Origin of the sequence: Saccharopolyspora soli (genome assembly GCF_022678645.1) — a bacterium.
Classification (GTDB): Bacteria; Actinomycetota; Actinomycetes; order Mycobacteriales; family Pseudonocardiaceae; genus Saccharopolyspora; species Saccharopolyspora soli.
In genome coordinates, this window is record NZ_JALBWV010000011.1 from 1 (window position 1) to 114,634 (window position 114,634).

Annotated in this window: 107 protein-coding genes and 2 pseudogenes (1 of these 109 cut by a window edge); 67 read left to right on the forward strand and 42 right to left on the reverse strand. The window is 68.2% G+C overall.

Annotation, left to right across the window (positions count from 1 at the left end; all coding sequences use genetic code 11):
• Positions 1–223: 223 nt before the first annotated feature.
• On the forward strand, positions 224–1,960 hold the full coding sequence (locus tag MOQ72_RS10365; protein ID WP_242182431.1) for a hypothetical protein: 1,737 nt from the start codon (positions 224–226) through the stop codon (positions 1,958–1,960).
• Between the two features lie 44 nt (positions 1,961–2,004).
• On the opposite strand, the gene MOQ72_RS10370 is transcribed toward MOQ72_RS10365, so the two are convergent.
• The 3 genes from MOQ72_RS10370 to MOQ72_RS10380 form a co-directional block, all read right to left on the reverse strand.
• A complete protein-coding gene (locus MOQ72_RS10370) occupies positions 2,005–2,907 on the reverse strand; it encodes a MarR family winged helix-turn-helix transcriptional regulator (protein ID WP_242182434.1) in 903 nt (300 codons plus the stop codon).
• Positions 2,908–3,126: 219 nt separating this feature from the next.
• On the reverse strand, positions 3,127–4,149 hold the full coding sequence (locus tag MOQ72_RS10375) for a LacI family DNA-binding transcriptional regulator (protein WP_242182436.1): 1,023 nt from the start codon (positions 4,147–4,149) through the stop codon (positions 3,127–3,129).
• Between the two features lie 167 nt (positions 4,150–4,316).
• Entirely contained in the window at positions 4,317–6,638 is a 2,322-nt protein-coding gene (locus MOQ72_RS10380) for a beta-xylosidase/alpha-l-arabinosidase (protein WP_242182437.1), read from the reverse strand.
• Positions 6,639–6,949: 311 nt separating this feature from the next.
• Here MOQ72_RS10380 and MOQ72_RS10385 point away from each other — a divergent pair, with 311 nt between their 5' ends.
• The 11 genes and pseudogenes from MOQ72_RS10385 (at position 6,950) to MOQ72_RS10435 (ending at position 20,142) form a co-directional block, all read left to right on the forward strand.
• Entirely contained in the window at positions 6,950–8,251 is a 1,302-nt protein-coding gene (locus MOQ72_RS10385; RefSeq protein WP_242182439.1) for an ABC transporter substrate-binding protein, read from the forward strand.
• Positions 8,248–9,180, forward strand: coding sequence for a carbohydrate ABC transporter permease (locus MOQ72_RS10390; RefSeq protein WP_242182442.1), 933 nt, complete (start codon positions 8,248–8,250; stop codon positions 9,178–9,180). The genes MOQ72_RS10385 and MOQ72_RS10390 overlap by 4 nt, the downstream gene beginning before the upstream one ends.
• Complete coding sequence (locus MOQ72_RS10395; RefSeq protein WP_242182444.1) at positions 9,180–10,001, forward strand: carbohydrate ABC transporter permease; 822 nt, start codon at positions 9,180–9,182, stop codon at positions 9,999–10,001. The genes MOQ72_RS10390 and MOQ72_RS10395 overlap by 1 nt, the downstream gene beginning before the upstream one ends.
• Positions 10,002–10,401: 400 nt before the next feature.
• Positions 10,402–11,862, forward strand: coding sequence for a glycoside hydrolase family 30 protein (locus MOQ72_RS10400; protein ID WP_242182446.1), 1,461 nt, complete (start codon positions 10,402–10,404; stop codon positions 11,860–11,862).
• Positions 11,863–11,942: 80 nt separating this feature from the next.
• A complete protein-coding gene (locus MOQ72_RS10405; RefSeq protein WP_242182448.1) occupies positions 11,943–13,157 on the forward strand; it encodes an extracellular solute-binding protein in 1,215 nt (404 codons plus the stop codon).
• Positions 13,154–14,293: an ABC transporter ATP-binding protein gene (locus MOQ72_RS10410; protein ID WP_242182450.1), complete on the forward strand. Its 1,140-nt coding sequence runs from the start codon at positions 13,154–13,156 to the stop codon at positions 14,291–14,293. The genes MOQ72_RS10405 and MOQ72_RS10410 overlap by 4 nt, the downstream gene beginning before the upstream one ends.
• A gap of 136 nt (positions 14,294–14,429) precedes the next feature.
• A complete protein-coding gene (locus MOQ72_RS10415) occupies positions 14,430–15,356 on the forward strand; it encodes an ABC transporter permease (protein WP_242182452.1) in 927 nt (308 codons plus the stop codon).
• A 5-nt stretch (positions 15,357–15,361) separates the two neighbouring features.
• Positions 15,362–16,198: an ABC transporter permease gene (locus MOQ72_RS10420; RefSeq protein WP_242182454.1), complete on the forward strand. Its 837-nt coding sequence runs from the start codon at positions 15,362–15,364 to the stop codon at positions 16,196–16,198.
• A gap of 74 nt (positions 16,199–16,272) precedes the next feature.
• Positions 16,273–17,400 (forward strand): Gfo/Idh/MocA family protein, encoded by a 1,128-nt coding sequence (locus MOQ72_RS10425; RefSeq protein WP_242182456.1) that lies wholly within the window; start codon positions 16,273–16,275, stop codon positions 17,398–17,400.
• 71 nt (positions 17,401–17,471) lie between these two features.
• Positions 17,472–18,356 (forward strand): annotated as a pseudogene (locus MOQ72_RS10430) (DUF6807 domain-containing protein).
• 403 nt (positions 18,357–18,759) lie between these two features.
• A complete protein-coding gene (locus tag MOQ72_RS10435) occupies positions 18,760–20,142 on the forward strand; it encodes an alkaline phosphatase PhoX (protein ID WP_242182458.1) in 1,383 nt (460 codons plus the stop codon).
• 56 nt (positions 20,143–20,198) lie between these two features.
• Here MOQ72_RS10435 and MOQ72_RS10440 read toward each other — a convergent pair whose 3' ends face one another.
• The 8 genes from MOQ72_RS10440 to MOQ72_RS10475 form a co-directional block, all read right to left on the reverse strand.
• Positions 20,199–22,145, reverse strand: a complete 1,947-nt coding sequence (locus MOQ72_RS10440) for a cellulase family glycosylhydrolase (RefSeq protein ID WP_242182460.1) — start codon at positions 22,143–22,145, stop codon at positions 20,199–20,201.
• 40 nt (positions 22,146–22,185) lie between these two features.
• On the reverse strand, positions 22,186–23,025 hold the full coding sequence (locus MOQ72_RS10445) for a carbohydrate ABC transporter permease (RefSeq protein ID WP_242182462.1): 840 nt from the start codon (positions 23,023–23,025) through the stop codon (positions 22,186–22,188).
• Positions 23,018–23,983 carry a carbohydrate ABC transporter permease gene (locus MOQ72_RS10450; protein WP_242182465.1) on the reverse strand — a complete coding sequence of 322 codons (966 nt, stop codon included), beginning with the start codon at positions 23,981–23,983 and terminating at the stop codon, positions 23,018–23,020. The genes MOQ72_RS10445 and MOQ72_RS10450 overlap by 8 nt, the downstream gene beginning before the upstream one ends.
• Positions 23,980–25,290, reverse strand: coding sequence for an ABC transporter substrate-binding protein (locus tag MOQ72_RS10455; protein ID WP_242182467.1), 1,311 nt, complete (start codon positions 25,288–25,290; stop codon positions 23,980–23,982). The genes MOQ72_RS10450 and MOQ72_RS10455 overlap by 4 nt, the downstream gene beginning before the upstream one ends.
• Before the next feature lie 126 nt (positions 25,291–25,416).
• Positions 25,417–26,436: a LacI family DNA-binding transcriptional regulator gene (locus MOQ72_RS10460; RefSeq protein WP_242182468.1), complete on the reverse strand. Its 1,020-nt coding sequence runs from the start codon at positions 26,434–26,436 to the stop codon at positions 25,417–25,419.
• Positions 26,437–26,515: 79 nt separating this feature from the next.
• The gene (gene xylB, locus MOQ72_RS10465; protein WP_242182471.1) at positions 26,516–27,925 is read right to left on the reverse strand and encodes a xylulokinase; all 1,410 of its coding nucleotides are present in this window, start codon (positions 27,923–27,925) and stop codon (positions 26,516–26,518) included.
• Between the two features lie 132 nt (positions 27,926–28,057).
• Positions 28,058–29,224, reverse strand: coding sequence for a xylose isomerase (xylA, locus tag MOQ72_RS10470; RefSeq protein ID WP_242182473.1), 1,167 nt, complete (start codon positions 29,222–29,224; stop codon positions 28,058–28,060).
• A gap of 70 nt (positions 29,225–29,294) precedes the next feature.
• Entirely contained in the window at positions 29,295–30,578 is a 1,284-nt protein-coding gene (locus MOQ72_RS10475; protein ID WP_242182475.1) for an ROK family transcriptional regulator, read from the reverse strand.
• A gap of 303 nt (positions 30,579–30,881) precedes the next feature.
• On the opposite strand from MOQ72_RS10475, the gene MOQ72_RS10480 reads away from it, so the two are divergent.
• The 8 genes from MOQ72_RS10480 (at position 30,882) to MOQ72_RS10515 (ending at position 39,679) form a co-directional block, all read left to right on the forward strand.
• Positions 30,882–31,889 carry a LysR family transcriptional regulator gene (locus tag MOQ72_RS10480; protein WP_242182477.1) on the forward strand — a complete coding sequence of 336 codons (1,008 nt, stop codon included), beginning with the start codon at positions 30,882–30,884 and terminating at the stop codon, positions 31,887–31,889.
• Between the two features lie 191 nt (positions 31,890–32,080).
• Positions 32,081–33,421 carry an ABC transporter substrate-binding protein gene (locus MOQ72_RS10485; protein ID WP_242182479.1) on the forward strand — a complete coding sequence of 447 codons (1,341 nt, stop codon included), beginning with the start codon at positions 32,081–32,083 and terminating at the stop codon, positions 33,419–33,421.
• Positions 33,422–33,451: 30 nt separating this feature from the next.
• Positions 33,452–34,375, forward strand: coding sequence for a carbohydrate ABC transporter permease (locus tag MOQ72_RS10490; RefSeq protein ID WP_242182480.1), 924 nt, complete (start codon positions 33,452–33,454; stop codon positions 34,373–34,375).
• Positions 34,365–35,213: a carbohydrate ABC transporter permease gene (locus MOQ72_RS10495; protein ID WP_242182482.1), complete on the forward strand. Its 849-nt coding sequence runs from the start codon at positions 34,365–34,367 to the stop codon at positions 35,211–35,213. The genes MOQ72_RS10490 and MOQ72_RS10495 overlap by 11 nt, the downstream gene beginning before the upstream one ends.
• Before the next feature lie 39 nt (positions 35,214–35,252).
• A complete protein-coding gene (locus MOQ72_RS10500; RefSeq protein WP_242182484.1) occupies positions 35,253–36,101 on the forward strand; it encodes a VOC family protein in 849 nt (282 codons plus the stop codon).
• Complete coding sequence (locus tag MOQ72_RS10505) at positions 36,098–37,054, forward strand: aldo/keto reductase (protein WP_242182486.1); 957 nt, start codon at positions 36,098–36,100, stop codon at positions 37,052–37,054. The genes MOQ72_RS10500 and MOQ72_RS10505 overlap by 4 nt, the downstream gene beginning before the upstream one ends.
• A 20-nt stretch (positions 37,055–37,074) precedes the next feature.
• A complete protein-coding gene (locus MOQ72_RS10510) occupies positions 37,075–38,499 on the forward strand; it encodes a GH1 family beta-glucosidase (RefSeq protein WP_242182487.1) in 1,425 nt (474 codons plus the stop codon).
• Positions 38,486–39,679, forward strand: coding sequence for a mandelate racemase/muconate lactonizing enzyme family protein (locus tag MOQ72_RS10515; RefSeq protein ID WP_242182489.1), 1,194 nt, complete (start codon positions 38,486–38,488; stop codon positions 39,677–39,679). The genes MOQ72_RS10510 and MOQ72_RS10515 overlap by 14 nt, the downstream gene beginning before the upstream one ends.
• A 521-nt stretch (positions 39,680–40,200) precedes the next feature.
• Here MOQ72_RS10515 and MOQ72_RS10520 read toward each other — a convergent pair.
• From MOQ72_RS10520 to MOQ72_RS45135, 3 genes are read right to left on the reverse strand one after another with little or no spacing between them, the layout of a single operon-like run.
• The gene (locus tag MOQ72_RS10520) at positions 40,201–40,626 is read right to left on the reverse strand and encodes an SHOCT-like domain-containing protein (protein WP_242182491.1); all 426 of its coding nucleotides are present in this window, start codon (positions 40,624–40,626) and stop codon (positions 40,201–40,203) included.
• Between the two features lie 11 nt (positions 40,627–40,637).
• Complete coding sequence (locus MOQ72_RS10525) at positions 40,638–40,895, reverse strand: hypothetical protein (protein ID WP_242182493.1); 258 nt, start codon at positions 40,893–40,895, stop codon at positions 40,638–40,640.
• The gene (locus MOQ72_RS45135; RefSeq protein WP_242182495.1) at positions 40,895–41,584 is read right to left on the reverse strand and encodes a DUF2089 domain-containing protein; all 690 of its coding nucleotides are present in this window, start codon (positions 41,582–41,584) and stop codon (positions 40,895–40,897) included. The genes MOQ72_RS10525 and MOQ72_RS45135 overlap by 1 nt, the downstream gene beginning before the upstream one ends.
• A 67-nt stretch (positions 41,585–41,651) precedes the next feature.
• Between MOQ72_RS45135 and MOQ72_RS10535 the strand changes: the two genes are divergently transcribed.
• A complete protein-coding gene (locus MOQ72_RS10535; protein WP_242182497.1) occupies positions 41,652–42,146 on the forward strand; it encodes an MmyB family transcriptional regulator in 495 nt (164 codons plus the stop codon).
• On the opposite strand, the gene MOQ72_RS10540 is transcribed toward MOQ72_RS10535, so the two are convergent.
• Together MOQ72_RS10540 and MOQ72_RS10545 are read right to left on the reverse strand one after the other, a co-directional pair.
• Complete coding sequence (locus MOQ72_RS10540; RefSeq protein ID WP_242182499.1) at positions 42,123–42,425, reverse strand: hypothetical protein; 303 nt, start codon at positions 42,423–42,425, stop codon at positions 42,123–42,125. The two genes, MOQ72_RS10535 and MOQ72_RS10540, sit on opposite strands and share 24 nt — an antisense overlap.
• A gap of 35 nt (positions 42,426–42,460) precedes the next feature.
• The gene (locus MOQ72_RS10545; protein ID WP_242182501.1) at positions 42,461–42,607 is read right to left on the reverse strand and encodes a hypothetical protein; all 147 of its coding nucleotides are present in this window, start codon (positions 42,605–42,607) and stop codon (positions 42,461–42,463) included.
• Positions 42,608–42,744: 137 nt separating this feature from the next.
• Between MOQ72_RS10545 and MOQ72_RS10550 the strand changes: the two genes are divergently transcribed.
• Both MOQ72_RS10550 and MOQ72_RS10555 read left to right on the forward strand, forming a co-directional pair.
• Positions 42,745–43,452, forward strand: a complete 708-nt coding sequence (locus MOQ72_RS10550; RefSeq protein WP_242182503.1) for an alpha/beta fold hydrolase — start codon at positions 42,745–42,747, stop codon at positions 43,450–43,452.
• 302 nt (positions 43,453–43,754) lie between these two features.
• Complete coding sequence (locus MOQ72_RS10555; RefSeq protein ID WP_242182505.1) at positions 43,755–44,237, forward strand: CHRD domain-containing protein; 483 nt, start codon at positions 43,755–43,757, stop codon at positions 44,235–44,237.
• A gap of 84 nt (positions 44,238–44,321) precedes the next feature.
• Here the strand turns inward: MOQ72_RS10555 and MOQ72_RS10560 are convergent, their stop codons facing one another.
• Entirely contained in the window at positions 44,322–45,041 is a 720-nt protein-coding gene (locus MOQ72_RS10560; RefSeq protein WP_242182507.1) for a GntR family transcriptional regulator, read from the reverse strand.
• A 173-nt stretch (positions 45,042–45,214) separates the two neighbouring features.
• Here MOQ72_RS10560 and MOQ72_RS10565 point away from each other — a divergent pair, with 173 nt between their 5' ends.
• The 6 genes from MOQ72_RS10565 to MOQ72_RS10590 are packed head-to-tail and all read left to right on the forward strand — an operon-like array spanning position 45,215 to position 50,867.
• Entirely contained in the window at positions 45,215–45,907 is a 693-nt protein-coding gene (locus tag MOQ72_RS10565) for an RraA family protein (RefSeq protein ID WP_242182509.1), read from the forward strand.
• Between the two features lie 14 nt (positions 45,908–45,921).
• Positions 45,922–46,761: an NAD(P)-dependent oxidoreductase gene (locus MOQ72_RS10570; protein ID WP_242182511.1), complete on the forward strand. Its 840-nt coding sequence runs from the start codon at positions 45,922–45,924 to the stop codon at positions 46,759–46,761.
• A 41-nt stretch (positions 46,762–46,802) separates the two neighbouring features.
• Entirely contained in the window at positions 46,803–47,765 is a 963-nt protein-coding gene (locus tag MOQ72_RS10575; protein WP_242182512.1) for a carbohydrate ABC transporter permease, read from the forward strand.
• Positions 47,762–48,652, forward strand: a complete 891-nt coding sequence (locus MOQ72_RS10580; RefSeq protein ID WP_242182514.1) for a carbohydrate ABC transporter permease — start codon at positions 47,762–47,764, stop codon at positions 48,650–48,652. Before MOQ72_RS10575 ends, MOQ72_RS10580 begins: the two co-directional genes overlap by 4 nt.
• Before the next feature lie 19 nt (positions 48,653–48,671).
• Positions 48,672–49,994, forward strand: coding sequence for an ABC transporter substrate-binding protein (locus MOQ72_RS10585; RefSeq protein ID WP_242182516.1), 1,323 nt, complete (start codon positions 48,672–48,674; stop codon positions 49,992–49,994).
• A 9-nt stretch (positions 49,995–50,003) separates the two neighbouring features.
• Positions 50,004–50,867 (forward strand): amidohydrolase family protein, encoded by an 864-nt coding sequence (locus tag MOQ72_RS10590; protein ID WP_242182518.1) that lies wholly within the window; start codon positions 50,004–50,006, stop codon positions 50,865–50,867.
• Between the two features lie 209 nt (positions 50,868–51,076).
• Here the strand turns inward: MOQ72_RS10590 and MOQ72_RS10595 are convergent, their stop codons facing one another.
• Positions 51,077–51,901, reverse strand: a complete 825-nt coding sequence (locus MOQ72_RS10595; protein WP_242182520.1) for an IclR family transcriptional regulator — start codon at positions 51,899–51,901, stop codon at positions 51,077–51,079.
• Positions 51,902–51,982: 81 nt separating this feature from the next.
• On the opposite strand from MOQ72_RS10595, the gene MOQ72_RS10600 reads away from it, so the two are divergent.
• The 9 genes from MOQ72_RS10600 (at position 51,983) to MOQ72_RS10640 (ending at position 61,830) form a co-directional block, all read left to right on the forward strand.
• Positions 51,983–52,750 (forward strand): IclR family transcriptional regulator, encoded by a 768-nt coding sequence (locus MOQ72_RS10600; RefSeq protein WP_242182522.1) that lies wholly within the window; start codon positions 51,983–51,985, stop codon positions 52,748–52,750.
• 106 nt (positions 52,751–52,856) lie between these two features.
• On the forward strand, positions 52,857–54,017 hold the full coding sequence (locus MOQ72_RS10605) for an acyl-CoA dehydrogenase family protein (RefSeq protein WP_242182524.1): 1,161 nt from the start codon (positions 52,857–52,859) through the stop codon (positions 54,015–54,017).
• A gap of 26 nt (positions 54,018–54,043) precedes the next feature.
• Positions 54,044–54,853, forward strand: a complete 810-nt coding sequence (locus MOQ72_RS10610; protein WP_242182526.1) for an SDR family NAD(P)-dependent oxidoreductase — start codon at positions 54,044–54,046, stop codon at positions 54,851–54,853.
• Between the two features lie 11 nt (positions 54,854–54,864).
• Positions 54,865–56,082 (forward strand): CaiB/BaiF CoA transferase family protein, encoded by a 1,218-nt coding sequence (locus MOQ72_RS10615; RefSeq protein ID WP_242182528.1) that lies wholly within the window; start codon positions 54,865–54,867, stop codon positions 56,080–56,082.
• The gene (locus MOQ72_RS10620) at positions 56,079–56,867 is read left to right on the forward strand and encodes an enoyl-CoA hydratase/isomerase family protein (RefSeq protein ID WP_242182530.1); all 789 of its coding nucleotides are present in this window, start codon (positions 56,079–56,081) and stop codon (positions 56,865–56,867) included. Before MOQ72_RS10615 ends, MOQ72_RS10620 begins: the two co-directional genes overlap by 4 nt.
• Before the next feature lie 66 nt (positions 56,868–56,933).
• Complete coding sequence (locus MOQ72_RS10625; protein WP_242182532.1) at positions 56,934–58,286, forward strand: MFS transporter; 1,353 nt, start codon at positions 56,934–56,936, stop codon at positions 58,284–58,286.
• Positions 58,287–58,317: 31 nt separating this feature from the next.
• Positions 58,318–59,076: an N-acyl homoserine lactonase family protein gene (locus MOQ72_RS10630; protein ID WP_242182534.1), complete on the forward strand. Its 759-nt coding sequence runs from the start codon at positions 58,318–58,320 to the stop codon at positions 59,074–59,076.
• 229 nt (positions 59,077–59,305) lie between these two features.
• A complete protein-coding gene (locus tag MOQ72_RS10635; RefSeq protein ID WP_242182536.1) occupies positions 59,306–60,460 on the forward strand; it encodes a hydroxymethylglutaryl-CoA lyase-like TIM-barrel protein in 1,155 nt (384 codons plus the stop codon).
• A complete protein-coding gene (locus tag MOQ72_RS10640; RefSeq protein ID WP_242182538.1) occupies positions 60,457–61,830 on the forward strand; it encodes an MmgE/PrpD family protein in 1,374 nt (457 codons plus the stop codon). The genes MOQ72_RS10635 and MOQ72_RS10640 overlap by 4 nt, the downstream gene beginning before the upstream one ends.
• Before the next feature lie 69 nt (positions 61,831–61,899).
• On the opposite strand, the gene MOQ72_RS10645 is transcribed toward MOQ72_RS10640, so the two are convergent.
• Positions 61,900–62,904, reverse strand: a complete 1,005-nt coding sequence (locus MOQ72_RS10645; protein ID WP_242182540.1) for a LacI family DNA-binding transcriptional regulator — start codon at positions 62,902–62,904, stop codon at positions 61,900–61,902.
• A gap of 218 nt (positions 62,905–63,122) precedes the next feature.
• Here MOQ72_RS10645 and MOQ72_RS10650 point away from each other — a divergent pair, with 218 nt between their 5' ends.
• Genes MOQ72_RS10650 through MOQ72_RS10660 form a run of 3 tightly spaced genes read left to right on the forward strand, consistent with a single transcriptional unit; the run spans position 63,123 to position 66,132 of the window.
• The gene (locus tag MOQ72_RS10650; protein ID WP_242182762.1) at positions 63,123–64,016 is read left to right on the forward strand and encodes an amidohydrolase family protein; all 894 of its coding nucleotides are present in this window, start codon (positions 63,123–63,125) and stop codon (positions 64,014–64,016) included.
• Entirely contained in the window at positions 64,013–64,606 is a 594-nt protein-coding gene (locus MOQ72_RS10655) for a cysteine dioxygenase (RefSeq protein WP_242182542.1), read from the forward strand. The genes MOQ72_RS10650 and MOQ72_RS10655 overlap by 4 nt, the downstream gene beginning before the upstream one ends.
• Positions 64,607–64,647: 41 nt before the next feature.
• A complete protein-coding gene (locus MOQ72_RS10660; protein WP_242182544.1) occupies positions 64,648–66,132 on the forward strand; it encodes an aromatic amino acid ammonia-lyase in 1,485 nt (494 codons plus the stop codon).
• Between the two features lie 217 nt (positions 66,133–66,349).
• Here MOQ72_RS10660 and MOQ72_RS10665 read toward each other — a convergent pair whose 3' ends face one another.
• The gene (locus MOQ72_RS10665; RefSeq protein WP_242182546.1) at positions 66,350–67,222 is read right to left on the reverse strand and encodes an NmrA/HSCARG family protein; all 873 of its coding nucleotides are present in this window, start codon (positions 67,220–67,222) and stop codon (positions 66,350–66,352) included.
• Positions 67,223–67,334: 112 nt separating this feature from the next.
• Here MOQ72_RS10665 and MOQ72_RS10670 point away from each other — a divergent pair, with 112 nt between their 5' ends.
• Positions 67,335–67,880 carry a TetR/AcrR family transcriptional regulator gene (locus MOQ72_RS10670; protein WP_242182548.1) on the forward strand — a complete coding sequence of 182 codons (546 nt, stop codon included), beginning with the start codon at positions 67,335–67,337 and terminating at the stop codon, positions 67,878–67,880.
• A gap of 42 nt (positions 67,881–67,922) precedes the next feature.
• Here the strand turns inward: MOQ72_RS10670 and MOQ72_RS10675 are convergent, their stop codons facing one another.
• Together MOQ72_RS10675 and MOQ72_RS10680 are read right to left on the reverse strand one after the other, a co-directional pair.
• Positions 67,923–68,450: a DinB family protein gene (locus MOQ72_RS10675; protein ID WP_242182550.1), complete on the reverse strand. Its 528-nt coding sequence runs from the start codon at positions 68,448–68,450 to the stop codon at positions 67,923–67,925.
• A gap of 84 nt (positions 68,451–68,534) precedes the next feature.
• Entirely contained in the window at positions 68,535–69,125 is a 591-nt protein-coding gene (locus MOQ72_RS10680) for a TetR/AcrR family transcriptional regulator (RefSeq protein ID WP_242182552.1), read from the reverse strand.
• 170 nt (positions 69,126–69,295) lie between these two features.
• On the opposite strand from MOQ72_RS10680, the gene MOQ72_RS10685 reads away from it, so the two are divergent.
• The 3 genes from MOQ72_RS10685 to MOQ72_RS10695 all read left to right on the forward strand — a co-directional run bounded on the left by MOQ72_RS10685 (position 69,296) and on the right by MOQ72_RS10695 (position 72,813).
• Positions 69,296–70,243, forward strand: coding sequence for an SDR family NAD(P)-dependent oxidoreductase (locus tag MOQ72_RS10685; RefSeq protein WP_242182554.1), 948 nt, complete (start codon positions 69,296–69,298; stop codon positions 70,241–70,243).
• Positions 70,244–70,450: 207 nt separating this feature from the next.
• On the forward strand, positions 70,451–72,166 hold the full coding sequence (locus MOQ72_RS10690) for an NB-ARC domain-containing protein (protein ID WP_242182555.1): 1,716 nt from the start codon (positions 70,451–70,453) through the stop codon (positions 72,164–72,166).
• Between the two features lie 452 nt (positions 72,167–72,618).
• Positions 72,619–72,813 (forward strand): hypothetical protein, encoded by a 195-nt coding sequence (locus MOQ72_RS10695; protein WP_242182557.1) that lies wholly within the window; start codon positions 72,619–72,621, stop codon positions 72,811–72,813.
• A gap of 189 nt (positions 72,814–73,002) precedes the next feature.
• Here MOQ72_RS10695 and MOQ72_RS10700 read toward each other — a convergent pair whose 3' ends face one another.
• On the reverse strand, positions 73,003–73,647 hold the full coding sequence (locus MOQ72_RS10700) for a nitroreductase family protein (protein WP_242182559.1): 645 nt from the start codon (positions 73,645–73,647) through the stop codon (positions 73,003–73,005).
• 18 nt (positions 73,648–73,665) lie between these two features.
• Entirely contained in the window at positions 73,666–75,024 is a 1,359-nt protein-coding gene (locus tag MOQ72_RS10705; RefSeq protein WP_242182561.1) for an MFS transporter, read from the reverse strand.
• A gap of 115 nt (positions 75,025–75,139) precedes the next feature.
• Here MOQ72_RS10705 and MOQ72_RS10710 point away from each other — a divergent pair, with 115 nt between their 5' ends.
• From MOQ72_RS10710 to MOQ72_RS10745, 8 genes are all read left to right on the forward strand, one after another.
• Complete coding sequence (locus MOQ72_RS10710; protein ID WP_242182563.1) at positions 75,140–75,601, forward strand: MarR family winged helix-turn-helix transcriptional regulator; 462 nt, start codon at positions 75,140–75,142, stop codon at positions 75,599–75,601.
• Between the two features lie 482 nt (positions 75,602–76,083).
• Positions 76,084–76,302, forward strand: a complete 219-nt coding sequence (locus tag MOQ72_RS10715; RefSeq protein WP_242182565.1) for a recombinase — start codon at positions 76,084–76,086, stop codon at positions 76,300–76,302.
• 386 nt (positions 76,303–76,688) lie between these two features.
• The gene (locus tag MOQ72_RS10720; protein WP_242182567.1) at positions 76,689–78,140 is read left to right on the forward strand and encodes an amidase; all 1,452 of its coding nucleotides are present in this window, start codon (positions 76,689–76,691) and stop codon (positions 78,138–78,140) included.
• Between the two features lie 324 nt (positions 78,141–78,464).
• On the forward strand, positions 78,465–78,719 hold the full coding sequence (locus MOQ72_RS10725) for a hypothetical protein (RefSeq protein ID WP_242182569.1): 255 nt from the start codon (positions 78,465–78,467) through the stop codon (positions 78,717–78,719).
• 34 nt (positions 78,720–78,753) lie between these two features.
• Positions 78,754–79,671, forward strand: coding sequence for a coenzyme F420-0:L-glutamate ligase (gene cofE, locus MOQ72_RS10730; RefSeq protein ID WP_242182571.1), 918 nt, complete (start codon positions 78,754–78,756; stop codon positions 79,669–79,671).
• Between the two features lie 35 nt (positions 79,672–79,706).
• Positions 79,707–79,946: a hypothetical protein gene (locus MOQ72_RS10735; protein ID WP_242182574.1), complete on the forward strand. Its 240-nt coding sequence runs from the start codon at positions 79,707–79,709 to the stop codon at positions 79,944–79,946.
• Between the two features lie 75 nt (positions 79,947–80,021).
• Positions 80,022–80,765, forward strand: coding sequence for a DUF418 domain-containing protein (locus MOQ72_RS10740; protein WP_242182576.1), 744 nt, complete (start codon positions 80,022–80,024; stop codon positions 80,763–80,765).
• 488 nt (positions 80,766–81,253) lie between these two features.
• Positions 81,254–82,051: an SAM-dependent methyltransferase gene (locus MOQ72_RS10745; RefSeq protein WP_242182578.1), complete on the forward strand. Its 798-nt coding sequence runs from the start codon at positions 81,254–81,256 to the stop codon at positions 82,049–82,051.
• Between the two features lie 108 nt (positions 82,052–82,159).
• Here the strand turns inward: MOQ72_RS10745 and MOQ72_RS10750 are convergent, their stop codons facing one another.
• The 3 genes from MOQ72_RS10750 to MOQ72_RS10760 form a co-directional block, all read right to left on the reverse strand.
• A complete protein-coding gene (locus MOQ72_RS10750; protein ID WP_242182580.1) occupies positions 82,160–82,582 on the reverse strand; it encodes a hypothetical protein in 423 nt (140 codons plus the stop codon).
• A 411-nt stretch (positions 82,583–82,993) separates the two neighbouring features.
• Positions 82,994–83,794 (reverse strand): FHA domain-containing protein, encoded by an 801-nt coding sequence (locus MOQ72_RS10755; protein ID WP_242182583.1) that lies wholly within the window; start codon positions 83,792–83,794, stop codon positions 82,994–82,996.
• 90 nt (positions 83,795–83,884) lie between these two features.
• Entirely contained in the window at positions 83,885–85,672 is a 1,788-nt protein-coding gene (locus MOQ72_RS10760; RefSeq protein ID WP_242182585.1) for a serine/threonine-protein kinase, read from the reverse strand.
• 280 nt (positions 85,673–85,952) lie between these two features.
• On the opposite strand from MOQ72_RS10760, the gene MOQ72_RS10765 reads away from it, so the two are divergent.
• Entirely contained in the window at positions 85,953–86,825 is an 873-nt protein-coding gene (locus MOQ72_RS10765) for an alpha/beta fold hydrolase (RefSeq protein WP_242182586.1), read from the forward strand.
• 12 nt (positions 86,826–86,837) lie between these two features.
• Here the strand turns inward: MOQ72_RS10765 and MOQ72_RS10770 are convergent, their stop codons facing one another.
• Both MOQ72_RS10770 and MOQ72_RS10775 read right to left on the reverse strand, forming a co-directional pair.
• On the reverse strand, positions 86,838–87,755 hold the full coding sequence (locus tag MOQ72_RS10770) for an LLM class flavin-dependent oxidoreductase (RefSeq protein WP_242182588.1): 918 nt from the start codon (positions 87,753–87,755) through the stop codon (positions 86,838–86,840).
• Positions 87,756–87,851: 96 nt separating this feature from the next.
• Positions 87,852–88,217, reverse strand: coding sequence for a hypothetical protein (locus MOQ72_RS10775; RefSeq protein WP_242182591.1), 366 nt, complete (start codon positions 88,215–88,217; stop codon positions 87,852–87,854).
• A 208-nt stretch (positions 88,218–88,425) separates the two neighbouring features.
• Here MOQ72_RS10775 and hrpB point away from each other — a divergent pair, with 208 nt between their 5' ends.
• Positions 88,426–90,852 carry an ATP-dependent helicase HrpB gene (gene hrpB / locus MOQ72_RS10780; RefSeq protein WP_242182593.1) on the forward strand — a complete coding sequence of 809 codons (2,427 nt, stop codon included), beginning with the start codon at positions 88,426–88,428 and terminating at the stop codon, positions 90,850–90,852.
• Positions 90,853–90,869: 17 nt separating this feature from the next.
• On the opposite strand, the gene MOQ72_RS10785 is transcribed toward hrpB, so the two are convergent.
• The gene (locus MOQ72_RS10785) at positions 90,870–92,054 is read right to left on the reverse strand and encodes a hypothetical protein (protein WP_242182595.1); all 1,185 of its coding nucleotides are present in this window, start codon (positions 92,052–92,054) and stop codon (positions 90,870–90,872) included.
• A 116-nt stretch (positions 92,055–92,170) separates the two neighbouring features.
• Between MOQ72_RS10785 and MOQ72_RS10790 the strand changes: the two genes are divergently transcribed.
• From MOQ72_RS10790 to MOQ72_RS10805, 4 genes are read left to right on the forward strand one after another with little or no spacing between them, the layout of a single operon-like run.
• Positions 92,171–92,905 (forward strand): MBL fold metallo-hydrolase, encoded by a 735-nt coding sequence (locus tag MOQ72_RS10790; protein WP_242182597.1) that lies wholly within the window; start codon positions 92,171–92,173, stop codon positions 92,903–92,905.
• Between the two features lie 36 nt (positions 92,906–92,941).
• On the forward strand, positions 92,942–93,520 hold the full coding sequence (locus MOQ72_RS10795; protein ID WP_242182599.1) for a helix-turn-helix domain-containing protein: 579 nt from the start codon (positions 92,942–92,944) through the stop codon (positions 93,518–93,520).
• The gene (locus tag MOQ72_RS10800; protein ID WP_242182601.1) at positions 93,517–94,089 is read left to right on the forward strand and encodes a GNAT family N-acetyltransferase; all 573 of its coding nucleotides are present in this window, start codon (positions 93,517–93,519) and stop codon (positions 94,087–94,089) included. The genes MOQ72_RS10795 and MOQ72_RS10800 overlap by 4 nt, the downstream gene beginning before the upstream one ends.
• 47 nt (positions 94,090–94,136) lie before the next feature.
• The gene (locus MOQ72_RS10805; protein WP_242182603.1) at positions 94,137–94,583 is read left to right on the forward strand and encodes a GNAT family N-acetyltransferase; all 447 of its coding nucleotides are present in this window, start codon (positions 94,137–94,139) and stop codon (positions 94,581–94,583) included.
• 24 nt (positions 94,584–94,607) lie between these two features.
• Here the strand turns inward: MOQ72_RS10805 and MOQ72_RS45140 are convergent, their stop codons facing one another.
• The gene (locus MOQ72_RS45140; protein ID WP_242182605.1) at positions 94,608–95,210 is read right to left on the reverse strand and encodes a TetR/AcrR family transcriptional regulator; all 603 of its coding nucleotides are present in this window, start codon (positions 95,208–95,210) and stop codon (positions 94,608–94,610) included.
• 579 nt (positions 95,211–95,789) lie between these two features.
• Between MOQ72_RS45140 and MOQ72_RS10815 the strand changes: the two genes are divergently transcribed.
• The 6 genes from MOQ72_RS10815 to MOQ72_RS10840 all read left to right on the forward strand — a co-directional run bounded on the left by MOQ72_RS10815 (position 95,790) and on the right by MOQ72_RS10840 (position 100,584).
• Entirely contained in the window at positions 95,790–96,512 is a 723-nt protein-coding gene (locus tag MOQ72_RS10815) for a flavodoxin family protein (RefSeq protein ID WP_242182607.1), read from the forward strand.
• A 24-nt stretch (positions 96,513–96,536) separates the two neighbouring features.
• The gene (locus MOQ72_RS10820; protein WP_242182609.1) at positions 96,537–97,217 is read left to right on the forward strand and encodes an RraA family protein; all 681 of its coding nucleotides are present in this window, start codon (positions 96,537–96,539) and stop codon (positions 97,215–97,217) included.
• A gap of 108 nt (positions 97,218–97,325) precedes the next feature.
• On the forward strand, positions 97,326–97,973 hold the full coding sequence (locus MOQ72_RS10825; protein ID WP_242182611.1) for an HD domain-containing protein: 648 nt from the start codon (positions 97,326–97,328) through the stop codon (positions 97,971–97,973).
• Positions 97,961–98,968: a GlxA family transcriptional regulator gene (locus MOQ72_RS10830; RefSeq protein ID WP_242182613.1), complete on the forward strand. Its 1,008-nt coding sequence runs from the start codon at positions 97,961–97,963 to the stop codon at positions 98,966–98,968. Before MOQ72_RS10825 ends, MOQ72_RS10830 begins: the two co-directional genes overlap by 13 nt.
• A gap of 377 nt (positions 98,969–99,345) precedes the next feature.
• On the forward strand, positions 99,346–99,744 hold the full coding sequence (locus MOQ72_RS10835) for an FHA domain-containing protein (RefSeq protein WP_242182615.1): 399 nt from the start codon (positions 99,346–99,348) through the stop codon (positions 99,742–99,744).
• Between the two features lie 273 nt (positions 99,745–100,017).
• Positions 100,018–100,584, forward strand: coding sequence for a ClpP family protease (locus MOQ72_RS10840; RefSeq protein WP_242182763.1), 567 nt, complete (start codon positions 100,018–100,020; stop codon positions 100,582–100,584).
• Positions 100,585–100,833: 249 nt separating this feature from the next.
• Here MOQ72_RS10840 and MOQ72_RS10845 read toward each other — a convergent pair.
• A pseudogene (locus MOQ72_RS10845) lies at positions 100,834–101,649 on the reverse strand (oxidoreductase); the annotation flags it as partial.
• An 81-nt stretch (positions 101,650–101,730) separates the two neighbouring features.
• On the opposite strand from MOQ72_RS10845, the gene MOQ72_RS10850 reads away from it, so the two are divergent.
• The gene (locus MOQ72_RS10850) at positions 101,731–102,324 is read left to right on the forward strand and encodes a TetR/AcrR family transcriptional regulator (RefSeq protein WP_242182617.1); all 594 of its coding nucleotides are present in this window, start codon (positions 101,731–101,733) and stop codon (positions 102,322–102,324) included.
• A gap of 97 nt (positions 102,325–102,421) precedes the next feature.
• On the opposite strand, the gene MOQ72_RS10855 is transcribed toward MOQ72_RS10850, so the two are convergent.
• The 10 genes from MOQ72_RS10855 to MOQ72_RS10900 all read right to left on the reverse strand — a co-directional run bounded on the left by MOQ72_RS10855 (position 102,422) and on the right by MOQ72_RS10900 (position 113,799).
• Entirely contained in the window at positions 102,422–104,716 is a 2,295-nt protein-coding gene (locus MOQ72_RS10855; RefSeq protein WP_242182619.1) for a PQQ-dependent sugar dehydrogenase, read from the reverse strand.
• Positions 104,717–104,892: 176 nt separating this feature from the next.
• The gene (locus MOQ72_RS10860) at positions 104,893–105,612 is read right to left on the reverse strand and encodes a hypothetical protein (protein ID WP_242182621.1); all 720 of its coding nucleotides are present in this window, start codon (positions 105,610–105,612) and stop codon (positions 104,893–104,895) included.
• Complete coding sequence (locus MOQ72_RS10865; RefSeq protein WP_242182623.1) at positions 105,579–106,556, reverse strand: sugar phosphate isomerase/epimerase family protein; 978 nt, start codon at positions 106,554–106,556, stop codon at positions 105,579–105,581. Before MOQ72_RS10865 ends, MOQ72_RS10860 begins: the two co-directional genes overlap by 34 nt.
• Complete coding sequence (locus MOQ72_RS10870) at positions 106,553–107,713, reverse strand: dihydrodipicolinate synthase family protein (protein WP_242182625.1); 1,161 nt, start codon at positions 107,711–107,713, stop codon at positions 106,553–106,555. Before MOQ72_RS10870 ends, MOQ72_RS10865 begins: the two co-directional genes overlap by 4 nt.
• Positions 107,714–107,861: 148 nt before the next feature.
• Positions 107,862–109,016, reverse strand: a complete 1,155-nt coding sequence (locus MOQ72_RS10875; RefSeq protein WP_242182627.1) for a Gfo/Idh/MocA family protein — start codon at positions 109,014–109,016, stop codon at positions 107,862–107,864.
• 170 nt (positions 109,017–109,186) lie between these two features.
• On the reverse strand, positions 109,187–109,948 hold the full coding sequence (locus tag MOQ72_RS10880; protein WP_242182629.1) for an ABC transporter ATP-binding protein: 762 nt from the start codon (positions 109,946–109,948) through the stop codon (positions 109,187–109,189).
• The gene (locus MOQ72_RS10885; RefSeq protein ID WP_242182631.1) at positions 109,938–110,678 is read right to left on the reverse strand and encodes an ABC transporter ATP-binding protein; all 741 of its coding nucleotides are present in this window, start codon (positions 110,676–110,678) and stop codon (positions 109,938–109,940) included. The genes MOQ72_RS10880 and MOQ72_RS10885 overlap by 11 nt, the downstream gene beginning before the upstream one ends.
• The gene (locus MOQ72_RS10890) at positions 110,675–111,742 is read right to left on the reverse strand and encodes a branched-chain amino acid ABC transporter permease (RefSeq protein WP_242182633.1); all 1,068 of its coding nucleotides are present in this window, start codon (positions 111,740–111,742) and stop codon (positions 110,675–110,677) included. Before MOQ72_RS10890 ends, MOQ72_RS10885 begins: the two co-directional genes overlap by 4 nt.
• A complete protein-coding gene (locus MOQ72_RS10895; RefSeq protein ID WP_242182635.1) occupies positions 111,726–112,610 on the reverse strand; it encodes a branched-chain amino acid ABC transporter permease in 885 nt (294 codons plus the stop codon). Before MOQ72_RS10895 ends, MOQ72_RS10890 begins: the two co-directional genes overlap by 17 nt.
• A 7-nt stretch (positions 112,611–112,617) precedes the next feature.
• Positions 112,618–113,799 carry an amino acid ABC transporter substrate-binding protein gene (locus tag MOQ72_RS10900; protein WP_242182636.1) on the reverse strand — a complete coding sequence of 394 codons (1,182 nt, stop codon included), beginning with the start codon at positions 113,797–113,799 and terminating at the stop codon, positions 112,618–112,620.
• Between the two features lie 181 nt (positions 113,800–113,980).
• On the opposite strand from MOQ72_RS10900, the gene MOQ72_RS10905 reads away from it, so the two are divergent.
• Positions 113,981–114,634, forward strand: partial view of a LacI family DNA-binding transcriptional regulator gene (locus MOQ72_RS10905; RefSeq protein WP_242182638.1) — the 5' portion only. 381 nt of this gene lie beyond the right edge of the window; only the first 654 of its 1,035 coding nucleotides appear in the window; it begins with the start codon at positions 113,981–113,983; its stop codon lies beyond the right edge, outside the window.

Below are 114,634 nucleotides of genomic sequence, written 5' to 3' on the forward strand. Positions count from 1 at the left end.
CCCCCCCCCCCGCCCCCCCCCCCCCCCCCCCCCCCCCCCCCCCCCCCCGCCCCCCCCCCCCCCCCCCCCCCCCCGCCCCCCGCGGGGGGGGGGCCCCCCCCCACCCCCCCCCCCACCCCCCCCCCCACCGCCGGGTCGGGGGATCGGTGGCCGGATCTTGTGCTGCTATCTACTTGTGAGTAGGTTGTGGGCGACCAGGTCGGGCCGCGGCACGGGAGAGTGCATGGGCGACGGTGGCAGACTCCGGATCGGTTTGGTGGCATGCCTGCTCGCCGCTGGGGCGGTCTTTCCGCCAGCGGCACAAGCGAATTCGGATCGGACCGAAGAACCCGTCCGATCGAGTTCGCCGATCAGCCAGGTGCGGGAGTCGGTGGTGCGTGTGAAAGTGCCGCTGCCAGCCTCGGTGGGTGCGCATCCCGAAGCCTGCGACTGGTTGTCGTACCTGCGTTTCCGGCACGCCGACGGACCGGCGGAATCGGCCCGCGCCGACCGGATCCTGATCGCGCAGCCCGGAATCCTGGAAGGTGCCGCGGCATTCGACAGCGTCGCCCGCAACACCATCAGCGAGGCGGCCAAGCGAGGTGAGCACATCGAACTGTGGGCCCTGGACCGGCGGGCCAACTGCTTGGAGGACCACACCGGTCGGCTGGCCGGGCTCGCCGCTGGCGACGTCCGCCTGGCCGTCGACTACTACTACCGGCAAAAACCGCTCAACGGCCGGACATTCGACGGTTATCTGCGCAACGAACAACTCGGCTGGCTGCAACACGTCGGCCTTGAGCAGACCGTGCGCGACCAGTACGACCTGATGGTCCGCGAACTTCCCGACCAGCGGCTGCGCCAGCAGAAAGTGCTCTGCGGCGGGCATTCGCTGGGTGGCGTGCTCGCCGGGTTCTTTGCCGTGTGGGACTTCGACGGTGACCACGCGACCTCCGACGACGCCGGTTTCAACCAGTGCGCGGGCTATTTCGCCCTGGACACCAGCATTTCCACCTCGTTGAGCGACCTGAACGGCCAGGCCGAGAGCGTGATCCCCGATCCGGGGATCGGCTACGCCGCGACCCAGCAGGCGCTGGCCACCGGGGTCATGCCCCGGACGATCTCGCTGCCTGCGCTGATCAACGCCGAAACGATGAACGTGCTCGGTCTGGCCGGGCTGGCCGCCGAGGTCGCCCCGGATGCGCAGTCGGACCTCGCCAGCTACTTGGAGCCGAACTTCAACCTGGAAACGACGTTGCGGCTGTTGTTCTCGAAGGATCTGCTGACGTTCGCCGCCGGGTCGCCGCGGGTGCAGGACTTCCGGCTCACCAACGAGACCGCGCTCGGTGCGCTGCTCGACGACCACTCCCAGCCGCTGGCGTTCTTGCAGGCCAGCGTCGGGTTCTTCGACGGCGGTCGGATCGCGGACAAGGACTTCCCGATGCCGCACGACTTCAAGCGGGTTCCGGGACTGGACCCGCTGACCGGCCAGTTCGGCACCGCGCCCACGGCCATCCCGGACGAACCGCGGGGACCGCTCTACACCTGGCGCAACTACGACCGCGTCGGCGCGCCAGATGACCCGAACTACCTGCGCCGCAACGGAGAACCGTTCACCAGCGCGGACAAGGAGGTCACCGACATCCGGGAACTGGCGCGCAGCCTGGCCGAGCACCCGCTGGACTTCACCGAGCACTACTTCCCGACGAAGCTGATCACCGACATCTACCAGAAGGACTCGGCAGCGGTGAGCCGCGACGCGGTGCACACTGCGGGACTGACCGCCCACCCGACCATCCAACTGCTCGGCGGCGACAGCTTCGTCGGAGGCGATGCCTCGGCCGACGGCACCGAGACCGTGGTCTGCCCCGGATACCAACACCTCGACGTGCTGACGGCAGCGCCAACGCAGAACAACGGCCTGCACGAGCCGGTGTCGAGCAATCTCGCCCGCTTCGCCACGAGCGATCTGGGCACCTAGCCGACTCCTCGAAACCCGGCAGTTCCGTCGCGGTGCTCGGCCGATCAGGCAGGATCGGCGCGGTCGGTGAGGTGCTTCTCGAACCAGTGGTCGGCATAGGCTTCTTCGTTGAACGAGGCGACTTCGCGGTAGCCTGCCGACCGGTACAGGCCGATCGCTTCGTCCAGGGCGCGGTTGGTTTCCAGCCGGAGGGTTCGGACCCGGTTGGCCGCGGCGTGCGCCTCGAGTTCGGCGAGCAGCCGACGCCCGAGCCCGAGTCCCCGGACCGCGGGGGCGATCCACATCCGTTTGATCTCGGCTGGCGCATCGCCGTGGAACTTGAGCGCACCGCATCCGACGGGCTCGGAGTGCAGGGTGGCGACCAGGAGCACGCCTGCGGGCAGTGTCAGCTCGTCGTCGTCGGCGGAGATGCTTTGTGCGGGATCGAAGCCGCTGTGGAAGCGGCGGGACAGTTCGTTGAAGTACGCCCGCAGGCAGGAGCGGGCATTCGGGTGTCGGGGATCGCATGCCGCGATCTGGACCGTCGAAGCCACCAGGAGCCGTTCGACTTCGGCCATCGCCGTGGTGAGCCGGGTGCGCTGCCGCTCGCTGAGGGGTTCGAGGATCGACTCGGCAACTTCGTCGGAGCGCAGGTCGAGCACTTCCCGCTCCACCAGTCCGCGATCGGTTAGGCGCGCCGTGCGCACCCGCCCATCGGTCCCGCTGCGTTCGACGACTGCGAGACCGTCGTTCTCCAGTGCTCGCAGCAGCCGACTCAGGTGGCCGGAATCCAGGTCGAGCCGGGATCGCAGCAATCGGACGTCGCAGCCATCCGGGCCGATCTCCCACAGCAGTCGCGCCTGCCCGAGGGGACGGTCGCGGGACAGGAACGCGTCGTTGAGCGCCCCGACCCGCTGTGTGACAGTCCGGTTGAACCGCCGAACCGCGTCCACCAGCTCCGCATCCATCCTCTGATTTTAGTCAGAGAAATACGTCGGGTCTACCGGGTGGCGGACCGCGCACTAGCGCTGCGCAGGTGCCGAGCGATCACGGCGGGCGTTGACTTTCCTGCGGCGCGGCGCCGACATCCCGACGGCCGCTGGGCAGCGCCGGACCCTTCGCTGGGACTGTGGTGTCGGTGGGTGATGTCCGCACCGGCGGCGAGGCCGGTTTCGCAGAGGTGGCGCTCAGGCCCTCGGGCCTGGGCCGGTGCTGGCTCGGACGACGAGTTCGGTGGCCAGCTCGACCCGGTTGGTCTCGAAGCTGCCGGTTTCCGCGTGGCGCAGGAGCATGCGGGCCGCTTGGGCGGCCATCGTCGCCACCGGTTGGTGCACAGTGGTCAGCGCGGGCGAGATCCACTGGGCCATCGGCAGGTCGTCGAAGCCCACGACGCTGACGTCGCCGGGGATGGTCAGGCCGCGTTGCTCGACGGCCCGGTAGGTGCCCAGGGCCTGCTGGTCGTTCGCGGCGAAGATAGCCGTCGGCGGATCCGCCAGGTCCAGCAGCTCGTGGGTCGCGCATTCCCCGCGCTCGTAGGTGAAGTCGCCGTCGACGATCAGTTCCTCGTCGACCGCGATCTCCGCGGACAGCAGCGCGGAGCGGTAGCCGTCGAGGCGCGCGCTGCTGCACTGCAGTTGCGGGGGACCACCGATGAAGCCGATCCGGTGGTGGCCAGCCGAGACCAGGTGCTCGACCGCGGCGCGCGCCCCGCTCCAGTTGGTGGCGCCCACGGACGCGACGCTCGGATCGGGCTGGCCGAGCGAGTCGATGATGATCACCGGCACGCCGAGGCCGCGCAGCAGCTCAGCGTGCCGCGGGCCGAGCTCGGTGACGGCCAGGATGATCCCGTCCGAGCGCCGTGAGCTGAGGTTGTCCAGCCACGCGCGGTCGGTCCGGCGGCCGTCGTGCACTGAGGACACCACGGTGCCCACCCCTGCGTCGTGCGTGACGCTTTCCACCCCTCGCACGATTTCCAGCACCCACTGGTTGTCGAGGGTGTGGAACACCAGGTCGATCAGCCCGGCTCGACCGGTGCCGTGGCTGGCGCGGCGCGAGTAGTTGTAATGCGTGATCAACTTCTCGACTCGTTCGCGGGTGTGCGCGGCGACCTCGGGCCGACCGTTGAGGACTTTCGAAACGGTCGGGACCGAGACGCCAGCCTCCCGGGCGATGTCGCTGATCGTCACCCGGTTCTTCCTGACTGTTGACACCCTGCCTCCTCGCTCGGCCCACGTCACGGTACCTGAAACTTTCGGAGTGCCGGTCGGCCGCCTGCGTCGGCCGCACGCACAGGGCTCGCCTCTCTGATCCGTTGATGGGTGAGGGGCACCTGTGACCAAGTAACTGGGTCACGGGTGCCCCTCACCTCGTCCTGGTTTCAGCAGTCCGCGCGGGCCGGGGTGTCCAGCACCCGGTCGTGGCCCACCTCGCGGATTTCCCCGACGAGCTCGAACGAACCGGTCAGCGGGGTGTCGCCGCTGGAACCACCTAGGTGCACCTCGATCCGGCCGGGATCGACGATGCGGCGGCCGTGCACGCCGGTGAACGAAGTCCGGTCCGCGTGCAGGCGGAACGACACCTGCCGGGCCCCGTTGGCAGGCACCTCCACCCGCAGGAAACCAGCGAGCTGGCGCACCGGCCGGGTCACCTGGGCGACCGGGTCGCGCAGGTACAGCTGCACCACCTCGACACCGTCGCGATCGCCGATGTTGGCCACCGTGCAGGAGATCTCCACCTCGCCGTCGGTCGGCACGCGATCGGTGCTGATGCGCAGGTCCCGGTAGGCGAATCCGGTGTAGGACAGGCCGTGTCCGAACGGGAACAGGGCGGTCGGGTCGAGCGAACTGACGTCGCTGCGCGTCCCCAACCGCGCGGTCAGGTAGGTGCTGGGGTTGGCGCCGGGCTCGACCGGGATCGACACGGGCAGCTTGCCGGAGGGGTTCACCTCGCCGGTCAGGACATCGACCAGCGCGGTGCCACCGGCTTCGCCGGGGAAGAAGACCTGCACGGCGGCCGCGAGCCGATCCGCCACATTTCCGAGCGCGTAAGGGCGACCGCTGCACACCACGAGCACGACCGGAACCCCGGTTCCCAGCAGCGCCTCCACCAGTTCTTCCTGCTTGCCCGGCAACCGCAGGTCCGGCGCGTCGCAGCCCTCGCCCGACGTGCCCCGCCCGAACAGTCCAGCGTGGTCGCCGACCACCGCGATGCACACATCGGCGGACGCGGCGGCGCGGACTGCGTCGTCCAACTCGGTTGGGCCGTCCGGCAGTTCGCAACCCTTGGCGTAGACGACGTTCTCGGCGCCGAACCGCCGGGCCAGCTCGGCGCGGAAGGTCGGCAGCTCGATGCCGATCGGCCAGTCCGGATAGGACACCCCGATGTGCGCGGGGAACGAGTAGCACCCCAGCATCGCCATCGGGTCGTCGGCCAGCGGCCCGACCACGGCCACCCGGTGCAGCGGCTGGTCCAGCGGGAGGGTTCCGGTGTTGCTCAGCAACACGACCGACTCCGCGGCCAGGCGCCGGGCCAGTTCCCGGTTCTCCGGCGGGTCCAGGTCCTCGGGCGCGGAAACCCGCGGCGACCAGTCGGGATCGAGCAGGCCGAGTTCGCACTTCTGCCGCAGCACCCGGCGCACCGCTCGATCGACGACCTGCTCGTCGAGCGCACCGGAACGCACCCGCTCGGCGAGTGGTTCGACGTAGCACCGCGCGTTCGGGAGTTCCACGTCCACCCCCGCGCGCAGGGCCAGCTCACCGGCGTGGCCGAGGTCCTCGGCGACGCCGTGCAGCATGTGCAGGAACGCGATGCCGAAGTAGTCGGCCACCACCACGCCGTCGAATCCCCATTCGTCGCGCAGCAATGTCGTGAGCAGCGACTCGTCCGAGGCAGCTGGCATCCCGTCGGTGTCGGTGTAGGCGTGCATCACCGAGCGGGCGCCGCCGTGCCGCAACGCCATCTCGAAGGGTGGCAGGAGCACGTCCGCGAACTCGCGCGGGCCCATGCTCACCGGTGCCAGGTTGCGTCCCGCGCGGGATGCCGAGTACCCGGCGAAGTGCTTCAGGGTCGCGACGATGCCCGTCGATTCCAGCCCCGCCACGTAGGCAGCACCGACCGTGCCGGTCAGGTACGGATCCTCGCCGATGGTCTCCTCGACCCGGCCCCAGCGCGCGTCGCGGACGACGTCGAGGACCGGCGCGAGACCCTGGTGCACGCCGACCGACCGCATGTCGTACCCGATCTTCGTGGCGATCTCGCGCACCAGGTCCGGGTCGAACGACGCGCCCCACGCCAGCGGGACCGGGTAGGCGGTCGCGTTCCAGGCGGTGAACCCGGCCAGGCATTCCTCGTGCGCCATCGCCGGGATGCCGAAGCGACCAGCCGAGGTGATCTCGTCCTGCAACCTCGCCAGCGCCGCCGCACCCGTGCCGGGCTCGATCGGCGCGCTGCCGAACACGCGGGTGAGCTGCCCCAGGCCATTCTTGATCATCTCCTGCCACGGCGGGGCGTCGTCGGCGAACGAGTCCTGGTAGGGCGCGACGCGCTCGTCGGCCCCGGAGACGTAGAGCCAAGCGCTGACGAGCTGGTTCAGCTTCTCATCGAGCGTCATCCGGGATAGGAGGTCGGCGACCCGTTCGTCGACCGGCCGGGCTGGGTCGCGGTACGGCGGATGGTCCTCGGGCGGGCTCGACTGCTGCATGTGCTGGGACTCCTGTCGTGCTGGCCGCCGGATTGCTGGTTGCAACGATGATAATTTCAGAAATTTTCGATCTCAACTGACCTCAGATCGACATCTTCTCGCAGCTACGTTGCCACAACCGCCGGTGGAAAGGCTTGGTAGAACCGTGTGACGCCGCTGAGCTGGCCGGACGAAACTTTTGGAAACTCTTCTTGTTGACCGTCCGATAACTGCGCTAGAGTCTCGCCGATCCACCGCCCGGTGACGATTCGGACCGTCCCGGCGGTTTCGACCGAAGTGTCCGCAACGGTGCGACTACGGCGGGAGCGGCGATGCGTGGAAAGGTGCGACGCCTGTGCGCGGTCGGGACGGCCATCGTGGTCGCGTTGGTCTCGACCGGCTGCACCGCGTTGCTGCCACCCGCTGACGGCAGCAACGCGGTGCTCACCGCCTGGGCGATCAGCGCTGGTGGGGAAGAGGAATTGATGCCCCGCGCCGCGGAGTCCTACGAACGCCGCACCGGTCAGCCCATCCAGCTCCAGTTCTTCCAGAACGACCCCTACAAGAACAAGCTGTGGGTGTCGATGGGCTCGGGCAACCCGCCGGACGCCATCTTCGGCTGGGGCGGCGGCCCGCTGAAGACCTTCGTCGACGCGGGCAAGATCGTGGACCTCGCACCGCGGATGCGCGAGGACCCGCAGTGGCGCGAGCGATTCCTGCCCAGCGTGATGGGCCCGGTAGACGAGGGCGGGCACACCTACGGGGTTCCGATCGGCAGCATCCAACCGGTCGTGCTCTTCTACAACAAGGACGTGTTCGACGCCGTTGGCCTGCAACCGCCGCGGACCTGGCAGCAGCTCACCGCCGCGGTGCCCCGGTTGCAGCAGGCGGGCTACATCCCGATCTCCCTCGGCGGCGCCGATTCCTGGACCTACCTGATGTGGGAGGAAGCGCTGGTGGATCGGGTCGCCGGTCCCGAGGCGTTCCAGGCGGTGCTCGACGGGCGGCCCGGCGCGTGGTTGAACCCGGACATCGTGCGGGCGAACCAGATGTTGCAGGACCTGGTCCAGCAGGGCGCCTTCGGCGACTCGTTCACCTCCACCAGCGCGGAGCTCAACCAGCAGACCGCCCTGGTGACCAGCGGGCGCGCCGCGATGACGCTGCACCTCGGGTCGGCATACCCCACGATGCTGGAGGACGCGCCGGACTTCGTCCGAGGTGGACGGTTGGGCTGGCTGCCGTTCCCCGCGGTGGAGGGCGGTCGCGGTGATCCGGCCAACCTGTTCGGCAACCCGGCGACCTACATGTCCGCCACCACCGGGCCGCGTCAGGACGCGGCGGTGGACTTCCTGCGCCACGAGGTCTCCAGCCCGGAGTACTCCGAGGGCACCATCGCGCGCGGCGAAGTGCCACCCGTGGTCGGGATCGAGAACCGGCTGCGCACCGCGGAGAACTCGGACTGGCTGCTGTTCGTCTACGACCTGGCCAAGAACGCCCCGCACTTCCAGCAGTCCTGGGACCAGGCGCTGGCGCCCGGCCCGGCGCAGAACCTGCTCACCAACCTGCAGAAGTTGTTCCTGGGGCAACTGACCCCCGAAGAGTTCTCCAGCGAGATGGAGGAGTCCCCGCGATGACAGCGACCGAGGCGCTTCGCCCCGCGGCACCTCCCGGCGGTGCTGGCCGCGCCAACCGTTCGGTGCGGCGGTTGACCGAACCTTCGCTGTGGCTGGCGGCTCCGGCGCTGGTGTTCTTCGTCGCGTTCGTGGTCGTGCCGGTCGTGGTCGTGCTGGTGCTGTCCTTCACCGCCTGGAACGGGATCTCCGCACCGGAGTTCAACGCGGGAAACTGGACGGATCTGATCAGCGACGGGGGGATGTGGCGGTCGCTGTGGATCACGGTGCAGGTCATGGTGTTGAGCTGGCTGGTGCAGACCCCGCTGAGCATCCTGCTCGGGGTGTTCGTCGCCGGACGGCAGCGCTACCGAGCGGTGTTGGCGACGATCTTCTTCCTCCCGCTGGTGCTGTCCGCGACCGGAATCGGGATCCTGTGGCGAAACCTCGCCGACCCGAACTTCGGCATGCTGGCCGGACTCGGCCTGCCCGGGGTGAACCTGCTCGGCGACCCGGATCTGGCGCTGTACGCGGTGATCCTGGTGGTGGCGTGGCAGTTCGTGCCCTTCCACACCCTGCTCTACCAGGCTGGCGCGCGGCAGATCCCGGCGCAGCTGTACGAGGCCGCCGAACTCGACGGCGCGGGACCGGTCCAGCGGTTCTTCGCGGTGACGCTCCCGCAGCTGCGCAACACCATCATCACGTCGAGCACGCTGGTGCTGGTCGGCTCGCTCACCTACTTCGACCTGTTCTACGTGTTGACCGAGGGCGGCCCCGGTGATGCGACCCGAATCCTGCCGGTGAACATGTACGTCATCGGCTTCCAGCACTACCAGTTCGGCTACGCCAGCGCGATCGCACTGCTGCTGGTGGCCCTCGGGACGGCCCTTTCGCTGACGTTGACGAAGTACTCGGGGTTCGCCCGGATGCGAAGCGAGCAGGAAGGTCTGTGATGCGGAAATCCCGAGGCGGTGTGTTCCCGGCGCTCGGGGCCGGGGTTTGGGCGCTGGTTGTCGCGATTCCGCTGTACTACGTGGTGGTCACGAGCCTGCGCGAATCCGACGATGCGCTGTCTGCTAACCCGTTGTCGCTGCCCGCAGAGCCAACGTTGGCCAACTACGGCGAAGTGCTGTCGGACGGCTTCCTCTCGTTCCTCTTCAACAGCGTCGTCGTCACCGCGTTGACGGTCGCCGTGGTGCTCTGCGCCGCTCTGCTGGCCGCGTACGTCGTCGTCCGGGGGCGGCGGCGCAGGCACCAGTTGTTGTTCCGGATTTTCCTGACCGGACTGGCGATTCCGCTGCAGGCGACGATCATCCCGGTTTACGTGATGATCGTGCAGATGGGGCTTTACGACAGCCTGCTGGCCGTGGTGCTGCCCGCGATCGCCTTCGCGCTGCCGCTGTCGGTGTTGATCCTGACGAACTTCCTGCGGGACATCCCCGAGGAGTTGTACGAGTCGATGCACCTGGAGGGTGCCGGGCAGTTCCGGGTGCTGGTGAACCTGGTCCTCCCGCTTTCCCGACCGGCGCTGATGGCGGTCGGGATCTACCAGGCGCTGCAGGTGTGGAACGGGCTGCTCTTCCCGCTGATCCTGACCCAGCGGCCGGAGACCGCGGTGCTCCCGCTGGCGATCTGGAAGTTCCAGGGCCAGTACACGATCAACATCCCGGCGATCATGGCCGTGGTAGTGCTCTCGGCCCTGCCGGTACTTCTCCTGTACATCCTGGGCCGCAGGTTCCTGGTCGCGGGCCTAACCGCCGGAGCAGGCCGGTGACAGCTCAGACAGTGCTGGGTTGGTTTGCGTGGCGGTGCGGGTAGCGGAACCTCAGAGACATTCTCGACTCCGGGATCCCCGATATCATGTATGTCCGATACACCACGTCGGAGCTGTCCTCGCGAGAAGGCCTCTGCGGCTACCGCCGCTTACCTGACGGTGATGTCTCGTTGCGGAGCCGCATGCCAATCCGCGCGGTCCCCTATTCGACCAAGGGCTGAGTCTTGACGTTGGTGTGATCCGGATTATAGCGTTCATGAACGGCAAGTTTCGGAAACATTTCGACAAGTCCCATCTGCAAACCGCTGCGGTTCCGATGTCTTTTCTGGCTGCGCGCAAGCGCTTTCGAACCTGAGCAGCCAGGCGGCCGGTGCCCGGTGGCCGAGCGGAGGTCATGCCGGTGACTGAACAAGCCATGCCGTCCTCGCGCGATGCTCGTCGCGCCCGATCCGCGTTGCTGACGTCGCTGGTGGTGTTCGCAGCCACGCTGCTCGGTCCGGCCGACGCCGCCGCCGAGGAACCGGCGATCGTGGTCGACCCCGCGCAGCCGCACCAGCGGGTCGACGGTTTCGGATTCTCCGAGGCGTTCCAGCGCTCCAACATCATGCACGGGTCCGAGGGACTGTCCCCGGAGAACCAGCGCCGGGTGCTGGACTTGCTCTTCGACACCGAAAGCGGTGCGGGATTCAGCATCCTGCGCAACGGGATCGGTTCGTCGCCGGACAACAGCTTCGACCACATGCGCTCCATCGCGCCCACGGATCCGGGCGGCCCGGACGCCGAACCGCAGTACATCTGGGACGGCTCGGACAACAGCCAGGTGTGGCTGGCCCAGGAGGCGATGCGCTACGGGGTCGACCAGATCTACGCCGACGCGTGGAGCGCGCCGGGCTACATGAAGACCAACGGCATCGACAGCAACGGCGGTGAGCTGTGCGGGATGCCGGGAACCTCGTGCCCCAGCGGTGACTGGCGGCAGGCGTACGCCGACTACCTCGTCCAGTACCTCCGCTTCTACCAGCAGGAGGGAATCCCGATCAGCCACGTCGGATTCCTGAACGAGCCGGACCTGACCACCGACTACGCGAGCATGTTGGCGACCGGTGCGCAGGCGGCGGACTTCCTCAAGGTGCTGGGCCCGACCCTCCGGAAGTCGGGGCTGGACACCAAGCTCGCCTGCTGCGATGCCACCGGTTGGCAGGACCAGGCGGAGATGCTGGCGGCGATCCAGGCGGACCCGGCCGCCAGCGCGCAGCTCGACGTCGTCACGGGCCACGGCTATGCCAGCCCACCGTCGGAGCCGTTGCGCACGGATCTGCCGGTGTGGCAATCGGAATGGGCCAACTTCGACCCGTGGACCCCGGCGTGGGACGACCAGGGCGTGGACGGCGAGGGCCTGGTGTGGGCCAACCGCATCCAACAAGCCTTCACCGAAGGCAACGTCAGCGCCTTCTTCCACTGGTGGGGCGCCTCGGCCAGCACTGCCAACTCGGGTCTGATCCGGTTGCAGGGCGACTCCGTCGAGGTGTCCAAGCGGTTGTGGGCCTTCGCCCAGTTCAGCCGGTTCGTGCGACCGGACGCGGTGCGGTTGGGCGCGCGGAGCTCGATCCCGGATGTCAGCGTCAGCGCGTTCCGCAACGTCGACGGCTCGATCGCCGTGCAGCTGATCAACAACGGCCACCAGCTGGTCACCGAGGAAGTGCGCGTCCCCGGCGCGAACGGCAACCGAATCCAGCCTTATCTGACCGACAACGCCCACGACGTCGCTGAGCTGCCCCCGATCCAGGTGCGCGGGGACAGCTTCGAGGCGACCCTGCCAGCCCGCTCGATCATCACCTACCAACTGCCCGCGCGACGCTGACGACCGACCCGCGGCGCCGCACGCCGTCCTCATTGGACTTGCTGAGGCGATGCTGCCGATCTGGCAGGGAGGAAGTGGAGATGTCTTCGATGTCACGGCGGCGAGCCCTCGCCGTGCTCGGCTCAGCGGCAGCAGCGGCGGCACTTCCGGGTTGCGCGCCACCGACCGCGGACCTGCCTCCGGAGCCACCCGTCCTACCGCCGCTGCCGAGCGGGCCGGTGGAGCTGACCATCTTCGACGTCGCCGGGAACCTGGTGATCTCCAAGGCGATGATGAAGAACTTCCAGGCGGCGCACCCGGAACTGGTCAGCGAGTACCACTACCTGAAGGCTCCGGCGACCGACGTGATCGGCAAGATCAAGGCGCAGCAGAACGCCGGACGGGTCAGCATCGACCTGGTGCTCACCGGCGGGGACGGGCTTTCCTCGCTGCGCCAGGAGAACATGCTGATCGAGCTGTTCCCGCGTTACGAGTCCGCGTTGCCCGACCTGGCCGCCCGGTTGGTTCCGGGCGCCATGAAGATGCACCAGAGCGGCGGCGGCTACGGCGTGGTCGCCACCTACGGGCCGAACGGACCGCTGCTGGAGTACGCGCCGAACCGGGTTCCGACGCCACCGAAGACCCCGCAGGAACTGCTGGCCTGGGCTCGCCAGCGGCCCGGCCGGTTCTGCTACCCCCGACCGGACAACTCCGGTCCGGGCCGGACGTTCCTGATGGCCCTGCCCTACCTGCTCGGGGACCTCGACCCCAAGGATCCGGTGCGCGGCTGGGAGAAGACCTGGGCCCTGCTGACCGAACTGGACGCCTTCATCGACTACTACCCGTCGGGCACCAGCGAGGCGTTCAACCAGTTCGCGGGCGGATCGCGGGACATCGTGGTGAGCACCTGCAGCTTCGACATCGGGCAACGCGCCGACGGCGCGATCCCGGCGGACAGCGCGGTGGCCGTCTTCGACGGTTTCCACTGGGTCGCCGATTCGCACTTCGCGGCGCTGCCCAGGGGCATGGCGGCCGAGAACATCCCGGTCGTGCTGAAGCTGGTGGACTGGATGTTGCGGCCCGACCAGCAGGCGTTGGCCTACGACGAGGGTTTCATCAGCTTCCCGGTCCACGGGGTCACCGATGCGCTGGCCAACCCGAAGGGCAGGCGCATCGCCAGGGAGTACGGCAGGCCGGACTTCTACCCGGCGCTGTTCGCCTCGCATCCGGTGGAGACCCCGCTGGAATCGGATGCGCTGGCGAGTGCATTCGATCTGTGGAACCGCCGCATCGGAAACGGAGGGGCGAATCGGTGAGCAACGGTGGAAATCCGCGCGGGACTCCCTTCAAGGAACTGATCCTCGACGGGCTCACCCGCACCTTCGGCTCCTACACCGCGGTGGACGGGCTCGACGCGACGATCCGGGGAGGTGAGTTCGTCGCACTGCTGGGGCCGTCCGGCTGCGGCAAGTCCACGGTGCTCAACCTGCTCGCCGGACTGCTCGAACCCACCTCCGGTTCGATCTGGCTGGACGACGAGCGCGTCGACACCGTCCAGTCCGAGAAGCGCGACTTCGGCATGGTGTTCCAGAACTACGCGTTGTTCCCGCACCTCACCGTCGCCGACAACGTCGGTTTCGGGCTCGTGGTGCGCAAAGTGGCCAAGGCGGAGCGCCGACGCCGGGTGCGCGAAGCGCTCGATCTCGTCCAGTTGGCCGACCAGGCGGACAAGCGCCCGGCGCAGCTCTCCGGCGGGCAGCAGCAGCGGGTCGCCATCGCCCGCGCCGTGGTCACCGAGCCGAGGCTGGTGCTGATGGACGAGCCGCTGTCCAATTTGGACGCCAAGTTGCGGCTGGACATGCGCACCGAGATCCGGCTGCTGCACCAGAAGCTCGGACTGACGACGGTTTACGTCACCCATGACCAGCAGGAGGCGTTGTCGCTGGCGGACCGGCTGATCGTGCTGCTGGGCGGAGTGGTGCAGCAGATCGGCACACCGCAGGAGATCTACCAGCACCCGCAGACCCCGTACGTCGCCGCTTTCGTCGGTTACCGGAACCGGTTGTCGCTGACCGTGGTCGATGCCAAGCCCGATGCGACGCGGGTGCGCGGCGACGGCGTCGAACTGCTCGCGGCGGGATCCGAACTGCCGCAGCACGGCGAGGTGGTGGCCATGATGCGCGCGGAAGACCTCACCGTGACCTCAGAGGACGCGCAGCAGGGCCCGAACCGGATCCCGATGACCGTGCGCGTCGTGGAATACCAGGGCAACCACTACGCGGTGGAGGGCCGCACCGCGAACGGATCCATCCTGCACGCCCACAGCACGTCTCCGGTGCGGCCGGGCGAGGAAGTCGCCGTGGCGGTCGATCCGCAACGGTTGCGGCTGTACGCCGCGCCCAACGGCATCGATGACGAGGTCGCGCTCGCGGCCGAGGGTGAGCGGGTATGAGCAGCCCGGTGTCAACCCGAGTCCTCCTCAACCGCACCTCAGGGGACCGTGACGCGAGCCAGCCACAAGAAATCGCGAAACGTGAGATTGAGCCGGACGCCACCACCACTGTGAATCGCGGAGAGGCGGAACTGGTATGAGCAGTGCTGTATCGGCGCCCAGCAGGCCCGGCCCGGACACCCGGCCGACCAGCGCCCCGGTGCTGTCGTGGTTGCACCGGCGTGGGTTCAACCGGTTGGTCCTCATGGCGTTGCCCGGCGTCATCTTCATGATCTTGTTCTTCATCTACCCGCTGTTCTACGGCGTGGGATTGTCCTTCCAAGGCGAAGGCGGCCTGTTCAGCACGTACCACCGCTTCTTCGCCGACCCCTACCTGCGCGACTCGGTGTGGATCACGCTGCGGTTGAGCGTTCCGGCCGCGCTGATCAACGTGCTCGCCTCGATCCCGCTGGCCTACCGGATGCGCCATCCGATGCGCGGCAAGCAGTTCCTCACCGCCCTGCTGCTGGTCCCGATGACGCTGGGCACCGTGTTCGTCGCGCAGGGCATGCTCGACTTCCTCGGCCCGGACGGCTGGTTCAACCAGATCCTGCTGCTCGTCGGGCTGATCGACGAACCGGTGGTGCTCATCCACAACACCGCCGGGGTGCTGATCTCGATGATCATCTCGGGTTTCCCGTTCGCGTTCCTGCTGGTGCTCGGCTACATCGGGGGAATCGATCCGAACCTGGAGAAGGCCGCGGCGGTGCTCGGCGCCCGACCGGCGCAGCGGTTCCGGATGGTCCTGCTGCCACTGCTGCTGCCGGGCCTGACGATCACGTTCTGCCTGTCGTTCGTGATGTCCTTCGCGGTGTTCCCCTCGGCGACCCTGGTCGGTGATCCCTCCGGCACCACGCACGTGATCTCGATCGTCGCCTACGAGGCCGCCTACCAGAACATCGACTACGCCTTCGCCTCCGCCGTGACGGTGATCATGGCGCTGGTGGAACTCGTCGTGCTCGGCCTGGTGATGCTCGGTCGCGGACGGCTCTACCGGGGCACCAGTTCAGGGGGCAAGGGATGAGCACGATGACGACGCGTCCCCGCCGCTGGACCCTCACCGGCGCGCTCACCTGGGTCGGCACCGGCGGATTCCTGCTCGGGTTGTTCGGCGCGGTGCTCGCGGTCCTGCTGACCTCGTTCGCGGCGAAGTGGACCGGGACGTGGTTGCCCGAGTCGCTGACCGCGGACTGGTACCGGCTCGCCTGGGAGGACTACTCGGTCGGCGACCTGCTGCTGGTGACCTTGCAGGTCGCGCTCGCGGTCGTGGTCCTCTCGCTGGTGATCGCCGTGCCGACCGCGTACGTGCTGTCCCGGCTGAACTTCCCCGGCAAGCGGCTGTTGCTGCTGCTCTTCCTGCTGCCGCAGGTGATCCCGCCGATGACCTACGGCATTCCGCTGGCGACCGTGATGTACAAGTACCACCTGGCCGAGACGTTGCTCGGCGTGGTCCTGGTGAACCTGGTGCCCTCGGTGCCGTTCGCGGTCCTGGTGCTGGTGCCCTTCATCGAGCAGATCGACCCGCGCGTCGAGCAGGCCGCGCGGGTGTGCGGAGCTGGCACGTTCGACGTCTTCCGCCGCGTCCTGGTCCCACTGCTGGTGCCGGGTCTGCTGGCGGCGGGCGTGCTGGTGCTGGTGCGCACGGTCGGCATGTTCGAACTGACCTTCCTGGTCGCTGGCCCGGACAGCCAAACCCTGGTGGTGGCGCTGTTCTACGCGGCGGCGTCACCGGGATTGCAGTCCACCCAGCAGATCGACGCGATGGCGGTGATCTACATGCTCACCACGCTGGTGATGCTGCTGGTGGCACTGCGCTTCGTCGACCCGACGCTGGGGGTGAGGCGAGCGGCCGGATCGAGGGACTGAGAACCCGTCTTCTCCAAGCTGAACCCGCTGGACAACCCGGGCTCGCGAGGCGCCCGGCTCCCTGGGAAGGACAGATGATCGAATCGCGCAAGCTGCGTGCCGCCGTCATCGGTGCGGGCGGAATCGCACAGCACAGCCACGTACCCGCGCTGCGGTCGGTTGCCGATCGCGTCAACCTGGTGGCCGCGGTGGACACCGACCCGGACCGGTTGGCGGAGTTCCGCGCCGCCAACGGGATCGAGGCGGGCTACTCGTCGGTCGAGGAGATGCTGGAGACCCAGAAGCCGGACCTCGTGCACATCTGCACGCCGCCGTTCGCGCACGTCGAGCCGGTGGTGCGCAGCCTCGAAGCCGGTGCCTGGGTGTTCGTGGAGAAGCCGGTTTGCCTGTCGTTGGCGGAATTCGACCGGATCGAGGCCGCCGAACGCGACGGCGGGCCGTACGCGAGCGTGGTGTGCCAGCACCGGTTCGGCTCCGGCGGGCAGCACGCCGCGCAACTGCTCTCCACCGGCCAGCTCGGTCGGCCGCTGGTCGCGGAGTGCCGGACGACCTGGTACCGCGATCACGCCTATTTCGAAGTGCCGTGGCGCGGACGCTGGCAGACCGAGGGCGGCGGCCCCACGATGGGCCACGGCATCCACCAGATGGACCTGCTGCTGGCGCTGCTCGGCGACTGGACGGAAATCCAGGCGATGGCCGGTCGGCTGGACCGCGACGTGGAGACCGAGGACGTCTCGATGGCCTCGGTGCGGTTCGGCAACGGCGCGATGGCTTCGATCCTCAACAGCGTGCTCTCCCCGCGCGAGGAGAGCTACATCCGCATCGACTGCACCGACGCCACGGTCGAACTCACCCACTTGTACGGCTACGAGAACACCAACTGGCGCTACACACCGGCCGCCCACGTGACCGACGAAGCCGTTGTGCGGTCCTGGCGCACACCGGAAACCGACGTGCGCAGCTCGCACGCGGCCCAGCTCGCACTCGTCCTGGAGGCGATGGACGCGGGGAAACGGCCACCGGCCAGCGGTGCTGCGGCGCGGCAGACGCTCGAACTGATCACGGCGCTGTACCGGTCGGCGTTCACCGGTGCGCCGGTGCGCCGCGAACAGCTCATCCCGGACGACCCCTTCTACCGCAGCCTGCACGGCGGAGTCCGGGGTTGGGCCCCGGCCGCCGATGCCGAAGGAGCGAACGCATGACGCGGCCCGAAGTCGCGGCACCCAACGGGCAGGTGGCGTCGTCGCCGGACCCGATTTCCGTGGTGCACGAGATGAATTCGGCGCTGAGCGTGCGGGCGCGCGGCGTGGAACTGTTCCGCTACTCCTACCGCGACGACATCGCGACCAGCGAATGCCCCGCCCCGTACTTCCACCCGTTGCGCACGTTCGCCGATGAGGTCGTCACCGGCAACCGGCCGCACGACCACCGGTGGCACAAGTGATTGGCGATGACCGCATCGCACCTCTCGGAGCAGAACTTCTGGGGCGGTGGGACCTACACGCCAGGTGCTCCGGGAGCGGGTTATCTCGACCTGCCCAACGTCGGTTCGCTGCGCCACCGGGAGTTCGTGGCGATCCACGCGGGGGAGCGCACCGGTTTCGTGGAGCGCGTCGACTGGATCACGGCGGCCGACGAGAAGTGGATCGAGGAGCGGCGCTCGGTCGAGGTGGCGCACGTCCGCGGCGATCGCGGCGGGTGGTTGCTCGACTTCGGTACCGAATTGTCCAATGTGCGGGGTGCGGCGCTGGAGTTCGGCAGTCCGACGGTGTTCGGCCGCGAGTTGGCGGGCTACTGCGGGTTCTTCTGGCGCGGCCCGCGTTCCTTCACCGGGGGAGCGGTGATTTCGCCCGGTGGCTCGTCGGCAGCGGAGATGATGGGCACTGCGGCGCCCTGGCTGGCGTTCGTCGGAAAGCACGACAACACCAACAACGTGTCGACCCTGCTCTTCCAGGGCGCGCCGGACAATCCGGTCGCCGACGGCCGCTGGTTCGTGCGCAGCGAGCCCTACGCGGTGGTCAACCCGTCGCTGGCCTTCTACGATCCGCTGGTCCTGCCCGACGGCGACACCCTGCGGTTGCGGTACCGGCTGTTCGTGTTCGACGGCGCCCGCGACCGGGCGCAGTTGGAAGGCGTGCTCAACAGCAACCAGTGGTGACCCGCGACGTGCGCAGGGGATCGTGAGCGCACCGCACGGTGACGAGAACGGAGTGAGGGGCACCCTTTACCAACATACTTGGTGAAGGGTGCCCCTCACTCCTCACCTGAATGGGGTCGTGAGTGGAGAACCGGGTTGGAGCCCGGTTGCGCACTCACGACGCCGACCCGTCACAGTCAGGAGGCGAGCGATGACGTGACGGGTACCAGCATTCGGCCTTGACCGACCGCATCTCGCCGGATCACCGCGCATCGGGTGTATCCGGCATCGGATCAAAACCGGCCAATTAGGACCTGCTCGCCCAGGGTTTGCCCACCGTTCGCCTGCGCGTCGTCTGCGGGCTCCAACGGAGTAGGCGGGGGAGCGTTGTATCGCTGCGAGGCAATGAGCAAGGAGGGCTTTCGTGGCTTCTGCATTCTCCCGACGTGATCTGCTGCGCTCCAGCGCGGCAGGCAGTCTGGGCATCATCGTCGGTGGCAGCGTGAGCGCGATCGCCGCGCCGAGCGCGGCAGCGCAGGTCGCTCGCCAGACGGGTTACGGCGCGCTGGTCCCGGACCCTGCTGGTCTGCTGGCGCTGCCGCCCGAATTCGCGTACAAGGTCGTCGCCCAGGCGGGCGTGACGAAGCTGGAGACCGGGGAACTCACGCCTAGCGACGCGGACGGCACGGCGTGCTTCCGCGACGGGCAGGGTTTCGTCCTGGTGAACAACCACGAGATCGGCGGCGACGAGCCTTACGGCGTCCCGACGCACGCGGGCTTGACCTACGACCCCGGTGCGCGCGGTGGCACCACCAACATCGTCGTGGACGGCGATGGCAACCGGGTGAACGAGTACGTCAGCCTCGCTGGGACGGTGCAGAACTGCGCGGGCGGTCACACGCCGTGGGGCACGTGGCTGACCTGTGAAGAGACCGAACAGCGCGCCGGCGGCGCTTTCCAGAAGGACCACGGTTACGTGTTCGAGGTCGACGCGTTCGACCGCGACGCCAACCTGGACCCGGTCCCGCTGAAGTTCCTCGGCCGCTATTCGCACGAAGCCGTGGCCGTCGACCCGAAGACGTCCGCGATCTACCTGACCGAGGACGCTGGCGAGCCGAACGGGCTGTACTTCCGCTGGGTCCCGCCGAAGGGCTTCCAGGGCGGCAAGCGCGCGCTGCGGGAGCTGGCGCTCAGCGACGGCGGTGACACGGCGGGCCAGTTGCAGGCGATGAGCTGCTCCAAGGGCAGCACGCACATCAACGACCTGTCCGAGGCGACGCAGCCGGGCACCAAGTACAAGGTCAGCTGGGTCGACGTGCCGGACCGGGACGCGAAGACCACGTCGGTGCGCCAGCAGTTCGAAGAGGGGCAGGTGACCCGCAGCCACAAGCTGGAAGGCGCCTACTGGGACAACGACGGCGCGTACTTCGTCGCGAGTTACGCCCGCAGTGACGACGGCAGCGTCAACGAGCACGACGGTCAGGTGTGGTTCTACGACCCGCGCAGCGAGACCATCGAGCTCAAGACCATCTTCGGCGTCAACCCGGATCCGGAGAAGGACACCAACTACGACGGCCCGGACAACATCACCGTGTCGCCGTACGGCGGTCTGATCCTCGCCGAGGACGGGGAAGGGCTGAGTCACCTCGTCGGTGTTACCGAGGGCGGCGAGGCATATCCGATGGCGCGCAACGAGCTCAACGACAGCGAGTTCACCGGCCCGACGTTCAGCCAGGACGGCCGGATCCTGTTCGCCAACATCCAGACCCCGGGCTACGTCTTCGCCATCACCGGTCCCTGGAGCTGATTCGCACCAACTGAAGCGAGGGCCTGCTCCGCACCGCGCGGAGCAGGCCCCTGCGGTCACGTCTGGTCCTTCACCTCGACGACCTTGACGCCGTAGGCGGGCAGCGTGATCTTGGCGAGGGGTTCGCCGGTTTTGGCGTCGTGCAGCGAGCAGCCTTTCGCCGTCGGCGTGGTCGTGACTTCCTGGTCGTGCTGGCTGACCAGCCAGGCGAACCGTCGCCCGTCCGCGTGCTGCAACGTGTCGGCGAACACCCGCGGATCGTCCACCGTGATCGCCCGCGCCACGCCAGCGACCTCCGCGAGCGCCGCGTAGATCCGGTGCGTGTCCTCCGGATTGACGCGTGCGTTCCGCGCGGCGAAGTACTCGATCGGATACGTGCACAAGACCGCCTCGCCGCTGCCGGTCGAATGGCGGAGCAGGGCGGGTCTGCCGTGCGCGTCGGTGGCCACCACGGTCGCGCCGCGCGGGCGAACCGGCAGGTACGCCCGGCCGTGCTCGTTGCCACCGACCCGGAAGCGCAACACCTCACCTGCGGCTATGCCACCGAAATCGGCGACGAAGGTGAACTCGACGACCTCGTCCACCACCTCGTCGACCACCCCGTAGGTGATCTGCTTCTCGACACCGAAGGTCTCGTCGAAGTACGGGATCCACGGCTGCCGGTGGTGCCCGACCTCGCCCGCGGTGTAGGACAGGTAGAGCACCGCGCCCTGCGTCCCCCGTTCGCGCAGCCGCTGCCAGGTGGGACCCTGGATCTGCTTGACGCAGGGCAGCAGGTAAAGCGCGCAGTCCGGGTCGATGCCATCGCGTTCCCTGGTGAACCCGACCGGCAGGTCGGCTTCACGAGTGGCCGCGTACGCCTGTCGCAGCGAGTCGAAGATGATCGGCCGATCGTCGGCCTGGCTGAACGGGTAACCGCGCTCCAGGTACTCGGTCACCACCAGAGCCGCCTGCGCGTCGGTGCGCTCGCACCGCGCGAAGTCCACAGTGGAGAGGACATCGGCGAACGCGGCCAGCTCGTGCAGCGGCGGCTTAGGGTTGCCCGCGTTGTCGGTGATGCCGAAGTGCATTTCGAACGGGTGGTGCGAGTACGGACCCTGTTCGATCAGGTTGTCGTAGTCGGTGTTGTTCCACGCCACCCAGCCGGTCGACCCGGCGAGCAGCGAGTTGTGCAGGGTCTGCCGGTAGTAGTGCGCGGCGTTCTCCGGCGAGACCTGGTCGCTGGAGAGGCCGAACTCCTCCAGCACCACCGGCTTGCCAGCAACCGCGGACAGCTCGCAGATGAACGCGGCGTTGAGGTTCTGCCGCACTGGATCGCTGTCGATCCGGTACACGTGCGGGCCGACGAAGTCCACCAGGGCGCCGGTCTCGCGGACCGAGAACCCGTTGTCCGTGCCGGTGACCTCGATGCCCCAGGCGCCATCACCCAGCGACACGGGCTGGTGCCCGCCACCCGCCCGAACAGCCTGCACCACCAGCTGCGCCCAGCTGGTGACCTGTTCGGTCGGCGCCGTCGGTTCGTGCCGGAGCCGACCGTAGATCGGCATCTCGTTGCTGATCAGCCAGGCCGCGACGGCCGGGTGCGCGGCGAACCGCTCGGTCATCCGCTGCACGAACCACGCCTGCTTGGCCACCAGCCAGACATCCGCGTAGAGATCGCGGCCCTCCCGCCATGCGGGATCCCAGTTGTCGCCCGACATGTGGCCGACGATGAAGGTCGGGATCGACGACATCCCGATCTCCCGGTGCGCGTCCAGGAAATCCGCGAAGTGCTCGACCTTGGATTCGTCGACGGTGTCCGGCGTGGGCATGAAATCGGGCCAGTAGAAGAAGGAACGGGTCTGCCGCAAGCCGTGCTCGAAGAGCACCCGGAGCTCGTCGCGCACGACCTGCGGGGAGTAGTTCCGCCACATCAGCGGCCCGCCGGTGCGCGACCAGAAGTTGGCGCCGAGCCAGACGACCGGTTCGCCCGCCACCGTCACCTTGGCGGAATTTCGTCGCATCACAAGCCCTTTCTCGACCGGTGGAACAAGTACCCGCGCCTCACTTGACCGCGCCTGCGGTGAAGCCTCGCACTAGATACCGCTGGAGCAGCAGGAAACCGATGACCACCGGGATGCTGACGACCAGCGACGCCGCCATCACCTCGTTCCAGTACACGGAGGTCTGGGTGGAGTACTCGCGCAGCCCGACGGCCAGGGTGCGCGAATCCGAGTCGGTCATGATCGAGGCGAACAGGGTCTCGCCCCAGGCGGTCATGAACGCGTAGATGCCCACCGCGGCGATCCCCGGTCTCGCCGCGGGCAGCACCACCCGCAGCAGTGCGCCCACCGGACTCGCTCCGTCGATCAACGCCGCCTCGTCCATGTCCTTCGGGATGGAGTCGAAGTAGCCGACCAGCATCCAGACCGAGAAGGGCAGCGAGAACGTGAGGTAGGTGATGATCAGCCCGAGTTGACTGCCGTAGAGGACGATGCCGGTCGCCTGGCCGATCGTGGCGTAGAGCAGGTAGAGCGGGAGCAGGAACAGGATTCCGGGGAACATCTGGGTGGACAGCACCACCATGCGGAACATGTTGCGCCCGCGGAAGTTGAACCGGCTGATCGCGTAGGCGGCGAACACCGCGATCGCCAGCGACAGCGCCGCCGCTCCCAGCGACACCACCGCGCTGTTCACGAAGTAGTCGGCCAGCGAGATCGTGGACCACATGTCGACGAACGGTTCGAATGTGATGTTCGTCGGCAGCCACTTGAACTCGTCCTGCACGTCGGACAGCGGCTTCATCGCCGAGGTCACCATGACGTACAGCGGCAGCACGGTGAACAGCGTGAGGAAGATCAGTCCGACCACTCGGAGGGCGCGGTACCAGTTCGGCTCAGACATCCTTCAACCTCCGCGACGTGAACGCGAGGTATCCCGCGGTGATCACCAGCAGGGACAGCAACAGGAGTGTGGACATCGCCGATCCCAGTCCGAAGTTCCAGGTGAGGAAGGAACTGTTGTAGATGTGGATGGACAGCACGCTCGCCGAGGACGGCACCGACTGGTCGAACAGCGTGTAGGGCACGTTGAAGTCGTTGAACGTCCACAGGAAGAGCACCAGCACCAGCACCTGGTTCACCGGGCGCAGCATCGGGAGGGTGATCGAGCGGAACTGCTGCCACACCCCGGCACCGTCCACGGTGGCCGACTCGTAGACGTCTGCGGGAATCGACTGCATCCCGGCCATCAGGACCAGGAACGCGAAGGGCCACAACCGCCAGACCGCGGTGATCACCAGGCTGCCGAAGGCGTTGTCGCCTAGCAGCCAGAAGGTGCCGCCACCGAGTCCGAGGTCGCCCAGCACGGTGTTGACCATGCCGTCGCTGCGGTCGAGCATGAACTTCCAGATCATCACCGCCGTGTAGACCGGCAGCGCGTAGGGCACCAGGAACAGCGCGCGCAGCACCGCCCGGCCGGGGAACGCCCGTTGCAGCAGCGTCGCCGCGAACACGCCCAACACCCAGCACAAGCTGACGGTGACGATCGAGAAGGCCGCCGTGATGGCGAACGAGCGCAGCAGCTCCACGGCCACCGCGCTGTTGAAGTTCAGCGCGAACCCGAAGTTGTCCAGTCCGGCGAAAGGTGCGTTGATCCAGTCCCGGAGGTGGAACTGGGTCAGTTCGAGCACGCTCATCCACAGTCCGCCGAGCATCGGCACCAGGTGCACGAGCAGCTCGAACAGCAGCGCGGGAGCGATGAGCAGGTAGGGCAGCGCCTGCCTGCTCGGCGTCCACTTCCGGCGCTGCTGCGGCACTTCGGGCAGCGGTCGCGGACGCGACGCGGTAACGGTGCTGGTCATGCCCCGGTCCCCCGCATCTTCTGCTCGGCTTCGGCCAATGCCGCTCGCACGTCGTCTTCGTCCACCGGGCGCCCGGTGGCGATGGTGGCGAACAGGTCCCGCATCGCCGCGCCGACGGTCGTCTCGAACTGGGCCTCGTTCGGGATCATCGGCATCGTTTCGGCCGCGTTCGCCAGCACGTCGCTGAACATCTGGTTCTTCGGGGTGTGGAAGGCCGGATCGTCGTAGGCGTCCTCGACCACCGGCAGGGTGCCGTACTTCTTGTTCAACGACGCCTGGACTTCCTTGCTGGTGAGGAATTCGACCAGTTTCAGGGACTGCTCGCGGCGCGGGCTGTCGGCGAAGACGGCGATGTTCGAACCGGCGACGTGGCTGCGCACCTCGCGCCCGCCGCTGGGCAGCGGATCGGGCATCGGCAGCGGCACCGCGCCGTAGTCCTCGTCGGCCATGCCGTTGTCCTGCAAGGTCGGGATGATGCTGTTCTGCGCGATCAGCATCGCGGCCTGGCCGTCGGTGAAGTCCTCGGCCGCGCCCGGGGAAGTGCCTTCTTCGGCGTCGTCCGGGTCCACCACCCGCTCCGCGCCCATCAGGTCGAGGTAGCGCTGCACGCCCGCGACCGCCCCCGGCGACGCGAAGTTGGGTCCCTGCGCGTCGATGAGGTGCGCGCCCTCCTGACCGCCGAACATGAACGCGAAGTGCGCGTTCTCGGTGTAGCTGGCGCCGGCGATCGTCAGGCCCCAGCGGTTGCGCGCCGGATCGGTGAGCCGCTTGGCGGTGTCGAGGAACTCCTGCCAGGTCCTGGGCGGCTCGGTGATCCCGGCCTCGGCGAACAGCTTCTTGTTGTAGAACACGCCGTAGGACAGCCCGTACAGCGGCAGCGAGGTCGGCACCTGGCCTGCCATCCCGGTGGAGCTCATGCTGCTGTCCAGGAAGCGTTCCCGGCCGCCGAAGCGATCCATCAGCGCGTCGTCGAACGGCACGAAAGCGCCGGTCGCCTGCAGCGATGCGGCCCAGGTGTTGCCGAGGTTCACCACGTCCGGGCCCACGCCGGAGGTCGCCGCGCCGAGTATCCGGTTGAGCAGGTCGGACCAGGAGATGACCTCGACGTTGACCTTGATGCCCGTCTTGGCGGTGAACTGGGCCAGTTCGTCGCTGAGGATCGCCATGTCCTGTTCGGCGTTCTTGCCCTGATTGCTCGCCCAATAGGTGATCGTGTTGTCGTCCTCGGCCGCGGGCGCGCAGCCGGTCAGCGCGCTGGCGACCAGGGCCGCGGTCAGCGACAGCGCCGCGAGTGAGCGTCTGAACACGAAACGACTCCTCGTCGAGTCAACGGAACCCGTCGTTGGGCCCGCGACTCAAGCTAGGCACTTAACCGGTTAATCAGAAGACCGGGAAATTGCCGTAATCATGTCGTTACGATCGGTCGCCTCCGCTCACCCCACGGGTGCGGCGGCGGTGCTCGTCCGTGGCACCAGTCGACGCCGCGTCAGTTCGGCGTCGTCGGCGACGCCGGTTTCGACGAGCTCCAGCAGCATTCGCGCAGCGGTGGCCGCATCGTTGACGATGTCGTGCGCGAAGGCCGACAGCGCGGGACGCACCACGCGGCACAGCATGGAGTCGTCCCACGCCAGCACCGAAAGCTCTTCGGGAATCCGGATTCCGAGTTCCACGGCGTGCACCACCGCCGCGACCGCCATCACGTCGTTGTCGTAGATGATCGCCGTCGGGGGATTCGGGGTTGCGAGCAGGCGGCGCGTGGCGCGCACGCCGCCCTCTTCGGTGTACTCGCCCCGTTCGTGGCTCACCGCGAGACCGGGCGATTCGCGGACGATGCGGTTCAGGACTTCCTCGCGCCGAACCGTGTGCCGCAATTCCGGCGGACCCTGCACGTGTCCGATCCGCCGATGGCCGAGCCCGGTAAGGTGTTCGATCGCGCTGCTGACGACATCGTTCTCATCGACCCGAAGCACTGGGATGCCCGCCATCGGCTCAGCGGTGCCGAAGAACACCGCTGGCGTCCCCAGCTCGCGCAGCAACGCAGGACGCGGATCGGACACTCGGAGGTCGGTCGCCAGCACGCCGTCCACCCGCCGCTCCGCCCACCAGCGCCGGTAGGTGGCCAGTTCCGTCGCGGTGTCAGCGGTCCACGCGAGTTGCAGGGAAAACCCGTGCACCGAAAGGGTTTGCTCCAGACCGGTCACCATCTGCATGAAGAACGGCTCGGTGCGCAGGTCCTCCGGCGACCGGGTGAGCACGATCCCGACGCTGGCCGCCCGGTCGTTGGACAGCGCGCGGGCCGCGCTGTTGGCCCGCCACCCCATGGCGGCCGCGACGTCGAGGATCCGGTCCCGCGTCTGCGCCGAAACCCCGGCCCGACCGTTGAGCGCGTAGGAGACGGCGGCCTTCGAAACGCCGACCTCGCGGGCGATGTCGATGATCGTCGGCCGCTTCACCTGGAACTCCTTCCCAGCGCAGCCCCGCCCGAATTTCGCTGAATTCGGGCGCTCCGCCGCCCAGGTTATCTTCCGGTCGTCAGAACCCGTGGATCTGGCGGCGTGCCCGCGCGTAGCTCGCCCGGACCTCGGCGCCTTCGTCTGCGGCCGTCACCTCGTTGCGGGTGGCTTGCGGTGTCCACTGTGGAGGTTCGGTCGCGCCGGACAACGCCCAGGCCGCTTGCTTGGCAGCACCCAGCGCCACGTATTCCGCTTGCTCCGGGATGTCCACGTCCGCGCCGAACAGCGACGGGGCGATCGCCTGGACGGCCGACGACTGGGCGGCTCCGCCGATCAGCAGGACCCGGCGAATCTCCACGCCGGTGTCCCGCAACGCCTGGATGGCGTCGGCCATGCCGCACAGCATCCCCTCGACCGCGGCTCGGGCCAGGTTCTCGGGCGTCATGTTCGCCCCGGTCAAGCCGACGAGCGTGCCGGTCGCGTCCGGGAGGTTGGGGGTTCGTTCGCCTTCCAGGTAGGGCAGCAACGTCAGCCCGCCCGCACCAGGTGCGGCGCGCAGCGCGAGCTGGTCGAGGCCAGCCAGGTCGGTGCCGAGCATGCGCGCGGTGGAGCTGAGCACCCGAGCCGCGTTCAGGGTGCACACCAGCGGCAGGTAGCGGCCGGTGGCGTCGCAGAATCCGGCCACGATCCCGGTTTCGTCAACGCTCGGCTGCTCGGCGACGGCGGACACCGCTCCCGAGGTGCCCAGCGAGACGATGACATCACCGGGGCCCGCCGCGAGCCCGAGGGCTCCGGCCATGTTGTCGCCGGTACCGGCACCGAGGACGGCGCCTTCGAGACCGGGCAGCGTCACGTGGCCCGCCTGCTCGGCGGGACCGAGGATTTCGGGCAACCGCGGAGTCCGGCCGCGCATGGCGTCGCTGAGCAGATCCGGCAGCCAGTCGCTGGTGGCGGGGCTGAAGTAGCCGGTGCCCGACGCATCGCCCCGGTCGGTGCAGGCGCGTTCCGGGCGTCCGGCGAGCAGCCAGTTGAGCCAGTCGTGCGGGAGCAGCACCCGGTCCACCCGATCGGCGTGCTGCGGCTCGTGCTCGGCCAGCCAGGCGAGTTTCGTGATGGTGAAGCTGGCGACCGGCACCAGGCCGGTCCGGCTGGCCAGCACGTCCGCCCCGTGCCGCTCGATCAGGGCACGCGCCTGCGGTGCCGATCGGGTGTCGTTCCACAGCAACGCGTCCCGCACCGGTTCACCGGCGGAGTCCAGCGCCACCATGCCGTGCTGTTGGCCCGCCACCGCGATGCCCTCGACCCGGCCCGGCGCTTGCGCCACCGCGCGTCCGATGGCGTCCTGCCCGGCCTCCCACCAGGCCCAGGGGTCGACTTCGGTGCCTTCCGGGTGCGAACTCCTGGCCTGGGCGACGACCTGACCGGTGTCGGCGTCGACGACCAGGGCCTTGGTGGACTGCGTCGACGAGTCGACGCCCAATACCAGCATCGTGGACCTTCCTTCGCGATCAACAGGCCGGGTCGGCTGCACACCGACCGGGCCGGATGTCCGGACTACTTGGAGGAATTCGGTTCCACTCGCGCCCCTCGGGTGAGCGGAACCGAATTCACGCAGCGGATCTCACCGAGCCGGGACGCCCATCAGGTGGTCCAGGGCGAGCTGGTCGAGGCGCTCGTAGTGCATCCCGCGCGCCGCGGCCGCTTCGACGTCGAACTTGTCGTCCGCGAGCAGGTCGGCGGCCGTTTCGCCGCTGGTCAGCGTGGGGGTGGCCAACTCGTTGACGCGCGATGCCTCGATCGCCTCCTTGACCCGCGGATCGGCGCGGAACGCGGCGGCCCGCTCCTTGAGGATCAGGTAGTTGCGCATGCACCCGGCCGCCGAGGCCCAAACCCCGTCGTAGTCCTCGGTGCGCGGCGGCTTGAAGTCGAAGTGCCGCGGACCGTCGTAGCCAGCCGACTCCAGCAGGTCGACCAGGAAGAACGCGTTCTTCACGTCCCCGGCCCCGAAGCGCAGGTCCTGGTCGTACTTGATGCCGTGCTGGCCGTTGAGGTCGATGTGGAACAGCTTGCCCGCCCACAGTGCCTGGCCGATGCCCTGCACGAAGTTGAGCCCGGCCATCTGCTCGTGCCCGACCTCGGGGTTGACGCCGACCATCTCGGGGTGTTCCAGCCGTTCGATGAACGCCAGCGCGTGCCCGACCGTCGGCAGCAGGATGTCGCCGCGCGGCTCGTTGGGCTTGGGCTCCAGGGCCAGCCGCAGGTCGTGGCCGCGATCGCGGATGTACTCGCAGACCAGGTCGATGCCTTCCTTGTACCGGTCCAGCGCGACCCGGACGTCCTTGGCGGCGTCCGTCTCGGCGCCTTCCCGGCCGCCCCAGGCCACGAACGTCTTCGCGCCGAGCTCGGCGGCCAGCTCGACGTTGCGCAGCACCTTGCGCAGCGCGAAGCGCCGCACGTCCCGGTCGTTGGCGGTCAACGCGCCATCCTTGAACACCGGGTGGCTGAACAGGTTCGTGGTGACCATCGGCACGACGATGCCGGTCTCGTCCAGCGCGGCGCGGAAGCGGGAGATGATCCGGGTCCGCTCGGCGTCGGCGGAACCGAAGGGAACCAGGTCGTCGTCGTGGAACGTGATGCCCCACGCGCCCAGCTCGGCGAGCTTGTGCACCGCTTCGACCGGGTCGAGTTCTGCTCGGGTCGCCTCGCCGAACGGGTCGCGGCCCCGGAAGCCGATCGTCCACAGCCCGAACGAGAACTTGTCCGCCGGGGTCGGGGAGTAGTCGGTCATGACCATTCCTCCTAACTTCGTTGGTTTGCGTGCCTTGCTGTCCATTGCGGACAAACGTTGGGTGGCCAGGTCAGTCGGCCGCGGCCGGTACCGCGCCCCTGGCTGGAATGCGCAGCGGGTTCTGCAGGACCTCCTCGATGACGATGCTGGTGGCGCCGCGCACCGCGGCGGTGAACCCGAAGGTGGAGGCGGTGATGCGGCAGGCCGCGGCGTCCCCGGCGACGGCCCGCGCCCGGAGTTCCCGCATCGCGGTCGGGACCAGGTACGGCGCGACGGTGCCGAGGTAGCCGCCCAGCACCACGGCATCCGGGTTGAGCAGGTTGACCAGCACGGAGATCCCGATGCCCAGCCACCGGCCGACCTCCTCCAAACCGGCCAGCGCCTGCGGGCCGCCGTTCTCGGCGCGTTGCAGCAGCGCGTGCGCTTGCTCCTGGGGGTCGCACTCGTCGGCCGCGAGATCCGGTGCCGCAGCTTGGAGCACGGCGCGCAGACCGATCTTGGTTTCCAGACACCCGTGGCGTCCGCAGCCGCACGGCTGCCCTTCGGGATCGACCGGGATGTGGCCGATTTCGCCGCTGAAGCCGCTGGATCCGCGCAGCAGTCGGCCGTCGGTGATCAAGCCCGCGCCGATGCCGACCTCGCCGGTGAGGTAAACCAGGTCTGCGGTGGGGTCCGGGGTGCAGTGCCACTCCGCCAGCGCGGACAGGTTCGCCTCGTTGTCCACCACGATCGGCGCGCTGGTGCGTTCGAGCCGGTCCCGCAGCGCCTCGGCGATCGGGATGGAGCGCCATTCCAGGTTTGGCGCGTAGCGCACCTTCCCGGCCGGGACGTCCACCAGGCCCGGCACCGCGACCGCGATTCCGGCGAGGTACGAGCCCGCTCGCCCGGATTCGGCTCGTTCCAGTTCCGCGATGGCATCGAGGGCGAGCTTGGCCAGCCGGTCGATGGTGCTTTCCGGGCTCGCGTGCATGGCGTCGAATCCGAGGCGCTGCTGCACGACGACCCGACCGGCGAGGTCGGTGCCCCGTGCGGCCAGGTACTTCGAGTTGATCTCAAGTCCGAGCGCGGTGATCTCGCTGCCGTCGAGCTCCAGCGAACGCCCAGGTCGGCCGACCGCGCCGTCCCGGCGAAGCCCGCTCTCCCGGATCAGGCCGCGGTCGAGCAGATCAGCCGCGAGGTTGGACACCGTCGCCTTGGTCAGCCTGCTGCGCGCGGCGATCTCCGCTCGCGAGGCCACGCCCGCGCGCCGGATCTCGTCGAGCACCCGAGCGAGGTTCGCCCGCCGAACGGCCGTCTGGTCGACGCCTGATGACGCGCCGCGCCAGCCGACTTCGCCGGTTTCCCGCTCGGGCACACCCACCTCCTAATAAGTATGGAGTCGAAACTAATACTTCGGAGCTTCTCGACGCAACTACTCCGCTAGCTATCGCGGCACTGGGTGGACTTTCGTTGGTCGCCGCGATCGCAGATGACATCGAGGAGACCCGGTTCATCGGCTACGGATTGGACTCGTTAGTTCACGTATTGAACTAATAGATTGATCGTGCTGGCGTCCTCACCCGCTCCCGGAACGAGCCGCACGAGGTCCGCCCACGCGCACTGTTCGGTGCGGTAGTGCTGCGCATACGATCACCTACCCGTCGAACGAGGAAGTGCGATGGACTTCAGCAGGGTGCAGAACTACCGGATCGAATGGCTCGTCAGCTTCGTCGCCGTCGCGCACCACGGCGGCTTCTCGGCCGCGGCCAAGGCCCTGTACCGGTCGCAGCCCCGGATCAGCAGCCACATCGCGGACCTGGAGCAGGCACTGGGAGTTCGGCTGTTCGACCGGACGGTGCAGCCGGTGGGGCTGACGCCCGAGGGACGCGCACTGCTGCCGCACGCCCAGGAGACCCTGAACCGGTTCGAAGCACTGGTCGACGCGGCCTCCGGCGAGGCCGGATCGGTGCGCGGTGAGGTCCGCCTCGCCGTCTACCCGAGTGCGGGCGCGTACCTGTTCCCGCTGGCGGTGCGGCAGTTGTGGCGGACCCATCCGCACCTCAACCTCGTGCTGCGGGAGGGGCAGACGCTCGACATCGGCGCGGCGCTGTGCCGGGGCGACGTCGACCTCGCCGTCCGCCCGCTGCTGCCGCTGGTCGGCGACAGCGGACTGGCCTGCACGCCGCTGTGGCGGGAGCCGCTGGTGGCGATGTTCCCGCGCGGCCACGGGCTCGCTTCGACCGAAGGCGTTTGGCTGAACCAGATCGTCGGCACGCGGTTGGTGACGCTGGGGGAGAGTTCGGACGAGCGATCGCACCAGTTCGAGACCGACCACGCCTTCGCCGAGGCCGGTCTGAGCCCGACCATCGCGTTCCAGACCAACCAGCCGCAGACGCTGGTGTCGATGGTCAACCACGGCCTGGGCGTCGGGATCACCAACAGCCTGGCCATGCAGCAGGCCAACACCGACGGCGTGCTGTGCGTGCCGATCCTGGACGCGCACTGCCACCGGACCGTGGCGCTGTGGTGGCGCGCCGATCAACCCGGTTCGACGGCCGTGGAAGCCGTTCGCACGGCGTTGCTGTCGTTGCCGCGCCCGCGGTTCGAGTGGGCGACCGATTCCGGCGAGGTCACCGCGACAGGCGGTAACGGCGTCGGGTCGGAGCTGCCCGTCCGGCCGTTCTGAATCCCGCGTTTCGGCGCCGTTGCGCTGGGGTTGCGCTGGAGAAGCCGAATAGGGGCGATTCGCTACGGAGATGTTTCATTGACGGTTCCGCGGTGTCGGGGTCAAGCTCTCGGCCACGTGTGATCGTCGAGCCCCGTCCCGCATGACGCAGCTCCACCGGGGCCCGCATCGAGTACCCCCGTGGAGTTTCGATGGATCCGAACACGCCTGCCAGCCCGAACGATTCACCAGGTCCTGCCACGCGGGGTACGTCCCGGCGCAACGTGCTCCGCACCGGGCTCGTCGGCAGCGCCGCGCTCGCGGCGGGCCCGCTGCTGTCGGCTTGCGATACGCCGGGCGGCGCCACGGCGAGCGGGAAGACGAAGATCCGGCTGTGGACCTGGTACACGCAGCAGCGCGAGCAATGGTCGCAGTTGATCGACGAGTTCCAGCGCACCCATCCCAACATCGAGGTGGAGAACCGGCTGTTCGGCAACACCGACTCGTACCTGCCAGCGCTGCAGGCGACCGTCTCCGCCGGTAATCCACCGGACATCTTCGGGCCGCACGTGCTCGCGGTCGAGTACGGCAAGGCGGGGGTGACCGCGGATCTGCGCGGCGAACTCGGATCCGACTTCGTGTCCGGATTCTTCCCATCCACCAACGAAGCCTTCGCCGACGGCGGCAAGCAGTACGCCCTCGGGTGGATGGCGCAGACCTTCGGACTGCTCTACGACCCGGAGATCTTCCGGCAGGCGGGCGCGGACGTGCCGGAGACCTGGGACGAGTTGGTCGAGACCGCGAACCGGATCCGGACGGTGACGAACAAGCAGGCGCTGGTCGTCCGCAACAACCCCGGTTCGGCCGGGCTCGACTTCTTCCTGCCGTTGATCGCCCAGGTCACCGACGATCCGCGGCTGGTGATCGATCTCGATCAACGACGGCGCGGCGCGCGTTGGGACAGTCCGCCGGTCATCGAGGCGTTGCGCAAGGTCGAGACGCTGCTGAAGACCGAAACCATCGCACCGAACGGCAATGCCCTGCAGGAGGAAGCCGCGCAGCGGATGCTGTTCACCGGTGCGGCGGCGATGCTGTTCGCCGGGTCCTGGGTGCCGCAGGACCTCCAGCAGTCCGCGCCACCGGAATTCGTCCAGCGGTGCCAGGTGATGCCGGTTCCGGCGTGGGCACCGGGACATCGGCATTGGACCGCCAACCAGTGCGGCGCGGCGCTCGCGGTGAGCGCCGTCAGCAAGAACAAGCAGGCCGCGCTGGAGTTCCTGACCTTCGCCTACGAGTCGCAGCGCTACGCGCGGATCATGAACCAGTCCACCAGCATGCCCGCGACCCGGCAGGCCGCCGAGCAGGTCGCCGACCCGGTGCTGAAGCAGATGACCTCGTGGCTGGTCAACGGAGACGGCGCCCCGCACATCCTGTTCGGCAAGGGCTCCTCGGCTGCCGCGTCGAACGCGTTCGCCGGGCTGATGGGCGGTCAAGCCTCGCCGGAGCAGACCGCGCGGGCGATCCAGGTAGAGGTGGAACGGACCGGTCGCTGACATGACGATGACAGCTGGAGGAGGTGTCCGGTGACCTCAGCGGTGTCGCGGACCGGACGGGCCGGGCAACGGCTTCGCCGCGGTGCGGTGGGCTACTTGTTCGTCCTGCCGATCGTGGCGTTCTTCGTCGTGTTCGTGGGCGCACCGTTCGTGCGGTCGGTGTACCTGAGCCTGACCGAGTGGTCGGGCTACGGGGTGCCGAAGTTCGTGGGCCTGGGCAATTTCGCCGAAATGGTCGCGGATCCGGTGTTCTGGCGAGCGCTGGCCACGACGGTGCTGTTCACCGCGGCGACCACGGTGCTGCAGACGGTAGTGCCGCTGTTGGTCGCGGTGCTGGTGAACAAGGGCTGGCGAGCCGGTGTGGTGTTCCGGACCGTGTTGTTCATCCCCGCGGTGATCTCCTTCGTGGTCACCGCGGTGCTCTGGCAGCTGATGTACGACCCGAACGTCGGGGTGATCAACGAATTCCTCCGCGCCGTGGGATTGGGCGAGCTCGCCCACGCGTGGCTGGCGGATCCGGCCACCGTGCTGCCCGCGCTGGTGCTGGTCTCGCTGTGGCGGGTGCTCGGCCTGTTCATGCTGATCTTCCTGGCCGGGTTGCAGACCATCCCGACGGGCCTCTACGAGGCCGCCCGCATCGACGGCGCGACACCCGTGCAGCAATTCCGGCACGTCACCGTGCCGATGCTGCGCAGGGTGACGGCGGTGGTGGTGACCCTCAACCTCATCGACGGCTTCAAGACCTTCGACCTGATCTACGTGATGACCGGTGGCGGGCCGAACCGCGCCTCGGAGGTGCTCGGCACCTACCTGTACGGCCTGGCGTTCGGCTCCAGCGCGGGCGCGGTCCCGGCGCTGGGGTACGCCACCGCGATCAGCATGGTGATCTTCGTGCTCGCCATGGCCGCCACGATCGTCCAGCTGCGCTTGGGGAGAGTCCGCGATGTCCGTTGACACAACCAGCCAGCAGCGACGCCTGTTCGTCGGCCGCCTCGGCGGCTACGGGATGCTCGTGCTGCTGTCCGCGGTGACGGCCGCCCCGCTGCTGTGGATGGTCCTGACCTCGGTGCGGCCGCCGAACACGGTCTTCGGCGGCAGCCTGATCCCGGAGAGCTTCACCCTCGACGCGTACCGACGCGCCTGGCTCGAACTGGACTTCGGGTCGCACTTCTGGACCAGCATGTGGCTCACCACCGGCACCTGCCTTTTGGTGGTGGCGCTGGCGACGCTGGGCGGGTACGCCTTCGCGAAGCTGCGCTTCCCAGGCAGGCAGATCATCTACGTGACGCTGCTCTCGACGCTCATGCTGCCCGCCACCGCGATCATCATCCCGCTGTTCCTGGAGCTGAAGGCGTTCAACCTGCTGGACACCCGGCAGGGCTTGCTGCTGGTCTACGTCGGGATCTCGTTGCCGTTCTCGATGTTCCTGATGCGGGCGTTCTTCGAGACGCTGCCCGACGAGCTGGTCGACGCGGCGCGCGTGGACGGGGCGGGCGAGTTCACCATCTTCTGGCGGGTGATGCTGCCGCTGGCCGCACCCGGCGTGGCGACCGTGGTCATCTTCCAGTTCATGCAGACCTGGAACGAGTTCCTGTTCGCCCAGACCTTCTTGCAGACCCCTGCCTACCTCCCGCTGCAACCGGTCCTCTACAGCCTCATCGGCCAGTACGCCACGGACTGGACGATGCTGACGGCCTCGCTGACCATGTCGGTGCTGCCGGTCATCGTCGTCTACGTGCGTCTGCAGCGGAGGTTCATCGCGGGCCTGACCGCGGGCGCGTTGAAGGACTGACCCGTTTTCCGCCGAATCCACCGAGCAGGGAGGCAGCACGTGACCGAATCCCCGAAGATCCAGCACTTGGAGATCGGTTGCCGCGATCTGTCGCGGTCACTGGAGTTCTACCAGGGATTGCTGGGTTTCCAGACCGCGGTGGACGTCGCCGAACCGCAGCGCCCGGACGTGCGCTGGCTCGACGCCGGAGCCGCCCGCTTGCGGCTGGTCGAGATCGCCGACGGTGATCTGGGCGGTTGGTCCCCGGATGACCTGCAGTGCGGTCTCCGGCACTTCGGCATGAAGGTCGGCGATGTGGACGCCCAAGCAGGGCGCCTGCTGGACGCCGGAGTGCGGTTCACCAAGGAACCGAAGGATGCCCACGGCGGCGTGCGGATCACCTTCTTCACCGATCCGGACGGAACGCTGCTGGAATTCGTCGAAGGCCACCTGGAGCACGACAAGACCTGGTCACCGGAGCTCGCCGAACTGGATCGGGTGGCACACCGGGACCGGCCGCGCGACGCTGGCCCGACCTTCGACCACGTCGCGGTGTCCGCACCGAATCTTGAGGCCGCGCTGGAGTTCTACGTCGGCGCGCTGCACGCCACGGTGATCGGGCAACTGTTCTTCGAGGCCGATCCGCGCGGATTCGTCATCACCAACCTCCAGGTCGGCCCGGCTGTGGTGGAGCTGTTCACCTTCGCGGAGCAGACCGAGCCCAACCCGTGGTCCCCGGATAATCCGCGCGTTGGCCTGCGCACCATCGGACTTGGCGCGTCCGACCCCAACACCGCGATCGACGCGATGACGGCGGCAGGTGCGGGCCCGGTGTTGGAGGCGACACCCACCGGTCAGTTGCTCGCCGACCCGCACGGCCTGCCGCTGACAGTGGTGACCGCTCGATGAGCCCCGAACCGGCGCTGCTGCGCCGCCCGCTCGGCAAAACCGGGCTGGCCGTCACGCCGTTGTGCGTCGGAGGCGGTCCGCTCGGCAGCATGCCGCAGAACTTCGGCTACGAGGTTCCTGCCGAGCGCGGCGTGGACACCGTGCGGCAAGTGTTCGCCAGTCCGATCAACTTCTTGGACACCTCCGCCAGCTACAGCAATGGCGACAGCGAACGCCGGATCGGTGCCGCGCTGGCCGAGACTGGCGGTGTGCCAGCTGGTTTCGTGCTGGCGACCAAAGTGGACCGCGACACCACCAGCGGCGATTTCTCCGGGGACCAGGTGCGCCGGTCGGCGGAGGACAGCCTGCGGCGACTCGGACTGGACCAGGTCCCGTTGCTGTACCTGCACGATCCGGAGCACATCTCCTTCGAGGCGGCGATGGCCCCGGCCGGGCCGGTGGAAGCCCTCTTCCGACTGCGCGACGAGGGGATCGCCCAGCACGTCGGGGTCGCTGGCGGACCGGTGGGACTGCTCGCCCGGTTCCTCCGCGAGGCGCCGTTCGAGGCGCTGATCACCCACAATCGGTGGACGCTGGTGGACCGCAGCGCAGACGACCTGATCGACGAGGCGGTCGAACAAGGCGTCGGCGTCGTCAACGGCGCACCGTTCGGCGGCGGGATCCTGGCCAAGGGAACGAAATCGGTGGCCTCGTACGCCTACCGGGCTGCGGACGCCGAGATCGTAAGCCGGGTTCGCGAGATGGAGCACGCCTGCCAGCGGTACTCGGTGCCGCTGGCCGCAGCCGCCCTGCAGTTCTCGCTGCGCGATCCGCGGATCACCTCGACCATCGTTGGCATCTCCCGGCCCGAGCGGGTTGCGGAAACCCTCCGGCTGGCGCGACACCCGATACCCGAACAGCTCTGGGCGGAGCTGGGGCCGCTCGCGGCTCCACCGAAGTACTGGCAGTGGTGAGGCGACCTCATGGAGGACATGTGACGATCGGCGATGGGGCTGGTGTGCTGCGGTTCCCGGACGGATTCGGCTGGGGCGTCGCGACCGCGAGCTACCAGATCGAAGGCGGAGTGCGCGAAGGCGGCAGGGGCGAGTCGATCTGGGACCGGTTCGCGCACACCGAAGGCAAGGTGTTGGGCGGCGACACCGGCGACGTGGCCTGCGACCACTACCACCGCTACCGCGAGGACGTGGCGCTGATGGCCGAGCTGGGCGTCACCCACTACCGGTTCTCGCTGGCGTGGCCGCGGTTGCAGCCCGACGGGTCCGGAGCGCTCGATGCGGCCGGACTCGACTTCTACTCGCGGCTGATCGACGAGCTGCTGGCGGCCGACATCGTGCCGTGGGTGACGCTCTACCACTGGGATCTGCCGCAGCGGCTGGAAGACGCCGGTGGCTGGCCAGAGCGCGACACGGCGCACCGGTTCGCCGAGTACGCGGCGCGGGTGCACGAGGCGTTGGCCGATCGAGTGCGGCACTGGACGACGCTGAACGAGCCCTGGTGCGCGGCCTTCCTCGGCTACGCCGAAGGACGCCACGCCCCCGGACGGCAGGACCACGCGGCGGCATTCCGCGCGGCGCACCACTTGCTGCTAGGACACGGCTTGGCCGTCCGGGACATGCGGGCGAACCAGCGGGACAGCACCTTCGGAATCACGCTCAACCTCTACCCGGTGGATCCGGCCAGCGACACCGAGCAGGACCGCGATGTCGCTCGCCGGATCGACGGCCTGATGAACCGGCTGTTCCTGGATCCGCTGCTGCGCGGCGGTTATCCAACCGACGTGCTGGGCGATGTCGCGCCGGTGCTCGACACCAGCCACATCCGGGCCGACGACGAGCAGATCATCGGGCAGCCGTTGGACTTCCTCGGCGTCAACTACTACACGCGGCACGTCGTGGCCGCCGGGCCGCAGCCGAAGGTGTGGTCGCCCGGTCAACCGGCCAGTCCCTGGGTGGGCAGCTCCGACATGATCAACGTCAAGCGCGGCCTGCCGACCACGGACATGGGCTGGGAGGTCGATCCCGCCGGACTGCACGAGGTGCTCACCCGGCTGCACCGCGAGTACGGCCCGATTCCGCTGCACGTCACGGAGAACGGCGCGGCGTACCCGGACGAGCCGGACTCCGCCGGGCAGGTCCGCGATCCGGATCGGGTTCGCTACCTGGAGCAGCACTTCCGCATCGCGCACCAAGCCATCGCGGACGGCATCGACCTGCGCGGCTACTTCGTGTGGACGCTGCTGGACAACTTCGAGTGGGCGTGGGGCTACACCAAGCGATTCGGATTGGTGCACGTCGACTACCCGACGCAACGCCGGACACCCAAGGACAGCGCGCGCTGGTTTGCGCGGGCAGCGCGGAACAACGGGTTCGAGGTGCGGGAGCGAAATGAAGATCACTGATCTGCGGTGCGCGGTGCTCGGTGGCAGCCCGATCGTTCGGCTGATCACCGACGAGGGGATCGACGGCTACGGTCAGATCGAGTCGGCCAAGCCCTACCTGAAGCCGGTCGTCGAGATGTACCGGGACTTCCTGGTGGGGGAGGATCCCACCGACGTCGAGCACTGCATGCTCAAGATCCGCCGCTTCGCCGGGTTCAAACCCTGGGGCAGCGCGGTGAGCGCGATCGAGCTGGCGCTGTGGGACATCACGGGCAAGGCCGCTGGCCTGCCGGTCTACAAGCTGCTCGGCGGCAAGGTGCGGGACCGGGTGCGCGTCTACAACGGCGGAGTGCGGCCGAAGATGACCGGACACACGCCGGAGGACTACGCGGCGAGCATGCGGCAGATGAAGCAGGCGTCCGAAGGCTTCACGCTCATCAAACAAGGCGTCGCGTTCCACGGCCAGATGGCCGTCAACGTGCCAGGTTTCAGCTACGGGGAACTGCGCACCGGACCGCGCAATCCCAACCGCGGCGGGCTCACCGAGCACGGCTTCAACCACGTCGTGGAATGCGTGACGGCGATGAAGGAAGTCCTCGGCGACGAGGTCGGGCTGGCGCTGGACATGGGACCGGGATGGTCGGTCGCGGACGCGATCCGGGTGGCGCGCGCATTGGAGCCGTTGCAGATCGCCTGGCTCGAAGACCTGCTGACCGGTGACTACGTGCCGTGGGTGCACCCGGAGCTGTACCGGGAGGTCACGGTGGCGACCAGCACGCCAATCCACACCGGCGAGCAGATCTACCTGCGGCACAACTTCAAGCAGCTGATCGACACCCAGGCGGTCCGCGTGATCGGGCCAGACCCGTGCGACGTGGGCGGCATTGCCGAGCTGAAGTGGATAGCGGAGTACGCGGATCTGCACGGCATCTCGATCGCCCCACACGGCGTGCTGGACGGCCTGATCGGGCTGGCGGCGCTGGTGCAGGTGTCCGCCACGCTCCCGGACAACTTCATCGCGTTCGAGTACCCGGTAGCGGAACCGAACTGGTGGTACTCGATCGTCAAGGGCCTACCGGACCCGATAGTGCGAGACGGCTTCATCGAAGTCTGGGACCGCCCCGGTTTGGGAGTCGAGTTCATAGTGGAAGAAGCCCGCCGCTACCTGGAACCGGAGGACGCCGGGTTCTTCGACGACTGAGCCGGGGCGGGCACCTGTCGTGCTCGTGAGTGATTGCGCCGGTAAGAAACGGAATTCCCACTGACGAGCACAAGGGCGCGCAACCGCTCCTACCTCGCATTCCTGGGCTCCCGGCGCCCCGTCGGGCCAGCCGAGGAATACCGTGAACCGCACCTCGACGGTCTCCTCGGACTCTCCGAGCCGGGTGGCGGTGTCCAGATGCCGTCCAGGACGGTCTTGTCTGGGTTCGCCTTTCGCGGCCCCGAGGCCGCGATCGCTGAACTGATCACGGCAGCGACGATCGCCCACTGTCCTGAACAGAGGACAGTCACCGTGCATACACGGCCTCTGACACGATGCCGTGGACTTTCATCGACCACTGTGGACGCTTGAGTGGAAGCACTCGTCCGAGTTGCCCCTCGGCTACGCGCCGGTGAGCGGCTAGACTTCACGTTGGCAGTTAACCTGCTCTGCTGTAGCGGGTGCGGCCTCGGTGGGGGTGTTGCAGCACCTTCTCGGGGGCCTGTCCGACTGGACGGCGCCTACTCGCAGAAGACGCGCAATTTGGCATCGGTCTGGTCGAGGTCCACGGTCACCTCGTCGAGGTGCTCCACGAGCGCCTCAAGTTGTTCGGGCTTGAGCTGCTTCAAGTCGACCGGAACGCCCGACTTGTCCAGTTCGGCGTTGGCCCGATCCAGTGCCTGCGGCGGGATCAGGGCCGCCAGCTGTACACCGGCCCGCAGCAGTTGCAGCGGCACCCGTACGTTGATCCGCCCCGTCTCACCGTTCTCATCAATGGTGTCCATCTCCACCCGCAGGTACTTCGCCTTGCCCTTCGGCCGGGTGTCGAGACTCGTCGCCGTCGGCGGCCGGTCCCGTTCGAGCGCGGTGATGAGCCGCTCCGCCTCGTCTGCGGTGATCTTGCCCTCGGCCAGCATGTCGAGGATGTCCTTGCGTTGTTCGTTCATCGGAACCTCTCCTATCGGATGGTGACGAGCACAGCCGTGCGGTCCTGCTCGATGTCGAACCGGGTGCCGGGCAACGCGGAGACGATGCGCCAACCGGTGCCGAGTGCCCGCACCGCACTGACGCGGAACACGAGGCAGGCCACGGCCGCCCCCAGTACGGCCAGGACCACGACCGGTGATAACACGAGCACGACGGGCAGTACCGGGACCCAGATCCGGATGGGACGACCGTTCGGGCGTTTGACCCGTACGGTCAACAACTGCGGCATCACGTGCGACTCTCCAATTTGGACACTGCCTGCTCTGCGGTGATCTCGCCGCGGCGCAACCGGTCGATGATGTCGGCCTGCGACGGCGCTGGATCGGTCTCGACGAAGTCGAGCAGCTGCGTGATCCGGTTCAGTCTGGATTTGATCGTCGGGTAGCTCACCCCGAAGATCCGCTCCATCTCCTTGATGGAACCGTGGCTCCGCACGAACGCCATGATGAAGATTTGGTCCTCGGCGTTGAGCTGAGCCAGTTGCGGTAGCTCGAACTCGCCCTCGATCGCGATGCCGCTGTCGGCCAGGCGTACCCGCTCGACGACGAACGGCTGGCCCCGGGTCAGGTTCGTGAGTTCCTGCCAGTCCATCGCCTGCTTTGTCATATCTAAAGTCGTACCCGGCTCATCGTCAACTTTCAACATGACGATCTTAATTTTCTTAAGACCGCGCTTCCTTCGGGCCTCTTGCTGGTCCGCCGCCCCGCCCTGCCGCCCGTCACGGCCCGCCGCTTCCGCCGCTGTCGATCTAGGGCGAAGGAGCAGTCCTTTTGGGCGATACGCGGGATAAGCGCGGCCCGCTGTCGGCGAAGGGCACGACGCGCGCGCCGACGGCCCAGGTGGTTCGAGCAGGTTTGTCAGTCCTCCGGCGTCACCGGGAGCACGGCGGTCGTCGATGCCGACCGAGACGGCGATCACGCCAGTCTGGAACGCCCGGACATCGGCAAAGACAGGCCGTTGCCTGAGCTGGCTCGCTCTGCACACCATGTTTCGTCGGCCGGGCGGGGTGACGGGAGCATTGGTGCGCGATCGGGTTGATTTGTTCCCCTGTCCGTGCGTCGTTCAGTCGTCTGCCCGCTCATCGGCCATTAGCGGATGTTCCGGAGCACCGTTGCTGCGCGCCGACTTCCGGCGGCTGTGGGCCGAGCACGAGGTGGCGGTCCGGCGCGCCGACCGCAAGACCGTGCTGCATCCGCGGGTGGGCCGCCTGGTGATGGACTGCGAGACCCTGGTGACCCCCGACCAGGGTCAGCAGCTGGTGGTGCTCACCCGGCGGACGCCGAAGCCCGCGAGCGGTTGGAGCTGCTGCGGGTGCTCGGCACCGAGGAATTCCCCACGGGCGAGACGAGCACGCCCGTACGGTGAATCCGACCATGGGGTACCGGCTCAGTCTTCGATGGCTTGGTCGGCGGAGCGACCGTCCCCGATCTGCGGGCCCGTGTCGGCCGGAGGCCGATCACGGCGGACGCAGCAGTTCTAGGATCTCTTCATAGCTCTTCGGCGTCAGGTGCCAGACGGCCCGCACCACGTTGGGCAGGAAGTTGACGCACAGCCCGGAAAGCACCAGCATGACGCCCGCTGTCAGCAGGCGCAGAATCGAGAGCACTTCCCACTGAAATTCCGCGCTATCCACCAGCAACGCGGCGCCCACCGCGATCGCGCTGACCATGAGCACGACTACAGTGATCACGAAAATTCGGAAACGGGTACTTCGGCGTTGCTCGCGGTCGCTCTTTTCCCACGCTTGTGAATCGGTCACGTCAACATCGGCCGAACCAGCGTGTTCGGGCCCGATCAGCCGATCACGTGTTGCGACGCCTCCGGAATCCGCTCAGGCATTCGTTGGTGGCGAGGCCCCACTACAAACGCTTTCCTGAAGCGGCGATTACGAACCTGGGCATCCGGGGAATCAGCCGAGAAGTCGTTGACGATGCGCGTCATCCTGTTGATGATCCGTGCCATCGTGGCCGCGCTCGGGGCGAGTATGCCAGCGGCAGAGGAACCGGGCGCGTTGCCTCGCAGGTTCGCCAGCTGCGAACGGTGCGGTCAGGGCGGCGGATGTCGGCCATGCTGTTCGAATGGATTACATTCTGCTGCACGGCACGGGACAGTCGCCAGTGGGATGGGAGCGGCTGGTCGATGTCCTCAAGGGCCGTGGCCACCGGGCAGTTCCGGTCGATTTTCCGTGCGATCGGCCCGGTCTGCTCGCCGACGACTACGCCCGCATCGCCGCCACCCAGATCGGTGATGCGGTCCATGAGCCGGTGGTGGTGGCCCATTCGGGTTCGGGGCTGCTGCTGCCAGCGGTAGCGCATGCGGTGCGGGCGCGTCATCTGGTCTGGCTGGCCGCAGCCGTCCCCGATTTCGCGGGCGGTTCGAGCTTCGTGGACCAGATCCAGCAGTCCGGCCCCGAGATGGCCGGGGAGGAATGGCGCACTGCCGGTCTGGAATCCACCGAGGATCCGGTGGTCGCCGCTTATTTCGGATTCCACGACTGCGACCTGCGAACCGTGCGTTGGGCCGTGACCACGATACGTCTCTTCTATCCCGAGGCCGCTTACGCCGAAACCCCACCCGCCCGCCCTGTGATGCCCTCGACATTCGTTTTGCCCCGACACGACCGGACGTTGCGGCCGGACTGGATGCGGCGGGTTGCGAGGGAACGCCTTGGCATCGAGGCGATCGAGATCGACGGAGGCCACTTCCCGCACGTTTCACGGCCGGAACAGCTAGCCGACATCCTGGTACGCAGCCAACCGCAACCACCCAGCACCGACAACCGCTAGACCCGAATCGCATTCGCCGGTATCCCGGCGCGGGCTGGTCAACTCGCGGGCAGCGGGCCAATGGTCGGAATCCAAATCGCCGAGAATCGTTGCTCAGTGTGCCCGTTCCGAATCGATCGCCACCCTAGGGGGTTGAGTTTGAAACGGCCTGGGGTGGCGATGTAGTTGTGGGCTGTCTCGGTGCTCACTCACCTCACGGTCAGGGCTCGCCCTGTTCGGTGCTTCCGGCTCGTTGATCAAGCGGCGGGGGGACTTCCTTTGCACGATGGGCGAATCCGCTTCCAGACGTCAGGAGTGATCACATGCGGATTCTGCATCGTGTTGTTCTCGCGATCGGCACCGTCGTGCTGGCTCTGGCGGGTCTGACCGTCGGCTTGGCCGGCGCCGCCCCCGGCGACCACGCGGCGCGTGACGGGGTGAAGCTCGCCGCCAAACTCGACGGCGCCCAAGAGGTGCCCGGCCCCGGTGATCCCGACGGCTTCGGGTCGGCTCGCCTCACGGTCTTCCCGGACCAGGTGTGCGTGTACCTGAAGGTTTCCCGCATCCAGCTACCCACCACAGCTGCCCACATCCACCGCGGAGTTCGCGGGGTCGCGGGCCCGGTAGTCGTCACCCTCCCGAACCCGGCGACGGGCGAAGCGGACGGATGTGTCCCGATCGACCGAGAACTGGCCAAGGAACTGGTCAACATGCCGAGCGGGTTCTACGTCAATGTGCACAACGACGAGTTCCCGGATGGTGCGATTCGCGGGCAGCTTTCCCGACACAAGCTCCACGACGCCTGACGCTTCAGCTCAGCGCCCACCGGCCCGGATGTCGCCCGGCATCCGGGCCGATGTGCGGCAGCGCGAACTGATTCGCGGATTCCGCTATTCGACTTCCTGGTCGGCCAGGTGGCGGGTGAAGGAGCCTTCGCCGTGTTGGGCGAGTTCGGCCAGCACCGCTTGGGGGTCGCCCGCTTCGATGGTGCGCAGCAGCTGTTCGTGGCGGGCGACGTGTTCGGTCAGGCTCTCGTAGTGGTGCTCGCGGGTGTAGAGGTTCATCGCCATGCACAGCAGTAGTTGCTGGTGCAACGAGCGGTAGAACTCGGTGAGCCGCCGGTGTCCGGACAAATCCACAATGGACAGATGGAAGTCGTAGCCGCGCTCGACCAGTTGGGCACGGTCGTCGCGCTCGGCGCAGTCCTGCATGGCCCGCAGAGCCTGGCGGCACCGCTGCAAGCGTTCGGGGGAGTCGCAGGGCACGCCCAGTTCCACGGCGAGTCGCTCGAACCCCGCCCGCAGGTCGAGGATTTCCCGGACGTCGCTCTCGTCCAGCTTGGTGACGATGGCGCCGCGCCGCGGGACGCGGGTGATCAGTCCCTCGCGGGCCAGCGACTGCAACGCTTCGCGCAGCGGTGGCCGCGAGATGCCGAGTTGTTCGGTGAGCCGGTCCTCGATCAGCCGCTCACCGGGACGGAGCTGTCCGCCCAGGATCATCCGGCGCAACGCGTCGGTGGCGAGTTGGACCAGCGACGGCGCCTCAATGCGTCCCGGTGGGGTGCCGAAAGGCGTTGCGACGAAGGGGTTCTCGTGATCGGGGTGGTGCACCTCGGGGCCTCTTCCGCCGGGCTGGCGGGACCGCGATGCAGGTTGTCGGGTCTTGCCAGCACGCTTCGTTTCTTGTAGACAATAGCTCATCGAGCGTGGTCTCGATCACGTTCCCCGCCGGACGTTCTGCCCGGCGGCGTTCGACTGATCCCAACGACTTGGACGGGAGAGTCATGAACTCCGCTGAACTGCTCGCCTTGTTCGACGAACTCCGAGTGGCCGATGTCCGAGACGGCATGGACTGGGCCGGTCTGCACGCAAAGGGCACGGTGCCGCGGGAGATCGGTCCGCTGTTCCCCGGCGCCAAGGTGACGGGTATCGCGCGCACCATTCGATTCCGGCCGACCGAGCAGCAGACCGCGCAGTTGCCGCCGGAGGAGTACACCGAGTGGGCTTATCGGTACTGGTACCCGAAGCGGTATCCGGACCCCCTGCGCGGCACGTTGCAGGACGGCGAGGTCGTCGTCATCGAGTCGGCCGGTTTCCCGGACGTCGGCGAGGTCGGGTCGAACAACTCGCTGGACTGGCACGCCCACGGCGCGCGCGGCGTGATCACCTCCGGTGGGGTCCGCGACACCGACGAGTGCATCCACCAGGGCGTGCCGATCTTCTGCCGCTACCGCGCGCAGAAGATGGTGCAGGGCAGGGTGGAGTTCGACGCCGCCCAGGTGCCGGTGAACATCGGCGGAGTGCTGGTGCGTCCCGGCGACATCGTGGTTGGCGACGGCGACGGGTTGATCGTCGTTCCCGCCGAGCAGGCCGAGACCGTCGCCAAGTATGCCCGCCAGGAGCTCGACAACGACAAGGTCGGTCGCCGGGCGATCTACGAGGGCCTCGGCTGGGCGCCCGACCACACGGTCCAGTGAGCGAAGGCGGGCTGATGACCGACCGGGAGATCGGATTCGTCGGGGTGGGCAACATCGGTGCGCCGATGGCCCGCGCCTTGCGCATCGGCGGATGGCAGGTGGCGGTGCACGATACCGCCCTTGATCGCGCCAAGTCCTGTTTGGACAGTGGTGCTCGGTGGGCGGCGGAGCTGCGCGACCTCGGCGGCTGCGAGCTGGTGTCGATCGCGGTGCCCGATGACGAGCAGGTCCGCAACGTGGTCCGTGGCCTGGCCGAATGCCTCGCGACCGGGAGCATCTTGGCCGTGCACAGCACAGTTCTGCCGCGCACGCTCGAAGAGCTCGTCGAGGAATGCGACGAGGCCGGGCTTTCCATCCTCGACGCGCCGGTCAGCGGTGGGCCTGAGCGAGCGCTGCGCGGTGAGCTCACGATGGTCCTCGGAGGCTCGGATGCCGCAGTGGAGACCGCCCGGCCAGCGTTGCAAGCGATGGCGGATCGCATCGTCCGCGTCGGCGCGGTCGGCGCGGCGGCGGCCGCCAAGCTCGCCAACCAGCTGATGATGTTCTCCGCGTTGGCTGGCGTGCACGAGGCGCTGCGACTGGCCGAAGCACACGGCGTCACCGAGGAACAGGTGCTCGATGTGGTGCGCAGCTGCACCGGAGCCTCGTGGGTGACGGAGAACTGGGGCTTCTTCGACAAGGTCGTGCAGGACTACGACCGCAACGGGGTGCCGGTGCGCTACCGCACCTGGAGCAAAGACCTGTGGGACGTCGTGGCCGCCGCCCGGGACTGCGACGTCCGCGTACCGCTGGCCGGTCTGCTCGCGCAGCACCTCGCCGAACAGGTGGAGGAACACGGGCACCGGCCGCGCTGAACCCGGCTACGGCCCGGTAGGCGAAGAGTCAAGGAGGACTCATGTCGCCCAGACAAGCAACGGTGGCCCCGGAAGAACCGCTGCGGCCGACCGTTGATCCACCCCTTCCGTCGCGCCGACGTCGGCGCCGGGACACCGCCGCCGCGTGGGCGTTCCTGAGTCCGTGGGTGCTCGGGTTGGTGCTCATCACCCTGGGGCCGATGGCGTATTCGCTGTACCTGTCGTTCACCCGGTTCGACCTGTTCAACCCGCCGGAGTGGATCGGGCTGGGCAACTACGCCGACCTGTTGGGTGCCGATCCCAGGTTCTGGCAGTCGGTGCGCGTCACGTTGCACTACGTCGCGGTGTCGGTGCCATTGGTGCTGGTCGTCTCGCTGCTGCTGGCGATGGTGCTCAACCGCGGTCTGCGCGGGCTCGGGGTGTACCGGGCGTTGTTCTACCTGCCGTCGCTGCTGGGCACCAGCGTCGCGATCGCGGTGCTGTGGCGGCAGGTCTTCGGTGAGGACGGCCTGGTCAACCACGTGCTGCGGAGTCTGGGCTTCGAGGCGCACAGCTGGATCGGCGATCCTCGGACCGCGCTGTACACGCTGGTGGTGCTCAGCGTGTGGACCTTCGGCGCGACCATGGTGATCTTCCTGGCCGGACTGCGCCAGATCCCCGGCGAGCTCTACGACGCGGCCGAGGCCGACGGGGCGGGCCGATTACGCCGGTTCTGGCACATCACGCTGCCGCACCTGTCGCCGGTCGTGCTGTTCAACGGGTTGCTCGCGACGGTGAACGCCTTCCAGGCGTTCGCGCCCGCCTACGTGGTGAGCCGGGGGTCGGGTGGCCCCGCCGACTCGACCCTGTTCTACACGCTGTACCTGTACGAGCGCGGTTTCAAGCAGTTCCAGATGGGCTACGCCTCGGCGATGGCCTGGCTGTTGTTGCTGGGCTTGGCCGTGTTCGCCGGTCTGCTGTTCGCCTCTGCCCGGTACTGGGTCCACTACGGAGACCAGCGATGAGCGACATCCCCAGATCTTCTCCGGTGACCAGGCTGCTGTTCCACCGCTGGACGGCTGGCCGCGTGGTTCCTGCCCTGGCCCGGCACGTCGTGCTGGTGGCCGTGCTCGTTGTCGTGCTGTACCCGCTGTGGTGGCTGGTGGGGTCGTCGTTCCGGCCGACCGAGGAGATCTTCGCCCACATCGGACCGTGGCCCGCCGACGCCACCCTGGACAACTACCGCGAGGGCTTCACCGCCGCCGGGTCCGTGCACTTCGCCCGCTTCTTCCTCAACTCGTTCGTCATCGCGGTGCTCGCCGTGCTCGGCAACGTGCTGTCCTGCGCACTGGCCGGATATGCCCTGGCGCGGTTGGAATTCCGGTTCAGAGGACTGGTCATGGCGGCGGTGATCGGATCGATCCTGCTGCCCTACCACGTCACGATCATCCCGCAGTACGCGCTGTTCAGCGAGCTGGGTTGGGTAGGCACGATCCTGCCACTGGTGCTGCCGAAGTTCCTGGCGACCGACGCGTTCTTCGTCTTCCTGATGGTGCAGTTCCTGCGCGGACTGCCCGCCGAACTCGACGACGCCGCGCGGATCGACGGCTGCGGGCACTGGCGGATCTTCACCCGCATCGTCGTGCCGCTGTCGCTACCGGCGATCGGGACGACGGCGATGTTCACCTTCGTGCACGCCTGGAACGACTTCCTCGGACCGCTGCTGTACCTCACCGACACGGAGTCGTACACCGTCTCGCAGGGCCTGCAGATGTTCGTCGACGCCACCGGCCAGTCCGAGTACGGGTCGCTGTTCGCGATGGCGGTGCTCTCACTGGCGCCGCTGGTCGGGTTCTTCCTGTGCGCCCAGCGGCTGCTCACCGAAGGAATCGCCACCACCGGTCTGAAGTGATCGACCCAGGGAGAATATCGTGCGCGCACCGCGTTTGTGGCCCCTGCTAGGGGTAGCCGTACTCGCGCTCTCGGCGACGTCCTGCGGAGGAACGACAACCCCGACCTCGCCCGTCGATGGCCCCGTCGCGGGTCAGATCGCCTTCTCCTGGTGGGGTGGATCGGGACGGAACAAGAAGACCAACGCGGTGGCGGACCTGTTCGAGCAGCAGCACCCAGGGGTGCGGATCTCCCGGCAACCGGGCGACTTCAGCAGCTATTGGAGCAAGCTGAACGTTCAGGCCGCGGGCGAGAACTTGCCGTGCGTGACGCAGACCCAGGCACGGCAGCTCAACGAGTACACCGCGAACGCGATCTTCCGCCCGCTGGACGACCTGGTGGCCTCCGGAGCCATCGATGTTTCGCAGATCCCGCCGAAGATCCTCGACAGCGGCCGGGGCACCGACGGTCGGCTATACGCGATCCCGTACGGTGCCGCCTACGATAGCATCATGTACAACGCCACGGCGGCTCAGCGCGCGGGTGTTGGTGATCTTCCGCCGGATGTCAGCTGGCCGCAGTTCGCGGATTGGCTCAGGCACGCGCAGCCCGGACTGCCGAGCGGGATGGCGGCCGCCGACCTGCGCGGCGAGCTGCCGTCCTACTTCCTGTCGTGGATCACCGGGCACGGTTACTCGCTGTTCCGCGATGGCGAGGTCGGATTCCCGCCGCAGGTGGTCGCGGACTACTGGCGGTGGTGGGAGGACCTGCGCGCGACCGGTGCGACGACTTCGCCAGCCATGGTCGTCGAGGAACCCTCGCAGCCCGAACAGGGTTACCTCGCCCAGGGGCGCGTGCTGTCCGACACCCGTCCCGGCAACGCCGTGACACCGGTCCAGGAGTCCTTGGACGCCATCGGGGGTGGTGAGGTGAAGGTGGCGCCGCACCCGACCGGGCCCGCCGGGTTGGGCAACGTCATCATCACCACCGGCCTGTCGATCCCGGCCTCCTGCCCGAACGCGAGCACGGCCGCGGCGTTCATCGACTTCTTCGTCAACGATCCGCAGGCTGCGGCGATATACTCCTCGGACAACGGCGCGGTCACCAACACCGCGTTGCTCCAGCAGCAGTTGCGGGACCCGGAGTTGGCGCCGTCCAAACGTGCGGAACTGTCGTTGTACCAGGAGATCCTGCGCCGCGATCCGCAGATCGTGCTGTTCCCGGCCGGTTACGAGGTCGCGATCGACGACAACCTCAAGCGCAGCTACGAGCGGGTTGCGTTCGGCCTGACCACCGTGGATCAGGCAGCGCAGGAGTTCGTGGTGGAAGCCAACCGAGTTCTGCGGCAGTCGGCGGGACAGTGAGGAGCAGCAGTGGTTTCGTGGCAATGGTCCCAGGGGCGCACGCCGGTCGTGGACGTCCATCAGCACTTCTGGCGCGTCGGCACCCGAGGCGACGCCGAGCAGGGCGTGCTGGCGGCGGACTTCCTGCCCGAGGACCTCAGACCGGAGCTGGCTTACGGCGGCGTGGACGCGACGATCCTGGTGCAGTCGGTGAATTCGCCGGAGGAGAACGACCGGATGCTGGAATTCGCCGACCAGGCGGGATTCGTGGCGGGCGTCGTCGCCTGGGTTGGGCTGGACGACCCGACTGCGGCTGGGAAGGAGCTGGCCCGACTGGCGGACCAGCCGTTGGTGCGCGGCGCGCGGTGCTTGGTCGGGCGCGACGACTGCGCAGGATGGCGCAGCGAGGCGGTGCGCGATGTGCTGGCTGAGCTGGCGAACCTCGGATGGTGCTGGGAAGTCGTGCCGGTCACCGAAGAGCAGGTTGACGTCGTGACGGAACTGGCCGCGCAGCGCCCCGACCTGACTGTGGTCGTCGACCACCTCGGGCGTCCGCCGCTGGGTTCGGGCAGCCCGGCGGAGTGGCGATCCCGGATCCGGCGGCTGGCCGAGCTGCCGAACACCGTTGTGAAGCTGTCGGTCGGCGTCGACGTGCTGAGCTCGTGGCGCTGGAACCCGACCGAGCTGACGCCGTGCGTGCACCACGCGCTGCGGGAGTTCGGACCGGGGCGGTGCATGCTGGCCAGCAACTGGCCGGTGATCAACCTGGCCTGCCCGCACCGGCGAGCGTGGCACGACCTGGATCGCGCGGTCGTGGATGCGGGGCTCGACGAGGCGGAACTCGCCGACGTCCGAGGCGGCAATGCGGTTCGGTACTACCGTTTGAGTACTTGATCTCGTTTTTCAAGCGGCGAAGCCGCTTAGCACACCTACGGCACTCGCACCGCCGCGGGTTTTCAGGCTGTGCCCACTGGCGTTCTCTGGGAGGACCTACCTCGACGTGGTGTATTGGCATGATGTCGGGGATCCCGGACCGAGACGGCGTCTGAGATTCCGCTACCCGCACCGCCACGCAAAACGAGTTCGGAGACAGGTTTTGAACCTCATTGGGTGATCTCTTCTGCGGTGAGTCGCCGCGAGAGTTCGCGTGCCACGGATTCCACGATTGGCCGGGTCCGGTCGAGTTCCGCTGCGGTGCTGCACCCGCTGATCGACAGGCTGCCCAGCACTCGGGTGTGGTTGAGCGAGATCGCTGCGGCCACGCAGAGCACGCCCGGTCCGGATTCCTCGATGTCGAAGGCCGTGCCCCGCTGCCGGATCAGCGCCATTTCCCGGATGAACCTCCGGGGCATGATGATCGTCCTCGGTCCGCAGCGGGCCAGCCCCGACTCGACGACGGAACGCAGTGTCGCGGGTGGGGAGAAAGCGAGGATGGCCTTGCCGAGTCCGGTGCTGTGCGCCGGAAGGCGGGCGCCGGTCCGGGAGATCCGCACATCGTTGTCGGCTCCCGGCAGTTTCGCCAGGTAGACGACGTCCGTATCGGCCAGCACGCCGAGGTTCACGGTGTGGTTGGTGGCTTCGCGGAGGTATTCCAGGAATGGCAGCGCGGTGTCCCGCAGGCCGCACTGCCACCACGACCGCTGGCCGATTTCGACCAGTTGGATTCCGAGGCAATAGCCCTTTCCGGACCGTTCCAGCAAACCGAGATCGGCGAGTTCGGCGGCGATTCGATGGGCGGTCGGCTTCGGCAATCCGGATTTCCTGGTCAGCTCCGCCAGCGACAACACCCATTCCTGCGGGCCGAACGAATTCAGGATTCTCGCCGCCCGTCCCAACATGGAGACGCGTGGCATGTCTTCCGGCAATTCGGTGACCGGTTCGATGGCGGTCGGTGGGATTTTGGCAGCGGATACCGGTGCGGTTGACATGTTTCAACTCATTTCTCGCCGGTTTCGGCCAGGTGACTCGTTTGTAGACCGGGGTGGCCTGCGCGAGCAATAATCCGTCCCATGACACGGGACGGCGCGGGTTTGTCGATGGTCGAGAAATCCTGGATGGTGCTCGACGCGTTCGCGCCGGGCGGGGGGCCGATGCGGCTGACCGAGCTGGCCGACCGGGCCGGGCTGCCGCGCTCGACCGTGCACCGGCTGCTGACCAGGTTGGTCGAGGTGGGCAGCGTCGAACGGTCGGCCGACGGGTTCCACCTCGGACGCAAGTTGTTCGAGCTGGGCGCGATGGTGCCGGTCGAGCGGGGATTGCGCAACGCCGCGCTGCCGTTCATGGAAGACCTCTACATCGCCACCCACGAGGCGGTGCACATGGGCGTCATGGACGGCTACGACGTGGTCTACGTGGAGAAGATCTACGGGCACGCGGTTTTCTCGATGCCGTCGCGGGTCGGCGGGCGGTTGCCGTTGACCTGCACGGCGATTGGCAAGGCGATGCTGGCCTTCGCCGAGCCGGAGTTCGTCGAGGCCGTCCTCGCCCAGCCGTTGCGGCGGCTGACCAGGCATTCCGTCGTCGATCCCGGCCGCTTGGCGGATGCGTTGGCGGAGATCCAGGTTTCGGGTATCGCCTACGAGTACGAGGAAGTGCAGGCCGGGGGCGGTTCGCTGGCCGCACCCGTGTTCGAGCAGGGCAAGGTCGTGGCGGCGCTGTCGGTCGCCGTTCCCGTCGCGCGTTTCCACCCGGTCCGGCTGGCGCCCGCGGTGAAGACCGCGGCGCTCGGGCTGTCCCGCCAACTCAGCCGATCCACCCGCCCGGCGGGCGGTCGGTGAATTCGATTTGATCGAACGTCTCGCGTGGCGAGACGTTCGACTTGGCCCGTCGGCCTCCGCGATGTCATGGTCCGGCAATCGGACGATGAAAACGTGGGAGGTGGGCGTGGACCTCGAACTCACGGAAGATCAAATCGCGATCCGGGATGCCGTGGCGGACCTGTGTGCTCGGTACCCGCAGGATTACTGGCAGCGACTCGACGCCAGCCGCGAATATCCGGAGGAATTCGTGGCCGCGTTGACCGATGCGGGTTGGTTGTCGATTCTGATTCCGGAGGAATACGGCGGCGGCGGTCTCGGGGTCGTGGAGGCCGCGCTGGTCCTGGAAACGATCAACCGATCCGGCTGCGCCAGCACGGCCGCGCACGCGCAGATGTACACGATGGGCACCGTGCTGCGGCACGGCAGCGATGAGCAGAAGAAGCGGTACCTCCCCAAGATCGCCAGCGGCGAACTCCGGCTCCAGGCGTTCGGGGTCACCGAACCGGACGCGGGCACGGACACCACCCGCATCCGCACGTCGGCGGTGCGCAAGGGCGACCACTACGTGGTCAACGGCGGGAAGATCTTCACCTCCCGCTTCCAGCACTCGGACCTCATGCTGCTGCTGGTCCGGACCACGCCTTACGACGACGTCGCGAAGAAATCCGATGGCATCAGCGTATTGCTGGTGGATCTCCGCGAGGCGGGCGAGCAGATCAAGGTCCAACCCATCGAAACGATGGTTTCGCACGAGACCAACCAGCTGTTCTTCGACGACCTGATCGTGCCCGCGGAAAACCTGATCGGGGTGGAGGGCAAGGGTTTCCGGAGCATTCTCAGCGGGATGAACGCGGAGCGCATCCTCGTCGCCTCGGAAGTGCTCGGCGACGGTTTCTGGTTCATCGAGCGGGCCAGCGAATACGCCTCGCAGCGCCAGGTGTTCGGCCGTCCGATCGGGCAGAACCAGGGCATCCAGTTCCCGATCGCCCAGGCGTACGCGCAGTTGGAGGCGGCAAGCTTGCTGCGTTGGAAGGCCGCGGCGAAGTTCGACGCCGGTCAGCAACCCGGCATGGAGGCCAACGCGGCGAAACTGCTGGCGTCCCAGGCGACTTTCGTGGCGGCCAACGCCGCGATGGACACCTTCGGCGGTTACGGCATGACGGTGGAGTACGGCATCGAGCGCAAGTTCCGCGAGGCCCGGTTGCCGTTGGTCGCCCCGATCAGCAACAACCTCGTGCTGGCCTACTTGGGCCAGAACGTGCTCGGCATGCCGAAGTCGTACTGACCCTGGATTCGCGCGGGAGGCGGACCGTGGATTTGCAACTGAAGGACAGCGCAGTGATCGTCACCGGCGGCAGCCGGGGGATCGGCCTGGAGACGGCGCGGCTGTTCGCCGCCGAGGGAGCGCGCGTCCTGATCTGCGCCCGGCGGCCGGAGGTGCTCGCCGAGGCAGCCGAGGACATCGAGCGGACCACCGGTGCGCGACCGGAAACCGTCCCGGTGGACGTGACCGATCCGAAGTCGCTGGATGGGCTGGTGGCAACGGCGCTGGATCGTCTCGGCGGCATCGACGTCCTGGTCAACAACGCCGGAACCGGTACCTACAAACCGTTCCTCGAAGTCACCGACGAAGAGTTGCAGCACGGCATGGCGATCAACTTCTTCGCCCAGTTCCGGCTGTGCCAACGGGTCATCCCGCACCTGATCGCCAAGGGCGGTGGATCGATCGTCAACGTGGCCGGGGAGACCGGGATCCGGGTCACCCCGCCGCCGTTCCGGTCCAGTTGCACCGGCCCGGCGAAGTCCGCCGAGATCCGCCTCTCGAAGGTGCTGGCCAGCGAGTTCGGCGCGCAGGGCATCCGGGTCAACTGCGTGGTTCCCGGTTTGGTGCACACCCCGGAGCGGTTCGCGAAGTGGGAACGCGAAATGGTCCGCGACGAGCTCAGCGAGTCCGAAGCCGAGCAGGTCCGCCGCGAGTGGGGCGCGAACATCGCCAACCCGGACAACGGATGGGGCACCCCGGAGGAGTTGGCGCGGCTCATCGTGTTCGCGGCTTCGAAGGCGGTTCCGTTCATCAACGGCGCGGTGCTCGTCGCCGACGGCGCCGAGGACAAGTCCTAGGAGGTCCTGCGGTGGATGGTTCTTTGCGAGGATTGCGGGTTCTGGACATCACCGCGAGTGTCGCCGGTCCGTTCGCGACCCAGATCCTCGGCGATCTCGGCGCCGATGTGATCAAGGTGGAACGCGTCGAGGGCGGTGATGACACGCGCCGCTGGGGTCCGCCGTTCTGGTGCGACGAGAGCCCGATGTTCCTGTCGCTGAACCGGAACAAGCGCAGCCTGGCGCTGGAGTTGAAGAGCGCGGCGGGCCAGGAGGTGTTGCGCAGGCTGATCGCGGAAAGCGATGTGCTCGTGCAGAACCTGCGGCCCGGATCGCTGGCCAAGCTCGGGTTCGACTACGAACGGCTTCGGGAGATCAACCCGCGGTTGATCTACTGCGACATGACCGGATACGGGCACACCGGCCCGTTGCGGGACCGGCCCGCCTACGACCCGCTCATGCAGGCGTTCAGCGGTCTGATGAGCATCACCGGGGAACCGGGGCGGACGCCGGTCCGCATTCCGGCCTCGCTGCTCGACCAGGGCACCGCGATGTGGACGGTCATCGGCGTGCTGGACGCGTTGCGGGTCCGGGACGCGACCGGCGAGGGTTCGGTGGTCCAGACGTCGTTGCTGCAGACCGCGTTGATGTGGTTGCCCTCGCAGCTCACCGGCTACCTCGCCTCCGGTGAGCTGCCCGTCAAGCAGGGCTCGGGAACCCAGGTGATCGCGCCGTACCAGGCCTTTCCAACGGCGGACGGCCACCTCGTCGTGGCGGCGGGCAACGACAACCTGTGGCGGCGGCTGTGCGCCGCGATCGGTCGCGACGAGCTCAGCTTCGACGCCCGGTTCGTGGACAACCCGAGCCGCGTGGCGAACCGGGAAGAGCTGGTCGAGACGCTTTCGGAGACGCTGCGGAAGCGAACTTCCGCCGAGTGGCAGGAGATCCTGGGCGAGACGGGCGTGCCGATCACGGCGATCCGGACCCTCGACGAAGTGGTCGAGGACGAGCAGGTCCAGGCGGTCGGGATCCTGGCGCGCGCCGAGCACCCGCGGATTCCGGACTTCACGGTGATAAACACGCCGATCTGCCGCGACGGCGAGTACCTCGGAACGCCGTCCGCGCCACCGCAGCTCGGCGAGCACACCGAGGAGATCCTGACCGAACTCGGCTTCCGCGGCGCTGAGGTCGAGGAACTGGTCAACAGCGAGGTCGTGGCGCGAGCCGGTTCGGGGAGGGAGACCAGATGAGCGGTGCCGACGAGGAAGTGCACTACGAAGTCCAGGAGCGGGTGGCCCGCATCACGATCGATCGGCCCGCGCGGCGCAACTCCTTGAGCCGCGCGGTGATGGCCACCCTGGTGGACATGTTCGTGGCCGCCGACAACGACCCGCAGGTGTGGGCGATCGTGCTCACCGCGACCGGGGACAAGGCGTTCTGCGCTGGTGCCGACCTCAAAGAACTGGACGACCACGCGCGCGGCGCGAAGCCCTTCCCGGTGCCGATGGGCGGTACTGGTCGCAATCTGCACGAGGTGGTGCTGGAGACCGGCAAACCCACGATCGCCTCGATCAACGGCCCGGTGCTGGCCGGTGGCTGCGAACTGGCGCTGGCCTGCGATCTGCGCATCGCCGCGTCGCACGCGTTCATCGGGATGCCGGAGGCAAAGCGCGGCATGGGAGCGAATTTCGCGACCGTGCTGCTGCCGAGGTTGATCCCGCGCGCCATCGCGATGGAAATGCTGTACGTCGGGGACCCGATCTCGGCGGACGACGCGCTGCGGTGGGGCCTTTACAACAGGGTCGTTCCCGGCGGAGAACTCGCCGCGGCCACCGACGAACTCGTCGGGAAGATCGTGGCGAACGCGCCGCTGACGCTGCGCAGGTACAAGGAAATGACCACCAAGGGCTGGGACCTGCCGCTGCCCGCCGCGCTGCGGCTGAACGTCGGCCCCAACCCGTACCTCAGCGAGGACCGCGAGGAGGGTGTCCGCGCGTTCGTGGAAAAGCGGCAACCGGAGTGGAAGGGCCGCTGAGGCCGTAGTTGTCCCAACTTCAGGGAAATTCGGGACGCGGTACGAGAACCCGACGAGGAGGCGATGGTGACTCGCGACAACGGAGTGCGAGAGCGGAAGGGTGCTTCGCCGAGGGCGGTTTCGGCGGCAGCGCTGGTCGGCTCCACCATCGAGTGGTACGACTTCATGGTCTTCGGCACTGCCGCCGCATTGGTCTTCAACAAGCTGTTCTTCCCGGCGTTCAGCCCGCTGGCCGGGACGCTCGCGTCGTTCGCGACGTTCTGGGCTGGCTTCCTCGCCAGACCGATCGGCGGCGTCCTGTTCGGACACTTCGGCGATCGCATCGGCCGCAAGTCGATGCTGGTGCTGACCCTGCTGCTGATGGGGGCGGCCACCTTCTGCATGGGCATCCTGCCGACCTACCAACAGGTCGGGATCTGGGCGCCGGTGCTGCTGGTGCTGATGCGCCTGCTGCAGGGGTTGGGGCTGGGCGGCGAGTGGGGCGGCGCGGCGCTGATGACCGTGGAGCACGCGCCGCCGCGCAAGCGCGGCTTCTACGGGAGTTTCACCCAGGTCGGCGGCTCGCTGGGCCAGGTGCTCGCCTCCGGCTCGATCGGCGCGGTCGCGATGCTGCCCGAGGACCAGCTCATGTCGTGGGGCTGGCGGATTCCATTCCTGCTCAGCGCACTGCTGATCGTGGTGGGACTGGTGATCCGGCTGCGGATCGTGGAGTCGCCGGTGTTCCTGGAGTACAAGCAGCAGGAACGCGGCGCCGAGAAGCCACCGGTGGTCGAGGTGCTGCGCAGCCAGCCCGGCAACGTGATCCGGGCCGCTTGCTCGGCTTTCGCGAACAACGCGATCATCTACGTGGTCACGGTGTTCACCCTCTCGTACGCCGCTGCCCAGCTGGGGCTGTCCGAGGGCGTCATGCTCTCCGCCGTGGTGATCGCGTCGCTGGTCGACGCGTTCGCAATTCCGCTGTGGGGCGCGCTGTCGGACCGGATCGGCCGCCGCCCGGTCATCCTGGGCTCAGCGGTCGCGATGGTGCTGTTCGCGTTCCCGTTCTTCTGGCTGCTGGAAACCGGCAGCACGCCGCTGATCTGCTTGGCGTTCACGGTCGCGATCGCCGGAATCCGAGCCGCGCTCTACGCGCCGCAGCCAGCGTACTTCTCCGAACTGTTCGCGACCGGGGTGCGCTACAGCGGCGCCTCGCTGGGCACCAACCTCGCCACCGTCGCGATGGGCGGCACGGCACCGTTCATCGCCACCGCGCTGCTCGGCTGGTCTGGTGGCGCCTCGTGGCCGGTGTCGGTGTACCTGATGGTGGTCGCGCTGATCACCTTCAGCGCCGTGCTCGTCAGCCCGGAGACGCTGAACACCAGCATCGGTGCGAAAGCCGGAAAGTCGGCGGGGTCGGGCATCCCGTCGGCCACCTCCTAGCAGGAGACCAAGCGAAGAAGGGAGTGCTCGCATGGGTCTGACGATCACGCCGCTGCTCGTCGGCTGGATCAAGGGCATGCCGAAACCCGCCATCACCTACGGCTTCGGCTGGGGCGAACTGCACGACTCGGCGATGCTGGTGTTCCTCATCGAGGGCGGTGACTCCCCGGTGATCGTCGACACCGGAACCCTGGGTCCCGAGTGGACGATGGAGCACCACGGATACACGCTCAGCCGCCCGCTGGACTTGGAGCCGAGCACGGTGCTGTCCGAAGCCGGTGTGGAGATCGGCGATGTTCGCCACGTGATCAACACGCACCTGCACTGGGACCACTGCTCGAACAACGCCCTGTTCACCGGGGCGAACTTCTACATCCAGGGCGCCGAGCTCGCCTACGCCGCCGACCCGCTGCCGGTGCACCGGGCGGCGTACGAGAAGAAGCGCGGCATCAAACCGCCCTGGCTGGAGGTTTGGGACCGCATCGAGACGGTCCACGGGGACGCCGAGATCCTGCCGGGCATCTCGGTGGTCTCCGTGCCGGGCCACACGCCCGGATCGCAGGGGGTGGTGGTGGAGACGGACGCGGGGCGCTACCTGCTCGCGGGCGACCTGATCGACACCTACGAGAACTGGACCGGCAACGAGTCCGTCGAGCACATCCCGTCGGGCGTGCACACCGACCTCTTCCAGTACTTCGACAGCTTCAAGCGAGTCGAGGGGCTCGGCTGCGAGATCGTCCCGAGCCACGACGCGGAGGTCCTGAAGCAAGGCCCATTCGGAACAACATGACCGTTGGAGACTGTTACAGCAATGGTTTGCGTGGCGGTGCGGGTAGCGGAGGTCGTGAGTGGTTATGGCCGTCAGAGCGACCATAACCACTCACGACCTACAGACGCAGGTCCTCGCGAGATAGCTCGGGTGCGGCGCATGGCACTTCTGAGAACCCGCGGCGGTGCCAGCTGAGTCCCGCACCGCAAGCGGCTCCGCTGCTTACAGAACAGACCCAAGGAGGATCACCTTGACTGGTACGTCGCCGGGTACCTCCACCGGCTATCCGCAGATCACCATCGTCGAAGAGGGCATGCGGGAGGGGATGCAGATCGAGAGCGCCTCGATCGGCGTCCACGACAAGATCGAGTTGCTCGACGAGCTGTCCGAGACGGGGTTGCGCAACATCGTCGTCGGATCGTTCGTCAGTCCGAAGTGGACACCGCAGATGGCGGAGATCGATGCCATCGTTTCGGGATTCACGCCGGTACCGGGGGTCAACTACACCGCGTTGGCGCTGAACGAGCGGGGCCGCGAGCGGATGCGCGCGTACATGCCACCGCTGCGGGAACTGCACCCTTACCCGCGCACGCTGGTCCACGTTTGCGATGTCTTCGTGCGGCGCAACACCAACCGTTCGCAGCAGGCGGAGATCGAGGCGCTGCCCGCGGTCGTCCAGCGCGCTGCGGAGGCGGGCGCGGCGCACGCGGGGATCGGTGTCAACGCGGCTTGGGGATCGAACTGGTTGGGCGAATTCAGCTTGGCCCAGCGGATGGACCTGCTGCGGCACCAGCACCGGCTGTGGACCGGCGCCGGGATCGGCGTGCGCGAGGTGTTCATCGGCGATCCGATGGGCTGGAACGTGCCGGACCGCGTGGCAGAGCAGCTGCGGGCGATCCGCGCCGAATGGCCGGAGATCACGCGGTTCCACCTGCACCTGCACAACACCCGTGGTACCGCGCCGATTTCGGTGTACACCGCGCTGCGCACCCTCGACCCGGAGTGCGAGCTGGTCGTGGACACCACCATCGGCGGGATGGGCGGCTGCCCGTACTGCGGCAACGGCCGCCTCACCGGCATGATGCCGACCGAGGACCTGGTGGACCTGCTGGCCGAGCTAGGCATCCCGACCGGCGTCGATCTGGACCGGTTGATCGAGGTCGTCGTGCACGCCGAGCAGGTCATCGGGCGCGAACTGTACGGGCACGTGTCGAAGGCCGGGCCGCGTCCGCGCGGTGACCGGCTCTACGCGATGGACATGCCGTTCATCGAAACCACCGCCGAAGCACAGCACTTCCGCCTCGGACCCGAGGTGTACGCCGGTGCGCTCGCGCCGTGGAAGGAAGCGATCACCTCCCCGGCCAGAGATGCGGTGGAACAACAGCGAAGGGGTGATGCGGGATGACCGCGAACAAGGGTGTCGGCCCGACCGAAGCGATCGCGGACTTCGTGCAGCAGGTCGACTTCTCCACCGCACCAGCGGAGGTGTGGCCGCGCGCAGCGGCGGCGTTCGTCGACACGGTGGGCGTGGCCATCGCCGGGCATGCCGATGGCGGCTTCCAAACGCTGCTCGCGACGATGCGCCCGGAGTTGCCGACCGGTCCGGCGACGATCCTGCCCACCGGGGAGCGGACCAGCGCGGCGATGGCGGCGCTGCTCAACGGCGGTGCCGGACACGCCCTGGACTTCGACGACGTCGCCGACCAGATCTACGGGCACCCGAGCGTCGTGCTGGTGCCCACGATCCTGGCGGTGGCCGAGGAGGTCGGTGCGACCGGCCGCGATGCGCTGGCGGCCTACGCGTTGGGCTTCGACGTCTGCTGCGCGATCGCGGCCACCATGGAGGTGCGCGCGCACTACCAGCGGGGTTGGCACTCCACCGCCACGATCGGCGTGCTCGGGGCGACGGCCGCGGCAGCGCGACTGCTGGGTCTGGACACCACCCGGACCCGGCACGCGCTGGGCATCGCGGCTTCCACCGCCAGCGGTAGCCGTCAGAACTTCGGCACGATGACCAAACCGCTGCACCCCGGACTGGCCGCGCGCGACGCCGTGCTGGCGGCCAACCTGGCCAGAAACGGGTTCACCGCCGATCCGGCCCAGCTGGAAGGCCCGCTGGGCTACCTGGCGATGTACGCGGACTCCGCCGATCCCTCGGCCGTCGCACGCGCGCTCGGCAACCCGTGGGAATTGGCCCGGATCGGGTTGAACGTGAAGAAGTACCCCTGCTGCTACAACACCCACCGGACGGCGGACGCGATTCTGGATCTGGTGCGGGACAACCCGATGCGGCCCGAGGACATCGCCGAGATCCGCTTGACCTTGGAACCGGGTGGTTTCGACCCGCTGATCCACCGGCGCCCGCGAACCGGGCTGGAAGGCAAGTTCAGCCCGGAGTACGTGCTGGCGGCGGCCGTGCTGGACGGCAAGATCGCACTGGCGTCGTTCCAGGACGAAGCTGTGCTGCGCCCCGCGGCACAGCAACTGCTGCGCCGGGTGACGCGACACGAGTCCGCCGTGCCGCCGATCGGTCCGGAGGACTGGGAGTTCGCGTACTCCGTCGTGGAGGTGGAGACCACCGATGGCGAGATCCTGCGGCACCGCACCGACGTGCCGCGCGGCGATCGGCGCGAGCCGCTGGGCAGGAGCGACCTGGAGGCGAAGTTCCGCGACTGCGTGGCGTTCGCCGGAACGGGCCAGGATGCGGAAAAGCTGCTGGACGAGCTCTGGCAGCTCGAAACCGCCGACCACACCGGCCCCCTGCTCAACCTCTGAACGCCTGTCTTCGGACTCGTCTTGCGTGGCGGTGCGAGTGCAGGATTTCGCGCGAAATCGGCCGGATGGTCAGCGGTGGGGTTTGGTCACCGAGTCGCGGTGCTTCGGTTCCGGCGTGATCAGCTTCCGACGACTGCGCCGGTTCTTGTCGACCGCCTTGAGCACGCGCTCCACCACGGCGTCGACGACCGTCTGCACATCCCAGCGGTAGGTGGACAGCGCTGGTGTCAGCAGGCGGGACACCGGGTGGTCGTCGTAGCCGAGGACCGACAGGTCGACCGGGACCGCCAGGCCGAGGTCGCGCGCGGCCTCGTAAACGCCGTAGGCCATCGAGTCGGTGAGGCAGAACACCGCGGTGGGCCGGGGAGTCCCGCCGAGCGCGGCGTGCGCCGTCTCGGCGGCGCCGGTCAGATCGTTCGGGCAGGCCAGGACGTGCAGGTCCATGCCCAGTTCGCGGGCGACGTCCTGGACGATCTTCTCCGCCGGTCGCTGGCGCAGCAGGCGCGGACCCGGTGTCAGCACCAGGATCTCCCGATGCCCGGCGTCGCTGAGCGTTTTGAGCGCGTCAGCGACCCCGAGGCTGTTGTCGAACACCACCTCGGCGGCGGTGGCGGCACCCGGCAGCGGGTCGCCGATCGCGACGAGCATGGTCCGCTCGGCGGCTTCCGCCCAGTGCTGGGAAGTCGGGTCGACCGGGATCGTGACCAGCGCGTCGACCCGCTGGTCGAGGAGGTTCTTGGTGAGCACGGCTTCGCGCGCCGGATCGGCGGCGGAGTCCATGAACAGCGTGTTGCGGTCTGCAGCCAGGAACCGCCTGCCGAGGGTGGTGGCGAAGTTCTGCTGCCACAGGTCTTCCAGCGAGCTGCACAGGACTCCCACCATGCCGGTACGACCGCTGGCCAGGGCGCGGGCGACCGGGTCGGCTTCGTAGCCGATGCGGTCGGCGGCCTCCCGCACGCGCTGCTGGGTTTCGGGAGGCACTTGCAGGCCGCGAAGCGCATAGGACACGGCGGCGGGGGAGAGCCCGGTCTCCGCCGCGATGTCCTTGATCGTGGGGCGCTTGCGGCGTTGCACCTGAGAAGCCTAGCGCGTTGACCAGCGGAGAGGGTGTGCGGATGGGTTCGGATGGCGGTGCTGGTTGCGAGCGCGGCTGACGCTTGCCTGACGACCACCCCGCCACGCCCGATCCCAGCTGTTGGACTGATGCGATCGACTCTTGACCGGGCGCGTGCTGATGCGATTCACTGAAGCCATTCACTGAACCGCTTCACAAAGGCGTGCCATTGTCCGATGTGCTGATCGATGTGCACCAACACCTCTGGCCCGAGGGTTTCGCGGCCGCGCTCCGCGCGCGTGCGGATCCCCCGATGCTGCGCGGCTGGACGCTGCACCTGGCGGGCGAGCCGCCATTCGAGGTGGACCCGGCCGACCACGAACCAGCCAAGCGCGCGGCGCGGGAGGCCGATGGCGGCGTGGCGGTCGCGCTCGTGTCGCTGTCCAGTCCGCTCGGCGTTGAATGGCTGCCTTCGGACCAGGCGGCACCGCTGCTGGATGCATGGCATCGCGGCGCGCTGGAGTTGCCGGAGCCGTTCCGGCCGTGGGCCGCGGCCAACGTGCTGGAACCCGATGCCGAACAGGTGCGGGATGCGCTCGACCTGGGCTGCGTCGGCCTGCAGGTCCCGGCCGACGCGATGCGGACACCTACCGATCTGGAACGCATCGCCGTGCTGCTCGCGGAATGCGAGCAGTCCGGTCGGCCAGTGCTCGTGCATCCGGGCCGAGCGACCTGTCCCACGCCAGGCTTGCCCGGATGGTGGCCGCCGGTGGTCGATTACGTGGCCCAGATGCAGGCGGCGTGGTGGTCCTGGCACGCCGCGGGTCGTGCGCTGCTCCCGGAATTGCGGATCTGCTTCGCCGCCGGGGCCGGGTTGGCGCCCGTGCACCACGAGCGGTTGGTGGCCAGGGGCGGGGTGTTCGACCGCATCGACCCGAACGTCTTCGTCGACACCTCGTCGTACGGGCCACGCGGTCTGGACGCGCTCATCCGAGTGCTCGGGATCGACCCGGTGGTGCTCGGCAGCGACCGGCCCTACGCCGAACCGACCGACCCCGGACTGGGCGAGGCCGCTTCCCGAGCCATCCGCTGTGCCAATCCACGCCGATTGCTAGAAGGAGGACAGCCGTGATCGTCGAACCGCCGCTGGTCGAGGAAGCCGTGCCAGCGAGGCGCGCGAGTCGGGTGCGCGAGGTGCACGGTGACTGCACGCTTGAGAGGCTGCCCGGTCGTGATCTCGACCAAGCCGAGCTGCGGGGACTGGTCGCGGATCTTGCGCGTCGGCCCGAGTTGTGGCAGCACCACGTCGCCTTCAGCGACGACAAGCGGCATTACGTGTCGCTGCACCGGGATGCGCACGTCGACATCTGGCTGCTGTGCTGGACGCCGGAGAACGACACCGGCTGGCACGACCACGACATCTCCTCGTTCGCGGTCGCCGTCGCCCGAGGTGCGCTGGTCGAGCACAACCTCGCGGTGGGGCAGCCGAGCGTGGAAACCGAGGTCGCAGCGGGCTACGTGTTCGGCTTCGGGCCCGATCACATCCACCGGCTCACCGGTCGGGCGCGCAACAGCGTGTCGATCCACGCTTACTCCCCGCCGCTGTGGCGGATGGGCCAGTACGCCGTGACCGGTGGTGTGCTCAGGCGCGTTTCGGTGTCCTACGCCGACGAACTGCGTCCCATCGACGAAGTCGAGGTGTCCCCGACGACCCTCGTCTAGGGGTGGACCGCGGAGCACGGTGTGCTCGACGGGAGGGCGTTATGACTGTGGTTCAGGGCGCGGCCCCTGTGCGGCACGGTGACGTCGCCGGAAACGACACCGTGCTCCTCGACGGCACCGCGTTGTCCATTGTGGATGTTCGCCGGATCGCGGCTGGACGTGCCGCGGTCGCTATTTCGCCTGTCGGGTTGGACCGGCTGCGTGATGGCTGGCGGGCCGCTCGACGAGCGACGGGGCACCCGGTTTACGGGCGCACCACGGGCGTGGGCGCCAACTGCTGCGAGGCAGTCCTGGGTGGTGCGGCGCACGGGATGCGGTTGCTGCGCAGCCATGCCAGCGGGATCGGGAACCTGCTGCCCGAACGGGATGTGCGCGCGATGCTCGCGGTACGGGTGAACCAGGTGCTGCGCGGCGGTGCCGGTCTGCAACCCGCCATCGCCGAAGCGATGGTGGCCGCGCTCAATGCCGGGAGCTACCCGGAGGTGCACGAACACGGTGCGGTCGGTACCGGCGATCTCGGCCCGCTGGCCGAGCTGGGGCTCGCGCTCGCGGGCGAGGGCAGGTGGGCTGGCAGCGGGTTGCCGCCGAATCCGGTCGCTGTGGCCGACGGTGACGCCCTTGCGCTGATCAGCAGCAATGCGCTGACCATCGGCCAAGCGGCGCTGGCCGCGGACGCGCTGCGCGCACTCCTGGACGCGACGGCTCCGGTCGTCGCGCTGACGCTGCTCGCCGTCGACGGTTCGACCGAGCCGTTCGCACCGGAGGTGCACGATGCACGACCGCACGTCGGTGCATCCCAGGTCGCTGCCGAGGTGCTGAGGTTGCTCGGCGGTGCGGTGGTTCCGGGGCCCCGGGTCCAGGATCCGTTCGGGTTGCGGTGTTTCCCCCAGGTGCACGGTCCTGCGTTGGAGGCCCTGGCCGACGTCGAGTCGGTGCTGGCGGTGGAACTCAACGCGGCCAGCGAGAATCCGCTGATCACGCCAGCGACGGCGGTGCGCCACCACGGCGGGTTCCACACCGCCCAGCTCGCCCTCGCCCTGGATCGGCTGCGGCTGGCAGTGCTGTGCACCGCGCAACTGTCGGCGGGGCGGCTGTGGATGCTCGCCGAACCGGAGCTGACCGGGCTGCGTCCGTTCCTCGCATCCGGTCCGGCGGGCAGTTCGGGAATCATGCTGCTCGAATACGGCGTGAGCTCGGCCCTCGCCGAGCTGCGGGCCGCCGCGTTTCCGGCGACGCTGGGCCACGCCGTGCTGTCCAGGGGCGCAGAGGAGCACGCGAGTTTCGGCTCGCAGGCGGCCAAGCAGACCCAGCGCGCAGCGGAGGCTTATCGGCTCGTGCTGGCCTGCGAACTCGTGGCCGCGGTTCGTGCGCACCGGTTGCGCGGGACCAGACCGAGTCCAGCGCAACCGGTCCGAGCGGTGCACGAACGCGCGTGTCAGGTGCTCAACCCGGATACCGAGGACCGTCCGTTGTCCGACGACGTCACGGCCGCCGCACTCCTCATCGACGAGCTGAGCGGGCGGTAGCCGCGAGGCCCCGTGGCGGAAGGGCATTCATGATGTCCGGCATCCAGCGACCGCGCACATCGAGTTCGAACGCGGCTACCCCGGCGCTCCGCGCGAGCCGCGCTCAGTACAGCACTGTCCACATCGGTCAGTGCGAGCTTCGCCCCGGCTCGGGCGAAAGCTCGTGCCATGCCGAGCCCGATGCCCTGGCCCCGGTGATGAACACGGCTCGGTGCGGCTACGCGCTGAGTATCGCTTCGATGCGTGCCGCTCCTCCGCGCCGCAGCCAGTCGGGGAAGGTCAGCAGGTTCGGGTGGAGTTTCCGCAGGGCCGGAATGTTGGCGTGCCACATCCGCTCGGTGGCGAATGCGCGGGCGGCTCGGTCGCTGAGCCCCGCCGCCGCGCCCGGAATCTGCTGGTAGGTGATCTCGCGGCCGAGGGCCTGCCCGATCAGCGCGACCGTCTCGGTCGAGGTCAGTTCGTCCCCGGCGATTTCGATCGCCCGGCCGAGGTATTCCGCCGGACTGCCGAACGCCAGGGCGGCGAAGGCGCCGATGTCGTCGGCCGCGATCAGTTGCACCGGGACGTCCGGCCCGAACAGGTGGAGCAGTGCGCCATCGCGGATGCCGCCCAGCGGGAGCCCCGGAATCGTGTGGTTCTCCATGAACCGGACCGGCCGCAAGATCGTCGCCGGTAGATCGAGGGCGCGGATGTACTGCTCGATCTGCCACTTGCTGCGCCAGTACGGGATGTCGGCGTCGCGGTCGGCTCCGCCGACGGAGGCGAAGACGAAATGCACGACGCCTGCGGTCGCGGCGGCGTCGGCGAGCCTGCGGCCGCGTTGGACCTCCAGTTCCAGATCTTGGCCATCCGGGGTGACACCGAAGATTCCGTGCACTCCCACGGCGGCTGCTTCGAGTGAATCGGGATCGTCCAGATCACCCACGGCCAACTCGACACCAGCCGCTGCGAGTGCCTGGACTGCCGGGCGGTCGGCGTCGCGGACGAGCGCGCGCACGCGCCAGCCGCCAGCCCGCAGGTGTTTGGCGGTCGTGCCGCCTTGGCGGCCGGTCGCGCCCATCACGAGGATGGTCTTGGGTGCTTCGTCCACGAGGGCCTCCAGGGCTAGGGGTAACATGAGGGGCCCTCAAGAAATATACTGAGGTGGCCTCGACTTGGCTAGGAGGGTGCTGGTGGCCAACGGAAATCCGCCGCAGCGTCGAATGCGCGCCGACGCGCGTCGCAACCGAGACCGGCTGCTCGCCGCGACCGGGGAGGCGTTCGCCGAGCATGGAACGGATGCCGCTCTCGAAGACATCGCGCGGCGCGCTGGCGTGGCGATCGGCACGCTCTACAGCCATTTCCCGACCCGGCACGCCCTGCTGGAAGCGCTGCTGCGGGAGCAAGTGGAAGCATTGGGCGACAAAGCCAGTCAGCTGCTGGATCATCCGTCACCGCTGGAAGCTCTCATCGAGTGGGCGCATGCGGCGATCGCCCACACCGCCACCTACCGGGGGCTTGCCGCATCGATGATGACCGGCCTGGGCTATGAGAATTCCGAGCTCCACGCGGCTTGCCAAGCACTGATCCAGGCCGGTGAACGGGTTCTCGCCCGCGCGCAACAGGCCGGAGTCGTGCGCCCCGACGTTGCGGCCTCCGATCTGTTCGCGCTCATCAACGCTGTCGCATGGGCAGGTGAACAGGTGCCGTCCGAGCAGGGCGCACGGCTGCTGGGCTACGTCATCGACGGACTTCGACCGATGAGCTGAGGGAGTGCGCATACCGGCAGCTCGCGACGAGGCTGCGCGTGCTTATTCGGCCGATGCGGTGCGCAGCAATCGGAGTTGGCCGATCTCGGCCACGTTCTTCATCAGTTCGGCGTTCACCCAGCCGACCATGTGCGCCGCGGTCTTTTCGGGGTTGTCCTGCCATGGGAACGGCGCCGTGGCGTCCAGGTCGGCATCGGTGAGCCGTTCCAGCACCGCCAACCACTCCGTTCGAAGATCGCGCAACCATTCGATGGTCGGCGCGCCGTCGCCGGGCCAGCTGATCTCGCCCCGGTCCCGTGGGGTTCGACCCTGCGCGTGGTCGAGGGTGACGCTCCACCACCAGCCGATGTGCCAGGTGATCCAGGCGATCGTGGGGATCGGAATGGGATCTGGCTCGGTCTCCGCCCAGTCCGGCACCCACGTCCCGTCCACATCCTGGTGGACCGTCCAGCAGTGGGCCGCGGGCTCCCAGCGGAAGTCCTCGGGCCGCAGCTGGTCCAGGTGGAGCTCGAACAACGACCAGGTCAGGTCGAACTGCCAACGCAGCAGTTCACCACGAGATGCGGACATGGGCGGATCGTCTCATGTGGTCCGTTCGTTCCGAAAGCGGTTTTCCGGTCGGCTGTCCATTGTGGAATTCAGACGGCGCGCCGGTCATGGCTGGGGGGCGCCCGTCGCGCGGTAGCGCAGGCCGTCCATCAGCAGGTCGAGCAGGCGGCGGGCCTGGTCGCGCTGCTCCGGTTGGCCCGCCGCGAGGGACAGGCCGCTGATGCTCGTCAGCACGTCGACCGGTTCGACGTCCGGCCGCACGGTTCCGGCCGCGACCCCGGCGCGCAGCAGCGTCGTGATCGCCGCCACCATCCGGTCGCGGCTTTCCGCGTAGGGGTTTCCGCCGGAGGCGATGACGGCCCGCAACGCGTCGGCCATGCCGTGCTTGGTCATCATGTAGTCGACGAAGCGGTCCATCCAGGTCCGCATGGCCTGGTCCGGCGGCATGGTCGCCAGCAGTTCCGGCGCGGCCTCGCACAGCTTCGCGAGTTCGTTGCGGTAGGCCGCTTCGACGAGCGCGTCCCGGGTGGGGAAGTGGCGGTAGAGCGTCCCGATGCCGACCCCCGCGTCCTTGGCGATCGCGTCGAGGGTCGCGTCCAACCCGTCCTCGGAGAACCGTCGCACGGCGGCGTCCAGCAGCCGGTCGCGGTTGCGCTGGGCGTCGGCGCGCAGCCGTCGGGCTCCGGTGGTCGCCACGGTTCCTCCTCGTCGGTCCGGGCCGGTCTCGCGACCGGTGGCACGTGCCAGGGTACGAGTTGCTAATCGGAGGAGGCTCCGATTATAGTTCGAACGTGAGCGGAGGCTCCTCCGTTTCTTCTCCGATCAGTGCACCCTCCGGGGCACCGAGCAACGCACACAGGAAGAGCATGACTGCGAACACACGCATCACCACGCCGTTCACCGCCGACACGACCGCAGCCGAGGTGATGGCCGATGTCGATCTCACCGGCCGCCGTGCCATCGTGACCGGCGGAGCGTCCGGGATCGGCATCGAGACCGCCCGCGCGCTCGCCTCGGCGGGCGCGGAAACGACGCTGGCGGTCCGGGATCTGGACGCGGGCAAGCGCGTCGCCGAAGACATCATCGCGACCACCGGGAACGACCGCCTCCACACCGCGAAGCTGGATCTCGCCGACCAGGCATCCGTGGCGTTGTTCGTCGCCGGGTGGGACGGCCCGCTGCACATCCTGGTCAACAACGCCGGGGTGATGGCGTCTCCCGAGATGCGCACCCCGGAAGGCTGGGAACTGCAATTCGCCACCAACCACCTCGGCCACTTCGCGTTGGCCACCGGACTGCACCGGGCGCTGGCCGCGGCCAACGGAGCTCGCGTCGTGTCGGTCAGCTCAAGCGCGCACCTGCGTTCGCCGGTCGTCTTCGACGACATCCACTTCCGGCAGCGCCCGTACGAGCCGTGGGCCGCGTACGGGCAGTCCAAGACGGCGAACGTGCTCTTCGCCGTGGAGGCGGCGAAGCGGTGGGCCGACGACGGCATCACCGTCAACGCGGTGATGCCGGGCGGAATCCGGACCAACCTACAGCGCCACATCAGCGATGCGGAGCTGGAGCGGATCCGCACGCAGGTTGGCGGGTCGACCGAGGTCAAGTGGAAGACACCCGAACAGGGTGCCGCCACGTCGGTTCTGGTCGCGACGTCCGCGCTGCTCGACGGCGTCAGCGGCCGGTACTTCGAGGACTGCAACGAAGCGGAGCCGAACCAGCCGGGAACCCGTCGCGGCGTCGCGGCGTACGCGCTCGACCCGGAGGCGGCGGCCCAGCTCTGGCAGGTCTCGCACGACACGCTGGCCGCCTGACCCGGCTACCTACCGCACAAGAGTCCACCAGCCACTTGCCCCTCGCGCCCACGCCGCTTGCGCGGCAGTGCCACCCGCATTTGCCGCGCGGCGGTAGGCGATTTCGGGCGAAATCGTCCTGCACTGACCACGGGGACCTCGACCGGGGCAGGCGCTAAGATCGCTCGGAAAAGTCATATCGGGCCTGGTGGATGGGGTGGGCTGCTCGTGGATGACGAATCCGGGACTCGCAACGAGCAGAGCGGCACGGTCAACGGTCCGATCGCGCAGGTCGGCGCGGTCCACGGCGATATCCATTTCGGCGAGCGGACCCAGGACCCGGTGGTGCCGTGGCAGTTGCCACCGGCCGTTGGGTCCTTCGCCGGTCAGGCGGACGAGTTGGCGGCGTTGAACGCGGTGCTGGACGACTCCGCCCGAGTGGTGGTGGTCTCGGCGGTCGAGGGCGTCACCGGCATCGGCAAGACGGCTCTGGCGGTGCACTGGGCGAACCAGGTGGCGGAGCAGTTCCCCGACGGCCAGTTGTACGTGAACCTGCGGGGCTCCGATCCGTCCGGCTGGCCGGTGCGCCCCGGCGACGTGCTCCGGGGTTTCCTGGAAGCGCTGGGAGACACCAAGATTCCGTCGGATGTGGCGGCCCGAGCAGCCCGGTACCGAACGTTGTTGGCTACCAAGCGGGTGCTCGTGGTGCTCGACGACGCCGAGGACGTCGAACAGGTGCGTCTGCTGCTGCCTGGCGGCTCGACGTCGTTCGTCGTGGTGACCAGCCGCGGCCAGCTGACCGGCCTGATCGCCGAAGGCGCCCGCTCGCTGACCTTGGACGCGCTCAGCGCCAGCGAGGCGCGGGAACTGCTGGCCCACTACCTGGGCAACGATCGGTTGGCGGCCGAGCGCGAAGCAGCGGACGAGCTGATCGTGCTGTGCGCGGGATTGCCTCACGCGCTGAGCGTGGTGGCGGCTCATGCCGCGGACGTCCCGCTCGCTACGTTGGCGGGGGAACTGCGCAACGAGATCGGCTCGCCGGAGGTCGGCAACCTGTCCTCGCGGATGGCGACGGTGCTCGCCTGGTCCCACGGGCGATCGCAGCCGCCACCGGTGGACCGGGACTGGCGGAGCCGGGTCGGCAAGCTGGCTTGGCTGAGCAGCCCCAAGGTCCTCTTCGCGGCGGCCGTGGCGGTCGCGGTGACCATGCTGGCCGCCTCCACCGAGATGATCGTCGCGTCGAGCTTCCTCGGGTTCGGGTACTTCGTGCTTCGGTTGGCCCTGCTCTTCGGTGGGCTGGTGCTCATGGAGCGGTCCGGCGCACGGGGCGTGATCGGTTCGGGGCTGGCCGTCGCGAGCGCGGTCTACGTCCTCGTGGACGCACTCGCCACGATCCACAGCGTGGCGGACGTCTGGGGATGGCTGGAGTTCTTCGCGGTGATCCTCTTCGGCGTCGTGTTCGCGATGCGGCTGGCGCCGTTCCGCGATGTGCCCCGCCCGGAGCGGATCGTGCCACCCACCCGACGCCCGCTCGCATACGTGGTGCTCGGCGCCGCCGCCGTTCAGTTCATCCTGCTCTTCGCTGCGATCCCCACCGAGTACGGCAGCACCACCATCATGGCGGGTGTGGGTGCGCTGGGGGCGCTGCTACCCGTGGTCGCGATCGGAGGGCTGTGCGTCGCCGCCGTGCTGGCCGACGGTGGTGACGAAGCGCAGCGAACCTTCGTCACGTCGGTGGTGATGGCCTACGTCGCGCCAGAATTGCTGCTCATGCTCGGTTCCTTGCTCCTCGGACCGCAATTCACCTACCTCGGCAGTGGTTTTTGGGGGACTGGCTCGACTTCGGCCGCCTGGGTGTTCTTCGTTCTCGCACAAGCGGTTTCCGCCGCCGCGCTCATGACGTCGACGACAGTGCTGCTCCGCCGTGCCGCCGAGTCGTCCTGACGACCGCCGCGATCGAACTGCTGAACCGGACGCGTGCTGATCGCCGGTGCCGCTGCGGCGGGCATTCGCGCGGATGAGCGGTCGTGCGCCTGGCCGAACGGCTCGAAATTCCTGGCCGATCGGTTGATCTTCGAGCAGTAGCACTGGCCTGGCGGATGATCCGCGCTCCTGCTGCCGCGGCGATCGTGGATGTCCACTGCGCACGGCACCGGACCGGGCGGGTGGCGACAGGCAGGAGGAGCACAGTGTCAGGTCAAGTGGTCGGTTCGGGGCCCGCATCGCTTTCGCCGGTGCGGCACGGCGAGTACCGCGCCGAACCGTTCGCGGGGGAGTGAGGAGGATGTCTGCTGTCCTGGAAGGACGATCCGTGCGAGCGCGCATCGGCGACCTCGACTCGCTGCGCGGGTTCGCGCTGTGCGGGATCCTGTTCGTACATCCCGGACCTCGTGCACATGGGGTGGGGGCCAGCGATCGGCGTGGCCGATCCGGTGGGTTCGGCGCTGAACATGTTCGTGCAGCAGCGGTTCCACCCGATCTTCGCGTTCCTGTTCGGCGTGAGCTTCGCGCTGCTGCTGCGGTCGGCGGCCGGTCGGGTCGCGCGGCCCCGCGTGCTGTTGCTGCGGCGGCTGCTGGCGTTGTTCAGTTGACTGCACCAAGTGCCGTTGATCAACGCGGGACTGTAATCTCAATGGCTCTGTCCCAAAGGCCATCCGTGACCATGCATGCGGGTCGGACGAGGGCGAGGCGCTCCGTGGAGCAGGCCACGAAGAACTCGGCAGGCGGTCCGGCAAAGCCGCCGAGCGCACGAGCTCGTCGATGGGGACCATGTCCTTCGGTTACCACTTGTTCCAGTGCAGGACTTGGTCGCGGCTGATGCGTTTGGCGGGGCGGAAGTCGGTGCCGATGGTGAAGGCGAGTGGGATGAGCGCGGCGAGCATGATGTCGTCGTAGGGGACGCCGAGGACGGCGGCCAGTTCGTGTTCCAGTGGGGCTTGGGCGGTGGTCCAGACTGTGCCGAGGCCGCGCTCGCGGGCGGCGAGCATGAAGCTCCACACCGCGGGCAGGATGGAGCCCCAGGTCCCGGCCTGCTCGGTCACGGTCGCGTGGTCGGTGCGGCCCTCGACGGCGGGGATGACGATGGCCGGCACTTGGTGGATGTGGTCGTAGAGGTAATGGAGCCCGTCGGCGATCTGCGGCCAGGATCCGTGGGCGTTCATGCGGCGCAGGTCGTTTTTGGTCAGCGGTGTGCCCTGGGCGATGTGGACGGCTCTGCGGTAGATGTCGGTGACGGCGGCGCGTTGGGTCTTGTCGGTGACGAGGAGGAAGTGCCAGCGTTGGCGGTTGCGGCCGCTGGGGGCCTGGGTGGCGAGGTCGACGCATTCCTCGATGAGGTGGCGTGGCACGGGCCTGGTCAGGTCGAGGCGTTTGCGCACCGCGCGGGTGGTGGACAGGACTTGGTCGGCGGACAGGTTCAGTGACATCGGGGCTTCTTTCTCGGGTCAGGACTGGGTGAGGGTGGGCTGCCGGGTCGCTGTGGTGGCTCGGATTCCCAGGGCGGCGACGAGCGCGCCGAGCACGGAGAAGCAGCCGGCGGTGAGGAAGGCGAGCCGGTACCCGGTCAGGCCGGGCGCGGTGAGTAGCGTGGCCAGGACGGCGACACCGACTCCCGCGCCAATCTGGACTGCGGAGGTGATCAGGCCGGAGGCGAGGCCCTGCTGGTGCACGGGTAGGTCGCGGACGGCGGCGATGTTCAGGCTGGGGAAGGACAGTCCATTGCCGATTCCGTGAATGAGCAGGGCCGGCAGCAACACGGTGAGATAGCCGCTGTCGGCGTCGGCGCGCAGGAACAGCAGGATGCCGCAGGCTTGCACCAGCATTCCCACGGCTGCGACCCGGCCAAGACCCCATCGTGCGATCAGCTTTCCGGCCACGTTGGCGGCGAGGAAGATGGCCAGCCCCATCGGTGCGACTCCCAGGCCGGTGGCGAGCGCGTCGTAGTGCAGGGTCTGCTGGAGATAGAGCACGGCGGCGAACTGCCACCCGATGGTCGCGCAGGCCCACGCGAGGGCCGCGGTGTTGGCCGCGCGCACCGTTCGAACCCGGAACACGGCGAGGGGCACCAGTGGATTGCGGTGCTGCCGTTCGATGAACACGAACGTCACCAGCAGGACCACGGCGACCATGCCCGCTACCCAGTCGCGTTCGGACAGGGCATACACGACGAGCAGCACCCCGCCCGTGACGGCGGCGGCACCCAGTGCGTCGAAACCGCGAGCAGAGTCGGCCTGCCGGGCACCACGAGGGATGACCAGCGGTGTGAGCGCCACGACGAGCAGCGCGAGTGGCACCGGCAGGAAAAAGACCAGCCGCCAGCTGACGTCGGTGAGCAGGCCGGACAGGACAAGGCCGCCGGTGTAGCCGGTCGCGCCGGCCAGCGAGTAGACGCCGAGTGCGCGGGTCCGCTGGGCCTGCTCGGTGAAGGTGGTGGTGATCAGCGACAGCGCGGCGGGCGCGGTCAGCGCCGCAGCCAGGCCTTTCACGATCCGAGTCGCGACGAGGAGCGTGCCGTCGGAGAACAGGCCACCGGCCAGGCTCGCTGCCGCGAACGCCGTCAGCGACAGCACGAACATGCGGCGGCGGCCGAGCAGGTCTGCCAGTCGACCGCCCAGCAGTAAGAATCCGCCGTAGGCGACGGCGTAGCCCGAGACCAGCCATTGCAGGGTGCCCTCCGACAGGGACAGCTCGCGCCGCACGGACGGCAGTGCGACGCCCATCAACGACAGGTCCATCGAATCCAGGAACACCGCGGTGCACAACAGCACCAACGCCACCCGGCCATGGCCTCGGATCTCCGCCACCAGCTCACTCCATCTGCTCGAAAATCATCTTCGACAAGACGATTTGCGACCATACGGTTGCAGTGATCTGGTGTCAAACGATTGGCGGGCAGACGATCGTGGTAGCCTGCCGGGTATGCCGACCAGGACAGGCGCTCGCACACAGACGATCTACTTCCCGCGGCTCGCGGCGGAACGCCCCGACATCGCCCTGTGCCGCGCCTCAACCGTGGTCGCCCGCGCCGCGGAGGCGGCGGCCGAGCAGCAGGGTCTCGGAGTCGGGCATCACCTGGTCCTCAAGATGCTCGCGGCCGTCGGCCCGCGATCACAGCAGGTGCTCAGCGAGGAGCTACGGATCGACCGCAGCGTCATGGTCGGCATCGCCGACGAACTGCAGAAAAGCGGCTACGTCCGCCGCGAACGCGACCCCGAGGATCGCCGCGCCTATGCGGTCACCATCACCGCCTCAGGCCGGCGGGCGCTCGCGAAGGCGGAGAAGACCATCCCCGAGTTCCTCGATCACACCTTCGCCGCGCTCACTCCCACCGAGCGTGACCAGCTCACCACACTGCTAGGCAAGCTTCTGTCCGCCAGCTGAATCACCCCCCAGCGGCACGGCCGCCCAACTGCAGGACACCACTGCCCGATGGTCGGCGTGTCGGCGTGCTTGGTGCAGAGAAGTCGCTGAGGCTGGGGAGGGCTAGGAGGCTGGCACCGGCTTCCAGGGTCCTTACAATGACGCCGGCGATCCCGGGCGGCTTGACGCAGAGCGCGCGAATCGCATCCACCCTGGACCCACCAAGCAAGACCACCATCCGGTGGCGCACCAACTGGGGTGTCCTACTCGACGATGGTTACCCAGGCTTGTCGTGCCAGTCGGCTTCCGTACCGCAGCGGTCACCGATCCTTGCTCCTCGGCGTTCGCTGGCCGGTACAGGCCAGGCGACAAGCGACGGCTGTTGCGGCGCGTCGACTTGCTTAGTGCAGAGAAACTTCGACCGGCGAAAAGTCGAGCTGGGCGGTTGCACGCGACCATACGGTTCCCCTTGCCAACATGAGCATTCGTGTTTACGTTGCCCCATGCTCGCCATGCACCCGAAAATGCTGCCACGGCTCGACGAGATCGAAGAAGACCTGCTTGCCCGCCGCGCCCGCGCCGAGCACGAGGCATGGCTCGGTGAGGTGGAAGGCATCGACCTCACCCTCACCTTCCTCCGACAGAAACGGGAGGAGACCAAGCGGTTGGCCCGGGTCGCACCAGTTGACCTGGGCCTACCAACGATCACCGCGTATGGATGACCGGCCCGGCTGGATCCCTCGAATGCACTGCGGCGGCGATCCAGCCGACGGCATCATTGAACGCCCTCATCGCGGCATGAGCGGACGTTGAGAAACATGACGACAATTGCCCGTCGACAAACGATGTGTTGGGCAAGGCCCAATGGGCGATCGGGAACATCAACGGTCAGCGGACAAGAATTGAGACATCCATCCCGTTGCACGATGCGGCATTTCATGGCCTGTGCGGGTGGAGTTGGCCCACTGTCGGCACTGTGACCTGCGGTGGGCCACCTTCGGTGGTAGAACGAGTGCGCGACTTCGTCGGTGAAGGTGGCCCGTTCGGCCTCCCTGTTGCGCGAACCGGAATTTCGTGTCCTCTGTGGCAGGCCGATAGCTTCGGATTCATGGAGTGGAGCTTTCAGACGGCCGAAGAGCTCGTTGCCGCGTTGCGCGCCGGTGCGGTGACATCGGTGGAACTGACCGACGAGGCGATCGCCCGTATCGAGCGCGACGACAAGGTGATCAACGCGATCTGCGTGCCGGACTTCGACCGCGCGCGGGCCGCCGCACACCGTGCCGACCAGGCATGCGCGCGTGGTGAGGACCGGCCGCTGCTCGGCATTCCGGTGACGGTCAAGGAGTCGTACAACATCGCCGGGCTGCCCACGACCTGGGGCATGCCGCCGCACCGGAACTACATGCCGGCCGAGGACGCGGTACAGGTGTCGCGACTCAAGGCCGCGGGCGCGGTGGTGCTCGGCAAGACCAATGTGCCGTTGGGGCTGCAAGATATACAGAGCTTCAACGAGATCTACGGCACCACCAACAACCCGTGGGAGCACGGTCGCACGCCGGGCGGATCCTCCGGCGGGTCGGCGGCGGCCCTGGCGTCCGGGTTCGGCGCGCTGTCCATCGGCTCCGACATCGCCGGCTCGCTGCGCACTCCCGCGCATTTCTGCGGCGTCTACGCGCACAAGCCGACGCTCGGACTGGCGGCCAACCGCGGTATGGTCCCGCCGTCCGAGCCGGCATTGCCGGCCGACCTCGACCTCGCCGTCGTCGGTCCGATGGCGCGCACCGCCCGCGACCTCACGCTCCTGCTCGACGTCATGGCCGGACCGGACCCGCTGACGCTCGGCGTGGCGCACCGTTTGGCACTGCCGCCCGCCCGCCACGAGCGGCTCTGCGATTTCCGGGTCTTGGTCCTCGACGAGCATCCGCTCATTCCGACCGGGTCCTCCGTGCGGGCGGGCGTGAACCGGGTGGCCGCCGCGCTCGTCGACGGCGGAGCCCGAGTCGAACGGCACAGTCCGCTGCTGCCCGACCTGGCCGAAGCCGCGACGCTCTACATGCAGTTGCTGATTTCGGGCTCCGTTGCGCGTTTTCCCATCGAATCGCACGAGCAGCTGCGGACCCGCGCCGCCGGACTGAGCGCGGACGACCGGAGTCTTGACGCCGTGCGGCTGCGCGCCATGGTGTTCAGCCACCGCGACTGGATTGAGGCGAACAACCGCCGCGAGGTCCACCGCCACGGCTGGCGGCAGCTGTTCGCCGAGTTCGACTCCGTGGTGTGCCCGATCACGCCGACGCCCGCATTCCCGCACGACCACAACCCCAATCCGTTGGAACGGCGCATCGACATCGACGGCGTCGAGTACCCGTACTTCGACCAGCTCGTCTGGGCCGGCCTGGCCACCATGCCCGGCCTGCCCGCCACCGCCATACCCGCGGGCCGGTCCCCCGAGGGCCTGCCGGTCGGAGTGCAGCTCATCGGTCCGACGTTCGAGGACCGCACCCCGCTGCGGCTGGCCGAACTGCTCGAGCAGAAGACCGGCGGCTTCCAGGCACCGAAGTAGGGCGTACTGGCCAGCTGGCCAGTACGGCAGAGACAGGCGTTGTCGAGAACTCCCATCCCTGCCAACGCGCGCTCGTCGGCAATAGCGGATGTTCTGAAGCGCTGTCGCTGCGCGCCCGCTGAAAGACAGCGGGCGCGTCGAGTTCACCTACGAGAAGAGGCCCAGCGGGACAGCTTCCACTTCGGCACAAGCCGCGTGCGCAGACTTTGACACCCGGCCCAAGATCAAGTTTGACAAGTGCAGAGAAACTTCGAGAAGAGGAAGGTGTCGGTCGGGACCTGCGCCCGAGCGTTCGGCTCACCCTGCGTCCATGAACATGCTTGTGTGAGATGTTCGCTCCTGCGACCGGACCCGGGGCAGCGAGCCAGACTCGAAGAGATCCACGACAACCTCCAAGCTCGCATCATCGAGGCCAAACGCGAAGGCTGGCTCGGCGAGGTCGAGGGACTGCAGGTCAGCTACAGCGGCGTCAAGGACAAGCTGGCCCAGATCGATGCCACGCTCCAGCGAAAGGCGGCAGCGACCGAACTCGGCATGCCATCATTCGGATCGATCTCCGGAAGAGCCTCTGCCCCATGAGAATTAAGCTCAGAGAAGATCCGGAGAAATTTGGATGCGAACACCCGACACGATCGACAATCATCCGCCGCACTACACGGACACCCTTGCGGCCGGGATACCGCTCAAATGGAAGGACAAGCACAACGCCATGAGCTGGGACATGAGGCTACGTGCCCTGCCGGGAATTCCGATGATTCAGGCGGGCGACGACCTCGGCGCTGTCATCGTCCAGGCCGGCATGGACGATGGCTTGCCGCTTGAGCACGGAGATGTGGTCGTGGTGGCGCAGAAGGTGGTGTCCAAGTGCGAAGACCGTGTCATCCCACTGGGGACGGTGACACCTAGTGATCGGGCGGTGCGGCTGGCTCAGCGTGTCGGTCGAGACCCACGGCTGATCCAGTTGTATCTCAACGAATCCCGGGCGATTCTGCGCATCCTGGGGCGGCACGTGATCACCCTCGACCATCGAGGCTTCGTGGACACCGCAGCGGGAGTCGACAGCGCTAACGCCGGCGTGTTCGCTGAGGGGTGGGCGTGCTTGCTCCCCGTCGATCCCGACGCCTCAGCCCGGCACATTCGGGACCGAATCCAGAAACTGACCGGCACGCAGGTTGCCGTGCTGATCTCGGACTCCCTTGGGCAGCCCTTCCGTGAGGGCTCCCACGGTGCGGCCATCGGCGTCGCGGGAATCGCGGCAGTAGAGAACCCTTCCGACGGGGAAACCGACCTCTACGGTAACCCCGCCACTGGCCAGATCAATCGTGTCGACGAGCTGGCCGGCGCGGCGTCGGTTCTCATGGGACAGTCCAACCAGTCTCGGCCAGTCGTCGTGATCCGCGGCGCTGTTTACACCCCGAGCAAGAACGCCTCAATCCGAGACCTCCTCGTCGAGGTTGCCACACCACCGCTCGATGCAGACCTTACCGAGGCTGCAGCAAACGAGGACCAACCACCAACCCCGTGGCCCTAGCCGCTTAGTTCAGAGAAGCCTGCATCCGCTGCCCGATGTTGCACGTCAACCCCAAGATGCTCGCCCGGCTCGACGAGCTCGAAACCGACTTGCTGGACCGCCGCACCCGCGCTGAATCCGAAGGCTGGGCCGGCGAGATCGAGGGCATCGACATGACCCTGACCTTCCTGCGAGCCAAGCGCGACGACACCCAACGCCGGCTCCGCCGACCCGCCGTCAATCTCGGGATTCCAGCCCTCACACGAGCCGCCGACCCGCAGGAGAAGCCGAAATGACACCCCCGAGCGCCCAGCCACGTCCCGGCCCTGTCCGACGCACAGGCTGATCAGCCGTATGTCCCCGGTGGGGGCATGATCGAGCTCAGCGCGCAGGTGCCCCTGCACGAGTTCCAGCCGCCGCGAGAGCAGCTGGTCATCGGCGTGTGCCACCACTTCTTGTTGCCGGGGGAGCCGCTGCTGATATACGCGATCGTCGGCTTGGTCGTGCTGCTGCCGACGTCGGGACTGCCGCGTTGGGCGCTCCTCTGGGGCGGCTTCGTCCTGCTCGCGGCCGGGTTGTTCGGTCTGCAGGGCGGTGTCGGCCTGGTGCCGGGGTTGTTCCTGCTCGGCGGGGCCGCCGTGCGGTACGGACTCGTCGACACGCTCGACCGCAGGGCCGGTCAACTGGCAGGCACGTTCGCGATCAGCTTGGTGCTGGCCGCGATCGGCATCGTCGTACAGGTCAACGCCAAGGAGTCCGAATCGTTCTTCGTGATCTGGGCGGCCGCGGGACTGCTCGGCGCGCTCGCGTACGCATCGGGCTTCTTGATGCTGTGCCGGACGGGACTCAGTGGTGTTCTGTCGACGGTGTTCGTGCCGCTCGGGCGGATGGCGTTGACGAACTTCATCACCGCCACCCTGTTGACCTTGGCGCTCGCGCCGCTGATCGGCCTCCAGCAGCACTCCATCAGGTTCGATCGGATGTTGCTGCTCGCCGCCGGAATCCTGGTCGTGCAGTGGCTGTTCTCCCGCTGGTGGCTGCGGAGGTTCGGCTACGGCCCGCTGGAGTGGGCCTGGCGCTGCGTGACGTGGTGGCAGTGGGTCCCGTTGCGGTGACGAATTGCCTGAACCCACCCGACACCCGGATGCGGCTGGCCCGACGACGCGGGACCAGCCGCATCGGCGACGAACCATATTCAGCCGCAGACCTGGATTCCGCACGTCAGGAGACCGCGTTGACGCGGACGGACCTCCACCATGGATTGGTGGTCCGTCCGCACTCCCGACGCAGTGCTGCCGGAAGCGCACGGTGCATCGTCCGCCGAGTATCCGTTGTGCTGCAACGGAGTTCTCGCTGTCGTGACATTCCGGCCGTCGTCGGTAGATGGGCATTTTTCTGGCGAAGTGCCTTCGTCGGCACCGAGTTCCGGTCAATTGCGCTGGTGCAGTCGGTCCTGATCCCGATCAGCGTCGCTAGGGGGCTGATGACCTAACGTATCCGAAGTACTACGCTGCGGATCGGTCAGAACATTGCGGCCGTGCGCGGGTGCGGCTACCCGGCGACTACGGCATTTCGCGACATCAGAGGAAGGATCGGTGACGTGATGGGGACGCCGCAGTCGCTACCGGAACACGTGGACGTGACAGTGCCGAGCGTGGCGCGGATCTACGACTACCTGCTCGGCGGGGCGCAGAACTTCGCGGTGGATCGCGAGTTCGCCGAACGCCTGATAGGCGCGCATCCCTACGCCCGCCCGATGGCCAGGCTGAACAGGACCTTCCTGCGCGAAGCCGTGCTGCTCATGATCGACAGCGGCATCCGGCAATTCCTGGACCTCGGTTCGGGAATCCCGACCGCCGGTAACGTGCACGAGATCGCGCACGAGGCGGATGCCGACAGCCACGTGGTCTACGTCGACTACGAGGAAGTGGCGGTGGCGCACACCGAGATGCTGCTCGCCGACAACGACCGCGCGGCGATGGTGCACGCCGACGCGTGCGACGTGGACCGGGTGCTCGACGCACCGCAAACGAAACGCCTGCTGGACTTCTCGCAGCCCGTCGGCCTGCTCGCGGTCACGCTGTTCCACTACGTTCCGCCGGACCGGAATCCGTTCCAGGTGATGCAGCGCTACCGCGACGTCCTGGCGCCGGGGAGCTTCTTGGCGATGACGCACCTGTCGCTCGACAACGCCACGCAGGACATCGCCCAGCTCATGCAGCAGACCCAGAACAACGTATTCCCCCGCACAGTAGACGAAATCGTCGAGCTGTTCGGCGATTTCGCCTACTTCGAGCCAGGGTTGGTCCCGATCCCCTCGTGGTTGCACGCGAAGAACGTTGATGCGGAGGACAATCCCGAGGCTGGCAGGCTGCTCGCTGGCGTCGCGCGCAAACCGTAGCGCGGTGCGGCGAGGTGCGCTGGCCGTGTCGCGCTTGGCAACAGCGGCCCGGCTAGCGCACTGGTTTCGTTCCGCAGTGCGATTGCTTTCATCGGTGAGCTGGCTCGCTCACGGCAGCCGCGTTTCGGCCTCGGCGAACCACGCCCGCACATCCCGCCGGAGCAGCGCCTGGATCACCAACACGCCGCACACCACGCGCAGCACCGCCAGCGGGTTCAACGCGAACACCAGGGTGATCACTCCATCGACTGCCGTGATCGCCTCGATGACGATGGTGGTGACGCGAACCCAGGGCAGACGGCTGGGCAGTTTGACGGCGCAGACCAGCAGCACGACCGCCGCGACGATGGAAAGCACCGTGAAGACACCGATCACGGCGTTGGTGCCGTCTGCGGAGTTGTTGCCGGCCGTCAGGAGCAGCAGCAAGACGAATGCACCGGCTACCAGGCCGAGCGCCGCCTGCACGAACATCACGATCCGGACGATGTTGACGATCTTCGGTGCCAGTTGTGCGGGCTGAGGGCTGGTCATCGGAACTCCTCGGAATAGAGTCTGCTTCGCAAGCGGCGGTGGCCGCTGGTGGGTGCGGGACTGATTAGCGCCGCTGCGAGTTCCGCGGTTCGGCTGTGCGAACCCCCGCGGAAGGAACCTCCAGGCGCCATTCGCACTCCAGGTGTACCGGCCCCAGCCGGGACCCCTCCCGCGCCGAGCCCCCGGAGCACGGCGGAGAATGAGCGTGATCTCAAACGGAGCCGTGCCACGGGAGGGCGCGGACTGGTGTGCCGGGGGTCGTCGTCAGGCAAGCGGCGCTAGCCGCTTTCAACCGCTCTCGCAGCTGGCACCGCCGCGGGTTCTCAGAGGTTTTCGGAGTCGAGAAAGCCTCTGGGGTTCCGCTACCCGCACCGCCACGCAAGCAATCCGCAACCTCTTTGTGGTGCGTGATCAGTCGTCGGGCTGGTTGAGCAGTTCCAGGTCCGGCGGAACCAGCGTCGTGCTCGTCATGAGTTCGCGGATCAGGTTGTGGTTCAAGCTGTTTCCGACCGGCTCACCGACTTCGTCCCTGGTGAGGCCCGCCACGCCGTCCTTGGACAGCCGGGTGCGAACCGCGACGACGTTGTGCTCGACCCGCTTGGCAGTCCACCCGGCGTCCGGTTGCAGCTCGGCGAGGTGGAGGGCCGTCTGTCGCCAGGACAGCGGCTGTGGGTGCGCCTCGTGGAACAGGTACCGCTGGCTGAGCACGACCAGGGTGAGCTTCTCGGCGGGGGAGAGCTTCCACGTCCTCGGCGGTTGCGTGGGGTCGTTGTGCTGCGAGGTCGGCTGCTGCCCGTCCACTCCCGTCACGTACAGCTCCAGCAGGTGTTCGCGGTCGTTGGAGCCGCGCACGAACAGCGGCGTGTAGCCCTCGGTGAGCGGAATCGGCTCATCGTCGGTGAACAGCAGCCGGGAGTCGGGAAGCCGGATCGGCAGGCGCCCGGTGTTGTTGACCCACCACTGGTCCTGGTGGCAGGTCAGCAGGCCGTGGTGGCGGCTGACCCGCCGGTCGTTCTCGCCGATGCAGACGTGCACCTCCGGCCGGTTGCGCCCGAACAGGATGGTGCGCCCCTCCCGCGGCCGGACCGTGATGCCACCCGCGATGGCGAGCGCGTAGATCGTGCCCGGCGTCGACGTCGGCACGCCGAAAGCCAGGCTGCCGTGTCCGGCTGAGAGCGGACTACCCCCAGCCACCTTGAGATTCTCGCTCACAGCCACCTCCGAAGACGTCCATTCCCGGTCTCGGCCCAGGATTTCAGGCGCCGCCGGGAGCCCTCCCGAAATCGCTGGGCAGCACCTAGGTCATGGCCTCGGCAACGCGGCAGCGGCGGGCTCGGCGAGACCGGTGGCGAGTCCGCAGAGCTGGTCCGGTGGTTGCGCGCCCATGACCACGACGAGCAGCAGTTCGGCCATCGGCTCGGCGTCCTCACCCGCGTACTGCCGGTGCACGACGCTGACCTGGCACGAATCGTCCCCGTAACCCTCGGGCTCGACGAACGCGTCGTGACCGGCGAGCTGGACGGGCCGTCCGTCGTGGGCGTTCAACGGCTGGTTCCGATCGAAGCGGACGAGCAGCGAGAGGGGACTGGTGGTGCTCTCCCACCGGCACTCCCAACCACCGAACCCGATTTCCGGATGGATGGCGTCGACACCGGGGAACCGGGTCAGCGCATTGGCGTCGAGCAGCGCACAGGCGTCCGAGTTGATCAGCGAGGCGGGCTCCGGCGTGGCACGGCGTGGGATCTGGCCTCGGGAAAGCACTTCCACGGCGCTTGTGACGGCCGTATCGGCCATGGCGCAGAGATCGGCCTGGCCGTCGCCGAGCTGCTCCGCGCTGATCGGGATGCGGGTGCGGTCGGGCAACAGCAGCATCCGCTCGCAGCCGTCGCTGTCGCCGGGCTCGCGCACGATGCCCAGCTCACCCAGTTTCTCGACCGGGCCGGGAGGGGCGCCGGGAGTCGGCTTCTCCAACTGCACCTGGACGTCCACTTCGCTGTCCCCGGACTCCACGATGACGTCGCAGCGGTTGAAGTTCCCGTAGTCGGCGTCCTCCTCGGCGTCGCCGAACCGCGCGAGCGGCAGCGGATCGGTCAACGCACAGGGATCCGCCGTGCGGGGATCGCCGATGGTCGGCGACGGGCCAGATCGTGCGGTGTCGTCGGCGGAACTGGACGTCAAGTCGAACACCAGCCAGGCACCGATCGCCAGCACGGCCACTACCGCCACGGATGTCGCGGCCATGCCGAACCGGCGGCGTCGCGGTGCCCGGCTCGGTCCGGTATCGGAAGCCGGGGCGCTGGCGACGTTTTCGAGAATCTGCTTCGCTTCTGCCGCTGTTGGCCGCTTCGCGGGGTCGACGCGCAACAAGGCGGACAACGCGGGAGCGAGCGCCCCGGCACGGCTCGGCGTGGCGATGTCGCCCGTCGCCGCGCGGCGCAGCAGAACCAGGGGATTGTCCGCCGAACCGAACGGCGAAACACCCTCAACCGCGGCGAACAGCGTGGCACCTAGTGAGAAGACATCCGAGGCCGAGGTTGGTTCTTCACCATTGGCCACCTCGGGAGCGACGTAGCCCGGAGTACCGGTCAGCAGGGCGGAGTCGGTCAGCGTCACGTCGGTGTGCACGGTGCGGGAGATGCCGAAATCGCCCAGCTTCGCCCGGTCGTCGTCGGTGACCAGCACGTTGCCCGGTTTGATGTCGCGGTGCACGATGCCCATCGCGTGCACCGCTTCCAGCGCGCTGGCGAGCTGCGCGCCGAGCCGGGCGACTCGTCCCGGCGGCAGCGCGCCGTGCGCGGCCAGGTCGGGAGCTGGGACGTATTCCATCACCAGCCACCACTCGGTGCCGTCTGCCACCACGTCGAACAACGTGACCACATTGGGGTGGTTCACCTGCGCCAGCGTCTTGGCCTCCCGCCGCAGGCGCTTGATCCGCTCGGCACCGTTCTCGCTGTCCCGCGACAGGGCGTGCTTGATCGCGACCGGCCGGTTCAGTTCTTCATCGGTGGCGCGCCAGACGATCCCGTTACCACCGGAACCGATCTGCTCCTCCAGCCGATATCGGCCGATGACCAACTGACCGGTGCGCACGGCTCCTCCGATCGCCACGGGCCAGGCCCAGTCGTGCCGCAAGACGGACCAACCTTATTGCACCGAGGAGTCCCGGCGGGACCGGTCCCGACCAGAAGTCGGCACCACATCCCAAGATCGGAGCAATGCCGCTGCGTCCTGCGATTTCGTCGAGTCCGGGGACGGATCCGGCCCACCACGCCTCGCGCAGTCGCCGTTCGGGGTACCTCGCGTTCGCGTAGTGTTGCCCTCCGATCGCCCTGATCATGGTGCAGCCCGCGCACTTCCACAGGAGTGGTTCATGACCGCCACCGGCGAAACGCCGACCTTCGTACTGATCCCCGGTTCGGGTGCGACGTCGTTCATGTGGACACCGCTGGTTCGCGAGCTCGCCCAGCGCGGACACCGGTCCTTCCCGGTCGAACTGCCCGGCCACGGTTTCGAGACCACGTTTCCACCCGGATACCAGTGCCCGCAGGACGCCGACCAGCTCGCGACCGCGCCGTCACCCGTGGCCGGGTTGACCCTGGACGATTACGTGGGCCGCGTCCTCGAACTCGTGCGCCGGGCCGCCGAACACGGCCCGGTGGTCCTGGTCGGGCACAGCATGGGCGGCAGCACCGTCACCGGAGTCGCCAACACCGCACCCGAATTGTTGGCTCGCATGGTGTACCTCTGCGCCTACTGCTGCGTCGAACTTCCCGGAGTGCCTGGGTATGCCCCGAAACCTGAAGATCCCGACGACGTGCTGAACCGCGCCCGGCAGGTGGTTTGGATCGGCGCCCCCCGCCGCACCGGAACGTCGCGAACCAACCCCCGCGCCGGAGACCCGCAGGTGCTGGCGATCCAGCACGAGCTCATGATGGCCGACCTCGACCCGGCCGCGACGCCCGCAGTGCTCAACTACGCCCTGCAGCCCGATGAATCGTTGCAGGTGATGCTCGCCGACGCCCGGGTCGACCCGACCACCTGGACCGGGGTGCCCCGCACCTACATCCGCACCACGCAGGACCGCGTAATACCGCCGGACTTGCAGGACTGCATGATCGCGGAAGCCGACGCGCTCTCCCCGGCCAACCCGTTCGACGTGCACAGCCTCGCCGCGAGCCACTTCGCCCCGATCACGCGGCCCGCCGAGATCGCGGAAATCCTGATCGCCACGACACAGCCGTGAACCGGCGGCGGGTCACCGGAAGTGCGGCACGATCTCGGTCGCCAGACGTTCCGCCTGCTCGGCGTGGTCGAACAGATGGGTGAAGAGGATGCGTTGCGCACCGGCGGCTTCGACGTCGCGGAGTTCGCGCACGCAGTCTTCGGGCGTTCCGGTGATCGCGGCGGCCTCGATGGTCTCCGAGCGGCGGCCGTAAAGCACTGCTAGCGCGGCGTTGGTCCGCTCCCGCGCCCGTGCGGCGTCATCGTCCACCGCGATGTAGACGCGTTTGGCGATGGGGAAATCGGCGGCGGGCCGCTCGTGCTCGGTGAGCGCGGCGTACACCGTCCGGACCTGCTCGGCGAACTGCGCGGTGGTGGATGATCCGGCGCCGAAGAAACCGTTGCCGTGCCGGACCGCTCGGCGCACCGCTGCTGGACTGCTGCCACCGAACCAGATCGGTGGATGCGGTTTCTGGAACGGCTTTGGCTCCATGGCCGCGTCTTCCAGCTGCCAGAACTGCCCGTCGAAGTTGACCCGCGACTGCGTCCACAACTCCTTCATCAGTGCCAGGCCCTCGTTGAACTGACCGACGAAGCGGGCCGGGTCGACGCCGAACGCCGCGAACATCCGGCCCCGCCCGCCGGTGCCGACGCCGACCTCAAGACGACCCCGGCACAGCTGGTCCAGGGTGCTCAGACTTTTCGCCAGGTGCACTGGGTTGTGCAGCGTGGTCACGAACACCGCGCAACCGAGCCGCAGCCGCTCGGTCTGGGCCGCGGCGAAGGTCATCGTCTCAATCGGACTCAGCTGGGGCATCGTGCCCAGCACCTGTTCCTGGGTCCACGCGCTGTCGAAGCCGAGTTCCTCGACCCGGTTCAGGTAAGCGGCGAAGGCGGCCGCGTCGAACTCGCCGTCGGCGAAGAACTGCGGAATCGAGATCGCGAACTCCATCCGCCCATCGTATCCCCGCGCCGCCCCGGCCGCGCGCCGCCAGTAGACACCGCGCAGGGCGGATTTCCATGCTGTACAAGCACAATCCGCACCCGCCTAAGGCGTTGGGAGGACGATCGCGAGCACCGCGGCTGCCGCGCCTGCCAGGCCGAACGTGCCCAGGCCGAGGGCCCAGATCAGGTACGAGCGAACTCTGATGACTCGTCGCCGGGGGCGTCCGGCCGCGCGGGCGCGGGCCTCGCCTTTGCCGAACAGCTCGATCCAGCCGTGTTCCCGCTCGATCTGCTGGAGCAGGACCGAGTCCGTGACCTCGTTGTTCCGCAGCCGCAACAGGAGCTGGGTGGACATCGCGGCGACCATGACCGACAGCAGGCCGCCGACGATCGACGCTAGTCGCGAGGACTGCGCTCCATATGCCAGGGAGAGCAAGAAGGACTGCGCGGTGACCGACAGCGCGGGCACCTGCCACATGATGGTGTCGAACGATTGGCGACGCGGCCAAGACCTGGTATTGGGTCAACGTCGCAGGCGAGGCCGCTGGAATTTTCGGCGCCTCGACGTCAATGCTGTTGGTCACGCGGGAAGCGTCTCACGGGACAGCCCCGCACCGGTCCACGTCTGGAGAAGGTCGGACGACGGGCCCGTCGCGAGGTGGCAGGATAGCAACGTTATGTTCGAATTCCCCGACCTTCCGGTGCGCGCCGTGCTCGGTGACCTCACCGAGGCTCTGGCGCAGCGCGGTACGGCGGTGTTGGTGGCCCCACCGGGTACGGGCAAGACGACGCTCGTGCCGTTGGCGTTGGCCGAGCAGGGACTTCGCGTCGTCGTGGCCGAGCCGCGCAGACTGGCCACCCGAGCTGCGGCGGAACGCATGGCGAGCCTGCTGGGCGAGCGCGTTGGGCAGCGCGTGGGGTACTCGGTGCGCGGTGAGCGCCGCCGCGGTGCGGACACCGTCGTCGAGGTCGTGACGTCCGGCCTGCTGGTGCGGCGCCTCCAGTCGAACCCGGAACTGACCGGGATCGACGTGGTGGTGCTCGACGAGTGCCACGAACGACACCTCGACGCGGATCTGCTGTTGGCACTGCTGCTGGACGCGCGGGACGGACTGCGGCCGGACCTGCGGATCCTGGCGACCTCGGCCACGGTGGCCGCCGGTCGCGCCGCGGAACTGCTCGGTGGCGCTCCGGTGCTCGAAGCGCGTGCGCGAACCCATCCGGTGCGCACCGCTTACCTGCCAGCGCGCCGGGGTGAGCGGATCGAGTCGTGCGTGGCGCGAGCCGTGCGCACCGCGCTGGCCGAGCAGGACCGCGATGTGCTGGCGTTCCTGCCCGGCGCCGCCGAGATTCGCCGCACCTCGCAGCAATTGTCCGATTCATCCGATGTGGATGTGGTCCCACTGCACGGCAGGCTCACCCATGCGCAGCAGGATTCGGCCCTGCGTGCGGGGAATCGGCGCCGGGTCGTGCTGGCGACGGCGGTGGCCGAATCGAGCCTGACCGTGCCAGGCGTGCGTGCTGTCGTCGATTCGGGACTGTCCCGCGTGTCGCGTGTGGACAACCGCCGCGGGCTGTCCGGGCTGGCCACGGTGCGGGTGTCCGCTGCGGTCGCCGACCAGCGGGCGGGGCGCGCCGGGCGGCAGGGACCCGGTGTGGTCTACCGCTGCTGGCCGGAGCACGAGCACAGCACGCTGCCCGCCCACCCGGAACCGGAGATCCGGACTGCGGATCTGACCCGGCTCGCCCTGGAGTTGGCGTGCTGGGGGACACCGGACGGGTCGGCGCTGACGTGGTGGGACCAGCCGCCCGACGGAGCTCTGGCGGCCGGACGGGAGGTGTTGCGCGGCCTCGGCGCACTGGAATCCTCGGGCGCGGTCACCGACCGGGGGCGCCGGATGGCCGAACTCGGTCTGCACCCGAGGCTGGCCCGTGCCTTGCTGGACGGCTGCGAGTTGGCGGGCACGGACATCACGACCGAGGTCGTCGCGCTGCTCGATGACGACACCTTGACCACCGAAGCCGACGTGACCGTCGCGCTCGCCCAGTTGCGCCGGGGTGTGCCGGGCAGCCAGCGGTGGCACCGCGAGGTCCGCAGGCTGCGGGCGTCGGTGAAACTGCATGCTGGGACAACGGCACGGGGTGATGCGGCGCTGGTCGTCGCGTTGGCGCACCCGGAGCGCCTGGCACGACGTCGGGGAGCGGAGTCGGCGGTGTACCTGATGGCCTCCGGGACGGCGGTGGAGTTGCCAGCGAACTCCGGATTGCGCGACTCGGAGTGGTTGGCGGTCGCCGTTGCCGACCGTGCGCCGGGCAATTCCCACGGCACGATCCGCTTGGCCGCGTCAGCGGACGAGGCGTTGGCCAGGCAAGCGGCGCCCGCGCTGGTGACCACCGCCGATGAGATCGGCTGGCGCGAGGGGGAGGTGCGGGCGATCCGCGTCGAGCGGCTCGGCTCGATCGTCCTGGGCCAACGGCCGATTCGCGATCCGGACCCCGCGAAAGTCCGGCTCGCGGTCTTGGACGGTCTTCGCGCGGAAGGGCTGGAACTGCTGCACTGGACTGACGAGGCACGGCGGCTGCGGCAACGGCTCGGGTTCCTGCACGCCGCGCTCGGCGAGCCCTGGCCAGCCACCGACGAGGAATCCCTCTTGTCCGCAGCGGATCTATGGTTGGAGCCGGAGCTGTCCGGCGCGAAGCGACGGGCGGATCTCCGGATCTCGGCGAGCACCGCGTTGCGGCGACTGATCCCCTGGCCGGTGGCCGGGCGGCTGGACGAGCTCGCGCCGGAGCGGATCGAAGTCCCCTCCGGCTCCCGAATCAAAGTGGACTACCGGGAAGAACAACCGGTCCTACCGGTGAAGCTGCAGGAGGTCTTCGGCTGGCAGGACGTTCCGCGCATCGCCGACGGGAAGGTCCCGGTGGTGCTGCACCTGCTTTCGCCCGCCGGGCGCCCGGCCGCGGTCACCGCGGACCTCGATTCGTTCTGGCGCAACGGATACCAGCAAGTGCGCGCGGAACTTCGCGGTCGGTACCCGAAGCACCCCTGGCCGGAGAACCCCGCCACGGCGGCACCCACCCGCCGCACCGGGAACCGGCGCTGAGTCCGCCAGACCGCGAATCAGTCCACGACGGTCGCTTCGAAGGGATTGCCGTATTGGTCCAAGGAGATGACAGCGACCGGGCCGTCCGCCGGGCCGTACAAGGCGGTGGTCCGGTTGCCGTACTGCACGGGCAGTTGCGGTATCGTCGCCAACTGCTCCGGATTGCGCACCACGAGTATCGAGGTGGCGCCGGATGGGCCGGGAACCCGGACGGGCGGTGGGGAGCTGTTGTTGCCGTCGGTCCGCAGGGGCACTCCGATCGTCGCGGGGCGACCGGGTTGGACCACCGCGAGAGTCTCTTCGAGATCCCCACCAGCAACCCTGAGCACGACGTGCACGATCTCCGCCGGAGCACCGCCCCAGTCGGCCAAGCTGCCCGTCGTGTCGTTGAACGCGATAGGTCCGCCAACCGAACCCACCAGCAGATCCGAATTGCGCTCCAGCCCGCCCCGAGCGCACGTCAAGCCGCTGATCAGGGACGTGAGGTTCTGGATGGCCCGATCGCCGGTGGGAGTGCGCAGCGGCTCGGCGCCCCACGGGAGCAGCACCAGGTCTCCGATCGTGATGATCGGTTGTTGGCACGACCCCGTTGCGCCGTAGGGGGCTGTGCGCGGGAGCACTGCCACGCCGTCGGCCCGCGCCTCGATCGCCAGCGGTGCGGGCGTGCTGACAGACAGCACGCTGATCTCGGACAGGTCTGCGCGCAGGAGCACTCCGACGTCGGGAACGCTGATACCCGGATCAGCGGGGTGGAACGGGACCACTTCCTGAAGTCCGCTCCACTGGGGGTTCTCCTGGTTGCGGACGTACTTCGCGACGTAGACCTGCGCCGGGGCCGACGGACGGACGCTGCTCTGGTCTTGGGGTTCTTCGATGGCGACCACGGCGTGCGGTACCGGAGGCCGACCGTTCGGGGACGGAACGTTGCCGAGCCACAGCAGATGTGCGTTCTCGCCGATACGCACATCGATCTGGTGGCGCAGCTCCTCGTCCGCGGCAAGATCACCCCGAGTCGGCCACCCGTTCCAGGAGTCGGACGCGCCGTCCGGGGCCTGGAATCCCGTGCCTCGGCCGATGATCACGACCGCGACGACGACGAGCAGCGCGCCGAGGCCGATCAGCAGGAGTCGTCCCCGCGCGGTGCCGAATCGGCTGTCCGAACCTGCGAGGTCATCATTGCCGGAAAGCCGTCGGCGCGCCATGAAGATCAGCTTATGTTTCCGATCAACCAGCCGTTGTCGCGATTCGCCCCTCGTTCTCCCGCCGTTGGCCGACAAGACCGGGAAGGTTCACTTTGCACCAGCTGAGGAGTTGAGACATGGAGATCAGGTTCGTCGGCAGCGGGGACGCCTTCGGCAGCGGTGGTCGGTTCCAGACCTGCATCCGGGTACGGGCCGGGGGCCGCACCGCCCTGGTCGACTGCGGCGCCACCAGCCTGACCGCGATGAAAGCCCAGCAGCTCGACCCGGGCGAGGTCGACGTGGTCGTGCTCAGCCACCTGCACGGCGACCACTTCGGCGGGCTGCCCTTCCTAGTCCTGGACGGCCAGTTCACCCGGCGCACCAAGGCGCTGACCGTGCTCGGTCCGGTCGGAACCGCCAGCCGACTCCGCCAGGCGATGGAGACGTTCTATCCGGGGTCCGCATCGGTCCAGCGCCGGTTCGAGCTCAACGTCGTCGAACTCGACGGCGCCGGTGGCAGTCAGCACGCGGGGCCCCTCCAGGTCCGCAGTTGGGAAGTCGACCACGCCAGCGGCGCACCCGCGCTCGCGGTGCAGGTGAGCCTGGGCGGCACCACCTTCGCCTACTCCGGGGACACGGCGTGGACACCCGCTCTGATCCGCGCCGCCGAGCATGCCGATCTGTTCGCGTGCGAGGCGTACACCTACGACAAGCCGGTGCGCTACCACCTGGACTACCGCACCCTGCGCCAGCACGCCCACGACCTGGCGGCCGACCGCCTGATCCTGACCCACATGGGCCCGTCGATGCTCGACCGAATCGACGAGATCGACCACACCACCGCCAGCGACGGCCTCGTCTTGGAGATTTAACCTGGCTGTTCTCTCATGTGGGATACGATCCCACATGTGAGATCGACGGAGGAGATGGCACCCGAGCACGTAGAGGCCCGCTTGGCGGGTCGACTCGCGGAGCTGCGGGTAGAGCGCGGGTGGTCGCTGGAGGAGCTGGCGCGGCGCACCGGCATCAGCCGCTCGACGTTGTCGCGCCTGGAGCGGGCGGAGATCAGCCCGACGGCGACGTTGTTGAACAGGTTGTGCGCGGCGTACGAGCGGACGATGTCGCGACTGCTGGCGGAGGTGGAATCAGAGCCGCCGCAACTGGTTCGGGCCGACCAGCAGGCGGTGTGGCGCGACGGGGCCTCGGGCTTCACCCGGCGGTCGGTGTCGCCGCCCCATCCGGGACTGCGCGGCGAGATCGTCGAGGGCGTGCTGCGGCCGGGCGCGGACATCTCCTACGACGGGCCGCCGGTACCGGGCCTTGAGCAGCACATCTGGGTGCTGGAGGGCGTGCTGGAGGTCACCGCCGGAGGCGTGTACCGGGTTTCGGCGGGAGACTGCCTGCGTTTCCGGTTGTGGGACCGCTCTCGGTTCCACAACCCAGGCCCCGATCCGGTCCGCTACGCACTGGTGGTCGTCCTGCCATGAGCAGCCGGCAGCCGAATCCGGTCACCTCGCGCGAGCCGAAGGAGCCCCAGTTGCACACCATCACCCGCCTGTCGGCCGATGACTTCCGCGACCGCGTGAAGGGTCTGGCCGACGTCTTGGTCTCGGTCGTCGCCGACGGCTCGTCGCTCGGGTTCCTCGCTCCGTTCGACCAGGATGCCGCGATGGCTTGGTGGCACGCCCAGCAGCCCGCAGTGGCAGATGGCAGCCTCGTCGTCTGGGCCGCCAGCGCATCCGAGGGCATCACCGGCACCGTGAGCCTGGTGTTGGAAAACACGCCCAACGGGCGGCACCGAGCCAAGATCGCCAAGCTGATGGTGCACCGGGACGCTCGCGGTCGTGGTCTGGGCCGCGCACTGCTCACCACCGCCGAACGAGCCGCAACCCAAGCCGGAGCCACGCTCCTGATGCTGGACACCGTGACCGGCAGCGCCGCGGAGCAGCTCTACCGCGCCGCTGGCTGGACGCGATACGGCATCGTCCCCGACTACGCGGCCGACCCGACCGGCTCCCTCGAAGACTGCAGCTTCTTCTACAAGCAACTCACCTGAGCCGTCCGGAGTTGGACAGCCGATTCAGCCGTGGTCAGACTGCCAGGATGACGATCATCCGACCCGCGCAGCGCAGCGATGCCAGCGCGCTGTCCGAACTGGCTCGCAAGGCGTACGCGCACTACACCGAGCGCATGGGTAAGGAACCAGCGCCGATGAAGGAGGACTACCGGGCCCTCGTCGAAACCGGTGGGGTTTGGGTGGCCGAGCGGGACGGTGTGCTGGTGGGCTTGCTCGTCCTGAAACTCGAGCCCGACCACGTGCTGCTGGACAACGTCGCCGTCTCGCCCGACGCGCAGGGCAGCGGACTGGGCGCCCGGCTGCTGGAGTTCACCGACGATCAAGCGCGCCAGCACGGCGTCGCGGAAGTCAGGCTGTACACCAACGAGGCCATGGCGGAGAACCTCGCGTACTACGCGCGCCGCGGGTTCGTCGAGACGCACCGGGCCGTCGACCACGGCTACCGCCGCGTGTTCTTCACCAAGCGGCTCTGACCGTCCACAGTGGTCTTCGGCGGTTCAGCGCGCGCGGTGTCCCGGTGGTAGCGCGCGCAATGCCGCTTCCGCCGTGCGCAGGAGCGATCTCCTCCCGACCCCGGCCTTGCCGAGCGCTTCGATCCCGCGCAGCGTGGCGAGCAGCAGGCCACCGAGCTCGCGCGCGTCGGCGTCGGGATCGATGTCCCGGTCCCGCTGGGCCTCCTGCACGCATGCGGTAAGCAGGTTCTCCAGCTCGACGAACGTCTTCAGAGCGCGTTCGGCCACGGCTGGGTCGTGGCTGGTGAGTTCGGCCGTGCTCTTGGCCAGCAGGCAGCCGCGGTGCGCCTTGTCGGCGATGACTGACTTGGTCGTGCCGACCACGTGCGCGCGCAATCGGTCGATGGCCTTGCCGGGGCCCTCGAACAGCTCCTTTTCGACGTGTGAAACGGCTTCGGTGCAGTAGTCGTCGAAGGCGCGCAGGTAGAGCTGGTGCTTGTCGCCGAAGGCGCCGTAGAGGCTGCCCTTGCCCAGTCCGGTCGCCTTCGTCAGGTCGATGATGGAGGTCCCGGCGAAGCCGGTGTCCCAGAACTGATCGCGCGCTGCCCGTACCACGGCGGCTTCGCTGAACTCGCGCGGTCTGGCCACGAGTCGATGTTAGCAGTTCTGGACCGTTCGGTACGACATTGTGCGGGTGTCCGTCTTTGTTCTTGTTTTTGAAGTGGCGAAGCCGCTCAGCCCACCTACGCAGCTGGCACCGCCGCGGGCTCTCAGACGCGGCGACTCCTGTCATGGGGCGCTGCGCACGGGAGCGAATGGACCAAACACGTATGCCCACATGGCGCACATCCGACACGCGACCAGCCCTGTTTTGAACCGTTCGACCTATCGAACCCACGACAAATGACCGGCGCCTGGCCGAACCCGAAAAGGAAGGGCCAGCCAGGCGCCGGATCGGAGTCCTGACGTCCGAAGCTCGCCTCGCTGGTCAGCACGTCGTGGTTGATACTTCGACTGAGATACGGAAAGTCCAGTGCAGAAGCCCGCTATGTAGCTGCGAGTCGCCCGGCATGCTGTGGGAGAACGCGACCCGGATCGATCGACACCGCGCAGCCAGGTCGCCAGCAGCGAGTTGTTGCTCCTCGCCAAGCATCCCGTGTCGACGCCCAGGGGCCTCGCCGGTTGTGCTCGCGTTCGTCCGAGCTTTCGACTGGAGGTGACGACACAATGGCACTCTCCTCGCAACCGCCACGTTTCGACGGCCTACGTGCCTTGTACGTCAACTGCACGCTCAAGCGCTCACCAGAGTTGAGCAACACGCAAGGCCTGATCGACCTCAGCGCCGCGATCATGCATGACCGCGGTGTCCAAGTGGATGAATTCCGAGCCGTCGACCACGATATCGCCACCGGCGTCTGGCCCGACATGACCGAACACGGTTGGGCCAGTGACGAGTGGCCACAGCTGTTTCACCGCGTGCTGGACGCCGACATCCTCGTCCTGGCTGGACCGATCTGGCTGGGAGACAACAGCTCCGTGCTCAAACGCGTCATCGAACGACTCTACGGCTGCTCGCACCTGCTCAACGATTCCGGCCAGTACGCCTACTACGGGCGCACCGCCGGGTGTCTGTTCACCGGCAACGAGGACGGCGTCAAGCACTGTGCGATGAACGTGCTCTACAGCCTGCAACACCTGGGCTACACCGTTCCGCCGCAGGCCGATGCGGGGTGGATCGGCGAAGCGGGACCCGGACCCAGCTACCTCGACGAAGGCTCGGGTGGCCCGGACAACGACTTCACCAACCGCAACACCACGTTCATGACCTACAACCTCATGCACATCGCCGCCCTGCTCCAGAACGCTGGAGGCGTGCCTGCTTACGGCAACCAGCGCTCCGAGTGGGCGGCAGGCTGTCATTTCGGATTCGACAACCCGGACTACCGCTGAGGGTGCACGGCCGAAGGAGGGTGCATGATGAATGCACAGAACACGGACCTGACAACGATGGCCACGGAACTTGGTTGTGCGTCCATTGTGGATGCCATGGGGCGTACCCACCGACACCGTGCCCACCTCCTCAGCCTCATCAGCCCCACCCCGCAGCGCCCGATGTTCGGCCCCGCCGTGACGATCGCCTTCCTGCCATACCGCGACGACTTCACCGACAGCAACGCCGCAGGATTTGCCGGCTGGTTCTACCGAGCGGTGGGGGCCGCACCCGCAGGGTTGGTACTCGTGCTCTCCAGCGGCGGTTACCCGGACGCTTCGCACGGAGGTGGCACCAAAATGTCCCGTCTGCACAACCACGGGCTTGCGGGGTTGCTCTGCGACGGCCGACTCCGCGATTTCGACGAACTGGCCCGCTACCGCTTCGCAACCTGGTGCACCGGCGAAGCCACCCGAGCAGGTGGCGACACCGTGACGCCATGCGCAGCGAACATCTCCGTGGAAGTCCGCGGCGTGTGCATCACGCCCGGTGACTACATCTACGCTGATCGCGCTGGAGCGGTCGTCATCCCGGCGCAGAGCGTACGGGAGGTCTTGGCCGAAGCCCACCGAGTTGAATCCGAGGACGCGGCCTTCCTGCCGCAAATCCGCGACGAAGACCCCGCAGCACTGCGGGAAGGGCGGCGAACCAGCAGAGAACGCTGATGTCCACATCTGTGGGTTATATGGCCAAATGGCCATAGCGGCGATGGACGCCCGAGGTGGACGCTGGAGGCGACCGGCAGGACGGATAGACGAACCGAGGTGGACGACATGACGAGCAAACTCTCCAACCCACAAACCGTGCAGGTTCCGGACACCAAACTCGCGCGCGAGGCGACCGAACTCGTCCGCGACAGCACCAACGAGCTGATCTACCACCACTCGCGCCGCGTCTACTTCTTCGGCGGGCTGCAGGGCCGCAACCGGGACCTGAGCTTCGACCCCGAACTGCTCTACATCGGCGCCATGTTCCACGACCTCGGCCTGGGGGAACGCTTCCGCACCAGCGGTCGCCGCTTCGAGGTGGACAGCGCTGACGAGGCGCGGCGCTTCCTGGCGGCCCACCAGGTGCCCGAGGACAGCATCCGAAGGGTCTGGACCGCGATCGCGCTGCACACCACGCCGGGGATCCCGGAGTTCATGGAACCCGAGGTGGCACTGGTGACGGCGGGCGTGGAGTACGACGTGCTCGGCATCGGCTACCAGGACATCGCCGAGGCCGACCGGACCGCCATCGTCGCCCTGCACCCGCGCCCCGATTTCAAGCGGCGGATCCTGGAAGCGTTCACCGCCGGGATCCGGCCGAAGCCGGAGACCACCTTCGGCAACGTCAAGGCCGACGTGCTGGAGCACTACGTGCCCGGCTTCCAGCGGGGTGACTTCGTCCGCACCATCCTCGACTCTCCATGGCCGGAGTGAGCGCCCCAGCGGCGCACCTGGTCGCCGTGGCGGCCTTCGACCAGGTGCAGCTGTTGGACGTGACCGGTCCCGTGGAGGTCTTCACCACCGCGAACGCCTTCGGGGCGCGCTACGACGTGCGGATCGTGTCGTTCAACGGCGCCGACGTGCGCACCTCGGCGGGGGTGCGCATCGGTGTGGACGGCGGGCCGGAGAGCCTGCCCCGGCGGGTCGGCACCGTCGTGGTGCCCGGCCGACGCGATTGGCGAGCGGCGGTGGCCGACCAGGAGTTGGTCACCTTCGCGGCTGGGCTGGGGCGTCGCTGCAAGCGCGTCGCGTCGGTGTGCGCCGGGGCTTTCGTGCTGGCCGCGACCGGTGTGCTGGACGGCCGACGGGCCGCGACGCACTGGGAGCTCGCCCGCGAACTGGCCACCGCCTACCCGCAGGTGCGGGTCGAGGCCGATCCCGTGTTCGTGCGGGATGGCCACGTCACCACCTCGGCTGGTGTCACTGCGGGCATCGACCTGGCACTGGCGTTGGTCGAGGAAGATCACGGAGCCGCGCTGGCCCGCCGCGTGGCGCAGCAGTTGGTGGTGTTCATGGCCAGGCCGGGAGGGCAGTCCCAGTTCAGCGCCCGGCTCAGTTCGCGCGAAGCGAAACATCCAGCGGTGCGGCAGGTGATGGACGTCGTCGGGGCAGACCCCGGCACCCACCACAGCCTGGACGTCCTGGCCCGCCGCGCCGGACTCAGCGCGCGGCACCTCAGCAGGCTGTTCCGCGAGGAGACCGGCATGACGCCGGGCCAGTACGTCGAGTCGCTGCGCATGGAGGCCGCGCGGGCGCTCCTCGAAGCGGGCAACGACCCCGTCGAAATCGTCGCCGCGGAGTCGGGCTTCGGGTCCTCGGAAACCATGCGCCGCGTCTTCCAGCAGAGCCTGGGAGTGGCGCCAACCGCCTACCGGGCGCGCTTTCGCACCACCGCCGCGGGAGGTCGTCCAACCGCTGCGGAATTGTGAATGCACAACGCCCGAGCGCGCGGTGCGGTTTCTGAAGCGCAGCCTCGCAGGCTTGCTCCCGCACCATTTGCTGTTGACCTAGCGGGCCACAGTATTTCCGGTGTCCGCCACGTGATTGGCCGCCCGCTGCTCGCGGTGGTTCGGACCTCGTTGGGACTACCCCAAGTCTCTTCTCAGGTTCGTCTCAAGTAACTCCAGGTCCTCGTCGGTAAATTGGAACACGCAGGCCCGGACGGACATTCGATAGCGTGAATGCGTGAGCCGGGTTTGCCGGGGTTCCCCGACAGCCCTCCTCGCCGCTGCTGCCGCGATTGTGGTGGTCGTACCAACGGGAGGACGTCATGTTCGAGGGCCCAAGCGGTGTACCTGCTCCAGCCGTGGGGACATTCGGGGACGAGCCGACCAGCCCGGCCGTCCCGAGTCCCGGACAGGCCGCACCGCTCGCTCCGGTATCGGAGATCTGGCCCAACCCGGTGGGTGGCACCGGCCTCGTGGTCACCAGAGGCCCGTACGCCGGTGTCACCATTCCGGTTTCGGTGGGCGTGAGCACGGTGGGGCGAAGTCGGGACTGCGATGTCACGCTCGACTCGCCCACGGTCTCCCGCTGTCACGCGCAGATCCACCACGACGGTGTGCACTACACGATCATCGACATGGGTTCGCTCAACGGCACCTATGTCAACCGCGAGCCGGTGGACCGAGCCCGGCTGGTCGGCGGCGACGAGATCTGGATCGGCACCTTCCGATTCACCTTCCGCACCGGACCTGCCAAATGATCGCGCCGACCCGGCCGTTGGGCCCCAAGCTGCCGGGTCGGCCGCGGTCCCGCACCACCTGTATCCACTGTGGAGCGCGGACGGCCGCGTAATCGAATTCCCGGCGCGCAACAGTGTCGGGCCGGGGGGCTGGGCGCGCTGATTCGCCGGTAGCGAACCGGGCACGCCCTGGGCGAACAACGCCCGCTACGGGGACATTGGCCGCATACGGTCGGTTATGACGTGGAAAACCGATCGAGGCAGGCAACGATGACACTTCACCTGGCACCCGAAATGCAGTCGCCGAGCGCGGGATTGTCCCTGGACGACTCGATCTACGAGAAGTTGTTGCGCGACCGCATCGTCTTCCTCGGCTCGGAGGTCACCGACGACGTCGCCAACCGGATCAGCGCGCAACTGCTGCTGTTGGCCGCCGCTGACCCGGAGAAGGACATCATGTTCTACATCAACTCGCCCGGTGGCTCGGTCAACGCGGGCATGGCCATCTACGACACCATCCAGCTGGTCAAGCCGGACGTGTCGACCTGGGGCCTGGGCTTCGTCGCCTCCATGGGCCAGTTCCTGCTGTCCTCGGGCGCACCGGGCAAGCGGTACCTGCTGCCCAACACGCGAATCGTGATGCATCAGCCGTCGGCCGGTGTCGGCGGCAGCGCCAGCGACGTGGCCATCCAGGCGGAGGTGTTCGGCAAGATGAAACGCCGGATCGCGGAGATCACCGCCCGGCAGACCGGCCAGAGCGTGGAGCGGATCAGCGCGGACGCGGACCGGGACCGCTGGTTCGACGCCGAGGAAGCACTGGAGTACGGCTTCGTCGACCACATCGTCGGCAGCACCGAGTAGTGGGGGGGGGGGGGGGGGCCGGCCCCCCCCCCGGGGGGGGGGGCCCCCCCGGGGGGGGGGGGGGGGGGGGGGGGGGGGCACCCCCCCCCCCCCCCCGCCGCGCCCCCCCCCCCCCCCCGCCCCGGGCCCCCCCGGGGGCGGGGCCCCCCCCCCCCGGGGGGCCCCGGGGGGGGCCCCCCCCCACGACAGCGGGAAGGTGATGCCGGTCATCTCCTCGGACATCGTCCACAGCCGCTTGGCCGCCGCCGGATCGCTCGCCGCAGCGGTTCGGCTGACCAGCGTCGGTCCGCCGCGCAACTCGAAGATCCCGTCCGGTCCGAGGTAGCTCGTGCCGGGGAGGTCCTGCGTCGCGGCATAGAGCGTGGGCAGCGCACCGGCCATCGCGTCCTGCGCGACCACCCGGTTGGCAATGGCCATGAACAGGCGCAGCGGCGGGTTCGGGCTGTGGCTCTGCAGGTTCGTCGCCGCGTAACCGGGGTGGGCGGCCAGTGCTCGTACCGGGGATCCGATCTCGCTGAGCCGCCGCTGCAACTCCAGCGTGAACAGCAGGTTGGCCAGCTTGGACTGGCCGTAGGCGCGCTGCGGGCGGTAGTCGCCGGTGAAGTTCGGGTTGTCGAAGTTGATCCCGCGCACGTACCGGTGCGCGGTGGACGCGACGGTCACCACGCGATCGGTGACGTGCGGAAGCAGCAGGTTGGTGAGCGCGAAGTGGCCGAGGTGGTTGGTGCCGAACTGCGTTTCGAAGCCGTCCTTGGTGCGGCCCTCCGGCGGGATCATCACTCCGGCGTTGTTGATCAGCAGGTCCAGGTCGCCGTCCCAGGATGCGGCGAACTCCCGCACGGAGGCGAGGTCGGCGAGGTCCAGGCGGCGCACCTCGTGGCTGCCGGGGACCTCGGTCGCGGCGGCCTTGCCCTTGTCCAGGTCGCGGACGGCTAGCACCACGTGCGCACCGGCCGTGGCCAGCGCTTTGGCGGTCGCCACGCCGAGGCCGCTGTTCGCGCCGGTGATGACCGCCGTGCGGCCGGTCAGGTCGGGTATCTGGTCGATCTTCCAGGTAGTGGTCATGGCACCAATGTAGTCATTGGCAACAAAGTTGGCAACGAAAACAATGCAGTCGATGTCAACATCCGGGGTAGGCTGCTGGGCATGGCTGGAGGTCGTTATCACCACGGGGACCTTCGCGCCGCGTTGCTGGACTCCGCTGCCACCGCGCTGCGCACGTCCGGGGTCGACGCCCTGTCCCTGCGTGAACTCGCCAGGGACATCGGCGTCAGCCACGCCGCGCCGAGACGGCATTTCAAGGACAAGGCGGCATTGCTGAACGCCCTAGCCCTGCGTGGCTTCGAGCGGCTGTCCGACGAGATCGGCGCCGCTGCGGCGAGCAGCGGTCCGTTCCGCGTCCGGATCGCCGCGATGGCCAGCGCCTACGTCCGCTTCGCCGCGCAGGAGGCGGAACTGCTGGAGCTGATGTTCGTGCGCAAGCTCGCTCCGGACGCCACCGAGGAACTACTCGCCGCCGGTCACGACTTGGGCGCCGTGGTGTTCGCGGTCATCGCCGACGGTCAGCGCAGCGGCGACGTGCATCCCGGCAACGCCGAGGCGATCGCGCTCGCGGTCTTCTCCGCACTGCACGGTTTCGCCAGCCTCGCCGCCACCGGCATCGTCCCCACCGCGACGACCACCGACCAGGCCCTCGACTACCTCCTCGACGAACTCCTGCACGGCCTGACACCCCGCTGACAGGAACATCGATACGTGATCGGGGTGAGGGGCACCCGTGCCCAAGTAACTGGGTCACGGGTGCCCCTCACCGCGAACAGATCCGCGCTCTCCGGCGTCAGTGATGGAAGAAGCGGCGGTACTGCTTCGCGATCGTGTCGGCGTTCGCCGCGGTGTTGAGGAACATCAGCGAGTCCATCCGGCAGTTGCAGGGATTTCGCTCCAGGGTGTTCTGCGGGAAGCTGCCGCCGATCTTGATGCCGCGCGGGTTCGTCGGGCTCGCACCAGATCCGTCGAGCTGCCACGGGTCGCCGGGGACCGTGTAGAACCCTGGGATCGGCTCGCCGTTGCGGTAGAGCGCCATCTCACCGGTGGTGTAGTCGAACGTCGCCGCCAAGTGCACCCATTCGTCCGGCGGGAGGATTTCGCGCCAGTCCTGGCGGGCCGCGAACGTTTGGGAGCTGCCGCCGTCGATCCGGCGGCCCAGCGCGACCAGGCGCAGGTCACCGTCCACTTCGATCAGTTCCAGCAGCGCCCGGACGTCGTGCCCGTCGGAGTTCCCGCTGAGGATCCCGGCCAAGCCGACGGCGTTGAAGAGGTCGTCGGGTTCCGGCGTCGTGGAGTTGGGGCTCGGGTTCTGCCCGGTCATCTTGAACCAGCCCATCACCGTCGCGCCTTTGGTGCCGTTGAAGGCGCTCAGCGACTCCACACCGTTCTTGTCCCACACTCCGGCCTTCCAGTCGTCGTTCCCGTTCACGTCGGGGTTGAGCTGCTGCGACTGGAGTGCGTTGTTGCTGCCGGGGAACGCCCCGTCGGCCACCCGCATGTCCTCACCGCCGTTGACCTGGGCCAGCAACGTGCGGGACGAACCCTGGTCTAGCTCCTGGGAATCGTCGGCGGCGAACGGGTGCTCGAAGTCGTAGTGCGCGACGAGATCGCGCTGCACCTCGGGGGTGACCTCGGACCCGCCGCCCATCCGGGTTCCGGTGACCTTCCAGATCTTGCCGTTGGCCTTGGCCAGCAGGTACAGGTTGCGCTCGGCGTCGACCCCGAAGCGCAGGTCCACCCGCCCGTCGCCGACGAAGTCGGTCATCCGCAGCCGGTTGCCGTCGGTGTCGAACAGCTGCATCTCGTGCAGCGGCGCGCGTGGCGCACCGCGCTGCATCCGGTTGACGTCGGTGTAGAACACCCGGCCGTCCACGAGGTCACCGAAGATGTACTTGCCGCGCAGCAGCGGCAGATCCGTCCCGCGGTAGACCTGACCACCGGAGATCGCGTGGCCGCTGTCGGCGTCGCACGGCCAGTTCGGCGGCGGGTCGTGGTCGTAGGCCGCGACTGGGTAGACGTAGCCGTACTGTTCGTCGTCCTCCGGCAGCGGGTACAGGTAGCACTGGGTTTCGCGGCGGAACTCGAAACGGCCCTCGCGTTCGCTCCACCCGAAGTTGTCCCCGGCGCGGACCTCGTAGACCGCTTCGATCGCGTGCTGCCCGATGTGGCCGAGGTACATGGCGTTGCGCCCGGCGGGATCCCAGCTGAACCGGTGCGGATCCCGCATCCCCACCGCGTAGATCTCGCCCAGCGCGCCGGGCGTGCCGACGAACGGGTTGGACGCGGGGATGCCGTACTGGCCGTTCGGGCCGTTGGTGCCCGCTGGGTCGATCCGCAGGATCTTGCCCGCCGGGGTGCTCATGTCCTGCGGTACATCGGAATCCACGCCGATGCCGCCGTCGCCGACCCCCAGGTAGAGCAGCCCGTAGTCGGAATCGCCCGGCCTGGCCGTCGGATTGAAATCGATCTGCTGGATGGCGTGCACCTGGGTGCTGAAGCCGAAGCGGAAGATCTCCCGGCTGGTCCCGGAGAACTCGTCGGCCACCGGGTCGTCGGCGGTCCACTCGGTGACCACGCTCTGCACGAACGCATCCGGCTGGTTCGGGTACGTCGGGTCTTCCTCGGCGATCGCCTCTTCGTCCTCGGAGTGCACCGTGTAGAACTTGCCGTTGGTGGCGAACTCGGGGTGGAAGGTGACGAAACCGAACCCGCTGCCCATGCCGCGACCGGAGAAGAAGTGCTCGAAGCGCTGCTTGAAGTCCAGGTACACGTGCTGCTGGCCGCCATCGACCAGGTAGAGGGGCCCGTTGAGGTCGGGGACGTACATCCGGCCCGAGCCGTCGGGGACCTCGCCGATGTAGTTGATCCGGTTGTGCCGGATCAGCCGCGGGTCGGTCGCCGGTGGGGTCGGTTCGGACGCGGGCAGCTGCGCGTACTCCGTCAGGACCAGCCCGAGCCGCGACTGCACCGGATCCTCCGGGATCGGATCGGTGATCGGATCGTCGGCCGATGCCGGTGGTGCTAACAGGGTCGCCGCGACCACCGCGCCGGTGATCGCGGAGACCCATCTTCTGTGCACGCCCATTCGGACTCCATCCCTCGCCGTTGTGGGTTGGTCAGACGTTGCCGGTGACAGCTCGGTGCGCGTTGCTGAAAGCTGAAGCGCGGCACCGGGAATCTGCGCGCAGCGCTGCCCGAACTGCGGGCTCGCATTGCGCAGCGAAGCCGAACGGGCGGTCCGAGCCGAACCGCCCACCTGGCTCACGACGGAGAAGTGCCGGTTCCCGGTCGGGCCGTCGTCCCGACCACGGTCACGTCGCGGACGCGCCCGAAGTTGTCGAACGAGCCGAAACCGACCCGACCACCAGAGAAGGTGGTGTCCGTCGCGGTCATCAGCGGTTCGTCGGATCCATCGACGTACACCGCGATTTCGCCCGACGACGCGCGGTAGTCCAGGCGCACCCGGTGCCAGTCGGTGTCGTCGATCGCGGGCGGTGCGCCGACGGCGCCGTTCCACTGGTCGTCGATGCGCTCGCGGTCGGCGTTGTCGACGACGAAGATGCCGTTGTGCGGGTAGATCGTGTTGTCCTGCGAGAGGTGCGCGTAGTAGAAGCGGGTGGGGGACTGGTAGTTGAAGATCAGCACCACGTCCCGGTCGTCGCGGGTGATCGGTTCGTCGATGCGGACCTCGGCGGTGTAGCGCAGCGAGGCGAACTCGGGTCCTTCGTCGACGATGGCGTATTCGAACGGGCGGCGTGGCCCCTCCGGTGCGTCACCGCGCTCGGTCATGATCACCTGGCGGTTCTCGAACGCCCACTTCGCTGGGGTCAGCGGCGCCCAGAACCGCTCCGTGGCGGGCGGTCGCACCAGCGCGAACGGCGGCCGGAAACCGGGTGCGGTGGCGAAAGCGGCCGGGGCGGCGGTCGCGATCGCGAACAGGCTGATGGCTAGTGCGGCGGCGAGTCTTCGGCGGTGTCGCATGTGGACGTTCCTTTCCGCTCGGGTGGTGCGGACAGGTGCGGTTGCACGAATTCGACGTACCGGCGGGCCAGGGTGGCCACGACGTCCGCGCCGGGGGCGGCCCAGACGTCGGCGTTGAAGATCTCGACCTCGACGTCGCCGGAGTACCCGGCAGCCGCTACGGCGCTGGTGAACGCGCTGAAGTCGATGTGCCCATCGCCGACCATCCCGCGGCTGAGCAGGCTGTCCGCGGGCAGCGGGGTGATCCAGTCGCACACCTGGTAGCTGACGATGCGCTCCGCGGCGCGGGCGATCTGCGCCAGCACGCCGGGCTCCCACCACACGTGGAAGGTGTCGACCACAACACCGACCACGTCCTGCGGGTGCTGTTCGGCGATGTCGAGCGCCTGGGCCAGGGTCGAGATCACGCCCCGGTCGGCGGCGAAGATCGGGTGCATCGGTTCGATGCCGAGCCGGACTCCGCGTTCGCGGGCGTGCGGCACCAACGCGGCCACGGCCTCGGCGACGCGCTGGCGGGCACCCGCGATGTCGCGGTCGCCGTCGGGCAGCCCGCCGGGCACGAGCACCAGCACGCCGGTGCCCAGCGCCGCCGCTTCGTCGAGGGCCGCGATGTTGTCGCGGTGGGCGGCGGCTTTCGCGTCCGGGTCCGCTGCGGTGAAGAAACCGCCCCGGCACAGCGACGAAACCCGCAGCCCGGCGTCGCCGATCATCCCAACCGCGGCGTCCAGACCCACCTCGGCGACCGGCTCCCGCCACACCCCGATGGAGCCGATCCCAGCAGCCACGCAGCCGTCCACGGCCTCGCGCAACGACCAGTTGGCGGTGGTGCGCTGGTTGAGCGAGAGCCGGGCCAGCCTCGGGTCACCGGGTTCCGGAGTGGACACCCGTGCCGGAGCATCCGACGGGACATCCCGATTCCGCGCGGTTGCGGGGAAAGCGGTCATCGCACCGCTCCCGCCGCGTCCAGCCACAACCGCATCCGATGCGCGGCGAACTCGGGATCCGGCAGCAGCCGCGCCTCGTTGGCGAGCTCGAAGACCCGCGCCAGGTGCACCACGCTGCGCGCCGATTGCAGGCCGCCGATCATCGTGAAGCCGGGCTGGTGCCCGCGAAGCCAAGCCATGAAAGCGATCCCGGTCTTGTAGTAGAAGGTGGGTGCGCTGAACACGTGTCGCGACAGCGGAAGCGTGGCCGCCATCTCCGCGTCGTAGGTCGCCACGTCGCCCCCGTCGAGCGCGGCCAGCGCGGCCGACGCCGCCGGGGCGATCGCGGAGAAGGCGCCGAGCAGGGCGTCCGAATGGTGCTCCGCGTCGCCTCGGATCAGCTCCGGGTAGTTGAAGTCGTCGCCGGTGTACAGGCGCACCCCTGCGGGCAGCGCGGCGCGCAGCCCGCGTTCGTGCTCGGCCGACAGCAACGAGACCTTCACACCATCGACCTTGTCGGCGTGGTCGCGGACCAGGTCGAGGAAACTCCCGGTCGCGGTCGGCACGTTGGAGGAGCCCCAGTAACCGGCCAGTTGCGGGTCGAAGACCTCGCCGAGCCAGTGCAGGATCACCGGCTCGGCGACCTGCCGCAGCACCGCGTCGTAGACCTGCCGGTAGTCCTCGGCGCCACGGGCGATCCGGGCGAGGTGGCGGGACGCCATCACGATTACCTGCGAGCCGGTGGACTCCACGAAGCCCACCTGCTCCTCGTACGCGGCGATGACCTCGTCGAGCGTGGCGAGTTGGTCGCGGTGATCGGTTCCGGCGCCGGAGGCGATCCGCGCGCCGAACGCGCGAGCCTGTTCGGCGCTGCGGCGGACCAGTTCCCGCACCGAAGTCCAGTCCAGGCCCATGTTGCGCTGGGCGGTGTCCATCGCTTCCGCGACACCCAGGCCGTAGCGGAACAGCTCGCGGCGGAAGGCCAATGTGGACTCCCAGTCCACCGCCGCCGGGGCGCCCGGTGTGTTGTCGCCGAGCGGATCGGCGGCCACGTGCGCGGCGGCGAAGGCGACCCGCGAGGAATAGGGCTGCGGATGTTCCTCCCACTGCCGCGGCTCGCGCAACGCGACCTCGGTCCAGGTGCCGTCGGCCGCGGGCAGCTGGATTCCGGCGCTCATGGCTGGTCCGCCTCCAGTCCCGCCTCTCCGCGATTCACAGTGGTGGTTGCGTCCATACGAATCTCGCGTTTCGTGGGTTCTTGCGGCTGGTTTGCTTCACGGTCCCCTGAGGTGCCGTTGGGGAGGGCTTGGGTTGACACCGGGCTACTCATACCGTGCCGGCGGTGGGGAGTTCGACGCGGCGGCCTTCGGTGGACGAGGTGTACCCGGCGTCGGCCAGCCGGAGGCCGCGCACCCCGGCGGCGAAGTCGTAGCGGTGCGGCCTGCCGTGGTGCACGTCCAGCAGGAACTGTTCCCACTGGGTGCGGAATCCGTTGCCGAAGGGCACGTTGTCCGGCACTTCGTCCCAGTGGGAGCGGAAGTCCTCGGTGGTCGGCTCGTCGGGGTTCCACGACGGCCGCGGCGTGCGAACCCGCGGTTGGACCCGGCAGCCGAACAGCCCCGCGACCGCCGAGCCGTGCGTGCCGTCCACCTGGAACTCGACCAGTTCCTTGCGTTCCACCCGCACTGCCCACGACGAGTTGACCTGGGCGATCACGCCCCCTTCGAGCTCGAAGATCGCATACGCCGCGTCGTCGGCCGTCGCGTCGTAGCGGCGACCGTTCTCGTCCCAGCGCTCGGGGATGTGCGTGACGGCCTTCGCGGTGACCGCGCGGACCGGGGCGAAGAGGTTCTCCAGCACGTAGTTCCAGTGGCAGAACATGTCCAGGACCACGCCACCGCCGTCCTCGGCCCGGTAGTTCCAGCTCGGCCGCTGCGCGGGCAGCACGTCGCCCTCGAAGACCCAGTAGCCGAATTCTCCGCGCACCGAGAGGATGCGGCCGAAGAAGTCGGCATCGACCAGGCGCTTCAGCTTGCGCAGACCCGGCAGGAAGATCTTGTCGTGCACGACGCCGTTGACGATTCCGCTCGCCTCGGCCGCGTTGACCAGTTCCACGCCCTCGGCTACCGACGACGCCACGGGTTTTTCGGTGTAGACGTGCTTCCCGGCGGCGATCGCCTTGAGGATCGCCTTCTTGCGTTCGCCGGTGACCTGGGTGTCGAAGTAGATCTGGGCGTCGTCCTCGGCGAACAGGTGGTCGAGGTCGGTGCTGAAGTCCGCGATCCCGTGCTGGTCGGCGATGCGAGCCAGCTTGTCCGCGTTGCGGCCCACCAGGACCGGCTCGACCTGGATGCGGCTGCCGTCGTCGAGGACGATGCCGCCATCGTCGCGGATCGCCAGCACCGAACGCAGCAGGTGCTGGTGGTAGCCCATCCGGCCGGTGACGCCGTTCATCAGGATGCGGTACGTGTGATCAGTCATGGATCTACTGACTCCCGTTGGATCTGTGCGGGTCGTTTAGCGCAGGTGGTCGCCTGGTGGAATGTCCTAGCGAGGCGACGTGTGAAGACCCGTCGGCGGCCGATCTGCGTAGGGGGAAAAGGGAAAGCGGCTTGTTCGCGTTGCGCGCACTGGACCTCCCGGATGCGGTGTCAGGACGATTTCGCGGTCGACCGTCGCGGCGACGCGCGGCGGTTGCCGAGGTAGAGCTCGCCGAGTTGCGGGTCTTCGTGCAGTTCGGCGGCCGGGCCGGAGACGTGCACCCGGCCGAGGTCGAGGACGCAGCCCAGATCGGCGGTTTCCAGTGCGCGGCGGGCGTTCTGCTCGACGAGCAGCACCGCCGTACCGGCGTCGCGCATCCGCGCCACCTGCTCGAATACCGTCTCGGTCGCCTTGGGGTCCAGCCCCATCGACGGTTCGTCGAGCAGCACGACCCGCGGGCTGACCATCAGCGAGCGGGCGAATTCGACCTGCTTCTGCTGCCCGCCCGAGAGCGCCCCCGCGAGCGAGCCCCACCGTTCGGCGACTACGGGGAAGAGCTGCTTGACGAAGTCGACCCGCTCGGCGATCGCGGCCTTGTCCCGCAAGGTGTACGCGCCGAGCAACACGTTCTCCGACACCAACATCTCCTTGAAGACGCTGTGGCCCTGCAAGACGTGCGACAGGCCCGCCTCGAGCAGTTGCTGCGGGCGGAGGTGGGTGACGTCCTGACCGCCGAGGAGGATTCGCCCCGAACGCGGCGCGAGCATGCCGCTGGCCACCTTGAGCACTGTGGACTTCCCGGCGCCGTTGGGGCCGACGAGGCAGACCACGCTGGCGGGCGGCACGCGCACCGTCAGCCCGCGCAGGACGAGTGCCGCGCGGCCGTAACCGGCCTCGACGTCGATGAGTTCGAGCAGGTGCTCAGCTGCCAAGGTATGCCTCCAGGACTCGTGGGTCGTCGCGCACCTCGTCCGGCGTTCCCGCGGCGATCGGCCGCCCGCGGTCGAAGACGACGACGTGGTCCGACAGGCTCATCACCAGGTCCATGTTGTGCTCGACGATCAGGAAGGTCTTGCCCTCGGCGTTGAGCGCGCGCACCAGGTCGCTGATCCGGTCGATCAAGGCCGGGTTCACCCCGCCCGCCGGTTCGTCGAGCATGATCGTCTCGGGCTCGGCCATCAGCACGCCCGCCAGTTCGAGCAGTTTCTGCTGGCCGTAGGAGAGATCGCGAGCCTCGGTGTCCGCCAGGTGGTCGATGCCGACCCGCGTGAGCAGCTCGCGTGCCCGATCCACGTCGGCGCGTTGGCGGGCCGAGGCCAGTTGGGCGAGCAGCGTTCGCGGGCGGACCGCGACGAGCAGGTTCTCCAGCGCGGTCATTCGCGGGAAGATCCGGCACAGCTGGAAGCTGCGGCCGATCCCGAGGCGGGCGATCCGGTGCGGGGGTTTGCGGGTGATGTCCTCGCCCTGGTAGCTCGCGGTGCCGGAATCCGGTCTGATCATCCCGGTGACGCAGTTGAAGAACGTGGTCTTGCCGGACCCGTTGGGGCCGATCAGCGCGTTGACCTTGCCGTGCTGGAAGGCGACGCTGGCGCCGTCGACCGCGCGCACCCCGCCGAAGGACTTGGTCAGGCCGGTGGTTTCGAGACCGCGAACGGGGTTCAACGGTGTGCCTCCTCCTTCGCCGGGGGTTCGGCTGCGCGCGCTTCGGCGAGTTCGCCCTGGCTGACCTCGCGGATCGAGGCCGCCTGCGGGCGGAACCGGTTCACCAGGTCGGTCAGCGCCGGGATGATCCCGTCGGGCATGAACAGCACCACCGCCGCGAGCAGCAGGCCCATCGCGACCAGGTGGAACTGGGTGTCGCCGTACTGGGCCTTGAAGTACTCCACGGCGTAGCCCACGATCACCGCCCCGAGCAGCGGTCCGAACAGGCTCCGGATACCGCCCAGCAGGCTCATCAGCACCAGGTAGGAGCCAGCCAGGATGGAGAACTGGAAGATCGGGTCCAGGAAGCCGAACCACAGCGCGTAGAGACCGCCACCCAGCGCGGTGAAGAACGCCGAGATGACGAATGCGACGAGCTTGTAGGCGAACGTCGGCACGCCCAACGACTGCGCCTTGTCCTCGTCCTCGCGGATCGCTTTGAGCCCGGTGCCGAAGCGGGAGCGGTTGATCGCCCACCAGCACAGCAGCGCGACCGCCAGGAGTGCGGCGTGCAGGTAGAAGAACCGCTCGTGCTGCTCGGGCCGGAGCACGTCCGGGCCGAACGGGCGCGGCACGCGCAATCCGTTGGAGCCACCGGTGAACGATCCCCAGCTCTGGAAGACCAGCAGTGTGATCAGCACCAACGCGATCGACACGATGACGAACGAGGCGCCGCGCACCCGCAGGCTGGCGACCCCGATCGGCACCGCGAGCGCCGCGACGAGCAAAGCGCCGAGCAGCAGCGCGACCCACGAATTAAGGTCGGCGTGCAGGATCAGCAGAGCGGTGGCGTAGCCGCCGAGGCCGGAGTAGGCCGCGTGGCCCAGCGAGATGTAGCCGGTGAAACCGCCGACGAAGTTCCACGACGTGGCGAGCACCGCGTAGCTCATGATCACCACGCCGACCGACAGGATGAACGCATCCGGCGCCAAGCCGGGGAAGGCGAGCACCAGCGCGGCCAACGCCAGCAGCGCGACCAGCTTCACCACGCGCAGCGGGTTGAGTGCTTCAGAATCGCTGCGCAAGTCGGCCTCCGAAGAATCCCTGGGGGTGCAGCAGCAGAGTGGCGAACAGCGCGAGGTAGAAAACCGTTTGCGCCCAGGTGGTTCCGAGCGGGATCTGCAACAGGCTCTGGCCCAGTCCCAGCGCCATCGCGGCGATCGCCGCGCCGGGGATGCTGCCGAGACCGCCTACCACGATGATCGCCATCAGCGGCCCGATCCAGTGCCAGTGCAGCGACGGGTAGATCGTGGAGTCCAACGCCAGTGCGGTGCCGCCGATCGCCGCGGTGGCCAGGCCGAGCCCGAAGCCGTAACCGGCGATCCGGTCGGTGTTGATGCCGACCAGCTGCGCCGCCGCCCGGTGCTGGATCGTGGCGCGCAGCGCGTGCCCGAACCGGGTCAGCTTCAGCAGCAGGTAGAGCCCGGCCAGCGACACCGCGGCGAGCCCGAAGGCGATCAGCTTCACCACCGGGATGCTCGCGCCGAAGACCACGATGTCGGCCCCGGAGTAGGGCAGTTGGATCCGCCGGTGGGTCCCGCTGAAGACGAATCCGAGCACGCCCTCGATCACCAGCGCGATGGAGAACGTCAGCAGCACCGACATCATCGTCAACGTCGCCGGGCGCAGTCTGGCGATCAGCAACCGCTGCACGAACACCCCGATGCCGAAGAACAGCGGGATGGTGAACACCAGCGACAGCAGCGGGTCCAAGCCGGTCCGCAGGGTGAAGTACCAGGCGAGGTAGGCGGCCAGGATCAGGAACGCCGAGTGCGCGAGCATCACCACGCGCATCACGCCGAAGTACAGCGTCAAGCCCGCGGCCAGGAGGGCGTAGAGCCCGCCCAGCAGCACGCCGAGCACCAGGCTCTGCAGCAGCAGCGATCCGGTCACGTCGGCCTCACCACGTCGGCTTCGGGTGGATGAGGTTCGCTTCCTTGGCGTTCTCCGGCAGCACGATCTGGATCCGGCCGTCGACGTACTGCTGGATCAGGTGCGCGCCCTGCGGTTTTCCGGTCCGGTCCCAGCGGAGCTCGCCGACGACGGTGTCGACTTCGTTGTTGTGCAGCCAGTCGATGAGCTTGCGCTGGCACTCGGGATCCGGGTCGGCGCACCCGACGGCTTGGACGGCGGCGGCCACGACCTGCCCGGTGGTCCAGGCGTTGGCCTCGTCCTCGTTGGGTTCGGTGCCGTGCATCTTGGTGTAGTGGGCGACGAACTCCTGGTTGGCGGGGAAGGCCGCCTTCGGCGTGTAGCCGGTGGGGGAGAGGATGCCCTCGGTCTGCTCACCGATCGCCCTGGGGAACTCCGGGTTGGTCGGCGCGGTCGAGAAGGCGGCCATCGCGGGCTGGTAGCCGAGCTGGCGCAGCGCCACGATGAGGTTCACCGCGTCCTGGTACTGCGTGCCGCCGACGACCAGTTCCGCCCGCGAGTCGGCGATCTTGGCCGCGATGGAGCCGAAATCGGTGGTGTTGGGCGGGTAGACCTCGTCGACCACCGTGCGGACGCCAGCCGCCGCCAGCTTGTCCTTGAGGCCGTAGGCGGTGCCCTGCGCGAACGGATCGTCCATGGCCGCGTACGCGGCGGTTTCCGGTCGCTGGTCGGGCGGCATCGCCAAGATCGCCTCGGCGAGGTAGTTGTAGTGGTCCTGGGCCACCGCGGGCGCGGCGTAGAAGAGGTTGTCGAAGCCCTGGTCGAACACCTCCTCGGCGGCGCCCGCCGGTTCGACGAACAGGAAGCCGTAGTCCTTGGCGACCTGCGCGGCCGGGATCACCAGGCGGGTGGAGAACGGGCCGAAGACGAGGTCCGCGCCGTCCTGGTTGATCAGCCGCTCGTAGTCGGCGGCGACGCGGTCGGCGTTGGACTGGTCGTCGAGGATCACCAGCTCCACCTGGCGGCCGAGCAGCCCGCCGCGGGAGTTGACGTAATCGGCCCACGCCTCGTAGCCGCGGCGCACTCCCTTGCCGGGCTCGGAGAAGTCGCCGGTCAGCGGGAGTGAGATGCCGATCCGGATCCGGTCGTCGGTGCTGCCGCTGGAGCCCGAACTGAGGCAACCGGTGAGCGCGAGGGCCGCGCTGGCCACGAGTGCTCCGAGTCGGAGACCGTTTGAAATTTTCATGATCCACCCGTCGTTGGGAGCATCCGTAAGCGCTTACGAAAGCGCTTACGGCAGAATAGGGACCACGAGCTGTGGCGGCAAGGGGCGCCGAGCATCATGTGTTCCGGGGCGGTCCGCGGACCGACCGACGGGAGGAGGGACTCGGATGGCACAGCGGCGCGCGCGGCTCCGGCTCGTCGATGTCGCGGAGCGGGCCGGGGTCTCGATCGCGGCGGCGTCACGCGCGCTGTCCGGCTCCGCGGGTGTCAGCGACGAAATCGCGCAGCGAGTGCGGGAGGTCGCCGCGCAGCTGGGTTACGTCGCCAACGTGCACGCCCGCACCCTGGCCGGGGGTGCCAGCACGACCGTCGGTCTGCTCGTGCACGAGATCGGCGACCCCTACTTCACCGAGATCGCCAGCGGGGTGCTGCGGGTCGGCGCGCAGCAGGGGCTGACCGTGCAGATCTGCCACACCGGCCGCGATCCGGACAGCGAACTCGTCCAGGTGCGCACGCTGATCGCCAACCGGGTGCGCGCGATCGTCATCGCCGGTTCGGGCTTCGTGGACGCGCGGATGCAGTCGTCGGTCAAGAAGGACCTGCAAGCGTTCCAGGAGACCGGTGGTCGGGTCGCGGTGATCGGGCGGCACCCCCTCGGCACCGACGCGGTGTTGCCGGACAACCTGGCAGGCGGCCGCTCGATCACCGAGCACGTGCTTTCGCTGGGACATCGGCGGATCGCGTTCGTCGTCGGGCCGAAGGCATTGACCACGGTCGCCGATCGGCTTGCTGGCGTTGACCAGGCGTTGGGCGCGCGCGGG

Bases quoted from the DNA above. Each gene is read 5' to 3' on its own strand.
- MOQ72_RS10365 (WP_242182431.1), top strand. From the start codon at position 224: ATGGGCGACGGTGGCAGACTCCGGATCGGTTTGGTGGCATGCCTGCTC.
- MOQ72_RS10370 (WP_242182434.1), bottom strand. From the start codon at position 2,907: ATGGATGCGGAGCTGGTGGACGCGGTTCGGCGGTTCAACCGGACTGTC.
- MOQ72_RS10380 (WP_242182437.1), bottom strand. From the start codon at position 6,638: ATGCAGCAGTCGAGCCCGCCCGAGGACCATCCGCCGTACCGCGACCCA.
- MOQ72_RS10385 (WP_242182439.1), top strand. From the start codon at position 6,950: ATGCGTGGAAAGGTGCGACGCCTGTGCGCGGTCGGGACGGCCATCGTG.
- MOQ72_RS10390 (WP_242182442.1), top strand. From the start codon at position 8,248: ATGACAGCGACCGAGGCGCTTCGCCCCGCGGCACCTCCCGGCGGTGCT.
- MOQ72_RS10395 (WP_242182444.1), top strand. From the start codon at position 9,180: ATGCGGAAATCCCGAGGCGGTGTGTTCCCGGCGCTCGGGGCCGGGGTT.
- MOQ72_RS10405 (WP_242182448.1), top strand. From the start codon at position 11,943: ATGTCTTCGATGTCACGGCGGCGAGCCCTCGCCGTGCTCGGCTCAGCG.
- MOQ72_RS10415 (WP_242182452.1), top strand. From the start codon at position 14,430: ATGAGCAGTGCTGTATCGGCGCCCAGCAGGCCCGGCCCGGACACCCGG.
- MOQ72_RS10420 (WP_242182454.1), top strand. From the start codon at position 15,362: ATGACGACGCGTCCCCGCCGCTGGACCCTCACCGGCGCGCTCACCTGG.
- MOQ72_RS10425 (WP_242182456.1), top strand. From the start codon at position 16,273: ATGATCGAATCGCGCAAGCTGCGTGCCGCCGTCATCGGTGCGGGCGGA.
- MOQ72_RS10440 (WP_242182460.1), bottom strand. From the start codon at position 22,145: ATGCGACGAAATTCCGCCAAGGTGACGGTGGCGGGCGAACCGGTCGTC.
- MOQ72_RS10445 (WP_242182462.1), bottom strand. From the start codon at position 23,025: ATGTCTGAGCCGAACTGGTACCGCGCCCTCCGAGTGGTCGGACTGATC.
- MOQ72_RS10450 (WP_242182465.1), bottom strand. From the start codon at position 23,983: ATGACCAGCACCGTTACCGCGTCGCGTCCGCGACCGCTGCCCGAAGTG.
- xylB (WP_242182471.1), bottom strand. From the start codon at position 27,925: ATGCTGGTATTGGGCGTCGACTCGTCGACGCAGTCCACCAAGGCCCTG.
- xylA (WP_242182473.1), bottom strand. From the start codon at position 29,224: ATGACCGACTACTCCCCGACCCCGGCGGACAAGTTCTCGTTCGGGCTG.
- MOQ72_RS10480 (WP_242182477.1), top strand. From the start codon at position 30,882: ATGGACTTCAGCAGGGTGCAGAACTACCGGATCGAATGGCTCGTCAGC.
- MOQ72_RS10485 (WP_242182479.1), top strand. From the start codon at position 32,081: ATGGATCCGAACACGCCTGCCAGCCCGAACGATTCACCAGGTCCTGCC.
- MOQ72_RS10495 (WP_242182482.1), top strand. From the start codon at position 34,365: ATGTCCGTTGACACAACCAGCCAGCAGCGACGCCTGTTCGTCGGCCGC.
- MOQ72_RS10505 (WP_242182486.1), top strand. From the start codon at position 36,098: ATGAGCCCCGAACCGGCGCTGCTGCGCCGCCCGCTCGGCAAAACCGGG.
- MOQ72_RS10515 (WP_242182489.1), top strand. From the start codon at position 38,486: ATGAAGATCACTGATCTGCGGTGCGCGGTGCTCGGTGGCAGCCCGATC.
- MOQ72_RS10520 (WP_242182491.1), bottom strand. From the start codon at position 40,626: ATGAACGAACAACGCAAGGACATCCTCGACATGCTGGCCGAGGGCAAG.
- MOQ72_RS10525 (WP_242182493.1), bottom strand. From the start codon at position 40,895: ATGCCGCAGTTGTTGACCGTACGGGTCAAACGCCCGAACGGTCGTCCC.
- MOQ72_RS10535 (WP_242182497.1), top strand. From the start codon at position 41,652: ATGTTTCGTCGGCCGGGCGGGGTGACGGGAGCATTGGTGCGCGATCGG.
- MOQ72_RS10545 (WP_242182501.1), bottom strand. From the start codon at position 42,607: ATGACGCGCATCGTCAACGACTTCTCGGCTGATTCCCCGGATGCCCAG.
- MOQ72_RS10550 (WP_242182503.1), top strand. From the start codon at position 42,745: ATGGATTACATTCTGCTGCACGGCACGGGACAGTCGCCAGTGGGATGG.
- MOQ72_RS10555 (WP_242182505.1), top strand. From the start codon at position 43,755: ATGCGGATTCTGCATCGTGTTGTTCTCGCGATCGGCACCGTCGTGCTG.
- MOQ72_RS10565 (WP_242182509.1), top strand. From the start codon at position 45,215: ATGAACTCCGCTGAACTGCTCGCCTTGTTCGACGAACTCCGAGTGGCC.
- MOQ72_RS10570 (WP_242182511.1), top strand. From the start codon at position 45,922: ATGACCGACCGGGAGATCGGATTCGTCGGGGTGGGCAACATCGGTGCG.
- MOQ72_RS10575 (WP_242182512.1), top strand. From the start codon at position 46,803: ATGTCGCCCAGACAAGCAACGGTGGCCCCGGAAGAACCGCTGCGGCCG.
- MOQ72_RS10580 (WP_242182514.1), top strand. From the start codon at position 47,762: ATGAGCGACATCCCCAGATCTTCTCCGGTGACCAGGCTGCTGTTCCAC.
- MOQ72_RS10595 (WP_242182520.1), bottom strand. From the start codon at position 51,901: ATGTCAACCGCACCGGTATCCGCTGCCAAAATCCCACCGACCGCCATC.
- MOQ72_RS10600 (WP_242182522.1), top strand. From the start codon at position 51,983: ATGACACGGGACGGCGCGGGTTTGTCGATGGTCGAGAAATCCTGGATG.
- MOQ72_RS10620 (WP_242182530.1), top strand. From the start codon at position 56,079: ATGAGCGGTGCCGACGAGGAAGTGCACTACGAAGTCCAGGAGCGGGTG.
- MOQ72_RS10630 (WP_242182534.1), top strand. From the start codon at position 58,318: ATGGGTCTGACGATCACGCCGCTGCTCGTCGGCTGGATCAAGGGCATG.
- MOQ72_RS10640 (WP_242182538.1), top strand. From the start codon at position 60,457: ATGACCGCGAACAAGGGTGTCGGCCCGACCGAAGCGATCGCGGACTTC.
- MOQ72_RS10660 (WP_242182544.1), top strand. From the start codon at position 64,648: ATGACTGTGGTTCAGGGCGCGGCCCCTGTGCGGCACGGTGACGTCGCC.
- MOQ72_RS10670 (WP_242182548.1), top strand. From the start codon at position 67,335: ATGCGCGCCGACGCGCGTCGCAACCGAGACCGGCTGCTCGCCGCGACC.
- MOQ72_RS10675 (WP_242182550.1), bottom strand. From the start codon at position 68,450: ATGTCCGCATCTCGTGGTGAACTGCTGCGTTGGCAGTTCGACCTGACC.
- MOQ72_RS10685 (WP_242182554.1), top strand. From the start codon at position 69,296: ATGACTGCGAACACACGCATCACCACGCCGTTCACCGCCGACACGACC.
- MOQ72_RS10695 (WP_242182557.1), top strand. From the start codon at position 72,619: ATGGGGTGGGGGCCAGCGATCGGCGTGGCCGATCCGGTGGGTTCGGCG.
- MOQ72_RS10700 (WP_242182559.1), bottom strand. From the start codon at position 73,647: ATGTCACTGAACCTGTCCGCCGACCAAGTCCTGTCCACCACCCGCGCG.
- MOQ72_RS10710 (WP_242182563.1), top strand. From the start codon at position 75,140: ATGCCGACCAGGACAGGCGCTCGCACACAGACGATCTACTTCCCGCGG.
- MOQ72_RS10715 (WP_242182565.1), top strand. From the start codon at position 76,084: ATGCTCGCCATGCACCCGAAAATGCTGCCACGGCTCGACGAGATCGAA.
- MOQ72_RS10720 (WP_242182567.1), top strand. From the start codon at position 76,689: ATGGAGTGGAGCTTTCAGACGGCCGAAGAGCTCGTTGCCGCGTTGCGC.
- cofE (WP_242182571.1), top strand. From the start codon at position 78,754: ATGCGAACACCCGACACGATCGACAATCATCCGCCGCACTACACGGAC.
- MOQ72_RS10735 (WP_242182574.1), top strand. From the start codon at position 79,707: ATGTTGCACGTCAACCCCAAGATGCTCGCCCGGCTCGACGAGCTCGAA.
- MOQ72_RS10740 (WP_242182576.1), top strand. From the start codon at position 80,022: ATGATCGAGCTCAGCGCGCAGGTGCCCCTGCACGAGTTCCAGCCGCCG.
- MOQ72_RS10745 (WP_242182578.1), top strand. From the start codon at position 81,254: ATGGGGACGCCGCAGTCGCTACCGGAACACGTGGACGTGACAGTGCCG.
- MOQ72_RS10750 (WP_242182580.1), bottom strand. From the start codon at position 82,582: ATGACCAGCCCTCAGCCCGCACAACTGGCACCGAAGATCGTCAACATC.
- MOQ72_RS10765 (WP_242182586.1), top strand. From the start codon at position 85,953: ATGACCGCCACCGGCGAAACGCCGACCTTCGTACTGATCCCCGGTTCG.
- MOQ72_RS10770 (WP_242182588.1), bottom strand. From the start codon at position 87,755: ATGGAGTTCGCGATCTCGATTCCGCAGTTCTTCGCCGACGGCGAGTTC.
- hrpB (WP_242182593.1), top strand. From the start codon at position 88,426: ATGTTCGAATTCCCCGACCTTCCGGTGCGCGCCGTGCTCGGTGACCTC.
- MOQ72_RS10785 (WP_242182595.1), bottom strand. From the start codon at position 92,054: ATGGCGCGCCGACGGCTTTCCGGCAATGATGACCTCGCAGGTTCGGAC.
- MOQ72_RS10790 (WP_242182597.1), top strand. From the start codon at position 92,171: ATGGAGATCAGGTTCGTCGGCAGCGGGGACGCCTTCGGCAGCGGTGGT.
- MOQ72_RS10800 (WP_242182601.1), top strand. From the start codon at position 93,517: ATGAGCAGCCGGCAGCCGAATCCGGTCACCTCGCGCGAGCCGAAGGAG.
- MOQ72_RS10805 (WP_242182603.1), top strand. From the start codon at position 94,137: ATGACGATCATCCGACCCGCGCAGCGCAGCGATGCCAGCGCGCTGTCC.
- MOQ72_RS10815 (WP_242182607.1), top strand. From the start codon at position 95,790: ATGGCACTCTCCTCGCAACCGCCACGTTTCGACGGCCTACGTGCCTTG.
- MOQ72_RS10820 (WP_242182609.1), top strand. From the start codon at position 96,537: ATGATGAATGCACAGAACACGGACCTGACAACGATGGCCACGGAACTT.
- MOQ72_RS10825 (WP_242182611.1), top strand. From the start codon at position 97,326: ATGACGAGCAAACTCTCCAACCCACAAACCGTGCAGGTTCCGGACACC.
- MOQ72_RS10830 (WP_242182613.1), top strand. From the start codon at position 97,961: ATGGCCGGAGTGAGCGCCCCAGCGGCGCACCTGGTCGCCGTGGCGGCC.
- MOQ72_RS10840 (WP_242182763.1), top strand. From the start codon at position 100,018: ATGCAGTCGCCGAGCGCGGGATTGTCCCTGGACGACTCGATCTACGAG.
- MOQ72_RS10850 (WP_242182617.1), top strand. From the start codon at position 101,731: ATGGCTGGAGGTCGTTATCACCACGGGGACCTTCGCGCCGCGTTGCTG.
- MOQ72_RS10855 (WP_242182619.1), bottom strand. From the start codon at position 104,716: ATGGGCGTGCACAGAAGATGGGTCTCCGCGATCACCGGCGCGGTGGTC.
- MOQ72_RS10860 (WP_242182621.1), bottom strand. From the start codon at position 105,612: ATGCGACACCGCCGAAGACTCGCCGCCGCACTAGCCATCAGCCTGTTC.
- MOQ72_RS10865 (WP_242182623.1), bottom strand. From the start codon at position 106,556: ATGACCGCTTTCCCCGCAACCGCGCGGAATCGGGATGTCCCGTCGGAT.
- MOQ72_RS10870 (WP_242182625.1), bottom strand. From the start codon at position 107,713: ATGAGCGCCGGAATCCAGCTGCCCGCGGCCGACGGCACCTGGACCGAG.
- MOQ72_RS10875 (WP_242182627.1), bottom strand. From the start codon at position 109,016: ATGACTGATCACACGTACCGCATCCTGATGAACGGCGTCACCGGCCGG.